The 104,899-nt window shown below is 69.1% G+C and carries 93 protein-coding genes and 3 tRNA genes; 49 read left to right on the forward strand and 47 right to left on the reverse strand.

Going from position 1 to position 104,899, the window contains the following annotated elements; all coding sequences use genetic code 11:
• The first annotated feature begins 300 nt into the window (after positions 1-300).
• Positions 301-489 carry a hypothetical protein gene (locus tag SLNSH_RS15510; protein WP_106337922.1) on the forward strand — a complete coding sequence of 63 codons (189 nt, stop codon included), beginning with the start codon at positions 301-303 and terminating at the stop codon, positions 487-489.
• Positions 490-560: 71 nt separating this feature from the next.
• On the opposite strand, the gene SLNSH_RS15515 is transcribed toward SLNSH_RS15510, so the two are convergent.
• Positions 561-1,136: a PRC-barrel domain-containing protein gene (locus SLNSH_RS15515; protein ID WP_106337923.1), complete on the reverse strand. Its 576-nt coding sequence runs from the start codon at positions 1,134-1,136 to the stop codon at positions 561-563.
• 246 nt (positions 1,137-1,382) lie between these two features.
• On the opposite strand from SLNSH_RS15515, the gene SLNSH_RS15520 reads away from it, so the two are divergent.
• Positions 1,383-1,688, forward strand: coding sequence for a CsbD family protein (locus tag SLNSH_RS15520; RefSeq protein ID WP_106337924.1), 306 nt, complete (start codon positions 1,383-1,385; stop codon positions 1,686-1,688).
• A gap of 27 nt (positions 1,689-1,715) precedes the next feature.
• Here the strand turns inward: SLNSH_RS15520 and SLNSH_RS15525 are convergent, their stop codons facing one another.
• Complete coding sequence (locus tag SLNSH_RS15525) at positions 1,716-2,483, reverse strand: endonuclease/exonuclease/phosphatase family protein (RefSeq protein WP_106337925.1); 768 nt, start codon at positions 2,481-2,483, stop codon at positions 1,716-1,718.
• Positions 2,484-2,675: 192 nt separating this feature from the next.
• Here SLNSH_RS15525 and SLNSH_RS15530 point away from each other — a divergent pair, with 192 nt between their 5' ends.
• Positions 2,676-3,461, forward strand: coding sequence for an SDR family oxidoreductase (locus tag SLNSH_RS15530; RefSeq protein WP_106337926.1), 786 nt, complete (start codon positions 2,676-2,678; stop codon positions 3,459-3,461).
• Positions 3,462-3,484: 23 nt separating this feature from the next.
• Here SLNSH_RS15530 and SLNSH_RS15535 read toward each other — a convergent pair whose 3' ends face one another.
• The 11 genes from SLNSH_RS15535 to fdnG all read right to left on the reverse strand — a co-directional run bounded on the left by SLNSH_RS15535 (position 3,485) and on the right by fdnG (position 14,698).
• The gene (locus SLNSH_RS15535) at positions 3,485-3,676 is read right to left on the reverse strand and encodes a hypothetical protein (protein WP_106337927.1); all 192 of its coding nucleotides are present in this window, start codon (positions 3,674-3,676) and stop codon (positions 3,485-3,487) included.
• A 50-nt stretch (positions 3,677-3,726) separates the two neighbouring features.
• Positions 3,727-4,101: a hypothetical protein gene (locus SLNSH_RS15540; RefSeq protein ID WP_106337928.1), complete on the reverse strand. Its 375-nt coding sequence runs from the start codon at positions 4,099-4,101 to the stop codon at positions 3,727-3,729.
• On the reverse strand, positions 4,088-4,558 hold the full coding sequence (locus SLNSH_RS15545) for a hypothetical protein (protein WP_106337929.1): 471 nt from the start codon (positions 4,556-4,558) through the stop codon (positions 4,088-4,090). The genes SLNSH_RS15540 and SLNSH_RS15545 overlap by 14 nt, the downstream gene beginning before the upstream one ends.
• A gap of 16 nt (positions 4,559-4,574) precedes the next feature.
• Positions 4,575-4,670, reverse strand: a tRNA-Sec gene (locus SLNSH_RS24915).
• A 50-nt stretch (positions 4,671-4,720) separates the two neighbouring features.
• Positions 4,721-6,664 (reverse strand): selenocysteine-specific translation elongation factor, encoded by a 1,944-nt coding sequence (selB, locus tag SLNSH_RS15550; RefSeq protein WP_106337930.1) that lies wholly within the window; start codon positions 6,662-6,664, stop codon positions 4,721-4,723.
• Positions 6,661-7,491 carry a tetratricopeptide repeat protein gene (locus SLNSH_RS15555; protein WP_106337931.1) on the reverse strand — a complete coding sequence of 277 codons (831 nt, stop codon included), beginning with the start codon at positions 7,489-7,491 and terminating at the stop codon, positions 6,661-6,663. The genes selB and SLNSH_RS15555 overlap by 4 nt, the downstream gene beginning before the upstream one ends.
• A complete protein-coding gene (selA, locus tag SLNSH_RS15560; RefSeq protein ID WP_106337932.1) occupies positions 7,491-8,903 on the reverse strand; it encodes an L-seryl-tRNA(Sec) selenium transferase in 1,413 nt (470 codons plus the stop codon). Before selA ends, SLNSH_RS15555 begins: the two co-directional genes overlap by 1 nt.
• Before the next feature lie 73 nt (positions 8,904-8,976).
• Positions 8,977-9,894 (reverse strand): formate dehydrogenase accessory protein FdhE, encoded by a 918-nt coding sequence (gene fdhE / locus SLNSH_RS15565; protein ID WP_106337933.1) that lies wholly within the window; start codon positions 9,892-9,894, stop codon positions 8,977-8,979.
• 124 nt (positions 9,895-10,018) lie between these two features.
• Positions 10,019-10,684, reverse strand: coding sequence for a formate dehydrogenase subunit gamma (locus tag SLNSH_RS15570; RefSeq protein ID WP_106337934.1), 666 nt, complete (start codon positions 10,682-10,684; stop codon positions 10,019-10,021).
• A gap of 31 nt (positions 10,685-10,715) precedes the next feature.
• Complete coding sequence (gene fdxH / locus SLNSH_RS15575; RefSeq protein WP_106337935.1) at positions 10,716-11,603, reverse strand: formate dehydrogenase subunit beta; 888 nt, start codon at positions 11,601-11,603, stop codon at positions 10,716-10,718.
• Between the two features lie 14 nt (positions 11,604-11,617).
• Positions 11,618-14,698: a formate dehydrogenase-N subunit alpha gene (fdnG, locus tag SLNSH_RS15580; RefSeq protein ID WP_106337936.1), complete on the reverse strand. Its 3,081-nt coding sequence runs from the start codon at positions 14,696-14,698 to the stop codon at positions 11,618-11,620.
• Positions 14,699-15,054: 356 nt separating this feature from the next.
• Between fdnG and SLNSH_RS15585 the strand changes: the two genes are divergently transcribed.
• Positions 15,055-16,275: a peptide ABC transporter permease gene (locus SLNSH_RS15585; protein ID WP_106337937.1), complete on the forward strand. Its 1,221-nt coding sequence runs from the start codon at positions 15,055-15,057 to the stop codon at positions 16,273-16,275.
• 16 nt (positions 16,276-16,291) lie between these two features.
• On the opposite strand, the gene SLNSH_RS15590 is transcribed toward SLNSH_RS15585, so the two are convergent.
• The 5 genes from SLNSH_RS15590 to SLNSH_RS15610 form a co-directional block, all read right to left on the reverse strand.
• A complete protein-coding gene (locus SLNSH_RS15590) occupies positions 16,292-17,308 on the reverse strand; it encodes an ABC transporter ATP-binding protein (protein WP_106337938.1) in 1,017 nt (338 codons plus the stop codon).
• Positions 17,305-18,339, reverse strand: a complete 1,035-nt coding sequence (locus tag SLNSH_RS15595) for an ABC transporter ATP-binding protein (RefSeq protein ID WP_106337939.1) — start codon at positions 18,337-18,339, stop codon at positions 17,305-17,307. The genes SLNSH_RS15590 and SLNSH_RS15595 overlap by 4 nt, the downstream gene beginning before the upstream one ends.
• Positions 18,336-19,283: an ABC transporter permease gene (locus SLNSH_RS15600; RefSeq protein WP_106337940.1), complete on the reverse strand. Its 948-nt coding sequence runs from the start codon at positions 19,281-19,283 to the stop codon at positions 18,336-18,338. The genes SLNSH_RS15595 and SLNSH_RS15600 overlap by 4 nt, the downstream gene beginning before the upstream one ends.
• Complete coding sequence (locus SLNSH_RS15605) at positions 19,283-20,260, reverse strand: ABC transporter permease (protein WP_106337941.1); 978 nt, start codon at positions 20,258-20,260, stop codon at positions 19,283-19,285. Before SLNSH_RS15605 ends, SLNSH_RS15600 begins: the two co-directional genes overlap by 1 nt.
• 168 nt (positions 20,261-20,428) lie before the next feature.
• A complete protein-coding gene (locus SLNSH_RS15610; RefSeq protein WP_425353003.1) occupies positions 20,429-22,024 on the reverse strand; it encodes an ABC transporter substrate-binding protein in 1,596 nt (531 codons plus the stop codon).
• 424 nt (positions 22,025-22,448) lie between these two features.
• Between SLNSH_RS15610 and SLNSH_RS15615 the strand changes: the two genes are divergently transcribed.
• Positions 22,449-23,615, forward strand: a complete 1,167-nt coding sequence (locus tag SLNSH_RS15615) for a M20 aminoacylase family protein (RefSeq protein ID WP_106337943.1) — start codon at positions 22,449-22,451, stop codon at positions 23,613-23,615.
• A gap of 37 nt (positions 23,616-23,652) precedes the next feature.
• Here the strand turns inward: SLNSH_RS15615 and SLNSH_RS15620 are convergent, their stop codons facing one another.
• Entirely contained in the window at positions 23,653-24,432 is a 780-nt protein-coding gene (locus tag SLNSH_RS15620; protein WP_106337944.1) for a HesA/MoeB/ThiF family protein, read from the reverse strand.
• Positions 24,429-25,028, reverse strand: a complete 600-nt coding sequence (locus tag SLNSH_RS15625) for a 2-hydroxychromene-2-carboxylate isomerase (protein ID WP_106337945.1) — start codon at positions 25,026-25,028, stop codon at positions 24,429-24,431. The genes SLNSH_RS15620 and SLNSH_RS15625 overlap by 4 nt, the downstream gene beginning before the upstream one ends.
• 218 nt (positions 25,029-25,246) lie before the next feature.
• Here SLNSH_RS15625 and SLNSH_RS15630 point away from each other — a divergent pair, with 218 nt between their 5' ends.
• Complete coding sequence (locus SLNSH_RS15630) at positions 25,247-26,479, forward strand: argininosuccinate synthase (RefSeq protein WP_425353004.1); 1,233 nt, start codon at positions 25,247-25,249, stop codon at positions 26,477-26,479.
• Positions 26,480-26,772: 293 nt separating this feature from the next.
• Positions 26,773-28,101: a TAXI family TRAP transporter solute-binding subunit gene (locus SLNSH_RS15635; RefSeq protein ID WP_158266773.1), complete on the forward strand. Its 1,329-nt coding sequence runs from the start codon at positions 26,773-26,775 to the stop codon at positions 28,099-28,101.
• 41 nt (positions 28,102-28,142) lie between these two features.
• Here the strand turns inward: SLNSH_RS15635 and SLNSH_RS15640 are convergent, their stop codons facing one another.
• On the reverse strand, positions 28,143-28,709 hold the full coding sequence (locus SLNSH_RS15640) for a hypothetical protein (protein ID WP_106337948.1): 567 nt from the start codon (positions 28,707-28,709) through the stop codon (positions 28,143-28,145).
• Between the two features lie 11 nt (positions 28,710-28,720).
• Positions 28,721-32,185, reverse strand: a complete 3,465-nt coding sequence (locus SLNSH_RS15645; protein ID WP_245422370.1) for a class I SAM-dependent DNA methyltransferase — start codon at positions 32,183-32,185, stop codon at positions 28,721-28,723.
• 294 nt (positions 32,186-32,479) lie between these two features.
• On the opposite strand from SLNSH_RS15645, the gene typA reads away from it, so the two are divergent.
• Positions 32,480-34,306 (forward strand): translational GTPase TypA, encoded by a 1,827-nt coding sequence (gene typA, locus SLNSH_RS15650; RefSeq protein WP_106337949.1) that lies wholly within the window; start codon positions 32,480-32,482, stop codon positions 34,304-34,306.
• Positions 34,307-34,477: 171 nt separating this feature from the next.
• On the opposite strand, the gene SLNSH_RS15655 is transcribed toward typA, so the two are convergent.
• Genes SLNSH_RS15655 through dctP form a run of 5 tightly spaced genes read right to left on the reverse strand, consistent with a single transcriptional unit; the run spans position 34,478 to position 40,371 of the window.
• Positions 34,478-35,998, reverse strand: a complete 1,521-nt coding sequence (locus SLNSH_RS15655; RefSeq protein WP_106337950.1) for a malonate--CoA ligase — start codon at positions 35,996-35,998, stop codon at positions 34,478-34,480.
• A 27-nt stretch (positions 35,999-36,025) separates the two neighbouring features.
• A complete protein-coding gene (locus tag SLNSH_RS15660) occupies positions 36,026-37,450 on the reverse strand; it encodes a malonyl-CoA decarboxylase (RefSeq protein WP_106337951.1) in 1,425 nt (474 codons plus the stop codon).
• Positions 37,451-37,463: 13 nt separating this feature from the next.
• The gene (locus SLNSH_RS15665) at positions 37,464-38,810 is read right to left on the reverse strand and encodes a TRAP transporter large permease (protein WP_106337952.1); all 1,347 of its coding nucleotides are present in this window, start codon (positions 38,808-38,810) and stop codon (positions 37,464-37,466) included.
• Entirely contained in the window at positions 38,807-39,355 is a 549-nt protein-coding gene (locus SLNSH_RS15670; protein WP_245422371.1) for a TRAP transporter small permease, read from the reverse strand. The genes SLNSH_RS15665 and SLNSH_RS15670 overlap by 4 nt, the downstream gene beginning before the upstream one ends.
• Positions 39,352-40,371 (reverse strand): TRAP transporter substrate-binding protein DctP, encoded by a 1,020-nt coding sequence (gene dctP / locus SLNSH_RS15675; protein ID WP_106337954.1) that lies wholly within the window; start codon positions 40,369-40,371, stop codon positions 39,352-39,354. Before dctP ends, SLNSH_RS15670 begins: the two co-directional genes overlap by 4 nt.
• Before the next feature lie 125 nt (positions 40,372-40,496).
• On the opposite strand from dctP, the gene SLNSH_RS15680 reads away from it, so the two are divergent.
• Positions 40,497-41,165 (forward strand): GntR family transcriptional regulator, encoded by a 669-nt coding sequence (locus SLNSH_RS15680; protein ID WP_106337955.1) that lies wholly within the window; start codon positions 40,497-40,499, stop codon positions 41,163-41,165.
• On the opposite strand, the gene SLNSH_RS15685 is transcribed toward SLNSH_RS15680, so the two are convergent.
• Positions 41,086-42,198, reverse strand: coding sequence for an alpha/beta fold hydrolase (locus tag SLNSH_RS15685; protein WP_158266774.1), 1,113 nt, complete (start codon positions 42,196-42,198; stop codon positions 41,086-41,088). The genes SLNSH_RS15680 and SLNSH_RS15685 overlap by 80 nt on opposite strands.
• Before the next feature lie 137 nt (positions 42,199-42,335).
• Between SLNSH_RS15685 and SLNSH_RS15690 the strand changes: the two genes are divergently transcribed.
• Positions 42,336-43,631 carry an O-acetylhomoserine aminocarboxypropyltransferase gene (locus SLNSH_RS15690; protein ID WP_106337957.1) on the forward strand — a complete coding sequence of 432 codons (1,296 nt, stop codon included), beginning with the start codon at positions 42,336-42,338 and terminating at the stop codon, positions 43,629-43,631.
• A 3-nt stretch (positions 43,632-43,634) separates the two neighbouring features.
• Positions 43,635-44,423 (forward strand): alpha/beta fold hydrolase, encoded by a 789-nt coding sequence (locus tag SLNSH_RS15695; protein WP_106337958.1) that lies wholly within the window; start codon positions 43,635-43,637, stop codon positions 44,421-44,423.
• Positions 44,424-44,449: 26 nt separating this feature from the next.
• Here the strand turns inward: SLNSH_RS15695 and SLNSH_RS15700 are convergent, their stop codons facing one another.
• Positions 44,450-44,875 (reverse strand): DUF983 domain-containing protein, encoded by a 426-nt coding sequence (locus SLNSH_RS15700; protein WP_106337959.1) that lies wholly within the window; start codon positions 44,873-44,875, stop codon positions 44,450-44,452.
• A 153-nt stretch (positions 44,876-45,028) separates the two neighbouring features.
• On the opposite strand from SLNSH_RS15700, the gene SLNSH_RS15705 reads away from it, so the two are divergent.
• The 6 genes from SLNSH_RS15705 to SLNSH_RS15730 all read left to right on the forward strand — a co-directional run bounded on the left by SLNSH_RS15705 (position 45,029) and on the right by SLNSH_RS15730 (position 51,599).
• On the forward strand, positions 45,029-46,228 hold the full coding sequence (locus SLNSH_RS15705) for an MFS transporter (RefSeq protein ID WP_106337960.1): 1,200 nt from the start codon (positions 45,029-45,031) through the stop codon (positions 46,226-46,228).
• 149 nt (positions 46,229-46,377) lie between these two features.
• Positions 46,378-49,446, forward strand: coding sequence for a DNA polymerase I (gene polA / locus SLNSH_RS15710; protein WP_106337961.1), 3,069 nt, complete (start codon positions 46,378-46,380; stop codon positions 49,444-49,446).
• Positions 49,447-49,630: 184 nt separating this feature from the next.
• Positions 49,631-49,879 carry a DUF1272 domain-containing protein gene (locus SLNSH_RS15715; protein ID WP_106338008.1) on the forward strand — a complete coding sequence of 83 codons (249 nt, stop codon included), beginning with the start codon at positions 49,631-49,633 and terminating at the stop codon, positions 49,877-49,879.
• Positions 49,880-49,939: 60 nt separating this feature from the next.
• Positions 49,940-50,290 (forward strand): RidA family protein, encoded by a 351-nt coding sequence (locus SLNSH_RS15720; protein ID WP_106337962.1) that lies wholly within the window; start codon positions 49,940-49,942, stop codon positions 50,288-50,290.
• A gap of 54 nt (positions 50,291-50,344) precedes the next feature.
• The gene (locus tag SLNSH_RS15725) at positions 50,345-50,824 is read left to right on the forward strand and encodes an MmcB family DNA repair protein (protein WP_106337963.1); all 480 of its coding nucleotides are present in this window, start codon (positions 50,345-50,347) and stop codon (positions 50,822-50,824) included.
• Between the two features lie 67 nt (positions 50,825-50,891).
• Positions 50,892-51,599, forward strand: coding sequence for a sulfate transporter family protein (locus tag SLNSH_RS15730; RefSeq protein WP_106337964.1), 708 nt, complete (start codon positions 50,892-50,894; stop codon positions 51,597-51,599).
• A gap of 9 nt (positions 51,600-51,608) precedes the next feature.
• Here the strand turns inward: SLNSH_RS15730 and SLNSH_RS15735 are convergent, their stop codons facing one another.
• Positions 51,609-52,607, reverse strand: a complete 999-nt coding sequence (locus SLNSH_RS15735) for a complex I NDUFA9 subunit family protein (RefSeq protein ID WP_106337965.1) — start codon at positions 52,605-52,607, stop codon at positions 51,609-51,611.
• Between the two features lie 34 nt (positions 52,608-52,641).
• Positions 52,642-53,016, reverse strand: coding sequence for a hypothetical protein (locus tag SLNSH_RS15740; protein ID WP_106337966.1), 375 nt, complete (start codon positions 53,014-53,016; stop codon positions 52,642-52,644).
• A gap of 187 nt (positions 53,017-53,203) precedes the next feature.
• Between SLNSH_RS15740 and SLNSH_RS15745 the strand changes: the two genes are divergently transcribed.
• The 8 genes from SLNSH_RS15745 to ptsN all read left to right on the forward strand — a co-directional run bounded on the left by SLNSH_RS15745 (position 53,204) and on the right by ptsN (position 59,584).
• Positions 53,204-53,288 (forward strand) — tRNA-Leu (locus tag SLNSH_RS15745).
• Between the two features lie 348 nt (positions 53,289-53,636).
• Positions 53,637-54,251, forward strand: a complete 615-nt coding sequence (locus tag SLNSH_RS15750) for a ribonuclease D (RefSeq protein ID WP_106338009.1) — start codon at positions 53,637-53,639, stop codon at positions 54,249-54,251.
• A gap of 87 nt (positions 54,252-54,338) precedes the next feature.
• Positions 54,339-55,025 carry an LPS export ABC transporter periplasmic protein LptC gene (gene lptC, locus SLNSH_RS15755; RefSeq protein WP_106337967.1) on the forward strand — a complete coding sequence of 229 codons (687 nt, stop codon included), beginning with the start codon at positions 54,339-54,341 and terminating at the stop codon, positions 55,023-55,025.
• The gene (locus SLNSH_RS15760; RefSeq protein WP_106337968.1) at positions 55,022-55,663 is read left to right on the forward strand and encodes an LptA/OstA family protein; all 642 of its coding nucleotides are present in this window, start codon (positions 55,022-55,024) and stop codon (positions 55,661-55,663) included. The genes lptC and SLNSH_RS15760 overlap by 4 nt, the downstream gene beginning before the upstream one ends.
• A gap of 123 nt (positions 55,664-55,786) precedes the next feature.
• Positions 55,787-56,587: an LPS export ABC transporter ATP-binding protein gene (gene lptB / locus SLNSH_RS15765; RefSeq protein WP_106337969.1), complete on the forward strand. Its 801-nt coding sequence runs from the start codon at positions 55,787-55,789 to the stop codon at positions 56,585-56,587.
• A gap of 165 nt (positions 56,588-56,752) precedes the next feature.
• Positions 56,753-58,330, forward strand: a complete 1,578-nt coding sequence (gene rpoN, locus SLNSH_RS15770) for an RNA polymerase factor sigma-54 (RefSeq protein WP_106337970.1) — start codon at positions 56,753-56,755, stop codon at positions 58,328-58,330.
• Positions 58,331-58,447: 117 nt separating this feature from the next.
• The gene (gene hpf / locus SLNSH_RS15775; RefSeq protein WP_106337971.1) at positions 58,448-59,035 is read left to right on the forward strand and encodes a ribosome hibernation-promoting factor, HPF/YfiA family; all 588 of its coding nucleotides are present in this window, start codon (positions 58,448-58,450) and stop codon (positions 59,033-59,035) included.
• A gap of 84 nt (positions 59,036-59,119) precedes the next feature.
• On the forward strand, positions 59,120-59,584 hold the full coding sequence (gene ptsN / locus SLNSH_RS15780; protein WP_106337972.1) for a PTS IIA-like nitrogen regulatory protein PtsN: 465 nt from the start codon (positions 59,120-59,122) through the stop codon (positions 59,582-59,584).
• Here ptsN and SLNSH_RS15785 read toward each other — a convergent pair whose 3' ends face one another.
• Complete coding sequence (locus SLNSH_RS15785; protein ID WP_245422372.1) at positions 59,585-60,601, reverse strand: glucokinase; 1,017 nt, start codon at positions 60,599-60,601, stop codon at positions 59,585-59,587. It lies immediately after the preceding gene.
• A gap of 199 nt (positions 60,602-60,800) precedes the next feature.
• On the opposite strand from SLNSH_RS15785, the gene SLNSH_RS15790 reads away from it, so the two are divergent.
• Together SLNSH_RS15790 and SLNSH_RS15795 are read left to right on the forward strand one after the other, a co-directional pair.
• On the forward strand, positions 60,801-62,417 hold the full coding sequence (locus SLNSH_RS15790) for a fumarate hydratase (protein WP_106337974.1): 1,617 nt from the start codon (positions 60,801-60,803) through the stop codon (positions 62,415-62,417).
• Positions 62,414-62,755 (forward strand): hypothetical protein, encoded by a 342-nt coding sequence (locus SLNSH_RS15795; RefSeq protein ID WP_106337975.1) that lies wholly within the window; start codon positions 62,414-62,416, stop codon positions 62,753-62,755. The genes SLNSH_RS15790 and SLNSH_RS15795 overlap by 4 nt, the downstream gene beginning before the upstream one ends.
• Positions 62,756-62,969: 214 nt before the next feature.
• On the opposite strand, the gene SLNSH_RS15800 is transcribed toward SLNSH_RS15795, so the two are convergent.
• The 5 genes from SLNSH_RS15800 to SLNSH_RS15820 form a co-directional block, all read right to left on the reverse strand.
• On the reverse strand, positions 62,970-64,082 hold the full coding sequence (locus tag SLNSH_RS15800) for an extracellular solute-binding protein (RefSeq protein ID WP_106337976.1): 1,113 nt from the start codon (positions 64,080-64,082) through the stop codon (positions 62,970-62,972).
• Entirely contained in the window at positions 64,079-65,233 is a 1,155-nt protein-coding gene (locus SLNSH_RS15805) for an aminotransferase (RefSeq protein ID WP_106337977.1), read from the reverse strand. Before SLNSH_RS15805 ends, SLNSH_RS15800 begins: the two co-directional genes overlap by 4 nt.
• 248 nt (positions 65,234-65,481) lie before the next feature.
• On the reverse strand, positions 65,482-65,883 hold the full coding sequence (locus SLNSH_RS15810) for a hypothetical protein (protein ID WP_106337978.1): 402 nt from the start codon (positions 65,881-65,883) through the stop codon (positions 65,482-65,484).
• 240 nt (positions 65,884-66,123) lie between these two features.
• Positions 66,124-66,696 (reverse strand): ActR/PrrA/RegA family redox response regulator transcription factor, encoded by a 573-nt coding sequence (locus tag SLNSH_RS15815; protein ID WP_106337979.1) that lies wholly within the window; start codon positions 66,694-66,696, stop codon positions 66,124-66,126.
• Between the two features lie 74 nt (positions 66,697-66,770).
• A complete protein-coding gene (locus tag SLNSH_RS15820) occupies positions 66,771-68,114 on the reverse strand; it encodes an ActS/PrrB/RegB family redox-sensitive histidine kinase (RefSeq protein WP_106338010.1) in 1,344 nt (447 codons plus the stop codon).
• Between the two features lie 309 nt (positions 68,115-68,423).
• On the opposite strand from SLNSH_RS15820, the gene SLNSH_RS15825 reads away from it, so the two are divergent.
• From SLNSH_RS15825 to SLNSH_RS15835, 3 genes are all read left to right on the forward strand, one after another.
• Positions 68,424-69,743 (forward strand): polyhydroxyalkanoate depolymerase, encoded by a 1,320-nt coding sequence (locus tag SLNSH_RS15825; protein ID WP_106337980.1) that lies wholly within the window; start codon positions 68,424-68,426, stop codon positions 69,741-69,743.
• 82 nt (positions 69,744-69,825) lie between these two features.
• Positions 69,826-70,581: a M48 family metallopeptidase gene (locus SLNSH_RS15830; RefSeq protein WP_106337981.1), complete on the forward strand. Its 756-nt coding sequence runs from the start codon at positions 69,826-69,828 to the stop codon at positions 70,579-70,581.
• A gap of 65 nt (positions 70,582-70,646) precedes the next feature.
• Positions 70,647-71,843: a multidrug effflux MFS transporter gene (locus tag SLNSH_RS15835; RefSeq protein WP_106337982.1), complete on the forward strand. Its 1,197-nt coding sequence runs from the start codon at positions 70,647-70,649 to the stop codon at positions 71,841-71,843.
• A gap of 220 nt (positions 71,844-72,063) precedes the next feature.
• On the opposite strand, the gene SLNSH_RS15840 is transcribed toward SLNSH_RS15835, so the two are convergent.
• Positions 72,064-73,548 (reverse strand): phospholipase D-like domain-containing protein, encoded by a 1,485-nt coding sequence (locus SLNSH_RS15840; RefSeq protein ID WP_245422373.1) that lies wholly within the window; start codon positions 73,546-73,548, stop codon positions 72,064-72,066.
• A gap of 63 nt (positions 73,549-73,611) precedes the next feature.
• Entirely contained in the window at positions 73,612-74,934 is a 1,323-nt protein-coding gene (locus SLNSH_RS15845) for a bifunctional folylpolyglutamate synthase/dihydrofolate synthase (RefSeq protein ID WP_106338012.1), read from the reverse strand.
• Positions 74,935-75,133: 199 nt separating this feature from the next.
• Between SLNSH_RS15845 and sppA the strand changes: the two genes are divergently transcribed.
• The 4 genes from sppA (at position 75,134) to lhpI (ending at position 77,857) form a co-directional block, all read left to right on the forward strand.
• Entirely contained in the window at positions 75,134-76,096 is a 963-nt protein-coding gene (gene sppA, locus SLNSH_RS15850; protein WP_106337983.1) for a signal peptide peptidase SppA, read from the forward strand.
• 67 nt (positions 76,097-76,163) lie between these two features.
• The gene (locus tag SLNSH_RS15855) at positions 76,164-76,490 is read left to right on the forward strand and encodes an integration host factor subunit beta (protein ID WP_106337984.1); all 327 of its coding nucleotides are present in this window, start codon (positions 76,164-76,166) and stop codon (positions 76,488-76,490) included.
• Between the two features lie 38 nt (positions 76,491-76,528).
• Complete coding sequence (locus tag SLNSH_RS15860; RefSeq protein WP_106337985.1) at positions 76,529-76,867, forward strand: lipopolysaccharide assembly protein LapA domain-containing protein; 339 nt, start codon at positions 76,529-76,531, stop codon at positions 76,865-76,867.
• 36 nt (positions 76,868-76,903) lie between these two features.
• Positions 76,904-77,857, forward strand: coding sequence for a bifunctional Delta(1)-pyrroline-2-carboxylate/Delta(1)-piperideine-2-carboxylate reductase (gene lhpI / locus SLNSH_RS15865; RefSeq protein ID WP_106337986.1), 954 nt, complete (start codon positions 76,904-76,906; stop codon positions 77,855-77,857).
• 63 nt (positions 77,858-77,920) lie between these two features.
• Here the strand turns inward: lhpI and SLNSH_RS15870 are convergent, their stop codons facing one another.
• Entirely contained in the window at positions 77,921-80,314 is a 2,394-nt protein-coding gene (locus tag SLNSH_RS15870; protein ID WP_106337987.1) for a methyl-accepting chemotaxis protein, read from the reverse strand.
• 619 nt (positions 80,315-80,933) lie between these two features.
• Between SLNSH_RS15870 and SLNSH_RS15875 the strand changes: the two genes are divergently transcribed.
• From SLNSH_RS15875 to SLNSH_RS15890, 4 genes are all read left to right on the forward strand, one after another.
• Positions 80,934-81,263, forward strand: a complete 330-nt coding sequence (locus SLNSH_RS15875) for a helix-turn-helix domain-containing protein (protein ID WP_158266775.1) — start codon at positions 80,934-80,936, stop codon at positions 81,261-81,263.
• Positions 81,264-81,336: 73 nt separating this feature from the next.
• Entirely contained in the window at positions 81,337-82,104 is a 768-nt protein-coding gene (gene hdhA / locus SLNSH_RS15880; RefSeq protein WP_106337989.1) for a 7-alpha-hydroxysteroid dehydrogenase, read from the forward strand.
• Positions 82,105-82,141: 37 nt separating this feature from the next.
• Complete coding sequence (locus tag SLNSH_RS15885; protein ID WP_106337990.1) at positions 82,142-82,936, forward strand: SDR family oxidoreductase; 795 nt, start codon at positions 82,142-82,144, stop codon at positions 82,934-82,936.
• Positions 82,937-82,943: 7 nt separating this feature from the next.
• The gene (locus tag SLNSH_RS15890; RefSeq protein WP_106337991.1) at positions 82,944-84,692 is read left to right on the forward strand and encodes an alginate export family protein; all 1,749 of its coding nucleotides are present in this window, start codon (positions 82,944-82,946) and stop codon (positions 84,690-84,692) included.
• Positions 84,693-84,719: 27 nt separating this feature from the next.
• Here SLNSH_RS15890 and SLNSH_RS15895 read toward each other — a convergent pair whose 3' ends face one another.
• Positions 84,720-86,513, reverse strand: a complete 1,794-nt coding sequence (locus SLNSH_RS15895) for a metallophosphoesterase family protein (protein ID WP_245422374.1) — start codon at positions 86,511-86,513, stop codon at positions 84,720-84,722.
• A gap of 280 nt (positions 86,514-86,793) precedes the next feature.
• Here SLNSH_RS15895 and SLNSH_RS15900 point away from each other — a divergent pair, with 280 nt between their 5' ends.
• Positions 86,794-88,899, forward strand: coding sequence for an alkyl/aryl-sulfatase (locus SLNSH_RS15900; RefSeq protein WP_106337992.1), 2,106 nt, complete (start codon positions 86,794-86,796; stop codon positions 88,897-88,899).
• Between the two features lie 339 nt (positions 88,900-89,238).
• Here SLNSH_RS15900 and SLNSH_RS15905 read toward each other — a convergent pair.
• A tRNA-Ser gene (locus SLNSH_RS15905) sits at positions 89,239-89,328 on the reverse strand.
• Positions 89,329-89,631: 303 nt separating this feature from the next.
• Between SLNSH_RS15905 and SLNSH_RS15910 the strand changes: the two genes are divergently transcribed.
• From SLNSH_RS15910 to SLNSH_RS15920, 3 genes are all read left to right on the forward strand, one after another.
• Positions 89,632-89,952 (forward strand): hypothetical protein, encoded by a 321-nt coding sequence (locus SLNSH_RS15910; protein WP_106337993.1) that lies wholly within the window; start codon positions 89,632-89,634, stop codon positions 89,950-89,952.
• Between the two features lie 87 nt (positions 89,953-90,039).
• A complete protein-coding gene (gene msrA / locus SLNSH_RS15915) occupies positions 90,040-90,699 on the forward strand; it encodes a peptide-methionine (S)-S-oxide reductase MsrA (protein ID WP_106337994.1) in 660 nt (219 codons plus the stop codon).
• Positions 90,700-90,730: 31 nt separating this feature from the next.
• On the forward strand, positions 90,731-91,225 hold the full coding sequence (locus tag SLNSH_RS15920; RefSeq protein ID WP_106337995.1) for a TIGR00645 family protein: 495 nt from the start codon (positions 90,731-90,733) through the stop codon (positions 91,223-91,225).
• Positions 91,226-91,235: 10 nt separating this feature from the next.
• Here the strand turns inward: SLNSH_RS15920 and mepA are convergent, their stop codons facing one another.
• Together mepA and SLNSH_RS15930 are read right to left on the reverse strand one after the other, a co-directional pair.
• Positions 91,236-92,096, reverse strand: coding sequence for a penicillin-insensitive murein endopeptidase (gene mepA / locus SLNSH_RS15925; protein WP_425353006.1), 861 nt, complete (start codon positions 92,094-92,096; stop codon positions 91,236-91,238).
• Between the two features lie 28 nt (positions 92,097-92,124).
• Positions 92,125-93,900, reverse strand: a complete 1,776-nt coding sequence (locus tag SLNSH_RS15930) for a hypothetical protein (protein WP_106337997.1) — start codon at positions 93,898-93,900, stop codon at positions 92,125-92,127.
• A 195-nt stretch (positions 93,901-94,095) separates the two neighbouring features.
• On the opposite strand from SLNSH_RS15930, the gene SLNSH_RS15935 reads away from it, so the two are divergent.
• Together SLNSH_RS15935 and SLNSH_RS15940 are read left to right on the forward strand one after the other, a co-directional pair.
• Positions 94,096-94,623, forward strand: a complete 528-nt coding sequence (locus tag SLNSH_RS15935; RefSeq protein ID WP_158266776.1) for a GtrA family protein — start codon at positions 94,096-94,098, stop codon at positions 94,621-94,623.
• Complete coding sequence (locus tag SLNSH_RS15940; RefSeq protein WP_106337999.1) at positions 94,620-96,119, forward strand: NAD(P)/FAD-dependent oxidoreductase; 1,500 nt, start codon at positions 94,620-94,622, stop codon at positions 96,117-96,119. The genes SLNSH_RS15935 and SLNSH_RS15940 overlap by 4 nt, the downstream gene beginning before the upstream one ends.
• 65 nt (positions 96,120-96,184) lie before the next feature.
• Here the strand turns inward: SLNSH_RS15940 and SLNSH_RS15945 are convergent, their stop codons facing one another.
• Positions 96,185-96,970, reverse strand: a complete 786-nt coding sequence (locus SLNSH_RS15945; RefSeq protein ID WP_106338000.1) for an IclR family transcriptional regulator domain-containing protein — start codon at positions 96,968-96,970, stop codon at positions 96,185-96,187.
• Positions 96,971-97,097: 127 nt separating this feature from the next.
• Between SLNSH_RS15945 and SLNSH_RS15950 the strand changes: the two genes are divergently transcribed.
• The 4 genes from SLNSH_RS15950 (at position 97,098) to pcaB (ending at position 101,386) form a co-directional block, all read left to right on the forward strand.
• A complete protein-coding gene (locus tag SLNSH_RS15950) occupies positions 97,098-97,946 on the forward strand; it encodes a CoA transferase subunit A (protein WP_106338001.1) in 849 nt (282 codons plus the stop codon).
• A gap of 11 nt (positions 97,947-97,957) precedes the next feature.
• Positions 97,958-98,731: a CoA-transferase subunit beta gene (locus SLNSH_RS15955; protein ID WP_106338002.1), complete on the forward strand. Its 774-nt coding sequence runs from the start codon at positions 97,958-97,960 to the stop codon at positions 98,729-98,731.
• On the forward strand, positions 98,728-99,930 hold the full coding sequence (gene pcaF, locus SLNSH_RS15960) for a 3-oxoadipyl-CoA thiolase (RefSeq protein WP_106338003.1): 1,203 nt from the start codon (positions 98,728-98,730) through the stop codon (positions 99,928-99,930). Before SLNSH_RS15955 ends, pcaF begins: the two co-directional genes overlap by 4 nt.
• An 88-nt stretch (positions 99,931-100,018) precedes the next feature.
• A complete protein-coding gene (gene pcaB / locus SLNSH_RS15965; protein ID WP_106338004.1) occupies positions 100,019-101,386 on the forward strand; it encodes a 3-carboxy-cis,cis-muconate cycloisomerase in 1,368 nt (455 codons plus the stop codon).
• A gap of 30 nt (positions 101,387-101,416) precedes the next feature.
• Here the strand turns inward: pcaB and SLNSH_RS15970 are convergent, their stop codons facing one another.
• Positions 101,417-102,334, reverse strand: coding sequence for an AEC family transporter (locus SLNSH_RS15970; RefSeq protein WP_106338005.1), 918 nt, complete (start codon positions 102,332-102,334; stop codon positions 101,417-101,419).
• A 52-nt stretch (positions 102,335-102,386) separates the two neighbouring features.
• On the reverse strand, positions 102,387-104,417 hold the full coding sequence (locus tag SLNSH_RS15975) for a M23 family metallopeptidase (protein ID WP_106338006.1): 2,031 nt from the start codon (positions 104,415-104,417) through the stop codon (positions 102,387-102,389).
• A gap of 290 nt (positions 104,418-104,707) precedes the next feature.
• Here SLNSH_RS15975 and SLNSH_RS25230 point away from each other — a divergent pair.
• Positions 104,708-104,899, forward strand: a 192-nt coding sequence (locus SLNSH_RS25230; RefSeq protein ID WP_210202522.1) for a hypothetical protein, incomplete at its 3' end; no start/stop codon positions are given.

The following is a 104,899-nucleotide window of genomic DNA, read 5'->3' on the forward strand; positions in this document are numbered from 1 at the left end:
TTCAAATCCTGCCCCCGCAACCAAATCTATCCAGAGACGTCGAGCCGTGGCCGCCCGTGTGGGGCGGCTTTTTGCATTTGGGCGCGCTCGTGGGCGGTCACTTCGTGCTCTCGCCTCGTGGAACGGGCGCGTCGCCCGCAGGCGATCTGCGGAAGCAGCAGCGCCCGCCATCGCAACCGAGGGGCAACGCGTCCTGCGGCGAACCGCCCCTTCGTAAATTCACGATCAGGCTAAGGACCAATTCACAATTGGTTGGGCAAGAGTAGGCTCTCAGGCTTACGGTCTTGAAGGTCACCCCCGATGCCCGACAAACGATCGCAGGACAGCGCGGAGGAACCGGCCCTTGCCCGATGGCAGGTCGAACTGGTCGCCGTCGCCGGCCGCCTGGACCTGGCGAGGCGCACCCAGCGCGTCATCCGCCGCAACCGGCGCCGCGCCGTCCGTGACGTCCTCGCCCTGATCGCGCCCGGCTCCGACGCGGGCGACTGATCGGGACGGAAATAGCAAAAAGCCTCCGGCGCCGAGCGCCGGAGGCTTCCTGATCTCAGGACTTGTTCGCCTTACTTCAGCTTGAAGTCGGGGGCGCTCTTGAGCTGATCCTTGGTCATGCTGATCATGCCATGATCGGGATAGCTGCGGTCCTTGGCGTTGTTGCTGGCGGCGACGGTGCCGGTGGTCTCGGTCGAAGGGTGCGCGGCCGTGTTGTTGGCCGTGTTCATCGTGCCGGCCGAGCCGGATGTGTTCGACGCTGTGGTCGCCTTGCGGGGCGTCTCGCTCCACTGGATGGCGTTGAACGGCACGGCCACGTTCTTCTCGCCCATGCCCAGGAAGCCGCCCACGCCGATCACGACAGCCTTGGCGTTGCCCTGCTGGTCGAGAAGGATGTCCTTCACGTCGCCGACCTTCTCGTCGTTCTGGCCGTAGATGTCGACGCCGACGAGCTTCGAGCCGCGCCATTCGCCGGCCTGCTCGTTCGTGATGAACTGCACATTGCCGGAACCCGCGGTCGTCGAGGAGCTCGACATCGACTGGCCCGAGGTGGACGGATTGGTCGCGTTGTTGTTGGTCTGCGCGACGGCCGTGCCGGCCAGAAGCGCGGTGGCGAGAAGACTGGTTGCGAGCTTCGTTTTCAGCATGGCTCTCTCCAAACGTGCAAGAATTCGGATTGCGCTCAGATCCGCGCTCTTCGATAACTGCAAACCGAACAGAAGGTTCGCGCTTATCCCGCCGAGAGAAGACATGGCCGAAATCCGAGCGTAAGCGTGGCGGCCCGCCTGGCGTAAGCGTCGCCGTTCTTTGCATCGCTCACCTATTGCATGGAACTGTCGCGCGAAAGCTTGCGTTCCGAGGCCGGCGGGGGCTTGGCAGAACATGAGGGTCGCATGGATACGGATCGCGTTACGGGAACGGTCACCAACATCGCCGGCAAGGTCCAGAGCGCGGCGGGCGACCTGACTGGCGACCTTGGGACACAGGCGAAGGGCATGGCGAACCAGGCGACGGGCGCGGCCCAGGACGCCTATGGACGGGCCAAGGACGCCGTCCGGGACCTGGCTGACCAGGCGCCGGAGTCCTATCGCCAAGGAGCCGAGACCCTCGCCCGGCAGGTGCAGGCCAACCCCCTCGGGGCCCTGGCCGTGGCGGCGGCCGCAGGTTTCGCGCTGGCGACAATCCTGCATCGGCGCTGACCAGCGCCTGCCTCCCGAGAGGCCGGTTCAGTCCGCCACGGTGTCTTCCAGGCGGGCGCCTGGCGCGCTGGGACGGGTGAGGCGGAACTCCACCAGCAAGGGGAGATGATCGGACGCCTTTCTGGACAGGGGCGTCCGAACCGGTTCGGCCCGGGTCACCTCGACCCCGGCCGAGACGAAGACATGGTCGATGCGAAGCACCGGCAGCCGGCCCGGGAAGGTCGGCTGCGCACGCGCGACGAGCCGCGAGCCCTGGGCGTCTCGCAGGCGGGCGGCGACCCGCCGATAGGCACGAGACTGGGGCACGGCGTTGAAGTCCCCCAGCAGGATCGCGGGCGCGCTGCATTTGGGGTGGCCCAGCCACTCGGGTCCGAGCAGCGCCTCGATCTGGCGCAGGCGCTCGAGGCCTCGCAGCCCCAGATGGGTGTTGATCACCTGCACTTCGCCGCCCGGCAGTTGCACGGCGGCCCATAGGGCGCCGCGAGGCTCCGCCCCGGTCCTTTCCGGGAGGGCGCCTCCCTTGACGAAGCGGGAGGGCCGGGCGGTCAGGATGGCGTCGCCGTACATCTCCTCCATGACCCGCAAGGCGGGATGGAAATGCATCTGCATCCCGAGTTCGTCGGCGATGACCTGGGCCTGATCCACGCCGCCGCTCCGGGCGCGGCGGACGTCCAGTTCTTGAAGGGCGACGATGTCCGGCTGGCAGGCGGCGATCACGGCCGCGATCCGGCGCGGGTCGAGCACGCCGTCGACGCCGAGGCAGCGGTGGACGTTGTAGGTGATAATGCGGGGCATGGCCTTCGTCGTTTGACGCGTCCACAACGCTGGGGGCGCTTCGCCGTTGCCCGACCTGCCCTCCGGTTGGTCGCGCCATGCTTCAGCGCCCCTTGGAGGGGGCGAGGGACCGGTCTAGTCTCCGCGCCTCTCAACAGCCCGCTCAGTCGGGCCGAGGCTCCCGGGAGGAGCCGCCGCAGGGGACAGCCGCCAATGGATCTCGGACTGAACAACAAGAAAGCGCTTGTGGTCGGCGCCAGCCGCGGCCTGGGCGCCGCGATCGCTCAGACCCTGGCGAAGGAAGGCGCGACCGTGTTCGCGGCTGCGCGCAGCGTGGACAAGATCGAGGCCTGGATCGCCGAACTGCCGACGGAGGTGCGCGGCCGGGTTTCGGCCCTGCAACTCGACACCGGGGACCTGGCCCAGGTCGAGGCCGTTGCGGACAAGCTGCTGGCCCAGGGAGGCGTCGACGTCCTCGTCAACAACACGGGCGGGCCGCCCCCAGGAGTCGCCAAGGAGGTGAGGCGGGACGCCTGGATCACGCAGTTCCAGTCCATGGCGGCGAACCTGTTCCACCTCACGCAGCGCCTGCTTCCGCCCATGCAGGAGCGCAAGTGGGGCCGCATCATCACCGTCGCGTCCTCCGGGATCGAGCAGCCGATCCCGAACCTCGCCCTGTCGAACGGCATCCGCTCGGCGGTGCTCGGCTGGTCCAAGACGCTGGCGACCGAGGTCGCCGCGGACGGGATCACGGTGAACATGGTGCTGCCCGGCCGCATCCAGACCGAGCGGATCGGCCAACTCGACAAGGCCAATGCGGATCGGCTCAACGTCACGGTCGAGAAGATCGCCCAGAGCGCCATCTCGCAGATTCCGGCCGGGCGCTACGGCGCCCCGCAGGAGTTCGCCAATGTGGTCGCGTTCCTGGCCGGCGAACCGGCCTCCTACGTGACCGGCAGCAAGATCCGCATCGACGGCGGCGCTACGCGCGGCGTCTGAGCGCTTCTTTCCTTCGGCGGGGCTCAGCCCCCGCCGATCTCCTCGATGACCTTGCCCGAGCCGCCGCAGTTTTCACATGCGGCGCCGTTCAGGCGGCCAGTTCCGTGGCATTTCGGGCAGACATTTTCGCCCGTGCCGGGCGTCCCGGGCGGGGCCTGGTCGCCGGGGTTGAGCCGGGTCGCGCCTTTCTGGCCGGATTCTTCCTGATCGCCCATGACCGCTCCTCCGTCTTGATGAGGCGGCAACGCGGAGCCGGCGCTGCGGTTCAGGCGACCTCGTCCACGCGCATCCGACGGCCCCAGGCGTCGAAGAAATGCCCTTCGTTCAGCACGAGCCGATCGTCGTGGACGCGGGTCTCCAACATCCGCAGCTTCAGGCGCGCCGCCGCGGAATCCAGCGGCCCACCCTGCCTGGCGCATTCGGGGAAGAACGCAGCGCCGTCCCAGGTCACGCCTGCGCTGGAGAAGAGCCGGGCGATCTGGCCCCAGTCGAGTTCATCGCCGATCACATGCACGAAGGTGGAGCGGAGCGGCGTCACCTTGCGCCTGCCGATGCGGACCAGCAGCACCAAGGCGGTGAAAGCGCCCGTCTCGGCGAAGGCGGCTTTGATCCAACCGTCGAAGTCGTCAGAAGTCGACAACGGGCCGCTCCGGGATGTAGACGTCAAAAAGGGACCAGAAGGGCGATCGGTACTCGGACTCGTACCAGGCCTCGAACTGGGCCAGGGCCGCAAAGAGATCGCCCTTCCCCTCGCTGCCTTCTCCATCAGCGTTCTCGCTCGCGTGCGCCAGATTGGCGGCTTCCTGAGCAACGGGAGCGAGATGCTCGAGAATGCTATCGTGGGCAGGCGTGTCCTCGTCCCATCCGAGTTCGCGGCGCGCGGCCGCAAGGGCCGCTCCTGCGGCGCCTTCGGGAGCGCCGACCGCCTGCGCGTAGGCCAGCATCTCCCGGACCATGTTCAGCCGCCGGTAGGCGAACGTGCGCTTCCGCGCGAGTTCGTCCATGCGCGTCGCGAATTCGCGGCGGAAGGCCTCCTCGGCGGCGTCGGCCTCTCCGGCAGCCTGTTGGAGGCGCGCCAGAACGTCATCCGGGCTCATGTGCGCTCCCGGAGATTGGCGGAAGAGAGTGGGAGTCGAACCCACCAGAGACCGTCTCGCGGCCCCCACCGGATTTGAAGTCCGGCCGACCCACCAGGGCCGATTCTCTTCCAAGACCAGCAATAGCGGAACCTGCGCCGTTTCGGGAGCACATCCATGTGGTCATGCGCTTGTCCCGAAGAGGTCCAGCCGGTGGCGGTTGATGCGGCGCAGGTCGCCGCGACGCATGGTGACGCCGTAGCGGTCGAAAAATTCGAGGATCTGGATCGCGACCTTGCGGCCGTTGTCCAGCCGATCGCGGAACTGCGCCGCCGTGAACTCGCCCTTTGGCCCATGGGCAGCGAGATCCGCGGCGACGCCCACCATCTCGGCGACGGTCGGGCGCAGGAAGAAGTGGTCGTGCGCCACCTCGTCGACTTCCCCCCGGCGCCCGACGAGCCTGAAGGCGCGGCGGACGCGGGCCTCCTCGACATCGAGCAGGCCCGCAATGTCGCGCACGCGGGGCGGACGGAAGCGCTCCTGGCCGGCGATGAGGGGTCGCATGCGGCCCCAAAGCGCCTCGTCGTCCTGGCTCAGCCGCACCACATGGCTGGCGAGGCGGACCCATGCGCCGTCCAGGGCGATCCCAGCTGCCCCGGAGGCGGGACGGGCGAGCGCCTGCAAGGCGGCCCGGAACACGGGCGCGGGAAGGCGCCGGTCCAGCTGGAGGCGCAAACGCTCCGCGCCGATGCCAGCGAGATCCGGATTGGCCTCGTGCCAGGCTGCAAGGGAGGCGAGCACGCCGCGCTTCAGCGAAAGCCAAAAGGCCGGGTCCAGGAGAGCGACGTCTTCGCCGACCGGCAGCCTGACAAGCGAGCGGGTCTCGGCCATGGACAGGATGTTTTCGATCGCCACGCCGTGGTCACGGGCGAATGCGCGGGCCGAGACATGGTTGGGGGGAACGCGCGCGAGCGCCGCCAGCGCGTCCTCCGGCAAGCCCAACGACAGGGCATCGAGTTGAGCCAACCGCTCCGGCGTTCTCCGCTTGCGCTCTGGCGCGCGCAGGTCCAGCACGCGCCCGCCGCCGATCGTGCGGGTGGCCGAGGTGTCGCGGATCACGAAACGCTCAAGGTCAGTGGCCGCAACCGGCTTCTCGAGCACCAGCTGAACGCGACCGCCCGTGCCCGGCCGTATGACGCCGTCCTGCAAAGGCACGATCCGGGCGGCCACCTCGGCGCCGCCGATATGAAGCCAGACAGGCATCCAGAGCCCGACTCCCTTGGGCTCGGACGGCAAGACCAGGAGTTCCGCGTCCAAACGCAGCGTCGGCGCGTGCAGGCGCGGGTCGAGGACGACGTCGCCGCGGCGGACGGCGTCCTTGGCGACCCCTGGGCCGGCGATGTTGAGCGCGCAGCGGTCTCCGGCTCTTCCGCGCTCCGCCGGGCGATTCTGGGCGCGGATCGACCTCACGCGCGCTTCGATCCCGGACGGCGACACCATCACGGAGTCGCCCACCCCGACGGAGCCGGCCACCACCGTTCCGGTGACGACCGCGCCGGCGCCGGCCAGGGTGAAGCAACGATCAACGGTGAGCCGGAACAGGCCGGCGTCGCGCCGCGCCGCCGTCTTCTTCGACTCTTCGGCGAGACATCGCTCAAGGTCACGAACGCCGGCGCCGGTGGCAGATGAGACCGGCAGGATCGGGCTGCCGGCGAGCCCCGTCCCTGCAAGCGTCTCGGCGATCTCCGCCTTCACGGCCGCGAGGCGCGCAGGCTCGACGAGGTCCGCCTTGGTCAGGGCCACGACGCCCCGGGTGAGGCCGAGCAGGTCCAAGATGGCCAAGTGTTCGCGCGTCTGCGGCATCACGCCATCATCCGCCGCCACCACCAGAAGAGCGAGGTCCACGCCGGCGGCCCCGGCCAGCATGGTGTGAACGAAGCGCTCGTGGCCGGGAACGTCGACGAAGCCGATCACCGAGCCGTCGGGCTGAGGCCAGTAGGCGAACCCAAGGTCGATGGTGATTCCGCGGGCTTTCTCCTCCTTGAGGCGGTCCGGGTCGACGCCCGTGATCGACCGGACGAGGGACGACTTGCCGTGGTCGATATGGCCCGCCGTGCCGACGATCATGCGGCGGCTCCGTTCGGCCCGGGCAGGGGGGCGCGCGAGCGTCGGTCCGCCTCCGCGAACTCCGCCGCGGTCAGGGACGACCGGACGGCGGCGTAGAAGGGATCGGCCAGGGGGCTCAGGCCCGCCCGGGCCCGCAGGAGCCAGGTCATCGCGGTAAGCGGATCGCGGTTGACGCCCTGACCGAGGTGGTAGGCGGCGCCCAGCATGGCCTGGGCGTCCGGCTCGCCGAGCGCGGCGGCCTTGGACCACCACAGGGCGGCCTGGGACGGGTCGCGCTCCACGCCGAGCGCATTGTGGAACAGCATGCCCAGCCGGGTCATGGCGGTGGCCACGCCCTGGGCGGCCGCGAGTTCCGCGTATCGGCGCGCCTCGGCCGGATCGGCCGGCAGGCTCTCGCCTTCCAGCAGCATCCAGGAGAGCATGTGCTGCGCCTCGGCGTCGCCCTGCTCGGCGGCGGCGCGATACCAGCGCACGGCCGATTGGTCGTCGCGGTCGACGTGCTCGCCCTTGAAGAACAGGGACGCCAGGTTTCGTTGCGCGACGGCGTCGCCCGCCTCGGCCGCCAGGGTGAGCCAGCGCTGGGCGAGAGCGCCGTCGGCCTCAACGCCGAGGCCTTCGGCGAAGCAGGCGCCCACGTTGTTCTGGGCTCGCGGGACGCCGGCGTGGGCCAGGGGGCCCCAGATCGCCAGGGCGGCGGCGAAGTCGCCGTCCGCCGCGAGGGCCTGGGCGCGCGCCAGGGCTTCGCCGACCGTCTGGCCGCCGGCGGTTCGGTCCGCTGCTTCGGCGGCGGAAGGCTTGGCGAAGAAGCCTTTCAGGCGGGCGAACATCAGGCTGTCTCGTCCAGAGCCGACACGGTCGCCAGGAAGCCGGCTTCGTCCTCGAGGCAGCGCAGGTCCAGAACGAGCCGGTCCTCGGAGATCCGTCCGATCACCGGGATCGGGAGGCTACGCAGGGCGACCGCAAGCCTGTCCAGCGACTTTCCGGGCCGCTTCGCCAGCGGAACGCAGGCGAGGCCGGCGCTCCGCAGCGTGTCCAGGGGCAGGGCGCCCGAGCCGATCTGGCTGGCGTAGTCCACCGTCTCCACACGCCAGCCGGCCGGAGCGAATCGGTCGAGGGCCCGTTGAAGGCCCGGCGCCAGCCGTGCGGCTACGGCTCGCAGCTCGTCCCGGCTTCGCGTGAAGAAGCGCAGGGTCGGCAGAAGCTCGGGCAAGCGGTCCGGATCGCGATAAAGCTTGAGGGTGGCCTCAAGGGCGGCGAGGCGCAGCTTGTCCAGTCGCACGGCCCGCTTCATGGGGTGTCTGGCGCAGCGCTGGACCAGGTCCTTGCGGCCGGCGATGAAGCCAGCCTGCGGCCCTCCCAGGAGCTTGTCGCCCGAGAAGGTGACGAGGTCGGCGCCATCCCGCAGGGCGTCCTGGACGGTGCGCTCGCGGCGCAGGCCCCAGCGGGCGAGATCGACAAGCGTTCCTGAGCCGAGATCGTCCACGAAGGGAACGCCCCGTTCGCGCGCGAGGTCCGCGAGCTCCTTCTCGGGCACGGCCTTGGTGAAGCCCTGGACGATGTAGTTGGACGTGTGCACGCGCATCAGGAGCCCGGTGCGAGGGCCAATAGCCTCGGCGTAGTCCTTCAGGTGCGTGCGGTTGGTCGTCCCCACCTCCACCAGCTTCGTGCCGGCGCTCGCCATGATGGCGGGCATGCGGAAGGAACCGCCGATCTCGATGAGCTCGCCGCGCGAGACGATGGTCTCCTTGCCCTTGGCCAGGGCCGCCAGGACGAGCAGCGCCGCGGCGGCGTTGTTGTTGACCAGGACCGCGTCCTCCGCGCCGGTCAACTCGCGCACGACGCCACGGACGTGGTCGTCCCGCTCGCCGCGCTGGCCGGTCCGAAGGTTGAACTCCAGGGTGGTCGGAGAGCGCATCGCCTCCGCCACGGCCTGCACCGCCGCCTCGGGCAGGACGGCCCGGCCCAGGTTGGTGTGCAGAACGGTGCCCGTGAGGTTGAACACGCGCCGCTGCGATGGCTGGTCGGCCTCTTCGAGGGCCTGCAGCGCGGCCAAAGCAACCGTCTCGGCCTGGACTTCGCCCCTTTCGCCGCGGGCGAATGCGGCCCGGGCGCCCTCGAGCTGACGGCGCACCTGCGCGGTGACCGCAGTCCGGCCGAAGCGCGCGGCGGCGGCCTGCGCCGTCTCGTGACGCAGCACCTCGTCCACGGAGGGCAGGGGCGAGCGGATGGGCTTGTTCATGGCGGGCGCTCCCTCCGGGAGACAGCATACGCGTGGAGATGTGGCCTCAGCGGCCACGTTCAAGATGCGGGCGTCAGAACCCGACCAGGTAGGGGTTCACGCTGCCGCGGCGCCAGCCGGCTTCGCGGACCAGCATGTCGAGACCCAGGCTGGCCACGTCATCGGCGACCGGGTCGAGCGATGGGCCCTTCACCTCGTAGAGGATCTTCAGGTAGCCACGGCACTCCGTGCAGGTCTCGGCCTTGATGCTGTCCAAGACGCCCTCGATCTCCCCGTAGGAGATGCCCTTGGTGGAGGAGCACAGGACGCATTTGACGCGAACCACGTGCCAGCGCGTAGCGCAAAGGGAGCAGGCGCAGAAGCGTGCGCCATGCGCGCTGGGCCAGCCCACCACGGAGCTGGTGACGGGCGGTCCGCCGCAGGCGGGGCAGGCGCCATCGGCCACCGGCACGAGCTTGCCCGCATCGAGCGTGGCGGCGAGGCGGGCGAAATGGACCTGCAGGGCGGCGGAGACGAAAACGTGCTCGCTGAGAGCGTCGGCCGAGGGGGCGTCCGCGAGAGCGGCGAACAGCAGCTCGCGCCGCCTGTCCGAATCACGCGAGGCGAGTCTGGCCAGGGCTGCGCTCGCAGCCTCGGGCGCCTCCACGGCGGCCGCCAGGTCGAAGAAGCGGTCCAGGGTCTCCGCCACGGCTGTGTCCGGCTCGAAGCGCTCGCGCGCGATCGGAGGCATGCCGAATTCAGCGGCGCGGCGCACGTCCTCGGCTTCCGGCGGCGCGGCCGGCGACAGGTTTCCCTGGGTCGCGTGCTGCGCCTGGGACAGGCCGGCCAGGAACAGCAGGTAGGGCTTCATCTGGTGGCCTTCGGCCAGCGCGCGGAAGCGTTCGGCGCGGTCGCGGAAGAGGGACGCTGGGTTTGGCGTCACGGCCAGCGGCGGGCGACTTTCCTCGCCGATGCCGATGGGCTCGAAGGTGGGGGGCGCCGGCTGGGCCATGGGTGTCTCGGTGCTCTCGGGGGCGGCGCGCGCCGCCGGCTCTGCTTGGATGCTTGCGGTTGCGCGTCATCCCCGGTGAGCCGGGCAGGGCCACCGGGGACGATCGATTGCCTGGCTCGCCGAACTACTCCGCCGGCTGGGCCTTGACCTCGCCCTTCTGCACTTCCTCGCGCAGCCACTTGCGGTGGTGGCGCCAGCCCCAGCCGCCCGTGACATTGCCCCGAGTCATGGCCTGGATGGTGCCGCGCACCCATATGGCCGCATAGACGTGGACGATCCAGATCAGGATCGTGCCCACGGCCGCCGCCGCGTGGATCAGCAGCGCCACCCGCTGCTGGTCGATGGAGCTGGACGCGCCGAAATACTGCTGCCAGATCACCAGACCGGTGGCGAACAGCACCAGGATCAGCAGGGCCATGCCCCAGAACACGAGCTTCTGGCCGGCGTTGTACTTGCCGATCTCCGGCAGCCGCTCCTCGTGGCCGGCGACCACGTCCGGCAGCTTGGACATCCAGGCGCTGTCGTCGGCGTTCCAGAGGTTGGCTTTCCAGAAGCGCACGAAAAGGCCGGAGAAGCTGATGAACAGCACCACGCCGATCCACGGATGGAGCGTGCGCGCCAGCTGGCCGCCGCCGAACAGCCCGGTGAGGAAGTAGAGGCTCGGCGTGAAGAACGCCAAGCCGGAGAGCGCCAGCAGGATGAAGCTGATCGCCGTCACCCAGTGGTTGATCCGCGCGCCGACCGCATAACGGTCGACGACGACGGATTTCGTGGAAGATGTGGACGCCATCACGCGCCTCCTTCCCGTGCGGCTTTCGCCATCAGGCCTTCTCCTTCAGGCGGGCCGCGTTCTCTTCGTCCTCGCTGCTGACGCGGTTGGGGCCGGCCACCATGTGGTGGACCGCCGCGCCCACGGCGGCGAGGCCGATAAAGGCCAGGCCGGCGTATTTCGCGACGCCCTTCCAAAGCTCGACCACGGTCGAGATCTTCGGGTTGTCGGGCAGGCCCGCGTAGAGCGAGGGCCGGTCGTTGTGGTGCAGCACGTACATGACGTGCGTGCCGTTGACGCCCGGTGGATCATAGAGACCCGCCTGGCCGTAGCCGCGGCTCTTTAGATCATTGATGCGCTTGTCGGCGAGGTCCTTCATCTCCTGCTTGGTTCCGAAGGAGATCGCCTTGGTGGGGCAGGCCTTGGCGCAGGCCGGACCCTGGCCGACCGCCACGCGGTCGGAGCACAGCGTGCACTTGTAGGCCTTGTTGTCGGCCTTGGAGATGCGCGGGATGTTGAAGGGGCAGCCCTTCACGCAGTAGCCGCAGCCGATGCACTTGTCGTGGTCGAAGTCCACGATGCCGTTGGAGTACTGCACGATCGCGCCGGGGGCCGGGCAGGCCTTGAGGCAGCCCGGGTCGGAGCAGTGCATGCAGCCATCCTTGCGGATCAGGAATTCGAGATTGCCGGTGGCGGCGTTCTCCCATTCCGTGAACCGCATGACGGTGAACGACGCCGGCGTCAGGTCGTGCGGGTTGTTCAGCGTGCCGTCGTTGAAGCCGACTTCCTCGCGGAGGTCGTTCCATTCCAGGCAGGCCGCCTGGCACGCCTTGCAGCCGATGCACTTCGAGACGTCGATGAGCTTGGCCACCTCCTGGGCCCCCGGCTGGAACGCCGGGGACGAGGAGGCCGAGCGGCGGACGAGTTCCATGGTCGCCATGTTCGCGCCTCCCCTTACGCCACCGGACCCGGGATGGGTTCCACGTTCACCAGGAACGCCTTGAACTCAGGCGTCTCGATGTTCGCGTCGCCGACGAACGGGGTCAGGCTGTTTGGCCCGAAGCCCTTTTTCGCGGCGCCCATGAAGCCCCAGTGGATCGGGATGCCCACTACGTGGACGGTCTTGCCGTCGCAGGTGAGCGGCTTGATGCGCTTGGTGACGACCGCCTTGGCCTCTACCTGGCCGCGCTTGGACGACACCTTGACCCATCCGCCGGGCTTGATGCCCTTCTCGGCCGCGAGCTGCTCGGAGATCTCGACGAAGAACTCCGGCTGCAGCACCGCGTTCACCTGCACGTGCTTCGTCCAGTAGTGGAAGTGCTCGGTCAGGCGATAGCTGGTGGCCGCGTACGGGAACTCCTTGGAGCCGTTCTCGGCCATCCGGGCGAGGTCCTCCTTGAACACCCGCGCCACCGGATTCCCCTTGATCTTGGGGTTCACCGGATTGTTGATCGGGCTCTCGAAGGGCTCGTAGTGGACCGGGAACGGGCCGTCGCGCATCCCGGCGCGGACCCACAGCTTGCCGACGCCCTCCTGGTTCATGATGAACGGCATCACGGTCCCGGGCTTCGCCGTGGGGGCGATGTCCGGAATATCGTTGCCGGCCCACTTGGACCCGTCCCAGGCGATGAGCTTGCGGCTCGGATCCCAGGGCTGGCCCTCCAGGTTGGCGGAGGCGCGGTTGTAGAGCACGCGGCGATTGGCCGGCCACGCGAAGGCCCAGTTGAGATAGGCCCCCATGTCGCCCGGATCCTTGTTGTCCCGGCGCGCCATCATGTTGCCGGCCTCGGTGAACGAGCCCGAGTAGATCCAGCAGCCGCAGGCGGTGGTCCCGTCGTCGCGGAGAGCCGCGAAAGCCGGCACCTGCTTGCCCTTCTGCAGGAGCATCTTGGAGCTGTCCGTCGGGTCCGGCACGTCGGCGAGGACGTAGCCGTTGACCTCGCGCGCGATCTCGTCGGGCTGCGGGTCGTCCGGGTTCTTGTAGTTCCAGACCAGGTTGACGATCGGGTCCGGGAAGGCGCCGCCGTCCTTCTGGTAGGCGGTCTTCAGGCGCTTCCAGAGCTGCGCCATGATCCAGACGTCCGACTTGGCCTCGCCGGGCGCATCCGCTCCCGGCCAGTGCCACTGCAGCCAGCGCGAGGAGTTGGTCAGCGAGCCCTCGTCCTCCGCGAAGCAGGTGGAGGGCAGCTGGAACACCTCGGTCTGGATGGAGGCGCTGTCGACCTCGTTGTACTTGCCATGGTTCTCCCAGAAGCGGGACGTCTCCGTCTCCAGGGGGTCCATGGTGACGAGCCACTTCAGCTTGCTCAACGCCCGCGTGACCTTGCCCCGGTCGGGGAAGGACAGCAGGGGGTTGAAGCCCTGGCAGAAGTAACCGGTCATCTTGCCCTGATCCATGAGATCGAAGGCGCGCAGCACGTCGTAGGTGACGTCGAGCTTCGGCAGGTAGTCGAAAGCCCAGTCGTTCTCGGCCGTGGCGGCGGGGCCGTACATGGCTTTCTGGAAGCTCACGAAGAACTTCTTGTAGTTCTGCCAGAAGCTGGTCTGGTCGGGACGCAGCGGCTTGAACAGCCGGGTCTGCATATAGGGCGCGAGGCTGGTCTCCTTCTCGGACGGCAGCGTGAGATAGCCGGGGAGCAGGTTGGACATCAGCCCGACGTCCGTCAGGCCCTGGATGTTGGAATGGCCGCGCAGGGCGTTCATGCCGCCGCCCGCAAGACCCATGTTGCCGAGGAGAAGCTGCAACATGGCCATGCCGCGGATGTTCTGCGAGCCCTTGGAGTGCTGCGTCCACCCAAGCGCGTACATGGACGTCATCACCTTGTCGGGCGCGGACGTCTCGGAAACCATCTTGGCCACCGTCAGGAACTTGTCCTTCGGGGTGCCGCAGATGCGCTCCACGAACTCGGGCGTGTACTGGGCGACATGCTCCTTCAGGAGGTTGAACACGCAGCGCGGGTGCTGGAGCGTCGTGTCCGTGACGGCGTAGCCGTCCGGCCCAATCTCGTAGTCCCACGTGGAGCGGTCGTAGTCGCGCTTGCTCTCGTCATAGCCGGAGAACAGGCCGTCCTTGTAGGAATAGCCCTCCTTCACCACCAGCGAGGCGTTGGTGTAGTTGGCGACGTAGTCCTTCTGGATCTTGCCGTTCTGCAGGCAATAGTTGATCACGCCGAGCAGGAACGCGATGTCGGTTCCCTGCCGTATGGGCGCGTAGAAATCCGCCACGGACGCCGAGCGCGTAAAGCGCGGGTCCACGACGATGAGCTTGGCGCCCCGGTTGGCTTTCGCCTCCGTGACCCATTTGAAGCCGCAGGGGTGAGCCTCGGCCGCGTTCCCGCCCATGATCAGGACGAGATCGGTGTTCTTGATGTCAGTCCACGAATTGGTCATCGCGCCGCGGCCAAACGTCGGGGCAAGACTTGCCACCGTCGGGCCGTGTCAAACGCGAGCCTGGTTGTCGAAGACCAACATGCCGGCGCTGCGCACCACCTTGTAGGTGGCGAACGCCGTTTCGTTCGTGGTGGCGGACGCGGCCAGGAAGCCCGTGGTCGTCCACCGGTTGACCGTGACCCCGTCCTTGTTCTTGGCGACGAAGTTGCGGTCGCGGTCCTCCTTCATGAGCTGCGCGATGCGATCCAGCGCGAACTCCCAGGACACCCGCTTGAACTCCTTTGCGCCGGGAGCCCGGTGCATCGGGTACTTCGTGCGCGTGGGCGCGTTCACGAAATCCAGCAGAGCCGCGCCCTTCGGGCAAAGCGTCCCGCGGTTGGTCGGGTGATCGACGTCACCCTCGATGTGCATGATCTTCCGCTTGCCGTCCGCCTTGGACGATTCGGAATACATAATGATGCCGCAGCCGACCGAGCAGTAGGGGCAAGTGTTGCGGGTCTCTGTGGTGTTCGCGAGCTTGAACGGGCGAATCGAGGCCGCGACAGCCTCCTCCACGCCCATGAAGCCCAGCGCCCCCATGGCGGACCCGGCAACGCTCGCGCCTGCTCCCTTCAGGAACTGGCGGCGAGAGACTTCGCCGAGCATGTTGCTTCTCCTCCTCGCCGTCTTTCGACGGCCCCCTTTTCAGGGTGACTCATTACAGCCCGGAATAAAAAATTGTCAAAGCCATCCCGTTGTGCGGCGCGTCATCCAGGCGCGCGCTGCCTGGATCCCCTTGCTCTTTGCTGGGAAGTGGGTCTTCTTTCTGCGGGCGGTACGGTGCGAGTTCATCGGCCGTTGCTATGGGGACGACACGGAAACGCCCTCGTTCGCCTGGCCTGAAACGCCGACTCCGCAGAACCTCGGCCAGTGTTGCCCGCCGCTCACAGTCGCGCGACGCGCGTGCCGCTAAGCTTGCGGGTCCCCGGCTCGTCCGAACGCCAACGTAAAGCACTCGTCGCATGGCCCGCCTCGCGCGCACCTCCGTGAACCCCGCCGTCGACGCCGCCGGCCTGCTGCGCCGTTTTGGCTTCGCGGTGCTCGTCGTGGCGGCGCCCCTTTTGGCCGTGGGCTCGCGCCGCGGACTGGTGATCGCGGCGCCCATCGGAATCGCCCTCATGGTGCTGGCCAGGGTGATCGAATCCGAGGGACGCGAGCCCTGGCGCCAGACCGGCAGGGCGCTCTGGACGCCGACCGGGGCAGTCGCGGCTTTCCTTGCGTTCTGGGCGGCATTGTCCCTGCTCTGGGCGCCGTTTCCCGCCGCTGCAGCCGAGCGCGTGCTCAACCTGCTCGCCGCGGGCCTCACAGGCCTCGTGGCCGTCACGGCGCTCCCAGACCGTATGAGGGTCTCCAACCTTTATCTGCTGCCCATCGGCGTGGGCCTGGCCGCGATCGCAGCCCTTGCGATCGCCTGGCGAGCGGCGGCGGGGCGCAGCCCCGATCCGGAGACCGACCGGGCCTTGATCGAGCGCGGCCTCCTCGTGCTGGTGCTGGTCACGCCCGCTGCGGTGACATGGCTTCTCTCCAAAGAGCGCCTTGCGTCCGGTTTCGCCCTGGTGGCGGCGGTGACGGCGGCCCTGATCCTTGGGGACAACCTGCCGGCGCTGCTGGCCTTGGTCCTGGGAGCCCTGGTTTTCGCAGCCGCGACGGTCAATTCCCGCATGGGCAGGCGCTCGGCCCTGTTTCTTCTTCCAGGCCTCGTGGCGGCGGCTCCGCTGATCCCGTTCCTGCTGCATCCTCTTGCGAAGCTGGCCTTCGGGGTCACGAGCCCGCGGTCGGAGGCCTTGCGGGTCTGGCGCCGCATCGTCACGGACGAACCCCTGCGGCTCCTCACTGGCCGGGGTCTCGACACCGCGCTGCGCGCCAAGCTGGCCGGAATCGTCCCCAGCGGCGCGCCCGGCGGCCTCCTGTTCGACATCTGGTTCGAGCTGGGATTCCTGGGCGCGGCGGCCTTGGCGCTGCTGCTGGCGAGCGCTGTGCTCGCCACGAAGCGGCTTTCACCGAGCGTCGGGCCCGGGGGGCTGATGACGCTCACGGTGGCTTTCATCCTCGCAGCCTTCGGCCAAGGCGCCGCGCAGGCCTGGTGGCTGATGAGCCTTGTGCTCGGCGCCGTCGCCATCGTGGCCGTGGACCGGGGCCAATACCGGACCAGTCGTCCGAAGACGCACGTCTTCCGCAGCTGACGGGCTGGCGGGCCGGCTAGACCGCCGCGACCTCCGGCATGTCCTGCGGGTCGGCGCGTCCCTCGTGGACCGCGTGGCAAGCGACGCCGTCGCGCAGCGGCGGGACCTCGCGCCGGCAGCGCTCGTTCGCTAGCGCGCAACGTGGGTTGAAGGTGCAGCCGGACGGCGGGGAGATCGGGTTGGGGATCTCGCCCTGAACCGGGGTGCGCGGGCGGCCCGACATGGCGAGGTCCGGCACCGCGTCCAGCAGCATGCGGGTGTAGGGGTGGCGCGGCGCAGCGAAGAGCTGCTTCGCCGGCGCGACCTCGACCACCCGGCCCAGATACATGACCCCGATGGTCGCCGCCATGTGGCGCACGACCGCCAGATTGTGGCTGATGAACAGGTAGGTCAGGCCCAGCCGGTCCTGCAGGTCGCGCATGAGATTGAGGATCTGCGCCTGCACGGAGACGTCGAGCGCCGAGGTGGGCTCGTCGCAGACGATGAACTCGGCTTCCGAGGCCAGCGCCCTCGCGATCGCGATGCGCTGCCGCTGGCCTCCCGAGAACTCGTGCGGGAACTTGGCGGCGTCCGCCGGGTCCAGGCCGACCAGCCGAAGCAGTTCGCCCACGCGCTCCTCCACGCCCTGCTCGCGCGCGAGCCCGAAGGCGCGGATAGGCTCCGCGATGATGCGCCCCACGCGCCAGCGGGGATCGAGGCTGGCGTAAGGGTCCTGGAAGATCATCTGGATGCGCCGGCGCAGGCGCTTGCGGGCGCCGGAATCCCGAGCGGCCGTCATCGAGACGCCGTCGATCACCACCTCGCCGGCGGTCGGGGGCAGCAGCCCCACCACCATGCGGGCGACGGTGGACTTGCCGGAGCCGGACTCGCCCACCAGCGCGAAGGTCTCCCCGCGCCGGATGGAGACGGTGACGCCGTCCACCGCCTTCAGGAGCTGCCGGCCCTCACGGGCGAGCGTGCGCTCCAGCCACGGCTTGGAGACGTCGAAGACGCGGCGCAGATCGCGGATGTCGACGAAGTTGTCGGAGCTCATGCGCGGCTCCTTCCCACGGCGGCGGCGACCTTGTCCCTTTGCACCAGCGCCTCCGCGTCCACGCCCGGCTCGTCATACAGGTGGCACGCCACCGCGTGGGCGCCGCGGCTGAGCAACTCCGGCCGCTCGGCGACGCAGCGCGCGTAGGCGTGCGGACACCGTGGGTTGAAGGCGCACCCGGCCGGAATGGCTGTGAGGCGGGGCATGGAGCCGGGGATCTGCACGAGCCTGTCCGTGGCCGTCTCGAGCGTCGGGATGGAGCCCATCAGGCCCGCCGCGTAGGGGTGGAACGGGCGGCTCACCACGTCGCGCACCGGGCCGATCTCGGCCACGCGGCCAGCGTACATCACGGCCACGCGGTCGGCCGTCTCGGCGATCACGCCCATGTCGTGGGTGATCAGCATCACGGCCGTGCCGCGCTCGCGGCAGAGCCGCTTGAGCAGGGTGATGATCTGCGCCTGCACGGAGACGTCGAGGGCGGTGGTGGGCTCGTCTGCGATCACGAGCTCCGGTTCGGCGCAGAGCGCGAGCGCCAGCACCACGCGCTGGCGCATGCCGCCGGAGAACTCGTGCGGGTAGCCGTCGATGCGCCGCTCCGGGGCCGGGATGCCGACCTCCGCCAGGAGCTCGATCGCCCTCGTGCGCGCCTTGGCGGCGCTGAGTGGCAGGTGGGTGCGGATGGTCTCGACCAGCTGGTCGCCAACACGGTAGAGCGGGTTGAGGCTCGTCAGCGGGTCCTGGAACACCATGCCGATGCGGCGCCCGCGCACCTGCCGCATGGCGGTCGGCGACAGGTTGTCGATCCGCTCGCCCTTGAGGCGGATCTCGCCCGAGGCGATGCGGCCCGGCGGCTCGATCAGCCCGATCACGGCCGAGCCGGTCACCGACTTGCCGGCGCCGGACTCCCCCACGACGCCGAGCACCTCGCCCTTGCCGATGTCGAAGGAGACCCGGTCCAGCGCGCGCAGGACGCCGCGACGGGTGACGAACTCGACGCAGAGGTCGCGGACGGAAAGGACGGGCTCTGTCATCGCAGCTTCGGGTTGAGGGCGTCGCGCAGCCAGTCGCCCAGGAGGTTCACGGCCAGCACGAACACGGCGAGCGTGACGCCGGGGAAAGCGACGATCCACCACTCGCCTGAGAACAGGAAATCGTTGCCGATGCGGATCAGGGTGCCGAGCGACGGCTGGGTCGGCGGAAGGCCCACGCCCAGGAACGACAGCGTCGCCTCGGTGATGATGGCGAGCGCGAGGTTGATGGTGAGGATGACCAGCACCGGCCCGATCACGTTCGGCAGGACATGCCGCAGCATGATGAGGGGCGCCGGCACGCCCATGAGCCGGGCGGCGTGCACGTAATCCTTGTTCTTCTCGACCATGGTGGAGCCGCGGATCGTGCGGGCGTACTGCACCCAGAACGACAGGCCGATGGAGACGACCAGCACGCCGAAGGCGGTCTGCTCCCGCGGCGCGCCCTTGAAGAAGGCGTGCACCACGCCGTCGATCACGAGGGCGATGAGGATCGCCGGGAAGGTCAGCTGGATGTCGGCGACGCGCATGATGAGCGCGTCCACGCGGCCGCCGAGGTAACCCGCGAGCAGGCCGAGGCCGATGCCGAGCGTCGCCGCGATGATCACGCCCACGATGCCGATGATCAGCGACACCTGCATGCCGTACAGAATGGCCGACCAGATGTCGCGGCCCTGGTTGTCCGTGCCCAGCAGGAAGCGCGGGTCGCCGCCCTCGATCCAGCGCGGCGGGAACAGCGAGTTCATGAGGTCGACGCTGGCGGGGTCGAACGGGTTCGTGGGCGCGATCCAGGTCGCGAAGACCGCGCCCAGGATCATCACGACCGTCACGAGCGCCGACACCATGGTGAGCTTGGACGACAGGAAGCTCGCGAGCAGGTCGGAGTCGCGGAAGCGGGTCCAACGCGAGGGCGTGTCCGGAGGCGTGGTGAGGGTGACGTCCGCCATCAGGCAGCCTGCAGGTTGGCGCGCAGCCGCGGGTCGACGACCGCATAGAGCACATCGACCACGAGGTTCACGACGACGAAGATGAAGGAGACCAGAAGCAGGTACGCGGCCATCACCGGAATGTCCACGTTCTGCACCGCCCCGAGGAAGAGCGCGCCCATGCCTGGCCACTGGAACACGTATTCGGTGATCAGCGCGAAGGCGATGATGGATCCGAGCTGCAGGCCCGCAATGGTGATCACGGGCACCAGCGTGTTCTTCAGCGCATGGCCGAAATGGACGGCGCGGTCAGAGAGACCGCGGGCGCGGGCGAACTTAATGTAGTCGGTGCGAAGCACCTCCAGCATCTCGGCCCGGACAAGGCGCATGATCAGGGTCATCTGGAAAAGGCCGAGCGTGATGGACGGCAGGATCAGCGCCTTCAGGCCGCTCGCCGTGAGCAGTCCCGTAGACCACCAGCCGAGCTGCACCACCTGCCCGCGCCCGAAGGACGGCAGCCAGCCGAGCTGCACGGAGAAGATGTAGCGCAGCAGGATGGCGATCAGGAAGGTCGGCAACGACACCCCGATCAGCGACACCGTCATGAACACGCCGGAAAGGAACGACCGACGCCGCAAGGCCGTGAAAACGCCCATCGGGATGCCGATCACGAGCGAAAACAGCGCAGCCACGAAGGTGAGCTCGAGGGTCGCCGGCATGCGCTCGCCGATCAGCGAGGCGACCGGCTGCCTGAACTGGTAGGAGATTCCGAAGTCGAACCGGGCCGCCTTGGCCAGATAGCGCCCGAACTGGACGATGGCCGGGTCATCGAGCCCGAGCTCCTTGCGGATCTGCATCCGCTGCTCGTAGGGCGTGTCGATCGACACGATCTGGTTGACGGGGTCGCCGACCAGCCGGAACAGCGCGAAGGCGATGACGCCGACGCAGAGCAGCACCACGATGGACTGGAAGATGCGGCGCAGAATGAATGCGAGCATGGGCCTCTTTCGGGCGACGCCGGGGGAGTGACGCCGACTTGCCGCTGGCAAGATCGGGGCCGCGTTGGGTCTTCTTGCCGTCCTCCCCGAGCCGTGCGCGCCGCATGGGGATGACGGATTTGGTCGTGCGAGACAGCCCGGCGCCGAGGGGCGCCGGGCCGATGCCGATCAGTCCTTGCGGATCCAGTACAGCAGCACCTGGTTGTCGGCGCGCTGCACGACCTTGACGTTCTTGGCCACGCCCCAGGCCAGCGACTGCTGGTGCAGCGGGATGTAGCCGTAATCGTCGATGCCGATCTGGAAGGCCTGCTTGATCATCTGGTTGCGCTTGTCCGCGTCGGTCTCGACCAGGATCTTGTCGGTGAGCGCATCCAGCTGCTTGTTGCAGTAGCCGCCGAGGTTGGTCTCGCCGCGGGCGGTGGCGTCGTCGCGGCAGCCCATGATGTCATAGAGCACGTTGTGGCTGTCGAGCGTGCCCGGCGTCCAGCCCAGGAGGTAGAACGACGTCTTGTACCCGTTCGGCTTCAGCACCTTGGCGAAGTATTGCGCCTTGGGCTGGGCGTTCAGGTTCACCTTGACGCCGACGCGGGCCAGCATGCCCACAACCGCCTGGCAGATCGGCCCGTCGTTGACGTAGCGGTCGGTCGGGCAGTCCATGCCGACTTCGAACCCGTTGGGGTACCCGGCCTCGGCCAGCAGCTTCTTGGCGGCTTCCGGGTCGGCCTTCGGACGGGTGAAGTCCTTCGAGAGGGCGAACAGCTCGGGGGCGATCATCAGGGCCGAGGGAGTGGAGAGCCCGCGCATGACGCGGCTCTTGATCGCCTCCACGTCGATAGCCTTGTAGAAGGCCTCACGCACCCGCTTGTCCTTGAAGGGGTTCTTGCCCTTGACGTTGGACTCGAGCAGTTCGTCGCGCGACTGGTCCATGCCCAGGAAGATCGTGCGCAGTTCCGGCCCGGTCAGCACCTGGGCGTTCTGCGACTGGTTTACGCGCTGGATGTCCTGAAGCGGAACCGGCTCGATGATGTCCACCTCGCCCGAGAGCAGGGCCGCGACGCGGGTCGAGTCCGAGTTGATCGGAGTAAAGATCACCTCGGTAAGGTTGTGCTCGGGCTTGCCCCACCAACCCGGGTTCGGCTTGAACACGGTCTTCACGCCCGGCTGGTGGCTCTCGATCTTGAACGGGCCCGTGCCGTTGGCGTTCAGCGAGGCGTAGCTCGGCGTAGCAGCGCTCGCCGGGGTGGGCTGGGTGGCGTTGTTCGCCTCCGCCCATTTCTTCGACATGATGTACCAGGTGTCCCACTGGTAATGCAGGATGGGGTTCGGCGTGGCGAGGACCACGTCGACCGTGTAGTCGTCCACCTTTACGAACTTCGCGTCCTTTGGAACGCGCGTCTGGAAGTTCGAGCCCTGGGCGCGAACGCGGTCTGCTGAAAACAGAACGTCGTCGGCGGTGAAGTCCTCGCCGTTGGCGAACTTCACGCCCTTGCGCAGGTGGAAGCGCCAGCGGGTCGGCTCGACGATCTCCCAGCTTTCCGCCAGACCGGGAATGATCTTGAGGTCCTTGTCCCGCTTGGTCAGGCCCTCGTAGACGTTGCCGAGATGCGCGTTGGTGGTGGTCTCATTCAGGGTGTAGGGGTCAAGCGACTTCAGGTCGCCTTGGTTGGCGTAGCGCAGCGTGGCGGCTGAAACCGGCGCGACGGCGGCTGAGCCCACGGACAGAGCCATGGCGGCGGCGGCCGCGAAGAGGACCTTGCGAAGCATTCGAGACATCCCTCCGTCCGGGTTCGGCCTCTCTACGGCGCCCCTCGACGCCGCCGGGCCTCCATCCGGATTTTTCGTTCTCCACGCGTACTGCGCGGAATGGGCGGAGCTTAGACGCGCTTCTCCGGCGCGGTCCAGCCCCGTTTCTGACTCAATTGACGCGTTCGGGGCGACGATCGGTCCACAAACCCTGTTCGACGTGGCCGCGCCTGGGATTCGGACGGCTCCAGCGTCGAAATGGTCAGTTTGAGGCTTGTGCGGTGTCGCGCACGGCGCCGCCCTGCGGGCGAGGGGCCCGAAGCTCCGCGTATTCAAGCGCCCCGCCGCGCGCAGCGATTGACCGCCGCGAACGCTTCGGATTTGCTTGGCCGCCTCACGCCCCCCCCGTCCGCCTTGCGCGGTCGATCGCCTGCCGAGTATCAACATGCCCATCATCAACAGCGTCGCGGCCCTGTCGGACGAAATCGCCGCCTGGCGCCAGGATTTCCACCAGCATCCCGAACTCGACTACGACGTCCACCGCACGGCCGGGATCGTGGCCGACAAGCTGCGCGCCTTCGGCTGCGACGAGGTGGTCACCGGGATTGGCCGCACCGGCGTGGTGGGCGTCATCAAGGGTCGCCTGCCCGGCGACAAGGTGATCGGCATGCGCGCCGACATGGACGCGCTGCCGATCCTCGAAGAGACCGGCAAGCCGTACGCCTCCCAGACACCTGGCAAGATGCACGCCTGCGGGCATGACGGGCACACCTCCATGCTGCTGGGCGCGGCCCGGTACCTGGCCGAGACCCGCAACTTCGCCGGCACGGCCGTGCTGATCTTCCAGCCCGCCGAGGAGGGCGGCGGCGGAGGCAAGGCCATGGTCGACGAGGGCGTGATGGACCGCTTCGGCGTCCAGGAGGTCTACGGCATGCACAACATGCCGGGGCTGCCGGTGGGCAGCTTCGCCCTGCGGCCGGGCCCGCTGATGGCGGCCGCCGACCGGTTCACGCTCGAGATCGAGGGTCGCGGAGCCCATGCGGCGCACCCGCACGCCTCCATCGACACGGTGGTGATCGCCAGTCAGATCATCCTGGCGTTCCAGTCCATCGTGGCCCGAAACGTGGATCCGCTGGAGGCCGCGGTGGTGTCGGTCACCTATGTGCGCGCGGGCGACACCTTCAACGTGCTGCCCCAGAGCGTCACCATGAAGGGCACGGTCCGCACCCTGAACCCGGCCGTGCAGGATCTCGTCGAGAGCCGCATGAAGGAGATCGCCTCCGGCATCGCGGCCCTGCACGGCGCCACCGCGACCATCCAGTATGTGCGCGGCTATCCGTGCACGGTGAACCACGAGGCGCAGACGAACTTCGCCGCCAAGGTGGCGTCCGAGGTGGCAGGCTCGGACAAGGTGAACATCAGCATCCCGCCGACGATGGGGGCTGAGGACTTCTCCTACATGCTGCTGGCGCGCCCCGGCGCGTTCATCTTCTGCGGGAACGGCGACACAGCGGGCCTGCACAACCCGAACTACGATTTCGACGACAAGGCCATCCCGGCGGGCGTCAGCTACTGGGCGCGGCTGGTCGAGACTGCCATGCCGGCTGCGTAAGCCAGGCAAGGAGCGGGGCGCGGCTGACGCGCCTCGCTCAACCGGCGCCCGAGCCGCTCAGCGGGTTCTCCGGGTCCCACTCGTATTGCAGGGTCTCGAAGCGCATCCCGCGCGCATCGATCATGAGCAGGCGGCCGACGAGGCCCTCGCCGAAGCCCACGATCTCGCGCAGGATCTCCAGCGCCATCAGGCTTCCCACCACGCCCGCAAGCGCGCCCAGGACGCCGGCCTCCGCGCAGGCCGGGATCGCGCCAGGCGGGGGAGGGGCGGGGAACAGGCAGCGGTAGGTGGGGTTGGGCGTCCCGTCTGGCCCGCGCTCATGGGCCCGGATGGTGGTGAGCGAAGCGTCGAAGGTCCCGAGCGCGCCAGTGACCAGCGGCCGGCCGGCGCGGAAGCAGGCGTCCGAGACGGCGTAGCGCGTGTCGAAATTGTCGGAGCCGTCCACCACCAGATCATAGGCGGCAACGAGCGCGGCGGCATTCTGGGTCGTGATCCGGGTTGCGTGCTGCTCGATGCGGACATGAGGGTTGAGGCGGCCGACGGCGTCCGCCGCGCTCTCCACCTTGGGGCGGCCGAGGTCGGGCGTGCCGTGGATGACCTGCCGCTGCAGGTTGGAGAGGGACACGACGTCGTCGTCCACGATCCCGATGACGCCCACGCCCGCGGCGGCCAGGTACTGGATCACCGGCGCGCCGAGGCCGCCGGCGCCGATCACCAGAACGCGGGCGGCGCGGATCTTGGCCTGGCCCGGGCCCCCGACCTCGCGCAGCACGACGTGGCGGGCGTAGCGCTCCAACTCCTCGCCAGCGAGGCTCACTTGCGGCCCCGGGCCCAGTCGAGCGCCTCCTCGAGGCGGTCGTTGCCCCAGAAGAGCTCGCCGTCGGGGGTGACGATCGTGGGCGCGCCGAAGACGCCAAGGCGCTGGGCCTCGTCGGTCTCCTTACGGAGCGCGTGCTTGACGAGGTCCGTCTGGGCGGCCGCCACGGCGGTCTCCAACTCGAAGCCGGTCTGCCGCACGGCGTCGGCGATCACGGCCGGGTCGGAGATGGATCGGCCTTCGCAGAACTCCGCCCGGAAGATCGCCTTCGAGAACTCGGGCCGCGCGTCGTCGGGCAGGGCCAGGGCGGTGCGGGCGGCCAGCAGACTGTTCTGGGGGAAGGGCTCCGGCCTCGCCAGGGGCACGCCCAGACGATCGCACCAGCGCTCCATGTCGCGCCACATGTAGCGGCCCTTGGCCTCGATGATGTTGAAGGGCGTCGTGTCGTAGCCCTGGGCCTTGAAGATGACGCCCAGCAGGAAGGGCCGCCAGCGCACCGCCACGCCGCGCTCCTCCGCCAGGGCCTCGATGCGCTCGGCCGCCAGGAAGGAGTAGGTGGAGGCGAGCTCGTACCAGAAATCGACGGATGGCTGCATGGGTCGACGGTACCAGCGCGGGCGCCCTTTGCAAGGCGCCGGGCTGGCGACCCGCCATCCGCAGGAGCGCGTAGGGCCGCGCTTTCGCGGCGGCCAAGCGCAGGCTTCGCTTGCGCCGTCAACCGCCTTGCCTATAGTCCGGCCCGATTTCGGGGCCCTCCGGGCCCTCCCGCAGCAGGCCGGCGCCCAGGCGCCTGCGCCACGAAGAGATGACCATCATGGCCGAGAAGCGCGTGAACAAGGTCGTGCTCGCCTATTCGGGCGGGCTGGACACCTCCATCATCCTGAAGTGGCTGCAGACCACCTATGGCTGCGAGGTCGTGACCTTCACGGCCGACCTCGGGCAGGGCGAGGAGCTCGGCCCGGCGCGCGATAAGGCCCTGCTGCTCGGCATCAAGCCCGAGAACATCTTCATCGAGGACGTGCGCGAGGAGTTCGTGCGCGACTACGTGTTCCCGATGTTCCGGGCGAACGCGCAGTACGAGGGGCTCTACCTGCTCGGCACCTCCATCGCGCGGCCGCTGATCGCCAAGAAGCAGATCGAGATCGCCGAGCGGGTGGGCGCCGACGCGGTGGCGCACGGGGCCACCGGCAAGGGCAACGACCAGGTGCGGTTCGAGCTCGGCTACTACGCGCTGAAGCCCGACATCACCATCATCGCGCCCTGGCGCGAGTGGGACCTGACGTCCCGCACCAAGCTGATCGAATTCGCCGAGCAGAACCAGATCCCGATCGCCAAGGACAAGCGCGGTGAGGCGCCGTTCTCCGTGGACGCCAACCTCCTGCACGCCTCCTCCGAGGGCAAGGTGCTGGAGGACCCGTCCGTCGAGGTGCCGGACTACGTCTACTCGCGCACGATAGACCCCGAGAAGGCGCCCGATACGCCGACCGTCATCACCATCGACTTCGAGAAGGGCGACCCGGTCGCCATCGACGGCGTGAAGATGTCCCCGGCCACCCTGCTGGCGAAGCTCAACGAGCTCGGCCGCGCCAACGGCATCGGCCGGCTCGACCTGGTCGAGAACCGCTTCGTCGGCATGAAGAGCCGCGGCATGTACGAGACGCCCGGCGGCACGATCCTGTATTTCGCCCACCGGGGCATCGAGTCGATCACGCTCGACCGCGGCGCGGCGCACCTCAAGGACGAGCTGATGCCGAAATACGCGGAGCTGGTCTACAACGGCTTCTGGTTCTCGCCCGAGCGCGAGATGCTGCAGGCCCTCATCGACAAGTCGCAGGAGGCGGTCACCGGCCGCGTCACCCTGAAGCTCTACAAGGGCTCCGCCTGGGTGATCGGCCGCGAGAGCCCCTATTCGCTCTACGACCAGGAGCTGGTGACCTTCGAGGAAGGCGCGGTGGCCTACGACCATCGCGACGCGGCCGGCTTCATCCGCCTGAACGCGCTGCGCCTGCGCACGCTCGGGGCGCGCAAGCGTAAGCTGGGCGTTTAAGCAGCACCACTCTGTCATCCCCGGCGCGCCGAAGGCGCGGGAAGGGGATCCAGGGCAACCTGCCGCGGCCCCTGGATCCCCTTCCCGGCGCTTCGCGCCGCCGGGGATGACGGCGAACGTGTCGGGCTGGACTGTCGCCCGGGTCACGACACCGTGTAGCGCGCCTCGCGCGCGCCACACTTGCCCGCTAGCGGCTCACGCTCCACCTTGATCGGCGTGGTTCGGCTTTCTGGCCGAGCGCAACGCCCGGAGGAGAAGCCGCAAGCCCTATGACGACATCCTGGCGACCTCCCATGGGACTGCTCATGGTGGCCGGCGTGATCGCCGTCATCCTGGCCGTGTTCGCAGGCATCTACGCCTACAATCGCCCGACCGAGTTCGTCGTCGCGGTGGGGCCGCCCCACAGCGAGGACGCCAAGCTGGTCCAGGCGGCGGACAAGATCCTGCGGCGCGACCGCGCCTCCGTGCGGCTCAAGGTGCTGCTGACGCCAGGGCCGGCCGAGGCCGCGAAGGCCTTCGACGACGAGAAGGCCGACCTCGCGGTGGTGCGCAGCGACCTGTCGGTCAACTCCACCGGCCAGGCTATCGCCATCCTGCATCGCAACGCCGCCGTGCTGCTCGCGCCGAGCGGTTCGCCCATCGAGCATGTCGGCGACCTGAGGGGCAAGACGGTCGGCATGGTCCGCCAGACGGTGGCGAACGACCAGCTGCTGGAGACCATCCTGCGCCAATACGAGGTCCCGGGCCATGAGGTGGCGCGGGTGGCGCTCGGGCTCGAGGAGATCGAGTCGGCCGTGCGCAACCACCGCGTGGACGCGGTGCTGGCGGTGGGCCCCGTCACGGGCAACATCGTGCCGGCGGCCGTCGCCGCCGTCGCGGCGGGGGCGGGCGCGCCGCCGATCTTCGTGCCCGTCAATGAGGCCGACGCCATCGCGCAGCGCACGCCGGCCTATGACAGCATGCAGATCGTGCGCGGCAGCTTCGGCGGGGCGCCGCCCAAGCCCAGCGACTCCGTGCAGACCATCGCGGCCGTGTACCGCATCGTGGCGCAGGCGAAGCTCGCCGACGCCCACGTGACCGACCTCACCCGCCGGCTCTACGAGATGCGCAACGACCTCGTCGCGGCCGTGCCGCTGGCGGCGCGCATCGAGGCGCCGGACACGGACAAGGGCGGGCGCATCACCGTGCATCCTGGCGCCGCCGCCTACCTGGACGGCGACGAGGAGAGCTTCCTCGACCGCTACGGCGACTGGTTCTACATCATCGCCATGGTGATGGGCGGCGTGGCGTCGGCCTTCGCGGCGCTCGCGGGCCGCTGGCGCAGCCGGGGGCACGAGCAGGCGCTGCGGCTCGAGCGGCTGCTTGGCATCATGCGGGAAGCCCGCACCGCCGAGACGCGGCAAGTGCTGGACTACCTCGAGCAGCAGGCCGACGAGGTGTTCTCGCAGACGCTGGCGCTGGCCTCCCGCGAAGAGATCGACGCCGGCCGGCTCACGGCCTTCTCGCTTGCGCTGGACCAGGTGCGCCAGGCCATCGCCGAACGCCGGCGCATGCTCGCCAAGTCGGACGGCGCGACGCCCGCGCCCGTCGCCCTTGCGCCGTTCCGCGCGGCGGGGGAGTAGGGCGTTCCCACGCCATTCAGCTGCGGGTCCGCCCAATGGCGCTATTTGGTGTGACGCCGCAGGATGGCCTCCACCAGGTTCTCGATATCCGGGCGGGTCGCCCCGAGAGCCTTCAGGATCGAAGCCGCCGCTTCGATCCGCGCCTGCTTGTCGGCTTTGGCTGCTTCGATGCGGTCCTGACCCAGAGAGGCTCCAACCGCAATCTCCCCTCGGTGGGCGACAGCGACCAGAACCTGCAAGGTGTCGGCCCCGATTGGAAGCTGAATGGCCGGCGGCGCCACCTCCATCATCGATTTCATCACGAAGCCCGTCCCGCCAATGAACAACTGACCGGTCCGTACTTCCAGGGACAGGTTCGGAACGTCCGGAAGCACATCTGCAAACCGAGCCATTGCTCCGGCATCGACCAGAATGGTCACGCTCCATTCGCACTGCGCGTCGATAGCGGTCGCTGCCCCAGGACCTGTCAGTTCGAGGAGCCCCGGCTTGAAGTCCAGCCGCACGACCTCTTCGGGGCTCGATAGCCCCACTGTGACGAGTTGCAGCGCGTCACGAAGGTCGTTTCTTCCAAGGAAGGCGAGTCGACGCCCGTGAGCAATAGTCATCATCGCCGACCTTCCTACCCTGCCGCGGCCCAGCGGGCCACGTAGCGGCCGTCGGGGAGGCGGTGGGCGTCGCCGTAGCGGGCGAGGATGTCGAGGACCGCGGCGACGCGGGCGATGCGGCCCTTAGGCGGGCCGCGGAAGGCGCGGGCGACGGCTTCGGCGTCCAGGCCGGAGCGGGCGGCGAGCAGCACGGCCTTGACGGCGAGGGGCTGCTCGTAGCGGTCCTTCGGGAACAGGGGCCTGGCGCGGTCGAAGGCCACCACGGTGGGGCCGAGGCCGAGTTCGCCGGTCCTGCCGGCGAGGCCCCTGCCGAAGCGCGGGGCCTGGTAGTCGGGCCGCAGCCAGCGCACGAGGCCGGCGGCCTCCTCGCGGGCGCGCTCCGCGTTCAGCGCCACGAGGCGGGCCAGGATCTCCTCTTCAGGCAGGTCGGCCGGCCACCCATAGGCCTCGGCGGCCAGGCGGTCGATGGCGGCATGGAGGTCCTTGATCACCAGCACGAGGCCGCGGGCCTTCACGTCCTCGTCGGCGGACGTCAGCGGGGCGCCGGCCTTCAGCTTCTCCAGCACGTTGTAGAGGCCCGTGAGGGTGAGGTCCGGATGCTCGGCCAGCACGCGCTTGCGCAGGGCGTCCAATTCCTCGCCGAGGGCCGCGAGATCGCGCTGGAGGACCGGGGGGAGGATGGGGAAAGGGAAGGGGTCGAAGCAGGCCGTCTTGGTGTAAATGGGCCTGTCTTCGAGAGTGCCGCCGTTAGCCAAAGCCCAGGCCACGTGAACATGGGAGGATAGAACGGCTAAGTCTGAGGCATCGAAAAGCCCGAAGCAGACAAGGCGATTGTCCGGCAGGATCGTCGCATCAAGGAACTGGAAGGCCCGGTGCTTGGCAGTCTCGACCGTGGCGATGTAGCGGGGCAGACCGTCGACGGCCGGCCGAAAATCCCCGCGGGGTTCTCCGAAAATCCACCAGTTCTCCCGGTAGCTTTGGCGCGCGTTCCAGCGACGCCCGAGCTTGCGACCGCGTTCGTCCGTCCGGGGTTGCCCATCTGGGCCCAGGTCGTACAGCACGCGATCGTGCAGGTGCTGGTAGATCTCCGGAAAATCCCGCCGCACCTCGTCGAGGTCGCGCCCGAACAGGTCGATCACCAGCGCGCCGCGCGCCCGGCCGGTCAGGTCCTTGCCGTTGCGGTAGGCTCTGACGTGCCGCTCCAGCCCCGGGCGACGGCCGAGGCCCAGAAGCTCAGCCTCCGCCGGTGTGACGATGAAGCCCGATCCCATTAGCTGGACGCCGCGGGAGCACAGCCCCCTGTTCGCCTGCAGCGGCTGCGCTGCGGTGAAATCCACTCCCACCGTCAAATCCGAATTGATCCGCCCTTCGCGCCGGGCGAAGTCGATCCGCGGGTCGTCCGTGTCGATGCCGGATTCCGCGATCACCTCGGCCAGCACGCCGTCCCGGCGGCCGGCCTCCGCCACCGTCATGGCGATGCGCACGGCGGCGTGCTTCTCCGTCGCCTTGGTCCAGGGGTGGTCCGGCACGGCATAGACGAGGCTAAGGGGCGCCTTGCCGCTGAGATGGGCCTCCATCACCCGGCGCTGGAACACCTGGCTGATCGAGTTCGTGGTGATGAAGCCGAAGCGGCGCAGGCGGGCGCCCTTGCGGGTCAGGATCTCGGCGGCCCGGTCCCACCAGTACATCACGAGGTCGGCGCTGCGATTCATGTGGGGGTGCGCGGCCCAGAGGGCCTGCGCGTAGGCGTCGCCCAGCTCGGCCCGGAGGTCCTTGCCGCCGATGAAGGGCGGGTTGCCGACGATGAAGTCCGCCTCCGGCCATGACGGCCGGCGCGGGGCCGGGGCCGCCAGCTTCCCGTCCGCCGCGCGGGCGAGCGCCGGGTAGCCGTCCCAGGTCGCCACGGCGTCGAAGCCGGCGCGGCGGCCGCCATTGATGTTGTCGAAGGCCCGCAGGATCGGCTCGGAGGGGTGGCCGGTGCGGGTGCGGTAGTGCTGCTGCAGGTAGCCGATCCACACCACCAGCTCGGCGATGGCGGCGGCGCGCGGGTTCAGCTCGAGGCCCAGGAACTGGTGCGGGTCCACGTTCTGCAGCAGGTCCTCCACGCCGCCGAGCTCGGCGATCTTCTCCAGCACCTCGCCTTCCAGCACCTTCATGAGCTCCAGGGCGACGTAGAGGAAGTTGCCGGTGCCGCAGGCGGGGTCGAGCACGGTGGTTTCGCAGAGCCGCCGGTGAAACTCGCGGCAGAAGCGGATGGCGTCCTCCCGGGCGCCGGCCTCCATGGCCGCCTGCACGCGCATCAGCGCGGCGCGCCAGTCGGCGTTCAGCGGCTCCATCACGGTCACCTGCACCAGCCGCTGCACATAGGCCCGCGGCGTGTAGTGGGCGCCCAGCCGGCTGCGCTCCTCCGGGTCGAGGGCCTGCTCCAGCAGCGTGCCGAAGATCGCAGGGTCCACCTGGGTCCAGTCCGACTTCGCGGCGGCCAGCAGCTCGCCGATCTCCTCGCGGCCGAGCGGAAATGCCTTGGCCTGCCTGAACAGGTTGCCGTTGAAGTGGCGCAGGTGCTGCTTGAAGGCGGAGAAGAAGCGGTTGGCGTGCTCCTTGGCGTCCATGCGCGCCCAGAGCTCCTGGAGGAGCGGGGCGAAGCTCTGCGGCCGCTCCAGGCAATCGGCGATCAGGGCGGTGAACTCGCCGCGGGGCAGCAGGTCCACGTCCTCGGCGAACATGGTGAAGATGCAGCGCATGAGGAAATGCGCCACCTCCTCGGGCGGGTGCTGCCGCTCCAGCGCCTTGCTGACGGCGGCGAGCCTGTCGGCGATGGCGCGGGTGACGCGCGCCGTCTCGCGGGCGGGGTTGAGGCTGGCCGGGTCGGTCCAGACCTTGCGGAGGGTGTCGCGGACCTGGGCGTCGCGCAGGTCCTCCAGGTAGATGCGGAAGCGTTGCCGGTCAGGGAACTGCGCATAGGCCCGGCCGGTGCCGGAAAAGTCGGCGTAGAGCTCCAGGCAGTGGCCGACGTCGCACACGATGATGAAGGGCGGGGCGGGCTGGTCCGGCTCCAGGCAGAACACGTAGTCCTCGGCCTGCCGCCGGGCGTTCACCATCATGACGTCCCAGTTGCGGTGGACGGGCCGGCGGCCCAGCGCGGCGGGACCGTCGAAGCCAGGCAGGCTTTGCTGGCCGGCGATGGCCTTGTCCTTGCCCGGGAGGCGGGACTGCTTGGCCTCCAGGATAAAGCAGCCCTTCTTGTAGAGGTCGATCCGCAACACCGACTGGACGTCGTCGCTGGCGCGGCGGTGGACGCCGCGCTCGAAGGCGTAGTCGTTGGAGCGGCCGTGGCTGGCGGGCTCCGGCCGTGGCGCGCCGATGACCTCGCAGAGCTCGATGAGGAACAGTGCGTAGTTGGCCCGCTCAGCCCCGCCCTCGCCGGCGGTCCACTTGGCGATGAAGCCGTCCACGCCGGACAGGTCGCAATCGCTCACGGCAATGCCTCAAAACAATGGGTCGCAGCGCCTCGAAAAAAACCGGCGCGGATCGGGGGAGCTTACGTCCCGCCCTCCCTTGCATTCCACCAACCGCATCCCATGTGACTGCAACCAGGACGCGCATCCGGCGCGGGGCCGGCCTTTCGGGCCGTGGCGACCCCGTGCGCTGTCCTGCGTTGTTTAAAGTCGGCGCCCGTGCTATTGCGCCGCAACGAAACGACCGAACCAGCCCAGGATCAGCCCGACTCCGCCGGAGCCGGGCTTCGCCGTTTGGCGCATCGAGAGACCCCTATGAAGCTGCGCAACATCGCGATCATCGCCCACGTCGACCACGGGAAGACCACGCTCGTGGACAAGCTGCTCGCCCAGTCGGGCACCTTCCGCGAGAACCAGAAGGTCGCCGAGCGGGCCATGGACTCCAACGACCTGGAGCGTGAGCGCGGCATCACCATCCTGGCCAAGTGCACCTCGGTGCAGTGGAAGGACACCCGCATCAACATCGTGGACACGCCCGGCCACGCCGACTTCGGCGGCGAGGTGGAGCGCATCCTCAACATGGTCGACGGCGTGATCGTGCTGGTGGACGCCGCCGAGGGCCCGATGCCGCAGACCAAGTTCGTGGTCGGCAAGGCGCTGAAGCTCGGCCTGCGCCCGATCGTGGCGATCAACAAGATCGACAAGCCCGAGCAGCGCGCCAACGAGGTGATCAACGAGGTGTTCGACCTCTTCGCCGCGCTGGACGCCACCGACGAGCAGCTCGACTTCCCGATCCTGTACGGCTCCGCCAAGCAGGGCTGGATGGCCGAGAGCCCCGAGGGCCCGCAGGACAGCCTCGCCCCCATGTTCGACCTCGTGCTGAAGCACGTTCCGGCTCCGCAGACCGAGGAGGGGCCGTTCCGCCTGCTCGGCACGATCCTGGAGGCCAACCCCTATCTGGGCCGCATCGTCACGGGCCGCATCACGTCGGGCACGGTGAAGCCGAACCAGGCCTTCAAGGTGCTGGACGCCAAGGGCAACCTCGTCGAGCAGGGCCGCATCTCCAAGGTGCTGGGCTTCCGCGGCCTCGAGCGCGTGCCGGTGGAGGAGGCCGAGGCGGGCGACATCGTGGCGATCGCCGGCATGGTGAAGGGCACCGTGGCCGACACCTTCTGCGACCCGCTGGTGGAAGGGCCGCTGCCCGCGCACCCGATCGACCCGCCGACCGTGACCATGACGTTCCGGGTGAACGACTCGCCGCTCGCTGGGACCGAAGGTGACAAGGTCACCAGCCGCGTCATCCGCGACCGCCTGCTGAAGGAGGCCGAGGGCAACATCGCGCTGCGCATCACCGAGTCGGCCGAGAAGGACTCGTTCGAGGTGGCCGGTCGCGGGGAGCTGCAGCTCGCCATCCTGATCGAGACGATGCGCCGCGAGGGCTTCGAGCTCGCCGTGTCGCGCCCGAAGGTGGTGTTCTCCACCGACGAGGCCACCGGCGAGACGCTGGAGCCCATCGAGGAGGTGGTGATCGACGTGGACGAGGAGCACTCGGGCGTCGTGGTGCAGAAGATGTCCGAGCGTCGCGCCGACCTCATCGAGATGCGCCCCTCGGGCGGCGACCGCCAGCGCCTCGTGTTCCACGCGCCGACGCGCGGCCTCATCGGCTACCTGGGCGAGCTGCTGACGGACACCCGCGGCACGGCCATCATGAACCGCTTGTTCCATGACTACGCGCCCTACAAGGGCGAGCTGCAGGGCCGGCGCAACGGCGTGCTGATCTCCAACGACCAGGGCGAGGCGGTGGCTTACGCGCTGTGGAACCTGGAGGACCGCGGCCCGATGATGATCGAGCCGGGCTGGAAGGTGTACCAGGGCATGATCGTGGGCGAGCACACCCGCGACAACGACCTCGAGGTCAACGTCCTCAAGGGCAAGAAGCTCACCAACATCCGCGCGGCCGGCAAGGACGAGGCCGTGCGCCTGACCCCGCCGATCCGCATGACGCTGGAGAAGGCGCTGGCCTACATCCAGGACGACGAGCTGGTCGAGGTGACCCCGAAGGCGATCCGCCTGCGCAAGGTGTGGCTCGACCCGAACGACCGCAAGCGCGCCGAGCGCGCCAAGGAAGCCGCGGTGGGCTAAGGCCCGCCTGGGAGGCTGGAATGCGAAAAGCCCCGGGCGCGAGCCCGGGGCTTTTTTGTCTTTGGCGCTCCCTCAGCCGTCATGCCCGGGCTTGTCCCGGGCTTCCACGCGGTTGCGGCGGCCGTGGATGGCCGGGATAGGCCCGGCGATGACGGAGACGAGTCAGAGAAATCAGGCGCCCTTGTACAGGTCCTTGTACTGGTCGCGCAGGATGTTCTTCTGAACCTTGCCCATGGTGTTGCGGGGCAGGTCGTCGGCCATGATCACACGCTTCGGCTGCTTGAACTTGGCGAGGCGGCCTTCCAGGCGACCCAGCACGTCCTTTTCGGTGAGCGCGGAGCCCTTCGGCACGACCACCACGGCGGTGACGCCCTCGCCGAAGTCCGGGTGGGGCACGCCGATCACGGCGCTCTCGACCACGCCCGGGATGGAGTCAATCTCGGTCTCGACCTCCTTCGGGTAGACGTTGTAGCCGCCGGTGATCACGAGGTCCTTGCCGCGGCCGACGATGTGGACGTAGCCTCGCTCGTCCACCTTGCCGAGGTCGCCGGTGATGAAGAAGCCGTCCGGCCGGAACTCGGCGGCGGTCTTCTCCGGCATACGCCAGTAGCCCTTGAAGACGTTCGGGCCCTTCACCTCGATCATGCCGACGTCGCCGTCCGGCAGCTTCTCGCCCGTCTCCGGGTTCACGACGCGCAGCTCCACGCCGGGCAGCGGGAAGCCCACCGTGCCGGGCACGCGGTCCCCGTCATAGGGGTTCGACGTGCTCATGTTGGTTTCCGTCATCCCGTAGCGCTCCAGGATGGCGTGGCCGGTGCGCTCGCTCCAGGCGCGGTGGGTGTCGGCCAGCAGGGGCGCGGAGCCCGAGACGAACAGGCGGATATGGGCCGTGGCCTCGCGGTTGAGGCGCGGCTCCTGCAGCAGGCGGACGTAGAAGGTGGGCACGCCCATCATGCAGGTGGCGCGGGGCAGCAAACGCATGATCTCGTCGGCGTCGAGCTTGGGCAGGAACAGCATCGAGGCGTTGGCCATCAGGATGGTGTTCGTGGCCACGAAGAGCCCGTGCGTGTGGAAGATCGGCAGGGCGTGCAGCAGCACGTCGTCGGCGGTGAAGCGCCAGTAGTCGACCAGCGTCAGGGCGTTGGAGGTCAGGTTCCAGTGGGTCAGCATGGCGCCCTTGGAGCGCCCGGTGGTGCCCGATGTGTAGAGGATGGCCGCGAGGTCGTCCTTGGCGCGCGGGACGTCGTCGAAGTCGGTCGGCTGGCCGCGGGCGAGGTCCATGAGGGAGCCGTCGCCGGCCGTGCCGAGGGTTTCGGTGGCGGCCACGCCGAGCCTGCCGGCGAGCTCTCCGATAGCGGGGCCGTTCTTGGGCGAGGCGACCACAACGCGGGGCTCGGCGTCGCCGATGAAGTATTCCAGCTCGGCCAGGGTGTAGGCCGTGTTCAGCGGCAGGTAGATCGCTCCCACCCGCAGGCAGGCGAGGTAGAGCATGATCGCCTCGGCGCTCTTCTCCACCTGCACGGCGACCCGGTCGCCGACCTGGACGCCGCGCCCCTTCAGGGCGTGCGCGAGCTGGGCGGACAGCGCCAGCATGTCGCCATAGGTGAAGCGCCGGCCGTCGCTGGTCTCGATAAACAGCTTGGCGGGATCGGCAATGCGCTCGCGCACCAGCGCGAAAAGGTTGTCGGACATGATTGTTCTTCTTCCGGGTCAGTCAGCTCATGGAGCGGTCGCGACATCGCGAGACGGCAGGTCGGCCCGCAGCGCGCCGCGCACGCTGGAGGCGGCCGCGACGCGTCCCTTGTTCACGAAGGCCTCGTGGTTCTTCTCGATGTCGTCGAGATCGTAGAGGTAGTTCACCATCAGGCCGTGCGCCTGCTTCAGGCCCTTGAGGGACGTATCGCCCAGCCAGTTCAGCCGCTCGAGGCGGGCGCCGTTGCCCAGGTGGAAGCGGGCCACCGGGTCCACCGGCCGGCCGCCCGGCGTCTTGGCGCGCAGGTAGTAGTAAGCCGCCGCCTCCATGAGGACGCGCTTCACGGCCGGGAGGCGGACGGCGTCGTGGGTCCAGCCCTCCTGGTCGAGGGCGTCGAGCACGCCCTTGTCCTCCTCGGAGAGCACGGGCGAGTCCTCCTTGCGCCGCTCGCGCGCCAGCCAACCTGCGAAGCCGGGGGCGGGGGAGAGGGTGACGAAGCACTTCAGCGAGGGGATCTGGCGGGCCAGCTCCTCCACCACCTGCTTGATCAGGAAATTGCCAAAGGAGATGCCGCGCAGGCCCTCCTGGCAGTTGGAGATGGAGTAGAACACCGCGGTGGTGGCCTGGCGCGGGTCGATGACGGCGCGGTCCTCCGCCAGAAGCGGGCCGATTCCGGCCGGGATCTCGGCGGTGAGCGCCACCTCCACGAAGATCAGCGGCTCGTCCACGATCTGCGGATGGAAGAAGGCGAAGCAGCGTCGATCCGCGGGCTGCAGCCGTCGCCGCAGGTCGTCCCAGCTCTCGATGGCATGGACGGCCTCGTAGCGGATGATCTTCTCGAGAATATTGGCGGGCGTCGACCAGTCGATCGGCCGCAGCACCAGGAAGCCGCGGTTGAACCAGGACGAGAACAGGTGCTGGAAGTCCGCGTCGAGCGCCTCGAGCTCCGGAATCTCGGACTGGTGCTTGAACAGCTCCTCGCGCATGCGCACCAGCCGCAGCGTGCCGCCGGGCGACAGGTTCAGGCGGCGGATCAGCTCCTGCCGGCGCGGCTCGGCGGCCTTGTGCAGGTCGAGCAGCGTCTTGTGGTCCGGGTTATCCCGGTAGGCCGCGATGGCCTGTTCCAGCCTGGCGGGCTCCGCTCCGAAGCGCACCACGAGTTCACGCAGAAAGCCGGCTTTCCCGGCGCCGGGCAGGGCGTCGTAGCGGTCCAGGATCTCGCGCGCCAGAGCAACGCCCGAGGCCTCGCCACGGCTCGACAGCAGGTCGGCGCAGAGTCCCGCGAGGTCCTTCGCGCCGCCGCTGCGGCCGCTCATGATGATGGAGCGGCCGCGGTCGGCGATCGTTTGCAGCAGGTCGCTGAAGAACGAGATGTTCACCGCCTGGCGCCAGCCGGCCGCGGACTCGCCCGCCACGGGAGTATCGGTCACGCTCGGCTCGGTGCTCGTCATCGCGATCGCTCCATCACTTGCCCATCACGAGATCCGGCAGCGCGGTCGAGATCTGCGGGAAGATGCAGAGCAGGAAGACCGCGAAGGCCATGAGGATCACGAAGGGCACAGTCCCCATGATGACGTCCCGCAGGGGAATGTCCGGGGCGATATTCTTGATGACGAAGATGTTGAGGCCCACCGGCGGGTGGATCAACCCCATCTCCATGACGATGGTCATCACCACGCCGAACCAGATCAGGTCGAAGCCTGCGGCCTTGAGCGGCGGGAGGATGATCGGGGCCGTCATCAGGATGATGGAGACCGGCGGCAGGAAGAAGCCGAGAACGATCACCATGCCCAGGATGACGATGAGCAGCAGCCACTTGGACAAGCCGAGCCCAACGATCCACTGGGCCGTCGACTGGCTGATGTGGAGATAGCTCATCACGTAGGCGTAGAGCAGGGACATGCCGATGATCAGCATCAGCATCGTGCTCTCGCGCAGGGTCGCGCTGAGAATGGGCGACAGCTCGGAGGGCTTCCACACGCCGTAGATGGCGGCGATCAACACCAGGGCGAGGACGCCGCCAAGGCCTGCCGTCTCGGACGGGGTGGCGAAGCCGCCATAGAGGGCGATCATGACGCCCGTGAGCAGGGCCACGAACGGGATCACGCGCGGAAGCAGGGAGAGCTTGTCGCGGGTTGACAAGCGGTCCTCTTCCAGAATGGGGGAGGCGGGTTCGCCCGCCTCGTAAGCGCGCTTGGCGGACGCGTATTCCTGGCGGAAGCGGACGGCTGCGTAGAAGGCGAAGAGACCCACCAGCAGCAGCCCGGGGCCGATCCCGGCCAGGAACAGGCGTCCGAGGGACTGCTCGGCCGCGACCGCGTAGAGGATCATGGTGATCGAGGGCGGCAACAGGATGCCGAGCGTGCCGCCGGCTGCAATGATGCCCGACGCGAAGGCGCCGGAATATCCGCGCCGGCGCATCTCGGGGATGCCAGCCGAGCCGATGGCCGAGCAGGTCGCCGGCGACGAGCCCGCCATGGCGGCGAACAGGGCGCAGGCGAAAACGTTGGCGATCCCGAGCCCGCCCGGGATGCGGTGCATCCAGGCATGCAGGGCGGAGTAGAGGTCCTGGCCCGCGCGCGACCGGCCAATGGCCGCGCCCTTGAGGATGAAGAGCGGGATGGCGAGCAGCGTGATGGAGGACATTTCCTCGTAGACGTTCTGCGTCACCGTATCCAGCGACGCGCCCGGCATGAAGAAGGCCATGAAGATCACGGCCACGACCCCAAGCGCGAACGCGATCGGCATCCCGGAGAACATGGCTCCGAGGGTGGCGCCGGCGTAGAGGAAGCCGATGGCGGCCGTACTCATTGGGCTTTCCTGTCGAAGGCGACCGCGACTTGCAGCACAATCTGGACCGTAAGCAGCGTCATGCCGACCGCCATGAGGGAGTAGGGGATCCAGAGCGGCGGAGCCCAGGTCGAGGATGAGTGCTGGTCGTCCACCCACGCCTCATGGAGCAGGGTGAAGCTCTTCCACGAGAAGAAGGCGCAGAAGGCGGCCGAGGCGATGTCGGTCAGGATCAGGCGCCAGCGGTTGGCGCGGGACGACAGCAGCGTGGCGAACGCCTCGATCCCGACGTGGCCCCGCCTGGCCTGCACGGCGGCGCCGCTGAGGAAGGTCGCTCCCACCAGCAGGAAGATGGCGGTCTCGTCCTGCCAGTCGGTCGGAATCTTGAGGAAGTAGCGAACCACCACGCTGTAGCTGAGCACCATCGCGGCGGCGACGACCGCGATCCCGCCCAAAGCCATGACGAGGGCGTTGACCCCGTTCATCGCGTTCACGAGCACGCCCAGAGGCCCCGGGACCACCGGGGCCTGGGTGGGGGCTGCGGCGTCCGGCAGCCCGTGGCTCACGCCACGCTCTCCGCGAGCTTGAGCAGCTCGGCGCAGGACGCGTTGCGGGCGGCGAAGTCCTTCCAGGCCGTCTCGCGCGACAGCTTGCGCCATTCTTCGAGGGTCGCGTCGTCGAGGGTCTTCACCGTGGCGCCGGCCTTCGAGAACACCTTCTCGACTTCCTCGTCGTCCGCCTTGGCGCCCGCCGTGCCGAAGGGCTCCATCTCGGCGCCGACGGCCAGGATGGCGTCCTGCTGGTTCTTGGGAAGCGCGTCGAAGATGGACTTCGACATCAGCAGCGGCTCCAGCATGAACCAGTAGAACCGGCCGCGGCCGGAGGTCAGGTTCTTGGCGAGCTCCTCCAGGTGGAAGGAGATCAGGCTGGTGGAGGAGGTGACCACGGCGTCGCAGGCCCCGGTCTGCATGGCGGCGTAGGATTCGTTGGACGGGATGTTCAGCGTCGCCGCGCCGGCCGCCTTGAACACCATGTCCATTTCGCGCGAGCCGCCCCGGATCTTGATGCCCTTGGCGTCCGCAGGCGTGATGACCGGCATCTTGCTGGCGACGCCGCCCGACTGCCAGATCCACGTGATGATCATGATGCCCTTGTCGGCCAGGATGTCGGAGAGTTTCTTCCCGACCGGCGACGTCTTCCAGGCCGCGCCCTGCTCGTAGGACGTCACGAGGCCGGGCATCAGCCCGATGTTGGTCTCCGCCACCTCGCCGCCGGCGTAGCTCAGGGGGTAAAGGCTCATGTCCAGCGCGCCCTTGCGCATGGCGGAGAACTGGGCGTTGGTCTTCATCAGGGACGAGCCCGGGTAGACCTGGGCCGTCAGTTCGCCCTTGGTGCGCTTCTCAAGCTCGGCTGCGAACTTGCGGCACATGCGGTCGCGGAAATCGCCCTGCTCCATGGTTCCGCCGGGGAACTGGTGGGAGATCTTCAAGGCCTTCTGCTGGGCGAAGCTGCCGCGCGGCAGCGAAAGGATGGCTGGGGCGGCGAGGCCGGCGCGCAGCACGGAGCGGCGGGATATCAGCATGGCGTATTCCTCGAGGTCTTCCGCCTGCTCGGGCGGTCGCTTCTGTGGCGAATAGAATACGCGTATCTCGTCCTGTACGAAGCGTCAACGTCCGTGTATACATGACGAGGTTAAGGGTGCACAGAATGACCGAAACCTCGACCATTCCACCGGGCGTCAGGCTCCGCGATCTGATCGAGCAGGCGATCCTGACGGGCGACTTCCCCCCGGGTGAAAAGCTCGAGGAGGTGGCCTTGGCGCAGCGGTTCGGCGTTTCGCGGACCCCCGTGCGCGAGGCGCTTCACCAGCTCTCGGCCGCCGGGCTGGTCGAGTCCCGCCCGCGGCGCGGGGCGGTGGTCGCCACGATCACGCCGGAACGCCTGATCGAGATGTTCGAAGTCATGGCGGAGTTGGAGGCCTTCGCGGCCAAGCTCGCGGCGCGGCGCCTGACGCCGGAGACCGAGGCGGCCATCGTGGAGGCGCACAGGGCCTGCAAGGCGGCGCTGTCGCAGGGGCCGGACGCCTACTACTACGAGAACGAGCGGTTCCACTTCGCCATCTACCAGGCGAGCAGGAACGGATTCCTGATCGAGCAGGCGACCGCGCTGCACCGCCGGCTCAAGCCGTACCGCCGGTTGCAGCTGCGCGTACGCAACCGCGTGGCCGCGTCCTTCGACGAGCATGGGGCGATCGTTGACGCCATCCGGTCCGGCAAGGCCAAGAAGGCCGCGACTCTCATTCGCGAGCATATTTCCGTGCAGGGCGAACGCTTCGCCGACCTGATGGCGAGCCTCCCGAGCCTGAAGGCGGGCTGACCCCGGGTTTCGCGGCCTTGCCGGCGCCGAGGAAGAGGGCGATCTCGGCCCATTCGGTCCGGAGGGTTTGGGCGCCGAGGAACAATGAGAGGTGGGCGCAGGGCGCGAGCGCCTTGTGAACGTGGGCGGCGGGGGTCCCGACGAGCTTTCGCGCCGCGAAGGCTTGGGCGGGAGGGGCGATCGGGTCGTCTGCGCCGGCGAGAATGAACAGGGGGCACGTGACGTCCTTCAGCCGGATCGTCCGGCCGAGCGCCGCGAATGCGTCCCGCGCCAGCCGGTTTTCGCGGAACAACCATTCCGCGCTTTGCAGCCAGTAGCGTCCGGGCAGGTCAAGCGTCGCCTTGTTCCACTCCGCGTAGGCGTCCCCGAGGCGCGTCTCCGGATCCTGCAGAATGGACCCGACATCCTCCTCCTGGATCTGGGCGCTTTCGAAAAAGGCCAGCATCCGGAGGCCCGAGATCAGGCCGTCGCCTCCTGAGGCCAAGCCCTGCAGGGCCTCCGGCGAAGCCGCGCGGGTGGCCTGGACCAGCCCGGACGGACCCGCATCGGTGTCGACCGGCGCGCCGGCCAGGACCAGGCTCGCCGCCTTGCGCGGGAACCGGGCGGCGTAGGCCAGCGACAGCCAGCCGCCCTGGCACACCCCGACCAGCTGCGCCCGGCCGCCGACGTCGTCCACGGCGACGTTCAGGTCGGCAAGGCTGTCGTCGATGGTCTGGAACCGCATCTCAGGGGTGGCCGAGCGGCGTTCCAGCACGTAGAGGCCGGGCAGGCCCGCGGCCATCAGGGTGGCGACGAGGCTGTGACCCTCGGCGAAGTCGACGATCCCTGCCCCGTGGATGGCGTAGGGCGCGACGATCAAAATCGGCTCGGCCGATGCTTCGGGCGCGCCGAAGCGGCGCAGGCGAACGGACTGCGTCTCCGTGACGACCACGTTCGGGGTAGCCCAGCGGCTTTCAATCCCCTTGGGCTCCATGGGCGCGCTGAACGCGAAAGGCCAGAGCCAGGGCGTCCAGGGCAGCCAAGGTTGGGACATCAGGCTTCCTCCTGTGTCCATCCTGCTCCGGCCGGGGCGCCGACGCGTTGATCCGCCTCACGTCGGCATGGGTCTTGCGGCCACCCGCCGCGCCCGATCTACTTGGCGGCAGGCGCCACCACCGTCATGAGCACTCGATGTCCGGCCCCCGTCCGCCCGCTTTCGAAACCCTGAGCCTCCATGCGGGCCAGAGGCCCGACCCAACGACGGGCTCCCGGGCCGTGCCGATCCACCAGACCACGTCCTTCGTCTTCGAGGACGCGGACCATGCCGCCGCGCTGTTCAACCTGGAGCGGCCGGGCCACATCTACAGCCGCATCTCCAACCCCACGGTGGCCGTGCTCGAGGAACGCCTGGCCGCCCTCGAGGGCGGCGTCGGGGCGGTCTGCACGGCGAGCGGCCAGGCGGCCATGCACCTGGCCATCGCCACCCTGCTCTCCGCCGGCGACCATATCGTGGCGTCGGCATCCCTGTACGGGGGCACCGTCAATCTGCTCGCCCATACGCTGCCGCGGTTCGGGATCACGACCACCTTCGTGAAGCCGCGTGACCACGAGGCGCTCCGGACCGCCATCGGGCCTCGCACACGGCTCGTCATCGGAGAGACGATCGGCAACCCGGGGCTGGAGGTGCTGGACATCCCCAAGGTGGCGGCCATCGCGCATGCGGTCGGGATCCCGCTGCTGATCGACAACACCTTCGCGACGCCCTGGCTCAGCCGACCCTTCGAGCTCGGCGCGGACGTCGTCACGCACTCGGTCACCAAGTGGATCGGAGGGCACGGCGTCGCGATCGGTGGCGTGCTGATCGACGGAGGCCGGTTCGACTGGCGGGCATCGTGCCGGTTTCCGACGCTCACCGAGCCCTATGCGGGATACCACGGCATGGTCTTCGCAGAGGAGTTCGGGCCCGCGGCGTTCATCATGCGCGCCCGGACCGAGGGGCTGCGCGATTTCGGGGCCTGCCTCAGCCCGACGAACGCCTTCCATCTTCTTCAAGGCGTCGAGACCCTGCCGCTGCGGATGCAACGTCACATGGAGAACACGGAGGCCGTGCTCGACTTCCTGGACCGGCACGAAGCCGTGTCCTGGGTGCTCCATCCCAGTCTGGAGAGCCACCCGGACCACGCGTTGGCGAAGGAGTTGCTCCCGCGCGGAGCGGGCTCCATCGTGAGCTTCGGGGTGACGGGAGGTCGTCCGGCCGGCAAGCGCTTTATCGAGGCGCTGCGGCTCGCGAGCCACCTCGCCAATGTGGGCGACGCCAAGACCCTCGTGATCCACCCAGCCAGCACGACCCACCAGCAGATGGACGCGGCGCAGCTGGCGGCCGCGGGAATCGGGGAGGACATGATTCGCCTCTCTGTGGGGCTCGAGAACGCCGCCGACCTGGTCGCCGACCTCAATCAGGCGCTGCGCGCCTCGCAGCGGGGCTGACCGATGCGCCTCACGGTCGACGGCCACCCCGTTTTCGCCGCCACGGGCGGCAAGCCCTTCGATCCCGCCCTGCCGGCGGTGGTCTTCATCCACGGCGCCGGCATGGACCACACGGTCTGGGCCCTGCAGGCGCGCTGGTTCGCCCACCACGGCCGGGCCGTGCTCGCCGTGGACCTCCCCGGCCACGGCGCCAGCGAAGGGCCCCCGCTACGCTCGATCGAGTCCATGGCGGACTGGACGGTGCGGCTGCTTGACGCCGCAGGCGTCCGCAAGGCCGCGCTTGTCGGGCACTCCATGGGCGGGTTGGTGGCGCTCGAGGCGGCCACTCGCCATCCCGGGCGCGTCCGGGCTATCGGGCTGGTCGGGACGGCCGCGGCGGCCCCTGTTTCGGCGGACCTGCTCGCGGCGGCGGAGGCCAACGATCACCGCGCGGTGGACATGGTGGCGGTGTGGGGCTTCGGCCCGAGGGCCGGACTGGGCGGTTCGCCTGTTCCGGGTCTCTGGATGCTGGGGGACGGCGTCCGGCTGCTCGAGCGCTCCGCGCCGGGCGTGCTCCATGCCGACCTCGCCGCCTGCGACGCCTACAAGGGCGGCTTGGACGCCGCCGGGCGTGCCCGCTGCCCGGCCGCTCTCGTCCTGGGCGAAAAGGACCAGATGACGCCCGCAAAAGCCGGACGCGCCCTCGGGGCCGCGATCATGGGCGCGGTGACGCAGGTCGTTCCCAAGGCCGGCCACATGCTGATGGTGGAGGCGCCCGAAGACGTGCTGGATGGCCTGCGCGCGGTCGTTTGACTCACTCCTTCCCTTGGCCGCGGCCCTCAGGCCGCAGGCTCGTCCTTGCGCAACTCAGCGGGCGCGGCCTCGGGCCGCTCCTTGGGCGCCAGTCTGCCTTCCTCGGCCTTGTAGTAGTACTGCGAGCAGACCAGCCAGCCCTTGATCGGCCTGAGCGGGACCACGCACAGCAGCAGCAACATGGGCAACGACACGAGCAGGTGCCCCCACCAGGGCGGCTGGTAGGCGGCGTCGTACCACAGGGCGAAGCCCAGCACCGGGAAGCTCATGGCGCTCATGGCGAAAAAGGCGGGTCCGTCCGCCGGGTCGGCGAAATCATAGTCGAGCCCGCAGGCATCGCAGCGCGGCGCGAGCTTCAGGAAGCCCGAGAACAGATGGCCCTTGGCGCAGCGTGGGCAGCGCCCGCGCAGGCCGGTCAGGAAGGGCGGGGGAAGCGCGGCGACGCTGCTCATCGGGAACTCCGGCTGGTCCCGCCGGCGGCGGGAACGGATGCAACATAGGGACGCGGCGGCGCGCTCGCCATGCGTCAAAGCCGCTAACGCCCCGTGCGCGAACATGGTTTGTTGGCCCGGTCGAGCAATGCGACGAACCGGGGGGACTTGTCCATGGGCGCACTCGCCGTGCTGCTCTTCGCCTATGTGCTGAGCCAGTTCTTCCGCGCCTTCCTGGCCATCGTCGCCGCCGACCTGACCCGCGAACTGGGCCTCGACGCCGCCCAACTCGGGCAATTGTCGGCCATTTGGTTCGCGGCCTTCGCACTTGCCCAGTTCCCCGTCGGCGTCACCCTGGACCGCTTCGGCCCACGATGGACGATCGCCGGGTTCATGCTGCTCGCCGTGGCGGGCTCGGGGTTGTTCGCGGTCGCGGGCGGCTTCGCGGGGCTCCTGGCCGCCATGGCTCTCATCGGCGCGGGCTGCGCCCCGGTGCTGATGGGCAGCCTCTACTACTATGGGCGCGTCGCCCCGCCCGAGAAGTTCGCCATGATGGCCTCCATCACCATCGGGGTCGGCACCTTCGGCAACCTCCTAGGGGCCACGCCCCTGGCCCTCGCCGTGGCCCGCTTCGGTTGGCGGCCCAGCATCGCCGCCATTGCGGCGGTGACGCTGCTCAGCGTCGTGCTGGTCATGGCCGTTTTGCGCGATCCGCCTCCGGTCCGAAGCGAGGGCCGCAGCCACGGCGTGCTTTCAGGCTTTATCGAGGTCGCCCGTCTGCGCCCGCTGTGGCTCATGCTGCCGCTTACGCTGGTGAGCTACGCGGTCGTGATCGCGCTCCGGAGTCTCTGGATCGCTCCCTATTTCGGCCAGGTCCACGGCTTCGACACCGTGGCCCGTGGCAACGCCGCCCTCGCCATGGGGGCGGCGCTGTCGCTGGGGGCGCTGGCCTACGGCCCCTTCGAGCGCTGGATCGGCGGACCCAAGCGCGCGACGCTCGCGGGCAGCGTCGCCACCGCGGCAGCCCTCCTCGCCTTGGGACTCAACCGGGGCTTCGGCCCGACGGAGGCCGTGACCCTGTATGTGGTGATCGGCGCCGCCGGAATGACCTACGGAATCCTGATGGCGCATGCGCGGGTGTTCTTTCCGCCCCACCTGCTGGGCCGCGGCGTCACCGCCATGAACTTCGTCTTCATTGGCGGCGCCGGGCTGCTGCAGTGGATTTCGGGGCAGTTCGTCCAGGCGCAGGCCAACTCAGGCGCCGCCCCGGCGGAGACCTACGGCCAGTTGCACCTGGTGTTCGGACTGGCGCTCGCCGCGGCCACTGTCGTGTATGTCTTCGCGCCGGCGCGTCCCCGGGTCACGACCTCCTGACCCTTTCCTGGCTCCCGGCCCGGCCGTCACCCCACCCCGGCCCTGAGAGCCGACTCTCCCCCTCGGAGAGGCGGGTGGGGCGCGCGCTTCACCCGCGGAGGCCGGCGCCCCCTCTCGCACGGCGCTTCGGCGGCGTGTAGAAGAGGCGCATGACCGACGCCGCCCAGATCGCCCCCGAAGCCCGCTCCCCCGAACGCGCCGTCCGCAAGGGCGACCACGTGTTCCTGGTGGACGGCTCCTCCTACATTTTCCGCGCCTACCACGCGCTGCCGCCGCTGACGCGCAAGTCGGACGGGCTGCCGATCGGCGCCGTGGCCGGCTTCTGCAACATGCTGTGGCGGCTCTTGCGCGACTCGGTGGCGGGCGAGAAGCCGACCCATCTCGCGGTGGTGTTCGACAAGTCGGCGACGACGTTCCGCAACGCGCTTTACGACGAGTACAAGTCGCACCGCCCGGAGCCGCCGGAGGACCTGCGCCCGCAGTTCCGGCTCATTCGTGACGCGGTGCGGGCCTTCGACATCCCCTGCGTCGAGCAGGACGGGTTCGAGGCCGACGACATCATCGCGACCTATGCCCGCGTGGCCTGCGAGGCCGGCGCCACGACCACCATCGTGGCCTCCGACAAGGACCTCATGCAGCTCGTCGGCAACGGCGTGACCATGTACGACACCATGAAGGAGAAGCGGATCGGCCGGGACGAGGTGGTCGAGAAGTTCGGCGTGCAGCCCGAGAAGGTCGTCGAGGTCCAGGCGCTGATCGGCGACCCGATCGACAACGTCCCGGGCGTGCCCGGGATCGGGGTGAAGACGGCCGCCCAGCTCATCGCCGAATTCGGCGACCTGGAGACGCTGCTATCGCGCGCCCACGAGATCAAGCAGCCCAAGCGTCGCGAGGCGCTGATCGAGAACGCCGAAAAGGCGCGCCTCTCGCGCAAGCTGGTGCTGCTCGACAAGCATGTGCCGCTGGATCGGCCCATCGACACCATCGGGGTGCACGATCCCGATCCCAAGCGGCTGGTGTCGTTCCTGAAGGCCATGGAGTTCAACGCCGTCACGCGGCGCGTGTGCGAGGCCTATGGCCTCGAGGCTTCCGCGATCGACGCCGATCCGGACCTCGCGGCCCCCGGCGCGGGCACCAGCTGGCATGGGGTGACCGGCTTCACGCCTGTTCAGGCGGAGAGCGAGGCGCCGGCAGCCGGACGGGGCAGCCGCTCGGCCGCCATGGGCGCGCCGCAGACCCGGGCCGGCACCTACAAGGGCGCGGAGAACACCGTGGCTCCCCAGGCTGCCGCGCCGGCGGATGCGTCCGGGCCCACGCCCGGCCACAAGGCTGGGGAGGTGGCGGCGCGCATGCGCGCCATCCCGTTCCAGCTTTCCGCTTATGAGACGGTGCGCACGCTGGAGCGCCTCGACGCCTGGATCGCCGAGGCCTACGACCTCGGCCTCGTGGCCTTTGACACGGAGACAACGTCGCTCGACGCCATGCAGGCGGAGCTCGTCGGCTTCTCACTGTGCACCGCGCCCGGAAAGGCCTGCTACATCCCGGTTGGCCACAAGGGCGAGGGCAAGGGCGACCTCTTTGGCGGCGCCGACCTCCTGCCGGATCAGTTGGCCCTCGCGGACGTGCTGGCGCGCCTGAAGCCGCTGCTGGAGGACAAGGGCGTCCTCAAGGTGGCTCAGAACTTCAAGTACGATTGGATGGTGCTGTGCCGCCACGGGATTCACGTGGCTCCGGCGGACGACACCATGCTGCTGTCCTACGTGCTAGACGCGGGGCGCGCGAACCACGGCATGGACGCGCTGGCCGAGAGCGTGCTTGGCCATCAGTCCATCCAGTTCGGCCATGTGGCCGGCAGCGGCAAGAGCTTCATTGGCTTCGCCCGCGTGGCCATCGACAAGGCGACCGAATACGCCGCCGAGGACGCGGACGTCACGTTCCGGCTCTGGCAGGTGCTGAAGGCGCGCCTCCCGGCGGAAGGCATGACCACGGCCTACGAGACGCTGGAACGACCCCTCAGCACGGTGCTGGGGCGCATGGAGCAGCGCGGCATCTCCATCGACCGCCAGATGCTGTCGCGCCTGTCGGGCGAGTTCGCCCAGAAGATGGCCGGGCTCGAGGCGGAGATCCACGTGCTTGCCGGCGAGCCCTTCAACCTGGGCTCGCCGAAGCAGCTCGGCGACATCCTGTTCGGCAAGATGGGTCTCCCCGGCGCGAAGAAGACCGCCACGGGCGCATGGTCGACCTCGGCGGGGGTCCTCGACGACCTCGCCGAGCAAGGGCATGCGCTGCCCGCCCGCATCCTGGAATGGCGGCAGCTGTCCAAGCTGAAGTCGACCTACACGGACGCGCTGCCGAGTTACGTACACAAGGAGACCCATCGTGTACACACGTGCTTCTCCATGGCGTCCACGACCACAGGGCGGCTGTCCTCCTCCGAGCCGAACATCCAGAACATTCCGATCCGAACCGAGGAGGGGCGCAAGATCCGCGCGGCCTTCGTGTCCGCGCCGGGCACGAAGCTGATCTCGGCCGATTACTCGCAGATCGAACTGCGGGTTCTCGCCCACGTGGCCGACATCCCGCAGCTGCGCCGCGCCTTCGCGGAGGGCATCGACATTCACGCGCTCACGGCGTCCGAGATGTTCGGCGTGCCGGTGGAGGGCATGGACCCGATGGTCCGACGCCGGGCCAAGGCGATCAACTTCGGCATCATCTACGGCATCTCGGCCTTCGGGCTCGCCAACCAGCTCGGCATTCCGCGCGAGGAGGCGGGGGCCTACATCAAGAAGTACTTCGAGCGTTTCCCGGGCATCCGCGACTACATGGAAGAGACCAAGCGCTTCGCCCGCTCCAACGGCTTCGTGACGACCATCTTCGGCCGCAAGGCGCACTACCCTCAGATCAACTCCAAGAACCCGCAGGAGCGGGCCTTCATGGAGCGCGCCGCCATCAACGCCCCGATCCAGGGCTCGGCCGCGGACATCATCCGGCGCGCGATGGTGCGCATGGAGCCGGCGCTGGAAAAGGCGCGTGTCTCGGCCAAGATGCTGCTGCAGGTCCACGACGAGCTCGTCTTCGAGGTTCCGGACGAGCAGATTGAGAAGGCGATCCCGGTGATCCGCCGCGTCATGGAGGAGGCGCCGCACCCGGCGGTGCAATTGTCCGTCCCGCTGCAGGTGGACGCGCGGGCCGCGCACAACTGGGACGAGGCGCATTGATCGCCAGAGGGGCGCGTCATCCCCGGCGGTGCGAAGCGCCTGGAAGGGGATCCAGGGCAGCGCGCGCCGGGTTTCCGGGGCGGTGTTCAAGGCGCGCTGCAAGCGGCCCTGGATCGCCTTCCCCTCCGCCGCTGCGCGGCTCCGGCCGGGGATGACGGCCGAGCGAGTTGCGGCCTTGCTGACCATGCTCGTGCTGCGTCCGAACTGCGAGTGCTGCGACAAGGACCTGCCGCCTGACAGCCGGGAAGCGATGATCTGCACATACGAGTGCACGTTCTGCCGCGACTGCGTGGATGGTCGCCTGGGCGGCCGCTGCCCCAACTGCAGCGGAGAGTTCCAGCCGCGGCCCGTCCGGCCACCCCACATGCTGGCCAAGCATCCGGCCAGCACGGTGCGGGTGCACGCAGAGGAGCCCTGTCCGTCGGCTGCGTAAGCGGCGTTGCGCTCCGGCGGCGGGGGCCCTAATCCAGGGCTCCCGAACTGGAGATCCAGCATGAGCATCGAACGCATCGGTTGCGGCCCGCGCATGAGCGACGCCGTGGTCCACGGGAACACGGTCTACCTCGCGGGCCATGTCGCCGACGCCGCCAAGGGCAAGAGCGTCACGGAGCAGACCCGTGACATCCTGGCCCAGATCGACGAGACCCTGGAGCAGGCCGGCACAGACAAGACGAAGATCCTGTCCGCCACGATCTATCTCGCCGACATCAAGACCTTCGCGGAGATGAACGCCGTGTGGGATTCGTGGGTGAGCAAGGGCGCCACCCCGGCTCGCGCCACTGTGGAGGCGAAGCTCGCCGCCCCGGACTACACGGTCGAGATCGTGATGGTGGCGGCGCGCTGAAGCGCCGCTGACGCCGCCGTTGCGGCGACTGGCGGGCGGGGCTAGGCTCCGCCCATGCCTTTTGCCGCAGTTGTTTCCCCTCCCGTCGACGGGCGCCAGTCCGAGACCGCGCTCGCCGTGGCCCGGGGCACGCGCCGCCTCCTGACGGGGCTGGGCTTCGCCTCCGTGACCGAATTGCCGCTCGCTTCGGGACGGCGCGCCGACATCGTGGCGCTGGGCCAAGACGGCTCGGTGTGGATCGTCGAGATCAAGTCCAGCGTGGAGGATTTCCGGACCGACCGGAAGTGGCCGGACTACAGGGCCCACTGCGACCGGCTGTATTTCGCCATCCCGGGCCATGTTCCGGCCGAGATCATGCCGCCAGACGCCGGGCTGATCGTGGCGGACGCCTATGGGGCCGCCGTGCTGCGCGATCCGGGCGAGCACCGGATGCCGGCGGCCACCCGCAAGGCGCTGCTGCTGCGGTTCGCGCACGCCTCGGCCGGTCGCCTGCATGCGCTCTTCGACCCTGAGGCGGCGAGTGGTTCTTTCTAGCCTCGTTCCTTGCGGGTCGCGGTCGGGATTGCCATCTGGCGCCTGACCCGCCCACCGGACCCGTCGCATGATCTTCGAAACGGCCGCCAAGGCCTTCAGCCAGATTCTCTCCCCGCCCTTCCGCGCGATCCTGTGGAAGTCGCTGGGGCTGACGGTCGCGCTCCTCGCCCTGGTCTGGGCGGGGCTGACCAAGTTCTTCTCCTACGCGCTCACCAATTTCGCCTTCATGGCGGACCATCCGTCGGTCAGCGCCTATGCGGTCATTCTGGGCGGCTTCGGGCTGGTGATCGGGCTGGGCTACCTGATCCCGCCGGTATCCATGCTGGTGGCCGGCTTCTTCCTGGACGACGTGGCCGAGAAGGTGGAACTGAAACACTACCCGGCCGACCCGCCGGGCGCGGCGCTGCCGGTCCCGACGGCGCTGTGGGAGGCGTTCCGGTTCGCCGGGGTGGCGCTGCTGGTCAACTTGGTGGCGCTGATCTTCCTACTGATCCCGCCCATCAACGTCATCGCCTTCCTGGCGGCGAACGCCTACCTGCTCGGGCGGGAATATTTCGCGCTGGCGGCGGGCCGGTTCCGGCCGCTGCCCGAGGTCAGCGCCATGCGCGAACGCAACAGCTCGACCGTGCTGCTGGCCGGCTTCCTGATCGCATGCCTGGTGGCGATCCCGATCCTGAACCTGCTCACGCCGCTGTTCGGCACCGCCCTGATGGTGCACGTGCACAAGCGCCTTTCCGCCCGGGAGGAGACCCGGGCGAGGCTGGCGCAGCGCTGAACGCAGGCCTCAGGCGAACTTGCTGGCGTCGAACTGGCCGCGGGCGCGGAAGCGGTACAGGTAGGAGGGGACGACCGCCTCGATGATCTCGGGCGTGACGCCCATGCCCTCGAGCGTCCGGCCCTCGGCCTTGGCGGCGTCGGAGACGACGTTGTCGTGCTCCAGCAGGCGCACCTGGTCGCGGGTGATCAGCAGCGACTCGGGCAGGAGCCCGAAGGTGATGAACTTCAGCGCCTCGGTCACCGTGGCCTGCGCGCGCGCGACGCCGAAGGGGAGGGAGACCAGCAGCCGCTTGCGGCCGGTGACGGCGAGCACGTATTCGATGATCTGGCGGAAGGTCTTCACCTCCGGCCCGCCGCACTCGTAGACGACACCGGGCCGGATCGTCTGGTCGACCGCGCGGCACACGGCCTCGGCCACGTCCCCGACGAACACCGGCTGGAAGCGTGTCTCGCCGCCGCCGATCAGCGGCATGATCGGGGACATGCGCGCGAGCGCGGCGAAGCGGTTGAAGAAGCTGTCCTCCGGCCCGAACACGATGGAGGGGCGCAGCGCTACCGCGGTCGGCACGGCCGCGAAGGCGGCGGCCTCGCCCGCCGCCTTGGAGCGGGCGTAGAGCGACTCTGAATCGGCGTCCGCGCCGAGAGCCGACATCTGCACCAGGCGGGTGATGCCGGCCCGGGCGGTCGCCTCAGCGACCACGCGTGCGCCCTCGGCTTGAACGGCGTCGAAGGTCTGCCTGCCGTCCTCGGCCAGGATGCCGACAAGGTTCACCACCGCGTCAGCGCCCTGGATGGCGGCCTCAACGGAAGCCGGGTAGCGCAGGTTGGCCTGCACCGAATGGATCTGGCCGACGCGGCCCAGAGGCTGCAGGAAGAGGGCGAGGTCGGGCCGCCGCACGGCGACGCGGACCCGGTAGCCGCGGCGCGCCAGGGCGCGCACTACATGTCGGCCGACGAAGCCGGACCCGCCAAAGACGGTGACGAGCTGGTTGGACGTCGGGATCATGTCAGGCCTCCTGCACGGTGCAGAAGGCTCTTAGTCAATGGAAATCGCGCTGTACAGAGGAGCGCCGCCCCGAACGCCGCGCGACGACGGGAATCGGGCTTAGACGATAGCGGTACCGGCGCCCGCCGCCGCGGTCGTCGTCGTCCCCCTTGGGCAGGGACATGATCGCGCCGCCGGCCACCAGGCTCCCGAACGTGATCATGAAGCCGCCGGCCAGCAGGACGAAGGCCGCGGGGCCGCTATCTGAGTCGGTCATTAGCCGCCCGAGCCCATGGGCGTCGAACCAGACCAGAGCGATGGCGAAGGCGAGCCCCAGCAAGGCCCCCACGGCCGCATGCCCCAGCACGAGGCGCAACGCCGGGTTTCGCTGCAGGAGCGAGTCGTTGTTGCGGCGGGGCATCCTGTCCATCGGGTCGCCTTGCGATTGGTCACCTCCAAATAGAGTGGATCGCCCAATGTGTCATGACAAGGGCCGAGCTTGCGCCTGCCGCGTCACACGCGGCGCAGGGTTGCGAAAGCCTTGCCGAGAAAATGCGAAGAACCCGCTTCGGCGGCGTTGACAGGGTCGAGTCGCCCCCGTATGAACCCCGCCACGGGCCCAGGTGGCGGAATTGGTAGACGCGCTGGTTTCAGGTACCAGTGACGCAAGTCGTGGAGGTTCGAGTCCTCTCCTGGGCACCATCGCTTCCGCAAGGAAGGATGGCGCCGGGCCCGCCGAAGAGAAGCCGCCGCGAGGCGGCTTTTTCTTTGCCTTGTTTCGCCCTCGCTGCTGTTGAGGAACGATAGGCGACGTTTCGCCGTTGGATGATCTCTTTTCCAACGGAGGCTGAACATGAACAGCGTCATCTATCTCGTCGGTCTTGTGGTTGTGGTCATCGCGGTGCTTTCGTTCTTTGGACTGCGCTGAAGCATCCCGAGCGGAAGCTCCGACGGCCTCATGAAACAAACCGGTAGTTCCGGGCGGCGAAACCGTGGTAACGCGCTGATCGAAACATGCGCGGCCGCGGCCGCTCTCCGGACTCCGGCCCCATGACCATACGCTTGCACAAGGGCGACCTGCCCGCCGACGCCACCTTCGGCCCGATCGTGGCCATCGACACCGAAACACTCGGCCTTAACCCGCTGCGGGACCGGCTGTGCCTCGTCCAGCTGTCGTCCGGAAACGGGGACGCCGACCTCGTGCAGATTGCGGCCGGCCAGACCAGCGCGCCGAACCTGCAGCGCCTCCTGGGGGATCCGCAGGTCATCAAGCTCTTCCATTTCGCCCGGTTCGATCTCGCCGTCCTGTTCCATACGTTCGGCGTCATGCCCGGGCCGGTCTACTGCACCAAGATCGTCTCCAAGCTGGTGCGCACCTATACGGATCGGCACGGGCTGAAGGATCTCGTGCGGGAGCTGCTCGGCGTGGAGATCTCCAAGCAGCAGCAGTCGTCCGACTGGGGCGCAGCGGTCCTGACAGAGGCGCAGCAGGCCTATGCGGCCTCCGACGTGCTGCACCTGCACGCCTGCAAGGACAAGCTCGACGCCATGCTCGCCCGGGAAAACCGGGTCGATCTGGCCCAGGCTGCCTTCGCGTTTCTGCCCACGCGCGCGCGCCTTGATTTGATGGGTTGGGGCGAGACGGATATCTTCGCGCACGCCTGAATGTCGCAGCGCCGGAACTGGCGCATTTCGGCCCGCAACCCCAGATAGGGCTGCGCAGCGGCAGTCACCTTTGGAGACCAACGCCTCATGGCGACCGGAAGCACGCGATTCGGGCAGCAGGCGTCCGCCAAGGGCCAGCGCTATGACGCGGCGGTGCGGCATTCCGGGCGCGTACGGCTGTTGCGGCGGGCGATCCCGGTTGGAGCCCTGCTGGTCGTGCTCGGGGTCGGCTTCTTCGCCTTCTTCAATCCGTTCAGGGCGTTGCCGGGCAACATCTCGGTCGGGCCGCTGAGCGTCAGCGGCACCAAGATCACCATGGAGGCGCCCAAGCTGTCCGGCTTCAAGAAGGACAAGCGGCCCTACGAGGTGACGGCGCGCTGGGCGGCTTCCGACGTGAAGAACCCGAACATCATCGAGCTCAAGGACATCAAGGCGCGGATCGCCCTGCAGGAGCGCGGCTTCGCCAACGTCGAGGCGCTCAACGGCGTCTACAATTCCCAGGCGGAAGCGATCCAGCTGAAGGACGACGTGCGGGTGAAGACGGACTCCGGCTACGACGTCACGATGCGGGTTGCGGATGTGAACTTCAAGGCCGGCAGCGTGCATTCGCCGGAACCCGTGCAGTTGAAGTTCTCTGGCGGCACCATCGACGCGGACTCGCTTGAGATGCTGGACAACGGGCAGGTTGTCATCTTCAAGGGGCGCGTCCATACACTGATGACGTCCGACCAGAGCGACAAGCCTGCCAGCCAGGCCAAGGGAACGACTCCATGAACCGCCGCGCCCACGCCCGCCTCGCCACCGCCGCTTTGGGACTGTCTCTTGCGCTCGGGCTTCAGGGCGCCGCTCTCGCCCAGGCCAAGAAGAACAGCGGCGCGATCCCCGGATTCGGGACGAATTCCAAGGAGCCGATCAAGATTGACGCGGACAAGCTCGAGGTGTTCAACAAGGAGCAGCGGGCGGTCTATACGGGCAACGTCATCGCCATCCAGGGCGAAACGACCATCAAGTGCCCGACCATGATCGTGTATTTCGAGCGCCAGAACAAAGAGGGCGCCGCCGCGTCCGGATCGGCGGCCGCGACCCCCGCCGCTGCGACCGAGGGTGGGCAGGAGAGCGGCGGGACGCAGCTCAAGCGGGTGGAAGCCAAGGGCGGCGTCACCGTGATCAGCAAGGACCAGATCGCGACCGGCAACGAAGGCGTGTTCGACCGCTTGGCGAACAGGATCATCCTGACCGGCAACGTCGCGCTGAGCCAGGGCGAGAACGTCACCAAGGGCGACAAGCTCGTCTACAATACGGAAACCGGCGTCGCGACCGTCGAGGGCGGCCGGGTGAAGGGCTTCTTCGTCCCCGGAAACGACGAGGCCGACGGAGCGGGCAAGAAGAAGCCGGCCAAGCCAAAGTCGTAAGGCTGAATCGCGGTCAGGGGTGAGCGAACGAAGCCGCCCCGGGGCACGCGCAGTCAGCGCCTGATTGCAGCAAGCGGCGCGCTCGTTTAGGACGGGCGCGCTCTTCAGTGCGAGACGTTTCCCATGAACCGCCACACCGTCGATATCGAGAGCGCGTCCCCTGCGCCGACGCCGACGTATGAGTTTGGCGAAGACGGCGGGCAGGGCGTCCTGCTCGTCCGGGGCCTCAAGAAGAGCTATCGGGGGCGCACCGTCGTCCAGGACGCCGGGCTCACGGTTCGCCAGGGCGAAGCCGTCGGGCTGCTCGGTCCGAACGGCGCCGGCAAGACCACGATCTTCTACATGATCACCGGGCTGGTCCAGGCGGACCAGGGCCGCATTTCGCTCGACGGCCACGACATCACGGCGCTTCCCATGTACCGGCGCGCCCGGCTGGGAATCGGGTACCTCCCGCAGGAGGCCTCGATCTTTCGCGGCCTGAACGTGGAGGACAACATCCGCGCCGTTCTCGAGGTCGTGGAGCCCAACCGCGACCGCCGCGAGCAGGACCTCGACTCCCTGCTCGAGGAGTTCGACATCAAGCGCCTGCGCAAGTCGCCCTCCATCGCCCTGTCGGGCGGCGAGCGCCGACGCTGCGAGATCGCACGCGCGCTCGCGGGTCGTCCGTCCTTCATGCTGCTGGACGAGCCCTTCGCGGGCATCGACCCCATCGCGGTGGGCGACATCCAGGCCCTCGTGCGCCATCTCACCGGCCGGGGCATCGGGGTGTTGATCACCGACCACAACGTCCGCGAAACGCTCGGGCTCATCGACCGGGCCTACATCATCCATTCGGGCCGCGTGCTGATGGAAGGCACGCCGGACGAGATCATCGCAAGCGAGGAAGTGCGCCGCCTGTACCTGGGCGAGGACTTCCGGCTTTGAGAGGTCGAGTCTCTCGTTTCCTACAAAGAGCAATTCGTTAAACAACGGACAGCATGGGCCACCGTGGACCTTTGACCGCGGCGGAGGGTCTGCGCTACAAAACCCCAGCAAGATCCGTGCCGCGGCCCGTGATCCGCGAGCCAGGAGAGTGGGGCAGTGTCTTCGATGAGGTTCTCGCAGCGGCTGGAGATGCGCCAGGGCCAGTCCCTGGTGATGACGCCGCAGCTGCTGCAGGCCATCAAGCTTCTGCAATTCTCCAGCATCGAGCTCGTCAACTACGTGGAGGCGGAGCTCGAGCGCAACCCGCTCCTCGAGCGGGCCGAGGAGCCTGAGCCGGCCCCCGAGCGAGGCGAGGCAGCCGGAGACTCGTTCGGCGAGCCCGCCACGGAGGCCGGGGTAGCGGCGGACGCAGATTGGGCCCCTGCGGAGATGGCCCCCGAGCGCGGCGAGATCGAGGATCGCCAGGACACCGGCTTCGACAACGAATTCCCGGACGACGCCCCCGTGTCGGAGGCCCGGTCCGGCGCCGGCGAGACCGCGGATGGGCTTGGCCTTTCGGCGGGCAACTGGAGCGGCGTCGGAGGAGGCGGGCGAGACCCGGACGACGAGGTCAACCTGGAGGCCTTCGTGGCCGCCCAGGGATCGCTGCACGATGCTCTCGCCGAGCAGCTCCAGGTCGCGACCGAGGATCCGGTCGAGCGCATGATCGGCTTGGCCTTGATCGACCTCGTCGAGGAATCCGGCTACATCACCGAGCCGATCGAGCCCGTGGCCGAACGGCTCGGCGTCCCGGTGGCCGATGTCGAGCGCGTGCTCGGGATCATCCATGGCTTCGAACCGACCGGAGTCGGCGCGCGAAACCTGGCCGAGTGCCTGCGGCTGCAGCTCCAGGAACTCGATCGCTGCGACCCCGCCATGCAGGCGCTGCTGGAGCATCTCGACCTGCTCGCCCGCCGCGACTTCTCGGCCCTGAAGCGCATCTGCGGGATCGATGACGAGGACCTGGGCGACATGGTCGCCGAGATCCGTCGCCTGGACCCGAAGCCGGGCCTGCGTTTCGGCGGCAGTCCCATCCAGCCCGTGGTGCCGGACGTCTATGTGAGGCAGGCGGCCGACGGCGGATGGCTGGTGGAGTTGAACTCGGACGTCCTGCCGCGCGTGCTGGTGAACCAGAGCTACCTGGCGAAGGTGTCCGGATCGGCCAAGAGCGAAACGGACAAGACCTATCTCACCGACTGCCTCCAGACGGCGAACTGGCTGACACGAAGCCTGGAGCAGCGGGCGCGCACCATCCTGAAGGTCGCCACGGAGATCGTGAGGCAGCAGGACTCGTTTCTGGCGCTGGGCGTCCAGCACCTGCGGCCCCTGAACCTGCGGACGGTCGCCGACGCGATCGGCATGCATGAGTCGACCGTGTCGCGCGTCACCTCGAACAAGTACGTCGCGACGCCCCGCGGCATCTTCGAGATGAAGTACTTCTTCACCGCCTCGATCGCGGCCACGCGCGGCGGCGAGGCGCATTCGGCCGAGGCGGTGCGCTACCGCATCAAGCAGATGATCGACGCCGAAAGTCCGAGCGACGTGCTGTCTGACGACGCGATCGTCCAGAAGTTGCGGGATTCCGGCATCGACATCGCTCGCCGGACGGTCGCCAAGTACCGCGAAGGTTTGAAGATCCCGTCGTCGGTCGAGCGCCGCCGCGAGAAGATGGCGATGAGCGCCGCCGCGGTCGCCCGGGGATAGCCCGGCTTGGCCGATTGACTTCAACCCGGGCCGTCCTTACGTCTTGCCAACCAGGATGACGGTCCTCCGGACTCGTCGAGGGCGCCGCCGGCCAGAAGGCGGCTTGGGAGCAAACCCATGGCACTGCGCGTCTCGGGTAAGAATCTGGACATCGGCGAGGCCCTGCGGACTCAGGTGGTGGACCGGATTTCGGGCGCCATCTCCAAGTACTTCGACGGCGGGTTTTCGGGGCACGTGATCGTGGAGCGGGAAGGCGGCGGTTTCCGCACCGACTGCGCGCTCCACCTGGCCTCCGGGGTCACCCTGCAGGCCGAGGGCGCAGCGCATGACGCGTACGCCAGCGCCGACCAGGCGGCGGAGCGCATCGAGAAGCGCCTGCGACGCTACAAGCGCCGTCTCAAGGACCGAGGCGCCGCCCAGGCGAACGGACGCGAGATCGAGGCGCCCTACGCCGTCATCCAGACGCCCGACCTCGACGAGGACGAGGCGCCCCAGGAATTCCATCCGCTCGTGATCGCGGAAACCAAGAAGAATATGAGGACGTTGTCCGTCAGCGAGGCGGTGATCGACCTGGACCTGTCTGGCGCGCCGGTGATCGTGTTCCTCCATGCCGGAACAGGCCGGGTGAACATGGTGTACCGGCGCAATGACGGGAACATCGGCTGGATCGATCCTCCGTCCGTGGCGGCGACCGCCGGTCACTGACACAGAAACAGCATCGCCCGGATCGCTGGCCCCTTTCGAGCAAGGCGGGCCCGGTGCGGCGCGAACGACAAACGCAAGGCGACCATGCCGCTTTCCGATTTCCTGACCCCCGAGGCGGTCATCCCGGCGCTCCGGGCCAACAACAAGAAGCAGGCCCTGCAGGAACTGGCCGAGAAGGCGTCCGCCCTGTCCGGACTCCCTGAGCGCGACCTGTTCGAGACCCTGCTGCAGCGGGAGCGACTCGGCTCCACGGGCATCGGGCACGGCATCGCCATCCCGCATGGCAAGCTCGCCAAGGCGCCCAAGTTGTTCGGGCTGTTCGCCCGTATCGAGAAGCCGATCGACTTCGAGGCGCTGGACGGGGAGCCGGTCGACCTCGTGTTCCTGCTGGTCGCGCCCGAGGCGGCCGGCGCTGACCACCTGAAGGCGCTCGCGCGCGTGGCGCGCGTCCTGCGCGAGCCCAGCGTGACCAGCAAGTTGCGGTCCGCGAGCGACGCGGCCGCCATCTACGCCATCCTCACCCAGACCACGACCTCCAACGCCGCCTGATCAGCGGCTCCAGAGCCGCTCGGCGTAGTCCAGCGCGTAGCGGGCGGGATCGGAGGCGATCGCCGCCATGCCGTGCAGGACTGCGTCCGGGGAGGTGACCAGCCGCGTCGCGATGCGCATCGGCAGCGCCTCCACGGGCGGCTTGTTCTCGAAGGCGGCGCGAAAGGCGGCCGGGTCGAGCAGGGCCCGGACGCGGGGCAGGATGCCCCCGGCTAGCGTGACGCCCCCCGTCGCCCCGAACACGATGGCCATGTCGCCGGCGAAGCGCGCCAGCACGCGGATGAACAGGCGCACGGTGTCCGCCTCGGCGCCCGCGTGGTCCGCCAGCGCGGCGTTCACGATGGCGACGCCGTCCACCCCGGGGGCTGGCGGCAGTCCGTGAGCCTGCAGTCGCGCGTGATGCAGGGCGACGAGGCCCGGCCCGGACAGGATCGCCTCCGCGGTGAGGCGTCCCTCGACCCGCCGCACGTGCGGGAAGACGCGCTCCTCCTCGGCGTCCGTGGCCGCCAGATCGACATGCCCGCCCTCGCTGGGCAGGGGCGCGTAGCGCCCATCGAGGCGAACGAGCGCGCCTACGCCGAGGCCAGTGCCCGGGCCCAGCACCACCTGAGGCCCCTCGCCGGGCCGCACGGCGCCGATGGGCTCCACGACCTCCGGCGGAAGCGCCGGAAGGGACAGGGCCTGGGCCTCGAAATCGTTGAGCAGGAGCCCTTCCTCCACACTGCCAAGGCCGACCAGCTCCGGCCCGTCGATCACCCAGCTGGCGTTGGTCAGCGCGCAGCGCCGGTCGGCGACCGGGCCGGCGGCGCACAGCACGGCGGAGCGCGGCCGGACCGGCGCGGGGACGGTCGCCGCCGCGAGCGCCAGGGCGACGCTGGCGAACTCGGCGGTCTTGAAGCGCCCCAGCAGCGCGAGAGGGCCATTCGGCTCCAGCTGCAAGGCGAAGCGCGCATTGGTGCCGCCGATGTCGCCGACGACGATGGGGTAGGGCAGGGCGATGGAGAGGGAAGTCGGCACGGGCGGTCCTGGCGATGATCTCTGTTCTGGTCGCACCTCAACGCACAAGCCGCCGCTTCGGCGCCGCCGTCGCACGCGGCGTGCGGGACGCTGAGCCTCACGTCCGGGGCAGCCCAGGCTAGACCATTTTCGGCCTGCCCCCTGCTGGAAAATGGGATAGAAGCACGGCCACGTTGTCACTCGTTTCGCGGGAGCCGCCATGTCCAGCGCCGCCTCGAGCCTCTTCCCGATGGCCCAGGATTCCACCCCCTACCGCAAGCTGGACGTCCCGGGCGTCACGGTCGAGAAGGTGGGCGACCGCGAGTTCATCAATGTCCCGGCCGAGGCCATCCGGGCGCTCGCCAAGCAGGCGATGATCGACATCAACCACCTGCTGCGCCCCGGCCACCTCGCCCAACTCGCCAAGATCCTGGACGACCCGGAGGCGACCTCGAACGACAAGTTCGTCGCCTACGACCTGCTGAAGAACGCCAACATCGCGGCAGGCGGCATCCTGCCCATGTGCCAGGACACCGGCACCGCCATCGTGATGGGCAAGAAGGGCCGCTTCATCTGGACCGACGGGTCCGACGAGGAGGCCCTCTCGGACGGAATCCGCGACGCCTATTTCGAGAAGAACCTGCGCTACTCGCAGCTCGCGCCGCTGTCGATGTTCGAGGAGAAGAACACCCGAAACAACCTGCCGGCGCAGATCGACCTCTATGCGGAGGGCGACGACGCCTACAAGTTCCTGTTCGTGGCCAAGGGCGGCGGCTCGGCCAACAAGACCTTCCTGTACCAGGCCACCCCGTCGCTTCTCACCAGGGACCGCATGATGGCGTTCCTGAAGGAGAAGATCCTGACGCTCGGCACCGCCGCCTGCCCGCCCTACCACCTGGCCATCGTCATCGGCGGCACCTCGGCGGAGCTGGTCATGAAGACCGTGAAGCTCGCCTCTACGCGCTACCTGGACGACCTGCCGACCGAGGGCTCGGAAGCCGGCCACGCCTTCCGCGACCTCGCGATGGAGGCGGAGGTCCACAAGCTCACGCAGCAGCTCGGGGTGGGCGCCCAGTTCGGGGGCAAGTATTTCTGCCATGACGTGCGGGTGATCCGCCTGCCTCGCCACGGCGCGTCCCTGCCGATCGGGCTTGGGGTGTCGTGCTCGGCGGATCGCCAGGCCAAGGCCAAGATCACCCGGGACGGCGTATTCCTGGAGGCGCTGGAGACGAATCCGGCCAAGTACCTGCCGGAGGTCGACGAGGCGTCGCTGGGCGGGGACGTCGTCCACATCGACCTCACGCGCCCCATGGACGAGATCCGGGCCAAGCTGAGCCAGTATCCTATCAAGACCCGCGTGTCGCTTACCGGGCCCATCGTGGTGGCCCGCGACCTGGCCCACGCCAAGATCCGCGAGCGGCTGGAGCGCGGCGAGCCCATGCCGGACTACTTCCGCAACCACCCGGTCTATTACGCGGGGCCGGCCAAGACGCCGGCGGGCTATGCCTCCGGCTCCTTCGGGCCCACCACGGCTGGCCGCATGGACTCCTATGTGGACCAGTTCCAGGCCGCGGGCGGCAGCTTCGTGATGCTGGCGAAGGGGAACCGCTCCAAGGAGGTGCGGGACGCGTGCCAGAAGCACGGCGGTTTCTACCTGGGCTCCATCGGCGGGCCCGCGGCGCGGCTCGCGCAGGACTGCATCAAGAAGGTCGAGGTGCTGGAGTATCCGGAGTTCGGCATGGAGGCCATCTGGCGCATCGAGGTCGAGAATTTCCCGGCCTTCGTCGTGGTGGACGACAAGGGCAACGACTTCTTCAAGGAGCTGAACCTCGGGTGAGCGCCCTTCGCTTCATTGGGCCGGCGCTGCTCGCGCTGGCCGCCCTTGTCGGTGCGGCACAGGCCGCCGCGCCGGACAGCGCCGAGTGCAAGCGCGACCTCATGGTGGCGGACAGCCTCATGCGCCAGAGCCGCGAGAGGCTGCTCAACGCGGCGAGCGCTCCCCTGGCGACTCAATGCCCGGTGTGGCGCCAGCATGTGGAGGCCGCCCGCAAGGCCAACGCCATCCAGGGCCGCTGCCAGACTGGGATGGGCAAGTCGGTGATCCAGGCGGAGCTGGTCAACACCGCGACCGAGTTCGAGGCCCAGATCAAGGCGCGCTGCAAGGGCGGGCTGTAGGCCAGGGGCGGTTGTCGCCCGTCTTTGCGAGGAGCGTACCGACGAGGCAGTCCAGTCATGGCGCCCAGCCCTCCTGGATTGCTTCGCTGCGCTCGCAAAGATAGCTTGGGCAATCCTGCGTCATCCCCGGGCTTGTCCCGGGAATCCGCGCGGTTCGGCGTGGCCGTGGATGGCCGGGTCAAGCCCGGCCATGACAGGCTGATTCGTGAGCGCCCTACTTCCCCGTCTTCACCTTGCGCCAGCCGGTCGCCACCTGCTTGGCGGTGCGCTCGTCCAGGGGCTGGGCGGCGAAGAGGCGGCGCAGGGCGTCGGGCGGGGGATAGATCGCCGGATCGTTGGCGTTCTCGGGCTTCTGCTGGGCGCGGGCGGCGGCCACGCCGCTCGCCAGGCCGACGTAATCGGCGTTTCGGGCGGCGACGTCCGGCTTCAGCATGAAATCCACGAAGGCCCGCGCCGCGTCCGGGTTCGGGGCGTCCGCCGGTATGACCAGGCTGTCCACCCACAGGGGGGCGCCCTCGCGCGGGATCGTAAAGCCGATCTCGGGGCCGCTCTCGGCTTCGCGCGCCCGGCGACGAGCCTGCAGCACGTCAGCCGAACTCGCCGCCACCACGCAGGCTTCCCCACCCGCCAGTGCGTTCACGGCGTCCGCCGTGCCGTATTTGGCGATCATGCCGCGGCCCTTGAAAAGCACGTCCGTGATGCGGTCCACATCCGCCGGACGGCGCAGGTCAGGCTGCAGGCCCAGCATCCGGGCGGCGGCCGGGTAGATGTCCTCCGGCGAATCCGCGAGCATCACCCCGCAGTCCTTAAGCCGCCCCCCGTCGGCCCGAAACGCCATGTCCCATCCGGCCGCGGGCCTCTCGCCCACCCGCTGCCGCACCTGCCGGGCGTTGAAGCCGACGCCGAAAGCGCCCCACATGTAGGGGACGGCCGACGCGCCCGTCGGATCGAAAGTCTTCAGCCGGTCGGCGATCTCAGGCCACACGTTGCGGATATTCGCCATGCGCGCACGGTCGAGGCGCGCCAGCCGGCCACGCACCGCGAGCCGGTGCATCGCCTGTCCCGGCAGGACCGCCACATCGGTCCCGCTCCCTGCGGCAAGGCGCTGCTCTGCGGCTTCAGGATTGTCATAGGGATCATAGGCCACCGCGATCCCGGTCTCGCGGGTGAAGCGGTCGAGCATCGCCGGCTCGAAGTAGTCCGCCCAAGCATAGATGGAGACCGTGGGCCCAGCGGCGGCGGAACCGGCTCCGGCCGCCATGACAGCGCCGAGCGCCGCCAAGGCGCCCCGCAGCAGGGCGGCGCGGGTGAAGCCGCGCCGGCTCATGCGGCGGCCCTGGCGACCCGGTCCAGGCGCGCCAGGGCGCCGTCGAGCACTTCGTCCCGCTTGGCGAAGCAGAAGCGGACGACGCTTGTGATCGGCCTTTCGGCGTAGAAGGCCGAAACCGGAATGGCCGCGACGCCATGCTCCCGCACGAGACGCTCGCAGAAGGCGACGTCGTCGCTTTCGCCGAGCGGGGCGAGGTCAACATTCAGGAAGTAGGTGCCGGCGCTAGGCAGCACGCTGAACCCCTGTTCGGCAAGCCCGGCGGCGAAGCGGTCGCGGCTGCGCTGCAGGTCCGCGCGCATGCCGGTGAAGTAGGCGTCATCCTTGCCGAGCCCATAGGCGACCGCCGCCTGGAGGTTCGGTGGGGTGGTGAAGGTGAGGAACTGGTGGGCCTTGGCCAGCACGCGCAGGATCTCGGGCGCGGCGCAGACAAAGCCGACCTTCCAGCCGGTCAGCGAGAAGATCTTGCCGGCGGAGCCGATCTTCACCGTCCTGTCCCGCATGCCCGGCAGCGACAGCATGGTCTGGTGCCGAAGGCCGTCAAAGACGACGTGCTCCCAGACCTCGTCGCAGACGGCCACCGCGTCGTGCTTCACGCAGAACCGGGCCAGCAGCTCCAGGTCCTCGCGGCCATAGACCACGCCCGCGGGGTTCAGGGGATTGTTGAGCAGGACGACCTTCGTCCTGGGCGAGAAGGCCTCGGCCAGCATGGCTTCGTCGAATCGCCAGTGCGGCGGCTGCAGGCGCACGAACCTGGGCACGCCGCCCGCGCGCAGCACCAGGGGCAGGTAGGCGTCGTAAAGCGGCTGGAACAGCACGACCTCGTCGCCGGGCTCGATGAGCGCCATCAGGGCGCCCGCGAGTGCTTCCGTCGCCCCGGAGGTGACCATCACCTCGCGCTCGGGATCGAGCGTCACGCCCTGATGGTGGGCGTAATGGGTCGCCACAGCCTGACGCAACTGCGGGACGCCCATCATCGGCGGGTACTGGTTCCAGCCGTTCATGACGGCATCCGCGGCGGCCCGACGCACGTCCTCGGGGCCCGGAGAATCCGGGAAGCCCTGGCCGAGATTGATGGCCCCCGTCTCGCGCGCGAGGCGCGACATGACCTCGAACACGGTCGTGGGCAGATCGGCGAAGATCGGGTTCATGGCGGGGCTCCGGGCACGCAAGCGCCGTGTCTACCACGCCCGGCAGGTCGGGCTCCACTTGCGATGCGCAAGGCAGGCGTGCGCTGCGGCGTCCGCCCTTGCGAGGAGCGCAGCGACGGAGCAGCCCAGGATGGGGCGGAGCGCTCCTCAGCTTCGCCCTGCCGCTTCTGGATAGCTTCGCTGCGCTCGCAATGACGGCTCATGCTTCACGCCAGCGGGGTGAGTGCGAATTTATGCGCGTGCCGCCCTCAGCGGGCGACCGTGACGTTCATCGTGAAGGGTCGGCAGTCGGAAGGCGGGGAGCGGCGGCAGCCTACGGCGAAGCGGTCCTGGCCGATGAAGTCGCGGGGCGCCGTGTATCGGAAAAACAGGGCGGGGCCGGGCCTGCCATTGCAGGCCGGGTTCGGATGATCCCTTTGGATATCGGTTCCGCTGAACGATGTGAGCCTGCCCTGGCGGGGGCGCGATGCGACGAAGACCGGGATGGGCTGAACCGGCCTGCATTGGGAGTCCAGCAAGGTCATCCCGATGGTGAAGCTTCCGCCCGGCCTGACGCGATGCTGCACGACAGCCTGCGCCGAAACGCTGGCGCCAGAGATCGCCAAGGCCACGAACGCCATCGTGGCGGACGACAAGGGATGGATCGGCATGGTCGCGCTCCCGCACCGCGGCTCTCCGTGGTTCGGCCGGCCCGTTCGCATTCCGCCATGGGCGGCGTCAGGAGAGGTCAGGCCAGTGTGCAGCCGCCTCCGGGCCCTTCGGGGCCATCCATTTGGTCGATCATGGGAGGCGCAGGGGGCGCCAGAGGTCGCATCGTGGGGAGGCGCTCAAAGGATGCCCGGGGCCAAGCCCGGGCATCAGGGACACGCAATGGCGTTTCGAGCGCCGCCTTAGCGCGGCGCGCGCTTGGCCAGGATGCGTTGCAGCGTGCGCCGGTGCATGGCGAGCCGGCGGGCCGTTTCGGAGACGTTGCGTCCGCACAGCTCGTAGACACGCTGGATGTGCTCCCAGCGGACGCGATCGGCCGACATGGGGTTGGCCGGCGGTTCGGCGCGCGCTTCGCCTGTCGCCTTGAGGGCGGAGTCGATCTCGTCGGCGTCGGCAGGCTTCGCCAGGTAGTCATAGGCTCCGAGCTTCACCGCCGTCACGGCGGTGGCGATGTTGCCATAGCCGGTGAGGATTACGCCGCGGGCCTCAGGACGCCGCTCGTTGAGCTCGGCGATGACGTCGAGGCCATTGCCGTCGCCTAGCCGCATGTCGATGACCGCGAAGGCCGGCGGCTTCTGCCGGATGGCCGCGATGCCGTCCTGGACGGATTCGGCCGTGGTCACCTCATAACCGCGCGCCTCCATGGCGCGGGCCAGGCGGGTCAGAAAAGGGCGGTCGTCGTCCACGATGAGCAGCGACGACTCCGTCGAAGAGATCGCGGCGCCGGCCGCGCGGGGAGAGAGTTGATCCAACATGGCTTCGAAAGCCTCCGGGGGAATCTACGCGGCGCATTCCGATTGGTTCACCTCGGAGGCGCCTCTTACGGCGATCAGAGCGGAAAAGCGGGTTCGGCCGGGGGCTCCGGGACCAGGCCGCGCTCGAAGGCGAGCCGGGGCCAGGTCACTGTCACCATGGCGCCCGTCTCGGGTGGCAGGGCGTTGCGCATCGACAGCGTCGCCCCGGAGCGTTCCAGCAGCGTCTTGGCGATGAACAGGCCCAGCCCCATGCCGCCGGCGCCCTCACCCTCGAGCTTCGCGCCGCCGCGCGTCGTCAGGTAAGGTTCGCCCAGGCGGCCGAGAATATCTGCGGCGAAGCCGGGACCGTCGTCCCGGATCGTCACCGCCACCGCGTCGTCGTCCCAGCGGGCCGTGATCCGGACCCGGTCACGCGCAAAGTCGACGGCGTTTTCGACGAGGTTGCCGAGGCCGTACAGCAGGCCCGGGTTGCGTCGGCAGACCGGCTCGGGTCCCGTTCCCCGCTGCTCGACCTCGATGGCGACATCGAACGGCCGCTGCGGACCAGCGACCTCCTCCACGAGATGGCTGAGCCGCAATGTCTCGAGCGGCCCGGCCTCGTTGCCGAGGGACGTCAGCTTGCCCAGGATCCCGCGACAGCGCGCGACCTGCTCGCCCAGGAGCGCGATGTCGTCCGCCATCGGCCCGTCCTTGGGGCCGATGCGGCCGAGCTCCTTGGCGACCAGCGCGATCGTGGCCAGCGGTGTTCCCAGCTCGTGGGCCGCCGCCGCGGCCAGGCCATCAAGCTGGGAAAGGTGCTGTTCGCGCGCCAGAACCAGTTCGGTGGCCGCTAGCGCATTTGCAAGCTGACGAGCCTCTTCCGTCACTCTCCATGCATAAACGCCGATAAAGGCGAGACCAAGGAAAATGGCGCACCAGATCCCGGCCCGGTAGACGAGGGGGAAGTGCAGCGTTTCCCCCGGCGCCCAGGGCAGGGGATGGTGGACGAACACCAGCACGGTCGCGCACGCGATGGCGAGCAGGCCGAGCGCCAGCGTCCGCTGGGGCGACAGCGACGTCGCGGAGATCATCACGGGCGCCATGACCAGCATGGCGAAGGGGTTCTCGAGCCCGCCTGTGAGGTACAGCAGCGCGGCGAGCTGGAGGATGTCGTAGGCGAGGAGCGCGGTGGCGGCGCCGTCGGTGAGGCGATGGCTGAGCGGGAACGCGAATCGCAGGACCAGGTTGAGGCCCATCGACACAGCGATCACGGCCAGGCAGGCGGCGAAGAGCATCGGGTAGGCCAGCCACCAGGCCACCACCACGACGGCGCCGAACTGGCCGGCGAGAGCCAGCCAGCGCAGGCGCACAAGCGTGTCCAGCCGCAGGCGGCTGCCGCCGCGCGCGAACCCGCTGCGCCTCAGGTCGATGTCGCCCATGTCCGGCATGCGCTTGATGTAGTGCGCGAAAGCGGCTGGAGAAGGATCTCCGGGGCTGGGCAGGTCTGCCCGGCTCGCAGGTGATCCGTGTCACAGCGGGCCGGTACGAAAACCCGCACATTTGTGCAGTGCAGGAACTGGAATCGCGCAAGCGGGTTGTCCACATGCGTCACCGAACGGCCACAGCCGGTGGAAACCGGGCGCAGTTTCACCTTCGGCTAATTGTGGGTCGGGCCCGAACGGTTAAGGTCAGGACTTCTTGCAGCGCACCATGGGCCTGACGCCCCCGGCCGGGTGAGGGAGTGAAGCATGCAACTTCCCTATTACATGTGGTACGAGGCGGCGCACGCCATGCTGGGTCCGGCCCGCGCCCTAGCGGACTCCACGCGCATCTTCTGCAACAACCCCATCAATCCCCTGTCGAAGACGCCCGTCGGGCGGTCGCTCGCGGCGGCGTGCGAGCTGTTCGAGCGGACGACGCGCCGCTACGGCAAGCCCGTGTTCGGGCTCGACACCGCCCTGGTCGGCGGCGAGCGAGTCGCCGTGATCGAGCGGGTCGTGTGGGAGCGCCCGTTCTGCAACCTCATCCATTTCGACCGCGCGCTCGGCGAGATGCGCGAGCGGCAGCCCAAGCTGCTGATCGTGGCCCCGATGTCGGGCCACTACGCCACGCTGCTGCGCGGCACGGTCGAGACATTCCTGCCCACCCACGAGGTGTTCATCACCGACTGGGTGGACGCCCGCACGGTGCCGATGAGCGAGGGCGACTTCGACCTCGACGACTACATCGACTACGTCATCTCCATGCTCCACCTGCTGGGGCCGGACGTGCACGTCATGGCGGTGTGCCAGCCTGCGGTGCCGGTGATCGCGGCGATCGCCCGCATGGAGGCCGAGGGCGATCCCAAGACGCCGCTCTCCATGACCCTCATGGGCGGCCCGATCGACACGCGCGTCAGCCGCACACAGGTCAACCTGCTGGCCGAGCGCCGCGGCATCGACTGGTTCCGCCGCAACTGCATCTTCAAGGTGCCGCTGCCCAACGCCGGGTTCATGCGCGACGTGTATCCCGGCTTCCTGCAGCTCTCCGGCTTCATGGCCATGAACATCGACCGCCACCTCGAGGCGCATGGCGAGATGTTCAAGCACCTGGTCGAGGGCGACGGCGATTCGGCCGAGAAGCACCGCGACTTCTACGACGAGTACCTCGCCGTGATGGACCTCACGGCCGAGTTCTACCTGCAGACCGTGGACACCGTGTTCGTGCGCCACGCCCTGCCGAAGGGCGAGATGATGCATCGCGAGTTCCCGGTCGACCTCACCGCCATCAAGCGCTGCGGCCTGATGACGGTGGAAGGCGAGAAGGACGACATCTCCGGCGTGGGCCAGACGGAGGCCGCCCACAAGCTGTGCCCGAACATCCCGGACGAGCTGCGCGCCCATTGGGTGCAGCCGAAGGTCGGCCATTACGGCGTGTTTAACGGCTCGCGCTTCCGGGCCGAGATCGCGCCGCGCATCGCGGACTTCATCCAGAACTGCGAGCAGCGCTTCCGGCGCAGCGGCGCCGACCGGTCCGAGGGCGCGGTGCTGCCGTTCAAGAGCAAGCGCGCCACCACGGCGGCCGAATAGCGTCGCTCACGTCGGCGCCGCGGCATCGGCTGCGGCGCTGGCGGCGCGTGACAACGCGCTCGCGCTCAAGCAGGCTTCGAGCATGATTCTCGGCCTGCGAGTCCCGCGCCCCCAGGCGCGCCAGACGGATCCCTCCCATATCGAGGTCCGGCACAACGGCGATGTGTTCCGCGTCGTCGTGCGCCGCATGTCGGCCGCCCGCCGCTTCACGCTGCGGGTCAGCGCCGCCACGGGGGGCGTGGTGCTGACGCTGCCGGCGCGGGCCGACCTGCGCACGGCCGCGGATTTCGCCGCGCGGCACGGCGGCTGGATCGCGGCCCGCATGGCGCGGCTGCCGGACGAGGCGCGACTCATTCCGGGCGCCGCCGTCCCGGTGCGGGGCGTGGAGCGGCTGATCACGCATCGGCCGGAAGCGCGCGGAACGGCCTGGACGGAGGAGGGGCCGGACGGTCAGGCCCTGCTGGTCGTGGCCGGGGCCCCCGAGCACGCCCACCGCCGCGTGCTCGACTTCCTGAAGCGCGAGGCCAAGAAGGACCTCGAGAAAGCGGTCGCCGTCCACGCGGAGGCGCTGGGGGTCCGTCCCGTCAAGATCACGTTGCGCGACACGCGCAGCCGCTGGGGCTCGTGCTCCTCGGCAGGCCGGCTCAACTTCTCCTGGCGCCTCATCTTCGCGCCTCCCTTCGTGCTGGACTACCTGGCCGCGCACGAGGTGTCGCACCTGCGCGAGATGAATCATTCGCCCCGGTTCTGGCGCATCGTCCATCGGCTCTGCCGACGCACGGACGATGCGGAGGCGTGGCTCAAGCGGCATGGGGCGAGCCTGCACCGGTACCGCTGACCGGGCCGGCATCGACAGGGCGTGGCTGCGCGGGTATGCACGCGTCGACCCTTCAGCGAGCCCTCATGAGACTGCGTCCCGACACCCTCGCCCTCACGGCCCTGCTCGGGTTGCTGACCGCCCTCGGGCCGCTCTCGACGGACATGTACCTCCCGTCGCTGCCGGACATCGCGGTGCGGCTGCAGGCCGGCACGTCGAAGGCGCAGCTCACCCTGTCCTTCTTCCTGCTCGGCTTCGCGGCGGGGCAGATCGTCTATGGCCCGTTTTCCGACCGCTTCGGACGTCGTCCCGTGCTCCTGACGGGTCTGGCCATCTACCTGGCGGCGACGGCCGCCTGCGCCCTCTCGACCGGCATCGAGATGCTGATCGCCGCGCGCTTCGTCCAGGCGTTCGGCGCCTCGGGACCGATCGTTCTCGGCCGCGCCATCGTGCGGGATCTCTACGAAGGACCGCGGGCTGGCCGGGAGCTGGCCCGCATGGGGACCATCATGGGCGTGGTGCCGGCGATCGCGCCGCTGCTGGGGGGCGTGCTGCAGACGACCTTCGGCTGGCGCGCGAGTTTCGTGGCGGCCCTTGCGGGCGGGCTGGCCCTGGCCGCGGCCGTCATCCTGCTCCTGCCGGAGACCTTGCGGTCCGCCAGCCGGGCCTCGTTGTCGCCCATCGGCATCCTGCGCGGCTTCGGCTCGCTGCTGCGCCATCGCGGCTACCGCGTCTATGTGGCCCTGAGCGCGTTGGCCTACAGTGGCCTGTTCTGCTTCATCTCCGGCTCGTCCTTCGTGCTGCAGGGCGTCTACGGCCTGAACGAGATCGCGTACTCGATGTCGTTCGCCTTCCCGGTGCTCGGCTTCATCACCGGCACGGTGATCGCGCGGCGGCTCGTGGGCCGCCAGGGACTCGATGGCGTCATCGGGGCCGGGGTCGCTTGCCTGGGGACGGGAGGAGTGGTCATGGCGGCCCTGGTGGCCGCAGGCGTCGCCACGTCGTTGGCGATCACCATCCCGATGGCGCTCTACTGCTGCGGCGTCGGGCTCGTGATGCCCCAGGCCATGGCGGCCGCCATGCAGCCCTATCCCGACCGGGCCGGCGCGGCCTCGTCGTTCCTCGGGCTGGTGCAGATGACGGCGGCGGCCTTCGTGGGGGCTGGGCTGGGCCTCGCGCTCGGCCAGCGCGCCTGGCCGCTGCCCTTCGCCGTCGCCGCCCTGGGCCTCGCCGCAGCGGCGCTGTTCGGCGCGACTCGCCAGCTGAGGGCCTCAGGGCGGTAGTAGAAGCGACGTTCTCTCCGCCGTCATCCCCGGCCGCAGCGCCGGAGGCGCGGAGGGGAAGGGGATCCAGGGGTGGCGCGCGCCATTGTTCGCCGATCGCCCGTATCGCTGCGCCGGATGGCTCTGACTTCCTTAGCCCGCACCCGGTCTCCTGGATCCCCTTCCCCTCCGCCGCTTCGCGGCTCCGGCCGGGGATGACGGCGCGTAGGTGTCCGGCCCCTTACACCCGCCGCGGCTTGCGGCGGAGGCGGGAGGGCCAGAAGGGGCGCTTGGGGTCGAGCAGGAAGGTGCCGAAGATCGGCCGGATCGGGCCGCGCTGGCGCCAGCCCTCGAAGCAGTGCAGCCGCCGCGGGCCGTGGTTGAGGGCGTCCAGGGCCGCCACATAGGATCCGTGCGCCTCAACGGCGGCGCGCAGCGTCGCGACGTCCTTGCCGACGTGCTCGGCCATGAGGCTGTCGCGCGTCCACGCGATCGCCTCGCGGTGCTTCGGCCGCAGCCCCTCCAGGGCGAGGTCGCATTCGGTGTCGAGCCCCATGGAGCGGTTGTTCAGGTTGGATGAGCCGACCCGCATGAACACGTCGTCCACGATGATCACCTTGGCGTGCACCATGACCTGGCGCTCGTCGCCACCGTTCTCCTCCACCACCGGGAAGCAGACGCGCAGCCGGCCGTAACGGTCGGACCGCTTGAGCCGCCGGATCAGGCGGTCGCGGTTGCTGCCCATCGCGTAGTGCTCGACGAAGCCGCGCGAGGCCCGGGTCATCACCACGATCACCTCGGGGCCGTCCGGCTTCGCCAGGAGCCGCACGAGCGCCCGGCCGATGGCCGGCGTGGTGAGGTACTGGGCCTCCATGTAGACGATGCGCCGTGCGGCCAGCACGGCGTCGGTGTTCAGCGCCTCGATCTCCGCCACCTCCGCCTGGCCCGCATAGCCCGGCATGGTCCGCGACACGCCCACGAAGGCGTCGCGGAACTGCGGCTCGACGTGGCCCGGCCACGGATCATGGGGCACGAGCTCGGGGCGCGAGGCCTGGCCCGTGGCGCGCGTCCAGCGCGTGCGCACCAACTCGGACACGGCGCGGGCGGCGTCCCCGTCCACGACCATCTGCACGTCATGCACGGGCGCGTAGGGCTGGCCGTCGGGGTCCTTGCGGGCCGGGTCGTCCGGGTGGTGCGGATCGCGGTCCCAGCGGCGCACGGTCAGGTCGATGCCGCCCACGAAGGCGACGGCGTCATCGACGCAGACGATCTTCTGGTGGTGGGCGGCGTAGAGCGGCTGCGTGTTGTCCAGCCGCAGGGTGATGCGCGGGTGCTTCTGCCAATCGGTCCCGATCAGGAGCTGGCCGGGCGCGCTCGGCGCGTGCACGACGGCCACCGACCAGACCAGGATGCGCACCTCCAGGTGGGGATTGGCCTCCACCAGCGAGAGCAGCAACTGGCCGAGCGGCGGCGATTCTTCCTCCGGCTCGTGCTGCCGAAGGCGGATGCGCCCGTCGAAGTCCCAACCCACGATCTGGATCGAGCGCTTCGCCTTGCGCAACGTGGCCTCGAGCGCGTCGAAATAGGTCGCGCCATCGACCAGCACGGCTGCGCGCGGCGCCGGTTCGACGCGCCAGCAGTTGCGGCCCGGCTCTAGGATGGGCGCGTGGCGCGCCTCCTCCTCGACGGGATGCAGGCGGGTATAGGCTTCGTCGATCTTCAGCACGGGCTCTGATGCGGTTTGTGGCGACCGCAGCGGAAACTCAGCCCGGAGCCCGTAGGTTCCGACTCAGGTCGGCGGCGTGCCGTTGGCCGCCAGAACTTCGCCCGCGAGGTAAAGGGATCCGCAGATCAGGACGCGCGGCGGAACGGCCCAATGCCGAGCCGAAAAGGACGCCAGCGCCGCCTCCAGGCTCTCGGACTCTGTTGCGGGGATGCCCAACACTGCAGCCGCGGCGGCGATCTGTCCTGCCGGACGGGCCGAGGCCTGCGTGGGCATCGGGATGCCCGTGACGGACTGGGCGAGGCCGGCGAAGGGCTCCAGGAAGCGGGCCGGATCCTTGGTGCTGAGCATGCTCGTGACCAGGACCAGCGGCCGCGGCGCCCTTTCCTCGAAATCAGCCATGGCGGCCGCCAGCGCGCGCCCGCCATCGGCGTTGTGGCCGCCATCGAGCCAAAGCTCGGCGCCCGGAGGCAAAAGCGCCTGCAGGCGCCCCTTGGAGAGGCGCTGGAGCCGCGCCGGCCAGTCCGCTCCCGCCACGCCGTCCTCGAACGCTTTCGCGGGGAGGCGGCCGAAGCCGGCCGCCCGCAAGGCCGCGATCGCGGTTCCGGCGTTCACGTGCTGGTGCCGGCCGGCGAGCCGGGGCAGGGGCAAGTCGAGGAGGCCGTCATCGTCCTGGTAGACGAGCCTGCCGTTCTCCTCCAGCACATGAAAATCCTGGCCGCCGACCAGCATCCGTGCGCCGGTGCGGGCCGCCGCACGCTCCAGGACTTCCGCCGCCTCAGCGTGTTCCTGCAGGGCGATGACGGCCGGGGCTCCGCGCTTGAAGATCCCGGCCTTCTCGGCCGCGATCTTGCCGACGGTGTCGCCCAGGTGCTCCGCATGGTCCATCGAGACGGGCGTCACCACGGCGGCGAGCGGCCGCTCGACCACGTTTGTGGCGTCGAGCCGTCCGCCGAGGCCGGTTTCCAGCAGCACCACGTGTGCGGGCCGCTCGGCGAACAGCAGGAAAGCGGCCGCAGTGGTGATTTCGAAAAGGGTGATGGGCTCGCCCGCGTTGGCGTCCTCGCAGCGCCTTAATGCATCCACCAGCTCCGCTTCCGACACGAGGCGTCCGCCGCCCGGCTCGCCGAGGCGGATTCGCTCGTGAAAGCGGACCAGATGAGGGGACGTGTAGACGTGGACGGCGAGCCCGGCCTTTTCGAGCACGGCCCGCATGAAGGCGATCGTCGATCCCTTGCCGTTGGTGCCGGCGACGTGGATCACAGGGGGCAGCCGCCGGTGCGGGTCGCCGAGCGCGGCGAGCAGGCGCTCGATCCGGCCGAGCGACAGATCGATCAGCTTAGGGTGAAGCGACAGAAAGCGCTCCAGGATCGCGTCCGAGTGCTCCACCTGCCGCTCCATCCAGATCCGCCGGACGGCTGGCCGGCTCCTCCGAAGGACTAGCCCCGCCCTTTGGCCGACGCAACTGCGAGGCTGGCGGCGCCTTCGACGGCGCCAGGCCGCAGGCCCTCCGGTTGCCCTCGCGGCGGCGCGGCGATACGAACGATGCGGTGAAGCCGCAGGCAGCGGCGCAGCAGCGGAGACCTTGATGTCGTCGGAAACCGACTACCTCGTCGACCGTCGTCGCCTAAAGCGGCGCGTGACGTTCTGGCGGGTCATGGCCTTCGTCGCCGTGCTGCTGGCCGTGGTGGGGGCCGCCGTGGCCGTGGCCGGCCGAAACATGGGAGGCGTCGGCATTCCGCAGGTCGCCAGAGTCCAGATCACCGGGCTGATCACGGGCGACCGCAAGACCATCGACCTCCTCAAGCGCGTGCAGAAGGCGAGCGCCGTGAAAGCGGTGCTGCTCACCATCAACAGCCCGGGCGGGACGGTGTCCGGTTCGGAGGAGGTCTACGACGCCATCCGCGAGCTGGCGGGCGCCAAGCCCACCGTCGCCGTGGTGGACGGGCTGGCCGCGTCCGGCGCCTACATCGCCGCGCTCGGCACGGACCGCATCATCGCCCGGCAAACCGCGATGGTGGGGTCGATCGGCGTGCTGTTCCAGTACCCGAACGTGGTCAAGCTGATGGACACGGTCGGGGTCAAGATGGAGACGATCAAGTCCGCGCCCTTGAAGGCCTCGCCCAACCCGTTCGAGCCGACGACGCCGGCCGCGCAGGCGGCGGTTGAGGCGCTGATCGCGGACACCTACGGGTGGTTCAAGAACCTCGTCGCCGAGCGCCGCGGGATCGACGCACAGGGCCTCGCCAATGTCTCGGACGGTCGCGTCTTCACCGGGCGGCAGGCGCTGCCGCTGAAGCTCGTGGACCAGATCGGCGGTGAGAAGGACGCGGTGGCCTGGCTCGAAACCCAGAAGAACGTGGCCAAGAACCTGCCCATCCGCGACTGGAAGCCCCGGGACGGCAGCCCGTTCGGCCTTTGGTCGGCGGCGGCGTCGCTGGCCGGCGCCTTCGGCTTCGAGGACGTGGCCGCGGTGCTGCGCGCCGCCGAGCGCTCCGCCCAGTCTCCCGTTCTTGACGGCCTGCTGGCGGTCTGGCAACCTCGCGGATAGCAATTCCGTTGAATTTTCAATAAAATAGTCGGTAAATGACGTTGCCCGCGCAGACAGGGACCTACCGATGATAAAATCGGAACTCGTGCAGAAAATCGCGGAGCGCTATCCCGAGCTGTACCAGCGGGACGCGGAAAACGTCGTGAACGCGATCCTCGAGGAGATCGTGCAGGCGCTGGCGCGCGGCGACCGGGTCGAAATCCGGGGGTTTGGCGCGTTCTCGGTGAAGAAGCGGGACGCGCGCGTCGGCCGCAACCCGCGCACGGGGGAGCACGTTCCGGTGTCCGAGAAGGTCGTGCCCGTGTTCAAGGCGGGCAAGGAGATGCGCCTGCGGCTGAACCGCGAGCCGGTCGAGGCGCCCCGGGCCGAGGCCCGCAAGGCCAAGGCGGGCTGAGCGGCGAGCCCCTTCGGCCGCAACGTGAACGGATCGCAATGAAGACTTTCCTCAAGGCCCTGGTGCTGGTTCCGCTGGCGCTCGTCATCACCCTGTTCGCGGTGGCCAACCGCCAGACCGTGGCCGTGCAACTCGACCCGCTCGGCTGGTCCGACCAGAACCTGACGCTCGCGGCGCCGCTGTTCCTGGTACTGCTGCTCGCGCTCGCGCTGGGCGTGGTCGTGGGCGGGGGCGCGGTCTGGCTCGGGCAGGCGCGCTACAGGCGCGCCGCGCGCGTGCACGCGCGTGAGGCCGCGCGCACCCGGGCGGAGCTCGAGCGCGTGCGCGAGGAGGCGCCCGCGTCGCGCGCGCTCCCGGCCGTGTCCGCGATCCACTAGCGTAGCGCGCCCGCGCGCGCCCTCCCGGGAACCGCCATGAAGACCATCTCCGCCGCCGAGGTCGACCGCGTCCTCGATCCCGTGGCCCTCGCCGACGCGCTGGGGGAGGCGTTCCGCCAGGACATCGAGGTCCCAGTCCGCCACCACCACGACGTCGACCGGCCCGACGCGCCCGCCACCCTGCTGCTGATGCCGGCCTGGACCGGGCCCTCCGTCGAGGACGCCTACCTGGGCACGAAGATCGTCACGGTGTTTCCGGGCAACGGCGCGCGCGGGATGCCGAGCGTGCTCGGCACGTACATGCTCATGGACGGGGCCACGGGCGCGCCGCTCGCGGCGATCGACGGCACGCGCCTGACCGCGTGGCGCACGGCGGCCGCGTCCGCGCTGGCCGCGCGCACGCTCGCGCGCGCGGACGCCCGCCGCATGGTCATGGTGGGCGCGGGCGCTCTCGCGCCCTTCCTGATCCGCGCCCACGCGGCCCAGCGGCCGCTCGCGGACATCGCGCTCTGGAACCACAGGCCCGAGCGGGCGGAGGCGGTCGCCCGCGAACTGGCCGCCACGGGCCTGCCCGTGCGGGCCGTGACGGACCTCGAGGCCGCCGTGCGGGAGGCGGACATCGTCTCGTGCGCGACGCTCACGGAGACGCCCCTGGTGCGCGGCGCATGGCTGAAGCCCGGCGCCCATCTCGACTGCGTCGGCGCGTTCCGGCCCTCCATGCGGGAAACGGACGACGACGTCGTGCGGCGGGCCAGCCTCTTCTGCGACACGCGGGCGGGCGCGCTGAAGGAAGGCGGGGATCTCGCCCAGCCGCTCGCAGCGGGGGTGATCGCCCCGTCCGACGTCAAGGCCGATCTCTACGACCTCGCCCGCGGCGCCCACCCCGGGCGGACCTCCGACGAGGAGATCACCTTCTTCAAGTCCGTGGGCACGGCGATCGAGGATCTCGCCGCCGCCATCCTGGTCTGGAAGCGGATCGGTCCGTCCTGAGCGTGCAGGCGCCGTCCCGTTCGCCGGACGAGGCGGACACTGGCCGGGTCCGCCCGCCTTCGCCTAGAACTCCGACCAGCCGCCTCCGGCGACCTTGCGGCGCCGCTCGGGCGCGGCTTCGACGGCCGGCCTGGGGCTGCGCGCCACCGGTCGTCCCCCGCCCCGGACGCGGAACGCCGACACGAGGTCATTGAGGCGCTGGATCTGGGCGGAGAGGGATCCCGCGGAGGCGGCGCTCTGTTCCGCCAGGGCCGCGTTCTGCTGGGTCATCTCGTCCATGTGGGCGACGGCCTTGCTCATCTCGTCGATGCCGTTGGCCTGCTCGGCGCTGGCGGCCGAGATCTCCGTGACGGTGGCCGCCACCCGCTGGGACGCGCCGACGATCCGGTCGAGGGCGTCGCCGGCCGAGCGCACGAGCTTCACGCCCTTCGCGACCTCCTGGGTCGAGGTGCTGATCAGGGTCGTGATGTCCTTGGCGGCCTCGCTCGAGCGCTGGGCCAGGGTGCGGACTTCCGAGGCCACAACCGCAAAGCCCTTGCCGGCCTCGCCGGCGCGGGCGGCTTCCACGGCGGCGTTCAGCGCCAGCAGGTTGGTCTGGAAGGCGATGTCGTCGATGACCGAGGTGATGTCGGAGATCTTCTGGGATGCGCCCTCGATGCTCTCCATGGNGACCGAGGTGATGTCGGAGATCTTCTGGGATGCGCCCTCGATGCTCTCCATGGCCAGCACGGCCTGCTGCACGATGGCGCCGCCCTGCTCGGCCACCTGCTTCGCTTCGTCGGCGAGGCCGACCGCCTGGCGGGACGCGGCGGCGGACGCCTTGACCGAGGCGGCGAGCTCTTCCGTGGTGGCGGCCGTCTCCTCCAGGGAGGCGGCCTGCTCTTCCGTCCGCCTGGACAGGTCGTCCGCCCCGGAGTTGATCTCCCGGGCCGAGCCGCCCGTCTCCACGGCCGTGTGCTGGATGGTGGCGACGGTCTCCGACAACCGGTCGACCGTCCCATTCAGGGCGTCCTTGAGCGCGCCGAAGCGGCCCCGGTGGGCGGTCTCGACCTGCTGGGTGAGGTCGCCCTGGGCCAGCCCCTCCAGCACGGCGGAGAACTCGTGGGTGGCGTCGTTCACGAGACGGTTGATCTCGTTGACGCCCTCCACCAGCTCCCGCATGGGCCCGGCGATCGCCCCGGCGTCGGCGCGCCCTGTGAAATCCCCCTCGCGGGCGGCGGCCACGATCTGGGCCACCTCCTTCACCACGGCCTGGATGCGCGCGGCCTGCTCGGCGTCGGCGTAGAGGGCCGACTCCCGATCGAGTCGCGCGGCTTCCAGGGCCAGGGCGTTCTGCCGGTAGGTCTCGAGCGCGGCGCTCAGGGCGCCGACCTCATCCGGGCAGGGCGCTTCCGGCACGGCGCTGTTGAAATCGCCTGCCTGCATGACGTCGAGCGAGCCCTTCAGGGTCGCAAGCGGCCTGGAAACTCGCCGCTGCACGCCCCGCCAGCTGAGAACGACCATGCCCAGAACAAGGGCGAACAGGCCAACCACGCCCGCGGTGCGGGTCCAGGCTGCGCCAAGGCGCGCCTCGGTGACGGCCTCCATGGCGTTCAGGGACTCCTGCACCATGGCGAGGATGGACCCGAACGGAGCGTTGCACTCGCGGGTCCAGTCCTCAGCCGCGACGACCGGTCCGGAGCCGGAGCCGAGCTTGCCAAGGATGGCGTCCGCCCGGTGGTTGGCGCTTTCCACTTCGCCGATCATGGTCGCGGTCTTGCGGGATAGCTCGGGCGCGACGCCCGGCCGGGCGCTCAACTGGCGAAGCTGGGCCATGCCGACGGCGGCGCCGCCCCGCAGTTCGCCGAGCGCCTGGATCTGGGCGGGGTCGAGACTCTTGCCGGATGCGATGGCCGGGCGCAGAAGCGAGCAGGTCGCCCCATAGGACGTGCGCACGCGCCAGCCAGCCTGCTTGAAGGCCTGGAGATCGGCGAGTTCGGGATCGCCCAGCCGGACGGCGCTGGACGTGGCGTCGGAGGCCTTCAGGAGGGCGCTCTCGATCTCGCCCACGGCGTTGTACCAGGGCATGGTCGCCGCCAGGCTGCGCTGGGGCTTCGGCTTGGCGCCCTCGGCGTAGACGTCGACGAGCAGCGTGGTCGCGCTCTTCTGGGCGGCTTCAACGGCCTGGGCCAGCGACTCGCGGTCCGGCAGGTCCGTCGCCCTGAGGCTGGCCGACGCCTTCGCCGCATCCGTTTCGTTCGACCGATGGACCTTTTCGATCACGGAGCGCGGCTCGTCCGCCACTTGGACGGCGGTCTGGGTCTGGCCGCGGTTCGTGCGGATCGCGTTGCCGGCCATCAGGATCGTACGGTCCGCCTGCACCAGTTCGGCCAGACGACGGTTGGTCAGGACGTCCGAGACAGCCTGCTCGGCCAGGAAGGCCGCCGCGCCGAGCGCCGGCAGGCTTAGACACGCCATGGTGGCGAGGAGATAGCTCCGAACAGAAGTCGGGAAGAGGGTCACGAGGGGGCTGTCCTTGGTGGGGGCTTGGCGCCAGGCCGCACGGGAGGGGTCAGCCGAGAAATCCCCCGCTATCCGTTAGATTCAACTTAACAATGCGGTCCTGCTTGCCGCCTTTTCGACGATTCCACCAGGGGAGAAAGGCTCCACTCGGCCAGCCGAACGGTCGAGGCGGCCGCTCGGCGCAGGATGCTCCGAAACCTTTTCTCGCGACGTCTTGATGATAGGCAAGAAATCCCGCGCCCGTGTCACAGAACGTCATCGCGACGGGGCATCAGGGCCGATGATTGCTTGATTCCTGACTTGCTCCTCTGTGCGAGCCCACACCAAAAGCGCCGCGGGCGCGCTCGGGGCTTGCTGCAGGTACGCCCTGCCAATAGCGCATCAAGACTTGACGACACGGGCCCGTGCGAGGGGAATTCAAGCACGTGGTCCGCCAACCGGGGAGGTCGCCATCAGCGAACCAGGCGTCGCCGATCGCTCCATCCAGCTCCGCTACCATTATGTGGAGTTCCTGACCGAGCACCTGGCTGATTGCTGCCGGGTGTTCGAGGGCGATCTCCAGGAGATGCTTGTCATGGCCGTCATCGGCCAGGTCCATCTGCGAGCCGTGCTGGATGCGGGCCAGGACGGGGCGGTTCGGCCGCGCGCGATTCCCGCGCCGCGAGGCATCAGCGCATCGCGTATCGCGGACACGACGGGCCTGTCGCGGCAAACCGTGCGGCGCAAGCTCGCGAAGCTGGAGGCGCGGGGCTGGATCGAGCTCAAGGGTCGCGGGATGTGGATTCTCGCGCTGCGCAACGGCGTCTCCTTGGCGCGGAGCGACGTGGACGACCTGGACCACCGTTCCATGGAGCGCGTGCTCCGCCTCGCCGAGCGCTTCGCCCGGATCAGACCGGGAACATAAGGCTCAATTCGGCCACCTTCCCCCTTGTCGTCCTTCACCGCCTTGCGCGAGCTTGGCCTTGGGAGGCCCGGCCATGTACGACCCTTCGCTGTTCCGCCTGGACGGAGACATCGCCCTCGTGACCGGAGCGGGCGCGGGCATCGGTCGAGGCATCGCGCTCACCTTCGCGGCGGCTGGAGCCCGCGTGGCGGTGACCGACCGCACGCTCGAGGCGGCGCAGCCCGTGGCGGACGAAATCGTCGCGGCCGGCGGCCGCGCTCTGCCGCTCGCCTGCGACGTCACGAATCCGCAGCAACTCGAGACCGCTGTGAACGGGGCGGTCGAGGCGTTCGGCGGCCTCACCATCCTCGTCAACAACGCCGGCGGCGGGGGCCCGAAGCCGTTCGACATGCCCATGGAGGATTTCCGCTGGGCTTTCGAGCTCAATCTGTTCTCCGTCTTCCGGCTCACCCAGCTGGCGGCTCCCGCCATGGAGGCGGCTGGCCGCGGGGCCGTGCTCAACATCTCGTCCATGGCCGGGGAGAACAGGAACCAGCGGATGGCCTCATACGGGGCCTCGAAGGCCGGGGTGAATCATCTCACCCGCAACATCGCCTTCGACCTCGGACCGAAGAACATCCGGGTCAACGCCATTGCGCCCGGCGCCATCCGGACCGCGGCCCTCGCTTCCGTGCTCACGCCCGAGGTGGAAAAGGCCATGCTCCGCCACACTCCGCTCGGCCGCCTCGGGGAGCCGGACGACATCGCCAACGCGGCGCTGTTCCTGTGCTCGCCGGCTGCCAGGTGGATCAGCGGACAGGTGCTGACCGTGAGCGGCGGGGGCCTGCAGGAACTGGACTGACGGTGCGCTCGCCACCCACCAACCGGGAGGACACCCGATGGGCTTCGATCCGTTCGCCGAATTTCGTATGTCCGGACACGCGGCCATCGTCACGGGCGGCGCCCAGAACATCGGGGCGGCCATCGCGCGCTCGCTGGCGGGCGCCGGCGCCAAGGTGATGATCGCCGACCTCAACGGCGAGAAAGCGACCCAGACCGCAGCGGAGATCGCGGCCGAAACGGGCGCGGATTGCCGGGGCATGGGGTGCGATGTCACCAAGGCCGATGAGATCGATGCGGTCGTGCGGGCGACCGCACAGGCGTTCGGCGGGATCTCAACCCTCGTCAACAATGTGGGCTGGGGCGCCCGCCACGAGGACCCGGCGCATATCAGCGACGAGGATCTCGTCGCCTCCTATCGGCTGAACACGATCAGCGCCTACCGCATGAGCATGGCCTGCCTGCCACATCTGCTGAAGGCGGACAACCCGACGATCGCCAACTCGGGGTCGTTCTCGTCGGCCGTGCCAGCCTACGACATCCTGGCCTATGGGACGGCCAAGTCGGCGCTGAACCAGATGATGGTGTCCCTGGCCCATCTGCTCGCCCGCAAGGTGCGGGTGAACTCGATCCTGATCGGCACCGTGCTGACGCCCGGCTATGCGGAGGCCGGGATCGACGAGGCCATGCAGGAGCGCATGCTGCATCCCGATACCCTCACCGGCCGGCCCGGACGCCCGGAGGACGTCGCCAACGCCATGCTGTGGCTCTGCTCTCCGGCCAGCGGCTGGGTGAGCGGCCAGACCATCAACGTGCATGGCGGCGGCTCCGTGGTGCGCCTCTTCGGCCGGTGACTGACGCTTGATCCCTCATCTGCTGGCTCGATTCCTCGCCGCGGTGGCGATGCTGCTTCTGGCGGCCGCTTCGACCCGGGCGCAGGACGGGCAGGTTCTGATCCCTCTGCCGGCCGGCAGCGACGGCGTCGTGGTGACCGAGATCTCCATCGAGGCCCGGGGCTCGACCGGCGACCCGGGGCGGGATTCGGAGTTGAAGGGCGAGGCTCGGCGCCTCGTCGCGATCGCGCCCGGCGAAAGCTTCGACATCGCCCTCGCGGACGGGACCGCGCTGCGACTACGCCGCCTGCCAGGGGTGCGCAACGCCACTTGGGAGCTGAGGCGCGGCGTGAACCCGGACCGGGTCGTTCTGTTGCTACGGCTCGATCTGGCGCCCGGGCGGCGCGGCCCGGAGCCGGAAGGCCTGGTGGCGACCGGCTCGGGATTCCCGCTGCTGTGGCGCAGCGATACGGCCATGCTCACCCTCACGCTGAACGGCGGCGTCGGCGCCTACAGCGACCGCAATCCGTGGTTCAGGCAGGCCCCTGTGTTCACCCGCGGCAATCCGCTGGTGCGCAACCCGGGGCTGGGGGCAGGGACGGGGGCCAGCACCTCCTGGGCGGAGAACGCCACAGAGGCCGGCCTGGCGGGCGCGGTCCAACTCGGCGGGAGCGCGTTCTACGCCTATGGGGCGCTGAGCTGGATCGCCGTTTCATCGGCAGGGCGCGACATCTTCCGGGATGACACCCGTGCGACCTTCAACATCGAGAAGGGCTATGCGGGCCTACTTTACGTAGCGCCGGACGGCTCGTTCAAGGGCAGCCTCAGCGCGGGCCGCCAGACCTTCACGCTTAACGACGGTTTCCTGATCTCGCAATTCGGCTCCCAGTCGAACGCCGGGCCGCGTCCCGGCGTGTACCTGGCGCCCCGGACCACGCTCGACAATGCCGTGCTGGCGAAGGCGGCCTGGGGGCGGTGGACGCTCCAGGGCTTCTATCTCGACCCGAACGAGTACGAGCCCCTCGAAAGCAACACCCGCGTGCTCGGCGCCAACCTTCGCTACACGGTGACGCCCTCGTTCTATGGCGACGCGACCGTCTACACCGTTCCGCGCTCCGAGACGAAATACGTGCTGACCGACGGCCGGGCGGGGACGCGGGAAGGGCTGACGACCTTCGCCGGCCACCTGCGCTGGGCCGACGCCTCCGTCCTGAGGGGCCTCTGGCTGGAAAGCGAAGCGGCGCACCAGACGAGTTCGACGCTGCCGATGAACGCGTGGGCGGGATACGGCACGGTCGGCTACCTCGCCTCAGGCCTGCCCTGGACGCCGAGCCTGTCCTATCGCCTATCAGTCTTCACCGGTGACGACCCGCGCACCCGCACGTTCGAGCGCTTCGACCCTCTCTATTCCGGCGGGCTGGCCGAGTGGCTGCAGGGGATCTCGACTGCGAAGGCGCTCCCTCCCGCCAACCGCGTGAGCCACCGGCTTCGGGCCAACGTCAGCCCGTTCGCGGGGCTCGACCTGACCGTCGACTGGTTCGTCCACCGGGCCGACCGGCTGAACAACCGGGGCGCCAACCCGGCGCTCGCCCAGTTGCGCTCGGAGGATCTCGGCCAGGAGGCGCAGGCGACGGTTCGGTGGGCGCTCAACCGCAATCTCTACGTCCTCGCCGTGGCCGCGCATGCCGTGCCCGGGCGGGCGATCAAGCTGGCCATGCCGGATGGCGCGGCCAAACCGTGGAGCACGCTCCAGGCGCAGCTTTTCTGGTCCTTCTGACCGCTACGGATCCTGGCGGCAACCAACTCAGTTCCGGCTTCGAGGGCCGATCACGACCTGCTCGGGGGCGAGCAGCCGGAGGGCGCCTGCCCCGGCGGCGAGTTCATGGATGTAGAAGCAGGTCGGCTCGTCGTCCCTCGCCTCCATGACCGGCGAGGGGGCCGAGACGATGCGCAGCCGCCCGCAGCTCCCTATCCAGTCCACGTGGCGATGCCCATGCATCGCGATGGCGCGCGACGCGAACGGCGCCAGCTGGCGGATGAACCAGCTGCCGTTGATCAGGGCTGTCCCGATCCGTTCCGACAGCGCCTTGGCGGGCGTGGGATATTCGAGCAGGTGATGGTGGAGCGCGACGATCCAGGACGCCTGGCCGTGATGCTCCATGACGGAGAGGAGCGCGCGTGCGTCCAGGGCCGGCACGAGGCCGAGCGCGTTCGTGAAGGAGAAATGCGTCTCGGCGTTGGAGTTCAGGAGCGCGACGCCCAAGCCGTCCGGCTCAGCCGGAGGCAGGATCATGGGAAAGCAGTTCTCCCAAAGGCTCTCCAGTCCGCGCGACAGCCGCAGCGAACCGGTGTCCGCGAAGGCGGCGATCGAGGCCCGATGCGGCCGGAGGAACTCGGTCAGCGTGGGGCCGAGCTTGCCGGCGCTGCGATCCACGACCCGCACGCGCGCGCCCTGCACGGCGTCCATGGCCGACAAGGCCCGCATCTGCCTGAGCCGCTTCCCGGGGCTCGTCGGCAGGTCCAGCCTCGCCGGGTTTCCCCTGTCGGCGATATTCAGGTCGTGGTTGCCGGGCAGGATGAGGGTTCGCTCGGCCAGGGCGGGGCGGCGGGACAGGGCGGTCATGAAGGCGGCCCATTCGCCTGCCCGCCCTGCGTCGGTCATGTCGCCGGTGATCAGGACGTGATCCAGGGCCCGGGCGGCGTGCAGCCTCTCCAGGCGATGCAAAGCTTCGTCAAGCCGCCGGTTTCCACGCGGGCCGGCGCGGCCGCTTTCGATGCGGAATCCGTACTCTTCCCCGACGACGTGAATGTCCGACAAGTGGGCGACGCGCCACGTTCGCCCGGGCTGGGCGCCCTCGTCGAAGGTCCGCGTGGTCTGCAGCTGGTCCATGGCCGCGTCCGCCACCCCCCACGCGAGGGAGGCGACGGCGAGGCAGGCGCTGACAAGCACGACCGCGTTCGCGAGAGCGGGCTTGACGAGCCGCAGGGGTGCGGCGAGGTCCGCCAATTCGCCCGTCCACCGGGTGTACGGCCAGGCCATGGCGATCAGGGCGAGCGCGACCAAGGCGGAGAGGCCTCCGGCAGCGGCAGACGTCCCCGCCCGCAGCCGCGCTCGCGACGCCTCGCCCATGCGGGGGCCCGCAACGCCTTCCAGCACATGCCGCAAGACCTCACGGGCGAGGACGTATCCCGGCTGGACGGCGATGGAGTTCAGCGACCAGAAGCTGCGCTCCAGCACCCGCAGCAGGTGCGGCAATCCGAACCAGCCCACGCCTGCGACGAGCGCGAGGATGAGCGCCGACCCGATCCCCGCTACGGCTGAGATCCTGTCGAGCGTCTCCACGAACCAGATCTTCGCCACCAGGGGCGTCGCGCCGAGGACAACCGCGGGAAGGGCGATCAGCAGCACCCATGCGAGCGCCAGCTTTGGGAAGCTGATCTCGGAGATCAGGGCGCCACCGATGGCGAGAAGGGAGCGCGTCTTGGTGCTGGCCGCGTCGTCTTCGACATCGCCTTCGCGAGGATCGAGAATCGCCCGCGAGGACAGGTCCGTCCCGCCGGCGCGATCGCCTTTCGTGAGGCGCCCCTCGCTGCCCAAGGCTCTCTCCCTGCAACGCGCCTCGCGGCCGCAAGTGGTGACCGCGCCTTCTGGTCGCCGCCGAACGCGTGGCCGAGGGGGCCACTCCGGCAGGCCGCTATGGCGCTGGCGTCGCGGCCCGGCAGCCCTGGACGACCCGATGACGACGACTCTTACACCACGCCGTCCGTCCCCGAACACTGACCGATGTCAGTTCGAAGTCCCAAAACTGGCGCGATGATTGTTGATCGCTGACGTGGCGCGTCGCTGGTGAGCGAAGGCCCGTGCTGAGGAGCAGTCGATGGCGACCCGACGAGACATCATCAAATCCCTTCCCGCGGTCGGCGCCTCCTTCGCGGTCGCGGGGCGACATGTGCTCGGCGATGCCCCAGCCCTGGCGCAGCAGGCCTCCGCCCGGCACCCTGGACACTTCCACCCCAAGGGCAAGGCGCCCTCGAAGTTCACCGTGGAGGCGCTCAGGGATGCCCGGCGCAACCTGCCTTTCGGAGACACGAAGGACTTCGAGGAGCAGAAGCGAGGCCTGATCGCGCCGATGAAGGATCGGAAGATCATGGCGGACGCCGGCCATGTCGCCTGGGACATGGAGCGCTTCCAGTTTCTGAACGACCGCGAAGACTTCGACAGCATCCACCCATCGCTGTTGCGGCAGTCCGTGCTCAACAACAACTACGGGCTCTACGAAGTCATCCCGGGCATCTACCAGGTCCGCGGCTTCGATCTCTCCGACATCTCCTTCGTCAGGGGCAGGACGGGGTGGATCGTCTTCGACCCGCTCGTGAGCACGGAGGTGGTGCGCGCGGCCTGGAAGCTGTTCCAGGAGCGCGTGGGCGAAGGCCTCCCGGTGTCCGCGATCATCTATTCGCACACCCACGGCGACCACTGGGGCGGCGTGCGCGGCATCGTGGAGGAAGCGGACGTAAGGTCGGGGAAGGTCCCCATCATCGCTCCCGTCGACTTCATGGACTTCACGGTTTCGGAGAACGTCTACGCCGGCAACGCCATGAACCGGCGCCTGTTCTACCAATACGGCCTCCTTTTGCCCGCCAGTCCCCACGGCTACGTGGGCCAGGGCCTGGGCCAGGCCGTTTCGGCCGGCGCGACAGGCCTGTTCGCGCCGACCCGCCATGTCGAGAAGGATATCGAGGAGCTCGATGTCGACGGCGTGAGGATGATCTTCCAGAACACGCCCAACACCGAAGCGCCGCGGGAGATGAACACCTATATCCCCGACATGAAGGCGCTCTGGATGGCGGAGAACGTCATCGCGTCACTGCACAACATCTACACGATGCGCGGCGCGCAGGTGCGCGATCCGCTGCGCTGGTCGAAATACATCGGCGAGGCTCTCTACCGGTTCGGCCTGGAAGCCGACGTGATGTTCGCCTCGCACCACTGGCCGCGCTGGGGCAACGACAGGATCCAGGAGGTGCTGCGTGCCCAACGCGACCTCTACGCACACATGAACAACCAGGTCCTGCATCTCGCCAACCAGGGCGTCACGATCAACGAGATCCACAACGTCTACCGCCTGCCGAAGAGCCTGGAGGCCAAGTGGCACTGCCGCGGCTATCACGGCTCGCCCCAGCACAACAGCCGCGGCGTCGTGCAGCGCTACCTGGGCTTCTGGGACGGGAACCCCGCAACGCTGGTCCCCCTGTCGCCGAGGGACTCCGCGCCGCTCTATGTCGAGATGATGGGCGGCGCCGAGAGGATCATGGCCCGCGGTCGCCAACTGCATGACGAGGGCAAGTATCTTCTCGCCCAGGAGATCCTGAACAAGCTGGTCCAGGCCGAGCCGGAGAACCAGCCCGCCCGGGACCTGCTGGCCGACGTCTTCGAGCAGCTCGGATACCAGCAGGAGAACCCCGGCATCCGGAACTGCTATCTGGCGGCCGCTTATGAGCTGAGAGACGGGATCCCGGAGGGAGCGGTCGCCGATACGAGCAGCCCTGACGTGGTCCGGGCCATGTCCACCGAGCTCTTCCTCAACTTCCTGGCCATCCGCATGGACAGCCGCAGGGCCGAGGGCATGCGGTTCACCATGAACCTCATCACGCCTGACAACGGCGAGAGATTCCTGGTCGAGCTGGAGAACGCGACGCTCACGAACATCAAAGGCTTCACGGCGCCGAAGCCGGACCTGGTCCTGACGATCGATCGCGCCGATCTGGAGCAGACCATGACCGGGGCGAAGTCCCTCGAGGCGCAGATCGCGGACGGAACCGCCAAGGTGGATGGAGACGCGAGCATCCTGAAGAAGCTCGCATCCACCTTCGTGGACTTCGACCCGCGCTTCGAGATCATGCCGGGCGCCCGGTCCAGGGCCACGCGCACAGCGAAAGCGGACGGCTACGAAGCGGATCCGCGCCCGACCATCGCCGAGTAGATCAGCCCCATGAGGAGGACGGAGCCATGAAAGACCCACTGGCATTGGCCGCGGGCCGCGGAATCGTGACCGCCATTTTCGTCGCTATGCCGCTTTTGCTCGGATCGGCGCCCGCCGGGGCAGGACTTCCTGCGTCTCCAGGCGGGTTGGCGAATACGCTGAGCGCGCCGGAGGCGTCGTTGGTTCAACGAGCCCATTGCCGCTCGTTCTGGCACACGCACCGGCGCTGCGTGCGGTGGTCCGGCGGCGTCTGCCGCGCCTGGCGCACGTGGCGGCACCGGTGCTGAAACCGATGGGGCGGCCGGGGCCACGAAGAGTGAAAATTGTATCAGGGATCAATGGCGGAGGGAGCGGGATTCGAACCCGCGATACGGTTTCCCGTATACACACTTTCCAGGCGTGCGCCTTCAACCACTCGGCCACCCCTCCGTGCGCCGCGAAGCGCAGGGCAGGCTCCTAGCACCAACCGCGCGCCGGATGCAAGGCGGTTCGGATGGGTCCGGGCGGTCAGATCCATGGACGGCGTGCAGTGAGCGGAGCCGACATCCTGTCGGCCAGTCTCGCCGTGCCTATGCTGGCGGCGGGAGCGGCAGCTTGTCCAGCGCGCCAGGCGGCGTGCGGCGGCCGGTTCAGGACGGAACGCCGCACGAGCCTGATGTTGCGCAGGGGAGGGGGGAGCCCTTTTATGGAGGATGAAGGCTGGGCCGAATCGCGCCCAGCGAGGACGCTTGCATGATCCGCTTTCTCATTCGCGCGCTCGGGTACATGGCGCTGGCCGGGGCCTTCGTGGCCGCGGCGGTCGACGGCACCCGTTCCATCGCATCGTCCGGGCTGGCCTATACGAGCCTGGGAGCCGGGCTCGACCGCCTGGCGCCCTCCGCCCAGGCCATGATCCAGGCCGCGTCGGCTCGCGTGAGCCCTCTCCTGTGGGACAACGGGGCCGCGTGGCTGATGCGGGCGCCCTTGGCGCTTGTCCTGCTTCTGCTCGGGCTCCTCCTGGTCTGGCTCGTTTCTGAGCGCGAGCCGGTCGTCGGCTACGACAGCCGAGCCTGAGAGGCCTGGCCGGCCCGGTTCGACCGCCTCTCGCGTTTTCGCAGGCTGGACCCCACATTGGGATTTCCCGCCGCGAGGAGATCCCCCATGTTCAGCCTGCGCAAGAAAACCGTCCTGCCCACCCCCGGCGAGGCGCTGCCCGGCCGGTCCACCCCGCTGCCCACCGCCGAGACGCATTTCGTCAATGGACGCCCGTTGAAGGGGCCCTATCCGGCAGGCCTCGAGACGGCGATCTTCGCGCTGGGCTGCTTCTGGGGCGCCGAGCGGAAGTTCTGGCAAACGCCGGGCGTCTGGGCGACGGCGGTCGGGTATATCGGCGGGCTGACCCCCAACCCCACCTACGAGGAGACCTGCACGGGCCTGACCGGGCACACGGAGGCGGTTCTGGTCGTCTACGACCCGGCCCAGGTCACGTACGAGCAGCTTCTCCAGGTGTTCTGGGAGAACCACGACCCGACCCAGGGCATGCGCCAGGGCAACGACATCGGCACGCAATATCGCTCGGGCGTCTACGCGACGACCCCCGCCCAGCGCGCCGCGGCTGAGGCCTCGAAGCTTGCGTATGGCCGCGTTCTGGCTGAGAACGGCTACGGGCCGATCACGACCGAGATCGCGGACGCGGGTCCGTTCTATTTCGCCGAGGACTATCATCAGCAGTACCTGGCGAAGAACCCGATGGGCTATTGCGGCCTGGGCGGGACCGGCGTGGCCTGTCCCATCGGGACCGGGATTTCGGCGGGCGCCTGACCCGCCACAGGGAATTGATGCAGGGGGCTGAATGGTCGAGCGTTATCTCGAGCGGTTTCTGTTTGCGAGCCGGTGGCTGCTGGCGCCGTTCTACATGGCGCTGGTGGTGGCGCTCGCCACGCTCCTGTTCAAGACCGTGCAGGAGATCTGGCACTTCATGCTGCATCTCCCGTCGGCGGGCGACTCGGACGTGATCCTTGGCGTTCTCTCGCTCATCGACCTCACCTTCATGGGCTCGCTGGTGGTGATCGTGATCTTCTCGGGGTACGAGAACTTCGTCTCCAAGATCGACGAGGCGGAGCACAAGGACTGGCCCGAGTGGATGGGCAAGATCAACTTCACCGGCCTCAAGCTGAAGCTGCTGTCGTCGATCGTCGCCATCTCGGCCATTCAGCTGCTCAAGGCCTTCATGAACGTGAAGAACCTGAGCGACCGCGAACTCATGTGGTACGTGATCATCCACCTCGTGTTCGTGGGCTCCGGCATCGTGCTGGCCCTCACCGACCGGGTTTCGGGCGACCACTGAGCCGGGGGGCTCAGGGGGCGTTCAGCACGGCCCGGCAGGCGGCCGGCAGGGCCGACATCTGCAAGGGCGGCTTGGGCTTGCCGCCGGGCCGCGGGTGCAGCACGGCGTCGGTGAACCACCAGTCGAGCTCCTTGCCGCAGCCATCCCCAGGGGGAACCGGATCCTGCGGCTGGCACTCCGTCTCGCCGGCCGGACAGGCGATGCGGATATGCATGTGCCAGTTATGCCCGTACATGGGCCTGACCCGGTTCAGCCACGAGCGGTCGCCATTGGCCTCCCGGCAGAGCGCCTTCTTGATGGCCGCGTTCACGAAGATGCGCTCGACCTGGGGCTGAGAGGCCGCGGCCTTGACCAGGGCGAACTGGGCCTTGCTCCAGTTCTGCGACACATCCAGCTTGTCGTCGCGCACCATGTCGGCGGCCGCCATGTCCTCGCGCTCCTGGGCCGAGAGCGTGCGGTTCGGCATTGGGGTCAGCCAGACGTCGGCGTCCAGGCCGATCTGGTGGGAGGCGTGGCCGGTCTTCATCGGCCCGCCGCGCGGCTGGGCGATGTCGCCGAACAGCAGGCCCGGCCAGCCCGTGGCGCGCTGGGCCGTGTGGGCGAACTTTTCCAGGAAGGCGATCATGGCCGGGTGGCCCCAGGCGCGGTTGCGCGAAGGCCGCATCACCTGCCAGGCGGGGCCGTCCGCGGGCAGGGGGTCGGCGCCGGCGAGGCAGCCCTTGGCGTAGAAGCCGTGCACCCGCGGCGGGAGCTCGGCCGGCTCCTTCACGGCGCCGAACAGCTCCTTGGCGGGCGGCTCGGCATGGGCGGGGGACAGGGCTAGCAGCAGAAGCAGGGCGGAGGCGGTGAGCGGGGACAGGCGCATGGGCAGGCGGCTCCGGCGGCCCGGCGGGCCTTGGTCAGGGCGTCACCCGGTAGATCCGGATGAGGCCGTCCGTTTCGATCGGCTCCAGTCCCGGCGCGGCCTCGCCGCGGTCGAGTCGGGCCAGGAGGCCGTCCGGCGCCACGTTGACATAGCGTTTGAAGTCGCGCGAGCGGGAGCACAGCGCTACATAGGCCGCTCCTCGGGCTCGCAGCTCGGGGATCGCCACGGCCGGCGGCTCCGTCAGCATGCGGTAGCCGTCCACGATGCCGGCGGCCTGCCGGTGATAGGGCGCTCCGAGCACGCTGTGGCGCGTCGCGGCGAGGACGAAGGGTCCGAAGTCGATGGGCCCCACCACGAGACCGGGCGGCAGCGCAGCCAGCCTGGCGTAGGACCCGAGGTTCAGGCAGGCGCTGTCCTGGGCGTCGGACTTCACCACGGCATCGTCTGGAAGCATGGAGGCCGCCGCCAGGGCCCAGGTGGTGTTGTTTGCGAGCAGCAGGCCGGCGATGACGGCGGCCAGCGCGGATCCTCCCCGTCGGTCGGATCGCTCCGCGAACCGTCCGATCGCGGCGGCGATCAGCGGCACGGCGAGCATGTTGGCGTAGAACAGCGACCGGATCTGGAGCGATCCCATCACGACCGCCACGGCGAAGCAGGCCAGTATCGCGACCGCCGCGGGGCTGCGCCGCAGGTCGGGCCAGGTCAACAGAGCGGCGGCCGACAAGGCTCCGAGGGCCGGGCCCATCATCAGCAGAGCGCCGCTGACGGGCTCCTGCCGGAACGTCTTGGGCCAGGAGGCCAGTTCCTGGTTGTGGTCGAGCCACACGGGAAACAGCCGAGGATCGATGCTCGCCATGGGTCCCCGAACGCAGGCGGGATCGGCGGCGACGAAGGCGGCGAGCGCAGCCGCCGCGACCGCGACCAGCCAGCCGGCCCGGGCGCCGCGAGAACGTTCCCGCGCCGCCGCCAGGGCGAGGCCTGCGCCGCCAATCGCGAGCAGCGCGATATAGCCGAGAGACAAGGCGTCGCAGGCGCCGTGGGTCCAAGAGGTCGGCGGCACGGTGGCCGCCGCAAGCATCAGCGTGGTCCCGGCCAGGCTCGCGCCATAGGCCCGCGTCCAGGCCCGGCTGGAGGGATCCGTCAGGAACCTGGCCGCAACGGCGGCGGCCGCGAGCCCCTGGAAGAGCACGGTTTCGATGCCCACGGCCAGCGCGCCTGCCGACAGCGCGCCGGCGAGGGCGCCGCCCCTGACAGTGGGATCGAGCAGGGCGGAAAGGCACCACAGGAGCAGAGTGGCCTGGACGCTGTGGTGGTCGATGCGCCCCGGGACGAACTGCCATGTCATGCTGAGGCCAAGGGCCAGCAGGAACACGGCCGGGGTGGAGGCGAAATTGCCGCCGAGCCGCCGGGCCAGGGCGCGAACCGCGAAAATGGCGGCCAGGAGAACGATCTGCGGCCAGGCGATCATGGCCCAGCGCTCGGCCGTGGCCCCGTCCGTGACGCGTTCGAAGAGGAGCACCAAGAGCGCAATCGGCGCGTCCACCAGCCGCGACCAGTGCATGGGAATGGGAAACGCCGGGTCGAGCCGGTGCTGGACGAGATCGAACCAAGGCTGGCCCGCCAGGAGATCGCGAACCTCGAGCAGCCGGGTGGCGTCATCCGTGTCGTTGAACTGGGTTCCCACGGAGCCCAGGTCGCTCAACCTGCCGGCGACGGCGATGCCCCATGCGGCCAGCGCCGCCCAGCGGCTGTCTCGAACAAGGCCGCGCCAGGGCCGGGACGCGATGGCGGGCAGGGCGGCGTCTGTCATCGGGGCTTCCGGGGCCGGGGCGATCCCCCTTGGATAGCGCCGCCGCCTTAACGTCCCGTTCAGCCCGATTGCACCGCGCGCGGGCCGCGAGACGCCGGCTCCGGCCTGTTTACCGAAAATTCCCGAAGCGCCGACTACAACCACCGGTAGTTGTTGCGCGTGCATTGCGCGCGCCGTGAGCGAGGGCCGCGCCCGGTGCAGGAAACGACAGTCAGCGCGGCGCGCTCCGCCTCGTTCCGCTCCTCGGAGGGCCTCAGGCGCCTCGCGGAACGGATCGCCGGGCCGCGGCTGGCCCGTCTGCTGGCCCATCCGCTCGCGCAGGCTTTCGGCCGCTTCCTCAGCGTAGGCGTCGTCGGCCTGGCGACGGACGCCTCGATCTTCTCGGTTCTCGACCGCGCCCACATGGCCCCTGAATTGTCGCGGGCGCTGTCCCTCCTGGCCGCGACGGGCGTGACCTGGACCTTGAACCGGTGCGTGACCTTCGGGGCGAGCGGCCGCAAGCCGCTGGGAGAAGCCCTGCGGTATGCGCTCGTGGCCGTTCTGGCCCAGGGCTTCAGCTACGGCGTGTTCCTGACGCTCGTCTATTCCGCGCCTGCCCTGCCGCGCCTTGTCGACCTGCTGGTCGGCGCCAGCCTGGCGGCCTTCGCGGGCTTCGCCGGCCACACGTTCTTCGCCTTCGCGCCCGCCCGGGCGCCTGTTCTGCGTTCGAGGTCCGTCCCATGACCCAGCACACCGACGTCCTGATCATCGGGGCCGGCCCGGCCGGGCTAACGGCTTCCTACCTGCTCACGAAGGAAGGCAGGGATGTCACCGTCCTGGAGCGCGACCCGCACCTGGTCGGCGGCATCAGCCGCACGGTGAACTACAAGGGGTTCCTGTTCGACATCGGCGGCCACCGCTTCTTCTCGAAGGCGAAGGAGGTGGTGGACCTGTGGAAGGAGATCCTGCCGGACGACTTCATCGAGCGGCCGCGGATCTCCCGCATCTACTACAAGGGCAAGCTCTACTCCTATCCGCTCAAGGCCTTCGAGGCGCTCTGGAACCTGGGCCTCGTGGAAAGCGCGCTTTGCATGGCGAGCTACGGCTGGGCCAAGCTGCAGCCCGTGGCGAGCCCGAAGACCTTCCGCCAGTGGGTCCGCAACGCCTTCGGGGAGCGCCTGTTCTCGATCTTCTTCAAGACCTACACCGAGAAGGTGTGGGGGATGTCCTGCGACGAAATCTCGGCGGACTGGGCGGCCCAGCGCATCAAGGGCCTGAGCCTGGGCGCCGCGGTGCTGAACGCTCTCGGCCGGAGTTTCAAGGGCAGGCCGCGGCCGAAGGACGGCGAGGTCATCAAGACCCTGATCGAGTCCTTCCAGTATCCCCGCAAGGGTCCGGGAATGATGTGGGAGGCGGCCGCCCGCAAGACGCGCGAGCAGGGCGGGCGCATTCTGATGGACCGCACCCTGTCCGCCATGGAGTGGGATGAGGCGGCGCGGCTCTGGACGGTGACGGCCAGGCGCGGCGACGGATCGGTCGAGACCTTCACGGCCAACCACGTGATCTCGTCGGCGCCCATCACCGAACTCACCGCCGCCATCAAGCCGGCGCCGATCTCCCTGTTCCACGCGCGGGCGCTCCGTTACCGGGACTTCCTCACGGTCGCGCTGGTCACCACCTGCAAGGACCTTTTCCCGGACAACTGGATCTACATCCACGACCCGTCCGTGAAGGTGGGCCGCATCCAGAACTTCCGTTCGTGGTCGCCGGAGATGGTTCCAGACCCGGACCTCGCCTGCCTGGGGCTGGAGTATTTCTGCTTCGAGGGAGACGGGCTGTGGTCCGCTCCGGATGCGGAGTTGATCGCGCTGGCGAAGCAGGAGATCGCGCGGATTGGTCTCGTGCGCGACGACGAGGTGGTGGACGCCTGCGTCGTGCGGCAGGCCAAGGCGTACCCGGTCTATGACGACGCCTACAAGGACCACGTCGCCATGGTGCGCCTGGACCTGGAGCAGCGCTTCCCGACGCTGCACCTGGTCGGCCGCAACGGCATGCACAAGTATAACAACCAGGACCACGCCATGATGACCGCCATGCTGACGGTGCGGAACATCCTGGCGGGCGAGCGGCTGTACGACATCTGGGACGTCAACGAGGACGCGGAGTACCACGAGGCGGGCGAGTCGGGAGCGCGCGAAGCGCTTGGGTCGGAGCGGCTGGTTCCCCGCAAGGTCGCGTAGCGCGCACCGACGCTTCCGGCGCAGACGCGCGGGAGCCTTCCCGCCCGGGCCTGCGAGGGCCAGGCTCAGGCCACCAGCGAAGCCCGCAGGCTCTCCGCCTGGTCCCGCAGGATGGGGAGCGCCACGCCCTTCAGGTGGTCGGGAGAGACCCGCCCCGCCTGGGCGCTGACGTTCATGGCGGCGACCACCTGCCCCGCCGAGTTGCGGACGGGCACCGCGATGGAGCGCAGGCCGACCTCCAATTCCTGGTCCACAAGGCAGTAGCCCGCCTGGCGCACGCCAGCCAGGATCTCCAGCAGAGCTGATACATCCGTGACGGTGTGGGGCGTGAAAGGCTTCCGCTCGCTGTCCGCCAGGATCGCCCGGGCACGTTCGGGGGTCTCGGCGGCTAGCAGGATGCGCCCCATCGAGGTGCAGAACGCCGGGAGCCGGCTTCCAACGGCGAGCCCTACCGACATGATGCGCCGGGTTGCAGCCCGGGCCACGTAGACGATTTCCGGTCCGTCGAGGGTGCAGGCGGAGCAACTCTCGTGCGTGCGCTCGCTGACCGCCTCCAGGGCGGGTTGCAGCACGCGGGTCATGGGCGTGGACGCCAGATAGGCGTAGCCAAGGGACAGGATCCTGGGCGTGAGCCGGAACTGCTTGCCGTCCGTCGCCACGTAACCGAGCGCCTGCAGCGTCAGGAGGGACCGGCGCACGGTGGCGCGGGGCAGGGCGGTCATCTTGGCGACATCCGCGAGCGTCAGGCTCTCGCGGCCGACATCGAAGGCTCGGATAACGGCAAGCCCGCGGGCCAGCGCGCCCACGTATGAGGGGTCGTCCTCGTCGATCGGCGCGGGTCCCGCGTCCATGCCTTGCTCCCTTGCGCCACGCAGCCCTGCCGCGCCTTGACGGCCGGATTGGGGGGGACCTAGAGTGTTCGCAATACGAATTTATGTTCGTCATGCGAACAGGTCAAGTCGGCAGGAGACACTCCGGATGGCGCGCTTCATGACGCTGCACGACGCAGTGGCTGCATGCATTCGCGACGGCGACACCGTCGCCATGGAGGGCTTCACCCACCTCATTCCCTACGCCGCCGGGCATGAGGTCATCCGCCAGGGCCGCAAGGGCCTGACGCTCTACCGGATGACGCCTGACCTCATCTATGACCAGCTCATCGGGATGGGATGCGCCGACAAACTGGTTTTTTCCTGGGGCGGCAACCCGGGCGTGGGCTCCCTGCATCGTCTCCGCGACGCCGTGGAGAACGGCTGGCCCCACAGGCTGCAGATCGAGGAGCACTCCCACGCCGCCATGGCCAACGCCTACGAGGCGGGCGCGGCGAACCTGCCCTTCGCGATGTTCCGGGGCTATCTCGGCGTCGACCTGCCCAAGGTGAATCCGAACATCAAGCGCGTGACGTGTCCCTTCACGGGCGAAGAGCTCGCGGCCGTGCCGGCCATCCGCCCGGATGTCGGCGTGATCCACGCGCTGCGGGCCGACCGGGACGGCAACGTCCTCCTGGAAGGCATCACGGGGGTCCAGAAGGAGACGGTGCTGGCCTCGAAGCGGTCGATCGTGACGGTCGAGGAGGTGGTGGACGATTTCGGGCCTCTGAACCGCAACGCGGTGGTGCTCCCGTCCTGGACCGTGACTGCAATCGCAGTCGTTCCCGGCGGCGCCCACCCCTCCTACGCGCAGGGCTACTACAAGCGCGACAACGCCTTCTACATCGCCTGGGATGAGATCGCTCGCGACCGCGGGAGCTTCCTGGCCTGGATGAAGGAGAACGTTCTCGAGAAGGGGCCGGAGGCCTTCGCGGCCCACGGCCGGCCGTCCGCCTGAGGAGCGCCTCCATGACCGACTTCACCCCGACCGAGATGATGACCATCGCGGCCGCCCGTGCGCTGAAGAATGACGACGTCTGCTTCGTCGGCATCGGCGCTCCCTCCGCGGCCTGCAACCTCGCCCGGCTCACGCATGCGCCGCAGATCACGCTCATCTACGAGAGCGGGACCCTGCAGACCCGGCCCAACGTGCTGCCGCTGTCCATCGGGGATGGCGAGCTCTGCGACACGGCCCTTACGACGGTCTCGGTGCCCGAGATGTTCCGCTACTGGCTGCAGGGCGGGCGTATCACGATAGGGTTCCTCGGCGGTGCGCAGATCGACCGTTTCGCCAACCTGAACACCACGGTGGTGGGCTCCTACGACGCCCCGAAGGTCCGCCTCCCGGGCGGCGGCGGCGCCCCGGAGATCGCCACCAACTGCGGCGAGATCTTCATCACGATGGCGCAGTCGCCCCGGTCCTTCGTGGCTGGCCTGCCGTTCGTCACCTCCATGGGACACGGCCGCACCGGGCGCGAGCGAAGGGACATGGGAATCAAGACCAAGGGTCCAACCCGGCTGATCACCGACCTGTGCGTCTTCGAGCCCGATCCGGAAACCAAGGAAATGAGCGTCGTCTCGATCCATCCCGGCGTGACCCGGGAGAAAATCCAGGAGAACACCGGCTGGCCGGTGCGCTATGCTGCCGAGGTGGTCGCGACCCCCGCGCCGACCGCCCAGGAACTGGAGGTCCTGCGCGACATCCAGGCCCGCACCAAGAAGGCGCATGGAGGATCCCAATGAGCCGCGACGTCTTCATCTGCGACGCCGTCCGTACGCCCATCGGCCGCTACGCCGGAGGGCTCTCGAAGGTGCGGGCCGACGACCTCGCCGCCCTGCCGATCAAGGCCCTGATGGCGCGCAACAGGGACGCCGACTGGGGACATCTGGACGAAGTCTTCCTGGGCTGCGCCAACCAGGCCGGCGAGGACAACCGCAACGTCGCCCGCATGGCGGCGCTCCTGGCCGGCCTTCCGCAGGAGGTCCCCGGCACGACCCTCAACCGCCTGTGCGCCTCCGGGCTTGACGCGGTGGGCACGGCGGCGCGCGCCGTGCGGGCCGGCGAGATCGAGCTCGCGATCGCGGGCGGGGTCGAGAGCATGACTCGCGCGCCCTTCGTGATGGGCAAGTCCGAGCAGGCCTTCGGGCGCACGGCCGAGATCTACGACACCACCATCGGGTGGCGGTTCGTCAACAAGGCCATGAAGGCGAAATACGGCGTCGACTCCATGCCCGAGACGGGCGAGAACGTGGCCCAGGAGCACAAGATCTCACGCGAGGACCAGGACGCCTTCGCGTTGCGCTCGCAGCAGCGAGCGGGCCGCTCCACCGCCTTCTTCGCCGAGGAGATCGTCCCGGTCGAAGTCCCCGGCTCCAAGGGCGGCCCGGTCATCGTCGAGGCCGACGAGCATCCGCGGCCCGATGCCACCGCCGAGGCGCTCGCCAAGCTGAAGCCCATCGTCCGGCCCGACGGCACGGTGACCGCGGGCAACGCCTCGGGCGTGAATGACGGCGCCTGCGCCATGCTGATCGCCTCCACGGATGCGGTGCGCCGGCATGGGCTCCATGCCCGGGCGCGGATCCTCGGCATGGCGTCCGCCGGCGTGGCGCCGCGGGTGATGGGCGTGGGCCCGGTCCCGGCCGTGAACAAGCTGTGCGAGCGGCTGGGATTGCGCGTCTCCGACTTCGACGCGATCGAGCTCAACGAGGCCTTCGCCAGCCAGTCTCTGGCCGTTCTGCGCGGCCTCGGCCTGCCGGACGACGCCGACCACGTGAACCCGAACGGCGGCGCCATCGCGTTGGGCCACCCGCTCGGCATGTCCGGGGCGCGGCTGGCGCTGACGCTGACCCACCACCTGGACAAGACGGGCGGGCGCCTGGGGCTCGCCACGCTGTGCGTGGGCGTGGGCCAAGGGGTGGCGCTGGCCATCGAGCGCATCTGAGCAGGACGGCGAGAACTTTCGCCGGACGCCAGGGCCGGGCTACAACGATGCGGCTCGCGCGCAGGCGCCCGGCGAAAGGTGAGCGACGATGACGTTTTCGGCCCTGGATTCCGCCCTGGTCGGCCCGCTCTTCGCGACGAAGCGCATGCGGGCGATCTTCTCGGACGAGGCCCGGCTCGCCGCCATGCTCAAGGCCGAGGCCGCCCTGGCCCGCGCCGAAGCGCGCCACGGCCTCGCGCCGGACGGGCTTGCGGCGGCGATCGAGGCGATCGACCCGGTGAGCCTCGACATCGCCGCCCTGGGTCGCGACACGGCGCTGGCGGGCGTGCCCGTCATCCCCTTCGTGAAGGCTATCCAGAAGCGCCTGCCGAAGGATCTGGAGAGCGCCTTCCACAAGGGCTCGACCACGCAGGACATCGCCGACACGACCCTCGTGCTGCAGATGCGGGAGGGGTTCGAAGCGCTGCGGCAGGATCTCGCCCCGACGCTGGAGGCGCTCGCGGAGCTTGCGGAGAGACATCGCGACACCCTTTGCGTCGGGCGCACCTACGGCCAGCACGCGGCGCCCCTGAGCTTCGGCTTCAAGGCCGCCGTGTGGATGGCCGGGATCGCCGATGTGGCGCAACGGCTGCCGGAGGTTCGCGCGCGCAGCCTGCTGGCTTCCCTCGGCGGGCCCGTCGGCACGCTGGCCGGCTTGCGCGAGCATGGTCCCGCCGTGCAGGACGCCTTTGCGGCCGAACTCGGGCTGGGAGCGCCGCCGCTGTCGTGGCACACCCGGCGGGCGAGCGTCGCCGAGGCGGGCTGCTGGCTGGCCACTCTCATCGGAGCCCTCGGCAAGATGGCCGCCGACGTGGCGCACCTGGCCTCGACCGAGGTCGGCGAGGTCTCCGAGCCCTATACGCCCGGGCGGGGCGGATCCTCGGCCATGCCGCACAAGCGCAACCCCGTGTCGGCGACGGTGATCCTGGCCGCGGCCGAGGCGGCGCCGGGCCTCGCCTCCACCTTGCTGGCCAGCATGACGGCCGCGCACGAGCGCCCGGCGGGCGCGTGGCACGCCGAATGGCACGCGCTGCCCCAGTTGTTCGGCCTCGCCTCCGGCGCACTCGCCGAAACGCGTCGCCTGGCCGAAGGCCTGGAGGTCGACCCAGGCCGGATGCGCGCCAATCTCGAGATCACCCGGGGGCTTCTCTACGCGGATGCCGTCGCCTCTGCTTTGGCCCCGGCCCTCGGGCGGGCCGAGGCCCACCACTTCGTCGAAGACGCCGCCACCCAGGTGCGCCAGAGCGGCCAATCCCTCCGGGAGGTGGTCGAAGCGCATCCCGGCTTGCCGGCCGGCTTCGATCCGGCCAGGCTCCCCGCGGCCCTTGATGCCGGGCCTGCCGTGGCGGCCGCCTCACGCTACGTCGACCGTGCGGTCGCGGCGGTTCGACCAGTGGTCCAGGCGCTCGGAGAATGAGGAGATCGCGGGCGCCGGGATGGTTCAGGCTCAGAAGCCCTTCACGACAACCAGCCAGAGCGCGGAGGTGACCACGCTGGCGGCCGTCGACAGGGCGATGGCGCCGGACGAGATCGCGACACCGGTCCGGTAGCGCTCGGCGAACAGGTAGGCGTTCACGCCGCACGGCATGGCGGCGAACATGACGGCCACACCGGTCCAGGTGTAGGGGACCGTGAACACGTGTCGGGCCAGCACCAGCACCGCGAAGGGGTGCAGCACCAGCTTCAGGGCGGTGATCACCAGGGCCAGGATCGGCTGGTCGCCCCAGCCGTAGCGCCGCAGGGCGATCCCCATGGCGAACAGCGCGCAGGGGCTCGCCGAGGCGCCCAGCATGTCCACGACGGTCTTCACCGCCGCCGGGAGCGGGAAGGGGAGTTCGCGCGCCGCCACGCTCACCACGATGGCCACCAGCAGCGGGTTGGAGACGAGCTGGCGCACGATGCGGCGCAGCGGGACGCCCCGGCCTTCCGCCAGCACCGTGGCGGAGGTCATCATGATGGGCAGGTGGATGGCGATGAGCAGGAAGAGCGGCACCGCGCTGTCCGGGCCGAAGGCCTCCAGGATCAGGGGGATGCCGACCAGCACCGTGTTGGCCTGGCCGGAGGTGAAGCCCGCCACCACGCCCTCGACATGCGAGACGGCGAAGAACGTACGGGCGATCCAGGTCCCGATCGTCCAGACGACGATCACCCCGCCGAAATAGGAGAACCAATATCCCCAGGGCTGGGCCTCTGGCAGCTGGGCTGCGGTGAGCGTCTTGAAGATCAGGGCCGGGATCGCGACGGCGAACACATAGTCGGAGAGACCCTCGCCGGTGCGATCGCCCAGATAGCCGATGGAGCGGGCGCCGTACCCCAGCCCCATCAGGCCGAAGACGGGCAGGACGACGGTGAGGACGTGCAGCATGGCGGGCTCGCGCCGCCCGCGGACGGCAGTGGGGGAGACCCGCGTAAGGGGGTCAGCGCTGGGCGCGTTCGGCCAGGCGGGTCGCGCTCGGCGCCTTGCGCATGAGCTCGTTTATCCGGTCACGCTCACGTTGGAAAGACGCGAGCTGCCCAGCGTCCAACTCACGGTTGCGCGGCAGCTTGATGGTGAGCGGATCGACGAGGTTCTCGTTGATCATCACCTCGTAGTGGAGGTGCGGGCCCGTCGAGAGACCCGTGCTCCCCAGATAGCCGATCACCTGGCCCTGGCGGACGCGCACGCCCTCCTTGATGCCCTTTCCGAAGCCAGACATGTGGTTGTAGGTGGTCACGAAGCCATAGGAGTGCTCGATCTCGACGCGACGGCCATAGCCGGACTCCCATCCGGCCAGCCGGACCTTGCCATCGCCCGCCGCCAGGATCGGCGTGCCCACCTTGTTGGCCCAGTCGACGCCGTTGTGCATGCGCGAATAGCGCAGGATGGGGTGGTAGCGCATGCCGAAGGTGGAGCGCAGCACGCCTTCAGAGATGGGCTTGCGGAGCAGGAACTTGCGGTTCGACTTGCCCTGCTCGTCGAAGAAGTCGACCACGTTCTCGTCTCCGAGCTGGAAACGATAGTAGCGCTTCTGCTGGCCGCCCACGTTGAGGGCTGCGTAGAGCACCTCTGGCTTGCCGTCGTTCTCCTCGTCCTCGGAGTAGAACACCTCGAAACTGTCGCCGCCCGAGACGCGCCGCTGCAGGTCGTAGTCATAGAAGGTGATCTTCACCAGCTGGTCGACGACGGCCTTGGGAATGTCGTGCTTGAAGGCCGTCTCGTAGAGGCTGTCGTAGAGCCTGATGCCGCCCGGCTTGTCGTCCGTTTCCTCCTCGTCCTCGGCGACCACGGGCGTGTCGGCCTGCGGGGGCGCCACCGAGACGAAAGTGTTTCGATCGTCCAGGGCGCCGATGGCGGTGATCGTCTCGCCATCATAGACCATGACGCGCAGAAGCGGCGCGGCTCCCCCCTTGAGGGCCGGGCCGAAGAGCAGCTTGAGGCGCTGCCCCTCCTTGACCGGGGCGTCCTTGAGGCGGGCGGCCAGGGCGGTGGTCAGCGACCTGATCTCCGCCGGCGTGGCGCCGTTCGCCCTGAGCGTCTGCTCGAACGTCTCGCCACGCTTCACGGTGACCATGCGCTCGTCCTGGGCGGGCGCGGCCTCGCGCGCAGCCGCGGGCGTCTTCGCCTTCGTGGTCACGTTCTCCGGCACGAAGGTGACCTGCATGGTCGAAAACGAGATGCCCGGAGCGGGCGCCGCCGCCGGGTCCGGCTGCAGCTTGGGCGCCGTCATCGCCATGCTCAGCATGCGCTGGCCGGCGATGGCGAGCGGAGCCCGCTGCCCGGCTTCGCGCATGGCGCGCTGCTCCTCCGCCACCTGGGCGGCCGCCTGCTCGGCGCTCAGAACGGCGCCGGGCTCGTCCGGGGCGTCGTAGCCCATCAGGGGCCTGCGCTGGACGGACACCTCCGCGTCCCCGTCCGTGATCTCCAGCTCCGGGGTCGCCTTGTCGGCGGCGATGTCAGCGCCGCCGTAGAGCTTCATCGGGTTGAAGGGGGGGACGTCGTCGGAAAAACCCAGGGAGCCGAGGGCCAGGTTGGTGGCCACCCGCACGAAGGGCTTCACCTTGATGACCTCGCGGTCGCCCACCTTGATGGTGGTCGGCGTCTTGAAAGCCTGCTTGGCCGAGACCACGTCGGCGGCCACGAAGAGCTTGTCGCCGCGGCGGGGTGAGCGATCGCCGGAAGCCGCGCTGCGCTGGGCCGGCGTCACGGCCAGCTCGCCGCGCTCCGCGAAGGTCAGTTCGCCATCCAGCGACACATAGATGGCCGAGCCGATCAGGGTGGCCCCGAAAAGGCCCGTCAGGATCGTGCCGGCGAGCCAGCGTACGCTCACGCTGCGGCGGTCATGCTGGCCCTGCTCGCCCTCGCGCGACAGCGCAGGCTCATGGCCGAGGTCGACCTGGGGCGCGCCGGGCGAAAAGGCGCGACGCGGACCGGCCAGGCCTGGACCCTGCATCATGGGGATGGCGGACATGGGCGCTCGGAAGCTTTCGTAGGGCTCAGGTTCGGGCGAACGACGCATCGCCGGCGCAAGGCTCCGGCGCACAATCGCCGATCCGGGGCAGGAGCGTCAATCGCCCGCCCCGGCCGGCGCGCGCCTGTTAGGGACTGCGACCGTGGCGCGAATGGGGCGGCGCCGGCCGTCGTCCCCAGGCGTCCGCGCTTGGACCTTCTTGGAGGCCGAGAAGCCAGGCGGCGCAAGGCGTCCGGCGCGCCAGCCGGCTCGGGCGTCATCCACCTGTCGCATTTTTTTGCAAGACGCCGTTGACAGCGGCAGAGGGGCGGATCTATAAGCCCCTCACACACGGCGACGCCGCCGGCAACGACGGCGCGCCGGCTTCGCTTCTCTGCAGATCGGGCCTGAGCCGCCTGACTTCGGTCGGGTCAGAGATGGTTGCCGACATCGCCGTCAAGCATCATCTGATGCCGCTCTTTGACAATTTGGATGGAAGAAAG

Source organism: Alsobacter soli (assembly GCF_003004785.1).
In the GTDB taxonomy this organism is placed as follows: Bacteria; Pseudomonadota; Alphaproteobacteria; order Rhizobiales; family Beijerinckiaceae; genus Alsobacter; species Alsobacter soli.

Bases quoted from the DNA above. Each gene is read 5' to 3' on its own strand.
- fdhE (WP_106337933.1), bottom strand. From the start codon at position 9,894: ATGGCCCAGCCGGCGCCCCCCACCTTCGAGCCCATCGGCATCGGCGAG.
- typA (WP_106337949.1), top strand. From the start codon at position 32,480: ATGAAGCTGCGCAACATCGCGATCATCGCCCACGTCGACCACGGGAAG.
- msrA (WP_106337994.1), top strand. From the start codon at position 90,040: ATGTTCAGCCTGCGCAAGAAAACCGTCCTGCCCACCCCCGGCGAGGCG.
- SLNSH_RS15525 (WP_106337925.1), bottom strand. From the start codon at position 2,483: ATGCCCCGCATTATCACCTACAACGTCCACCGCTGCCTCGGCGTCGAC.
- SLNSH_RS15690 (WP_106337957.1), top strand. From the start codon at position 42,336: ATGTCCGGCCCCCGTCCGCCCGCTTTCGAAACCCTGAGCCTCCATGCG.
- SLNSH_RS15945 (WP_106338000.1), bottom strand. From the start codon at position 96,970: ATGGACGCGGGACCCGCGCCGATCGACGAGGACGACCCCTCATACGTG.
- fdxH (WP_106337935.1), bottom strand. From the start codon at position 11,603: ATGGCGACCATGGAACTCGTCCGCCGCTCGGCCTCCTCGTCCCCGGCG.
- SLNSH_RS15760 (WP_106337968.1), top strand. From the start codon at position 55,022: ATGAACCGCCGCGCCCACGCCCGCCTCGCCACCGCCGCTTTGGGACTG.
- SLNSH_RS15920 (WP_106337995.1), top strand. From the start codon at position 90,731: ATGGTCGAGCGTTATCTCGAGCGGTTTCTGTTTGCGAGCCGGTGGCTG.
- SLNSH_RS15950 (WP_106338001.1), top strand. From the start codon at position 97,098: ATGGCGCGCTTCATGACGCTGCACGACGCAGTGGCTGCATGCATTCGC.
- SLNSH_RS15520 (WP_106337924.1), top strand. From the start codon at position 1,383: ATGGATACGGATCGCGTTACGGGAACGGTCACCAACATCGCCGGCAAG.
- SLNSH_RS15900 (WP_106337992.1), top strand. From the start codon at position 86,794: ATGGCGACCCGACGAGACATCATCAAATCCCTTCCCGCGGTCGGCGCC.
- SLNSH_RS15630 (WP_425353004.1), top strand. From the start codon at position 25,247: ATGGCCGAGAAGCGCGTGAACAAGGTCGTGCTCGCCTATTCGGGCGGG.
- SLNSH_RS15810 (WP_106337978.1), bottom strand. From the start codon at position 65,883: ATGCCGATCCATCCCTTGTCGTCCGCCACGATGGCGTTCGTGGCCTTG.
- SLNSH_RS15830 (WP_106337981.1), top strand. From the start codon at position 69,826: ATGATTCTCGGCCTGCGAGTCCCGCGCCCCCAGGCGCGCCAGACGGAT.
- SLNSH_RS15660 (WP_106337951.1), bottom strand. From the start codon at position 37,450: ATGACGAGCACCGAGCCGAGCGTGACCGATACTCCCGTGGCGGGCGAG.
- SLNSH_RS15725 (WP_106337963.1), top strand. From the start codon at position 50,345: ATGCCTTTTGCCGCAGTTGTTTCCCCTCCCGTCGACGGGCGCCAGTCC.
- SLNSH_RS15700 (WP_106337959.1), bottom strand. From the start codon at position 44,875: ATGAGCAGCGTCGCCGCGCTTCCCCCGCCCTTCCTGACCGGCCTGCGC.
- SLNSH_RS15605 (WP_106337941.1), bottom strand. From the start codon at position 20,260: ATGCTCGCATTCATTCTGCGCCGCATCTTCCAGTCCATCGTGGTGCTG.
- SLNSH_RS15805 (WP_106337977.1), bottom strand. From the start codon at position 65,233: ATGAACCCGATCTTCGCCGATCTGCCCACGACCGTGTTCGAGGTCATG.
- SLNSH_RS15720 (WP_106337962.1), top strand. From the start codon at position 49,940: ATGAGCATCGAACGCATCGGTTGCGGCCCGCGCATGAGCGACGCCGTG.
- SLNSH_RS15510 (WP_106337922.1), top strand. From the start codon at position 301: ATGCCCGACAAACGATCGCAGGACAGCGCGGAGGAACCGGCCCTTGCC.
- SLNSH_RS15970 (WP_106338005.1), bottom strand. From the start codon at position 102,334: ATGCTGCACGTCCTCACCGTCGTCCTGCCCGTCTTCGGCCTGATGGGG.
- SLNSH_RS15595 (WP_106337939.1), bottom strand. From the start codon at position 18,339: ATGACAGAGCCCGTCCTTTCCGTCCGCGACCTCTGCGTCGAGTTCGTC.
- SLNSH_RS15705 (WP_106337960.1), top strand. From the start codon at position 45,029: ATGGGCGCACTCGCCGTGCTGCTCTTCGCCTATGTGCTGAGCCAGTTC.
- SLNSH_RS15910 (WP_106337993.1), top strand. From the start codon at position 89,632: ATGATCCGCTTTCTCATTCGCGCGCTCGGGTACATGGCGCTGGCCGGG.
- SLNSH_RS15860 (WP_106337985.1), top strand. From the start codon at position 76,529: ATGAAGACTTTCCTCAAGGCCCTGGTGCTGGTTCCGCTGGCGCTCGTC.
- SLNSH_RS15730 (WP_106337964.1), top strand. From the start codon at position 50,892: ATGATCTTCGAAACGGCCGCCAAGGCCTTCAGCCAGATTCTCTCCCCG.
- SLNSH_RS15530 (WP_106337926.1), top strand. From the start codon at position 2,676: ATGGATCTCGGACTGAACAACAAGAAAGCGCTTGTGGTCGGCGCCAGC.
- SLNSH_RS15815 (WP_106337979.1), bottom strand. From the start codon at position 66,696: ATGTTGGATCAACTCTCTCCCCGCGCGGCCGGCGCCGCGATCTCTTCG.
- SLNSH_RS15545 (WP_106337929.1), bottom strand. From the start codon at position 4,558: ATGAGCCCGGATGACGTTCTGGCGCGCCTCCAACAGGCTGCCGGAGAG.
- selB (WP_106337930.1), bottom strand. From the start codon at position 6,664: ATGATCGTCGGCACGGCGGGCCATATCGACCACGGCAAGTCGTCCCTC.
- SLNSH_RS15790 (WP_106337974.1), top strand. From the start codon at position 60,801: ATGTCCAGCGCCGCCTCGAGCCTCTTCCCGATGGCCCAGGATTCCACC.
- SLNSH_RS15615 (WP_106337943.1), top strand. From the start codon at position 22,449: ATGCCCATCATCAACAGCGTCGCGGCCCTGTCGGACGAAATCGCCGCC.
- SLNSH_RS15695 (WP_106337958.1), top strand. From the start codon at position 43,635: ATGCGCCTCACGGTCGACGGCCACCCCGTTTTCGCCGCCACGGGCGGC.
- SLNSH_RS15570 (WP_106337934.1), bottom strand. From the start codon at position 10,684: ATGGCGTCCACATCTTCCACGAAATCCGTCGTCGTCGACCGTTATGCG.
- lptB (WP_106337969.1), top strand. From the start codon at position 55,787: ATGAACCGCCACACCGTCGATATCGAGAGCGCGTCCCCTGCGCCGACG.
- ptsN (WP_106337972.1), top strand. From the start codon at position 59,120: ATGCCGCTTTCCGATTTCCTGACCCCCGAGGCGGTCATCCCGGCGCTC.
- pcaF (WP_106338003.1), top strand. From the start codon at position 98,728: ATGAGCCGCGACGTCTTCATCTGCGACGCCGTCCGTACGCCCATCGGC.
- lptC (WP_106337967.1), top strand. From the start codon at position 54,339: ATGGCGACCGGAAGCACGCGATTCGGGCAGCAGGCGTCCGCCAAGGGC.
- SLNSH_RS15680 (WP_106337955.1), top strand. From the start codon at position 40,497: ATGACCGAAACCTCGACCATTCCACCGGGCGTCAGGCTCCGCGATCTG.
- SLNSH_RS15655 (WP_106337950.1), bottom strand. From the start codon at position 35,998: ATGTCCGACAACCTTTTCGCGCTGGTGCGCGAGCGCATTGCCGATCCC.
- hdhA (WP_106337989.1), top strand. From the start codon at position 81,337: ATGTACGACCCTTCGCTGTTCCGCCTGGACGGAGACATCGCCCTCGTG.
- SLNSH_RS15600 (WP_106337940.1), bottom strand. From the start codon at position 19,283: ATGGCGGACGTCACCCTCACCACGCCTCCGGACACGCCCTCGCGTTGG.
- SLNSH_RS15665 (WP_106337952.1), bottom strand. From the start codon at position 38,810: ATGAGTACGGCCGCCATCGGCTTCCTCTACGCCGGCGCCACCCTCGGA.
- SLNSH_RS15875 (WP_158266775.1), top strand. From the start codon at position 80,934: ATGGCCGTCATCGGCCAGGTCCATCTGCGAGCCGTGCTGGATGCGGGC.
- SLNSH_RS15825 (WP_106337980.1), top strand. From the start codon at position 68,424: ATGCAACTTCCCTATTACATGTGGTACGAGGCGGCGCACGCCATGCTG.
- SLNSH_RS15740 (WP_106337966.1), bottom strand. From the start codon at position 53,016: ATGGACAGGATGCCCCGCCGCAACAACGACTCGCTCCTGCAGCGAAAC.
- SLNSH_RS15610 (WP_425353003.1), bottom strand. From the start codon at position 22,024: ATGCTTCGCAAGGTCCTCTTCGCGGCCGCCGCCGCCATGGCTCTGTCC.
- SLNSH_RS15800 (WP_106337976.1), bottom strand. From the start codon at position 64,082: ATGAGCCGGCGCGGCTTCACCCGCGCCGCCCTGCTGCGGGGCGCCTTG.
- SLNSH_RS15635 (WP_158266773.1), top strand. From the start codon at position 26,773: ATGGGACTGCTCATGGTGGCCGGCGTGATCGCCGTCATCCTGGCCGTG.
- polA (WP_106337961.1), top strand. From the start codon at position 46,378: ATGACCGACGCCGCCCAGATCGCCCCCGAAGCCCGCTCCCCCGAACGC.
- SLNSH_RS15955 (WP_106338002.1), top strand. From the start codon at position 97,958: ATGACCGACTTCACCCCGACCGAGATGATGACCATCGCGGCCGCCCGT.
- SLNSH_RS15835 (WP_106337982.1), top strand. From the start codon at position 70,647: ATGAGACTGCGTCCCGACACCCTCGCCCTCACGGCCCTGCTCGGGTTG.
- SLNSH_RS15585 (WP_106337937.1), top strand. From the start codon at position 15,055: ATGGCCCGCCTCGCGCGCACCTCCGTGAACCCCGCCGTCGACGCCGCC.
- SLNSH_RS15715 (WP_106338008.1), top strand. From the start codon at position 49,631: ATGCTCGTGCTGCGTCCGAACTGCGAGTGCTGCGACAAGGACCTGCCG.
- dctP (WP_106337954.1), bottom strand. From the start codon at position 40,371: ATGCTGATATCCCGCCGCTCCGTGCTGCGCGCCGGCCTCGCCGCCCCA.
- SLNSH_RS15885 (WP_106337990.1), top strand. From the start codon at position 82,142: ATGGGCTTCGATCCGTTCGCCGAATTTCGTATGTCCGGACACGCGGCC.
- SLNSH_RS15535 (WP_106337927.1), bottom strand. From the start codon at position 3,676: ATGGGCGATCAGGAAGAATCCGGCCAGAAAGGCGCGACCCGGCTCAAC.
- SLNSH_RS15685 (WP_158266774.1), bottom strand. From the start codon at position 42,198: ATGTCCCAACCTTGGCTGCCCTGGACGCCCTGGCTCTGGCCTTTCGCG.
- pcaB (WP_106338004.1), top strand. From the start codon at position 100,019: ATGACGTTTTCGGCCCTGGATTCCGCCCTGGTCGGCCCGCTCTTCGCG.
- SLNSH_RS15590 (WP_106337938.1), bottom strand. From the start codon at position 17,308: ATGAGCTCCGACAACTTCGTCGACATCCGCGATCTGCGCCGCGTCTTC.
- SLNSH_RS15820 (WP_106338010.1), bottom strand. From the start codon at position 68,114: ATGGGCGACATCGACCTGAGGCGCAGCGGGTTCGCGCGCGGCGGCAGC.
- SLNSH_RS15975 (WP_106338006.1), bottom strand. From the start codon at position 104,417: ATGTCCGCCATCCCCATGATGCAGGGTCCAGGCCTGGCCGGTCCGCGT.
- SLNSH_RS15750 (WP_106338009.1), top strand. From the start codon at position 53,637: ATGACCATACGCTTGCACAAGGGCGACCTGCCCGCCGACGCCACCTTC.
- hpf (WP_106337971.1), top strand. From the start codon at position 58,448: ATGGCACTGCGCGTCTCGGGTAAGAATCTGGACATCGGCGAGGCCCTG.
- SLNSH_RS15855 (WP_106337984.1), top strand. From the start codon at position 76,164: ATGATAAAATCGGAACTCGTGCAGAAAATCGCGGAGCGCTATCCCGAG.
- selA (WP_106337932.1), bottom strand. From the start codon at position 8,903: ATGAACAAGCCCATCCGCTCGCCCCTGCCCTCCGTGGACGAGGTGCTG.
- SLNSH_RS15640 (WP_106337948.1), bottom strand. From the start codon at position 28,709: ATGATGACTATTGCTCACGGGCGTCGACTCGCCTTCCTTGGAAGAAAC.
- sppA (WP_106337983.1), top strand. From the start codon at position 75,134: ATGTCGTCGGAAACCGACTACCTCGTCGACCGTCGTCGCCTAAAGCGG.
- SLNSH_RS15930 (WP_106337997.1), bottom strand. From the start codon at position 93,900: ATGACAGACGCCGCCCTGCCCGCCATCGCGTCCCGGCCCTGGCGCGGC.
- SLNSH_RS15940 (WP_106337999.1), top strand. From the start codon at position 94,620: ATGACCCAGCACACCGACGTCCTGATCATCGGGGCCGGCCCGGCCGGG.
- SLNSH_RS15515 (WP_106337923.1), bottom strand. From the start codon at position 1,136: ATGCTGAAAACGAAGCTCGCAACCAGTCTTCTCGCCACCGCGCTTCTG.
- lhpI (WP_106337986.1), top strand. From the start codon at position 76,904: ATGAAGACCATCTCCGCCGCCGAGGTCGACCGCGTCCTCGATCCCGTG.
- SLNSH_RS15735 (WP_106337965.1), bottom strand. From the start codon at position 52,607: ATGATCCCGACGTCCAACCAGCTCGTCACCGTCTTTGGCGGGTCCGGC.
- SLNSH_RS15555 (WP_106337931.1), bottom strand. From the start codon at position 7,491: ATGTTCGCCCGCCTGAAAGGCTTCTTCGCCAAGCCTTCCGCCGCCGAA.
- SLNSH_RS15625 (WP_106337945.1), bottom strand. From the start codon at position 25,028: ATGCAGCCATCCGTCGATTTCTGGTACGAGCTCGCCTCCACCTACTCC.
- rpoN (WP_106337970.1), top strand. From the start codon at position 56,753: ATGAGGTTCTCGCAGCGGCTGGAGATGCGCCAGGGCCAGTCCCTGGTG.